The 114,857-nt window shown below is 61.4% G+C and carries 109 protein-coding genes (2 of these 109 running past the window's edge); 37 read left to right on the plus strand and 72 right to left on the minus strand.

The features are described 5' to 3' along the window. From AC1DKY_RS10390 to AC1DKY_RS10435, 10 genes are all read right to left on the minus strand, one after another. Nucleotides 1-785 carry the 5' portion of a DcaP family trimeric outer membrane transporter gene (locus AC1DKY_RS10390; RefSeq protein WP_441603931.1) on the minus strand. Its footprint begins 691 nt before the window's first position, so the window shows 785 of its 1,476 coding nt (coding positions 1-785); its start codon is at nt 783-785; its stop codon lies beyond the left edge, outside the window. 146 nt (nt 786-931) lie between these two features. Beyond that, the gene (locus tag AC1DKY_RS10395; protein WP_441603932.1) at nt 932-1,879 is read right to left on the minus strand and encodes an amino acid ABC transporter substrate-binding protein; all 948 of its coding nucleotides are present in this window, start codon (nt 1,877-1,879) and stop codon (nt 932-934) included. A 38-nt stretch (nt 1,880-1,917) separates the two neighbouring features. Next, complete coding sequence (potE, locus tag AC1DKY_RS10400) at nt 1,918-3,249, minus strand: putrescine-ornithine antiporter (protein WP_441603933.1); 1,332 nt, start codon at nt 3,247-3,249, stop codon at nt 1,918-1,920. A 307-nt stretch (nt 3,250-3,556) separates the two neighbouring features. Further along, a complete protein-coding gene (locus AC1DKY_RS10405; protein ID WP_441603934.1) occupies nt 3,557-4,033 on the minus strand; it encodes an ion channel in 477 nt (158 codons plus the stop codon). Nucleotides 4,034-4,090: 57 nt separating this feature from the next. Continuing rightward, on the minus strand, nt 4,091-5,194 hold the full coding sequence (locus AC1DKY_RS10410; RefSeq protein ID WP_441603935.1) for an AI-2E family transporter: 1,104 nt from the start codon (nt 5,192-5,194) through the stop codon (nt 4,091-4,093). A gap of 350 nt (nt 5,195-5,544) precedes the next feature. Continuing rightward, nucleotides 5,545-6,837, minus strand: a complete 1,293-nt coding sequence (locus AC1DKY_RS10415; protein ID WP_441603936.1) for an MFS transporter — start codon at nt 6,835-6,837, stop codon at nt 5,545-5,547. Nucleotides 6,838-6,854: 17 nt separating this feature from the next. Then, nucleotides 6,855-8,141 (minus strand): MFS transporter, encoded by a 1,287-nt coding sequence (locus AC1DKY_RS10420; RefSeq protein ID WP_441603937.1) that lies wholly within the window; start codon nt 8,139-8,141, stop codon nt 6,855-6,857. Nucleotides 8,142-8,181: 40 nt separating this feature from the next. Next, entirely contained in the window at nt 8,182-9,516 is a 1,335-nt protein-coding gene (guaD, locus tag AC1DKY_RS10425) for a guanine deaminase (RefSeq protein WP_441603938.1), read from the minus strand. Nucleotides 9,517-9,548: 32 nt separating this feature from the next. Continuing rightward, nucleotides 9,549-10,433 (minus strand): outer membrane protein OmpK, encoded by an 885-nt coding sequence (locus AC1DKY_RS10430; protein WP_477179916.1) that lies wholly within the window; start codon nt 10,431-10,433, stop codon nt 9,549-9,551. 352 nt (nt 10,434-10,785) lie between these two features. Then, a complete protein-coding gene (locus AC1DKY_RS10435; RefSeq protein WP_441603940.1) occupies nt 10,786-11,460 on the minus strand; it encodes a MarC family NAAT transporter in 675 nt (224 codons plus the stop codon). Between the two features lie 369 nt (nt 11,461-11,829). On the opposite strand from AC1DKY_RS10435, the gene AC1DKY_RS10440 reads away from it, so the two are divergent. Continuing rightward, entirely contained in the window at nt 11,830-12,399 is a 570-nt protein-coding gene (locus AC1DKY_RS10440) for an OmpA/MotB family protein (RefSeq protein WP_441603941.1), read from the plus strand. A 161-nt stretch (nt 12,400-12,560) separates the two neighbouring features. On the opposite strand, the gene AC1DKY_RS10445 is transcribed toward AC1DKY_RS10440, so the two are convergent. After that, entirely contained in the window at nt 12,561-13,166 is a 606-nt protein-coding gene (locus tag AC1DKY_RS10445; protein WP_441603942.1) for a hypothetical protein, read from the minus strand. A 355-nt stretch (nt 13,167-13,521) separates the two neighbouring features. On the opposite strand from AC1DKY_RS10445, the gene AC1DKY_RS10450 reads away from it, so the two are divergent. The 8 genes from AC1DKY_RS10450 to AC1DKY_RS10485 all read left to right on the plus strand — a co-directional run bounded on the left by AC1DKY_RS10450 (nt 13,522) and on the right by AC1DKY_RS10485 (nt 22,668). Next, nucleotides 13,522-14,376 carry a hypothetical protein gene (locus tag AC1DKY_RS10450; RefSeq protein WP_441603943.1) on the plus strand — a complete coding sequence of 285 codons (855 nt, stop codon included), beginning with the start codon at nt 13,522-13,524 and terminating at the stop codon, nt 14,374-14,376. 279 nt (nt 14,377-14,655) lie between these two features. Beyond that, complete coding sequence (locus AC1DKY_RS10455; RefSeq protein WP_441603944.1) at nt 14,656-15,354, plus strand: response regulator; 699 nt, start codon at nt 14,656-14,658, stop codon at nt 15,352-15,354. Nucleotides 15,355-15,419: 65 nt separating this feature from the next. Beyond that, complete coding sequence (locus AC1DKY_RS10460; RefSeq protein ID WP_441603945.1) at nt 15,420-15,995, plus strand: DUF4136 domain-containing protein; 576 nt, start codon at nt 15,420-15,422, stop codon at nt 15,993-15,995. Nucleotides 15,996-16,086: 91 nt separating this feature from the next. Continuing rightward, nucleotides 16,087-16,500 carry a hypothetical protein gene (locus tag AC1DKY_RS10465; protein WP_441603946.1) on the plus strand — a complete coding sequence of 138 codons (414 nt, stop codon included), beginning with the start codon at nt 16,087-16,089 and terminating at the stop codon, nt 16,498-16,500. Nucleotides 16,501-16,719: 219 nt separating this feature from the next. Further along, the gene (locus AC1DKY_RS10470) at nt 16,720-17,865 is read left to right on the plus strand and encodes a TolC family protein (protein ID WP_477179372.1); all 1,146 of its coding nucleotides are present in this window, start codon (nt 16,720-16,722) and stop codon (nt 17,863-17,865) included. Further along, complete coding sequence (locus AC1DKY_RS10475) at nt 17,862-19,148, plus strand: efflux RND transporter periplasmic adaptor subunit (protein WP_441603948.1); 1,287 nt, start codon at nt 17,862-17,864, stop codon at nt 19,146-19,148. Before AC1DKY_RS10470 ends, AC1DKY_RS10475 begins: the two co-directional genes overlap by 4 nt. Beyond that, nucleotides 19,145-22,324, plus strand: a complete 3,180-nt coding sequence (locus tag AC1DKY_RS10480; protein ID WP_441603949.1) for an efflux RND transporter permease subunit — start codon at nt 19,145-19,147, stop codon at nt 22,322-22,324. The genes AC1DKY_RS10475 and AC1DKY_RS10480 overlap by 4 nt, the downstream gene beginning before the upstream one ends. Continuing rightward, nucleotides 22,321-22,668 (plus strand): copper-binding protein, encoded by a 348-nt coding sequence (locus tag AC1DKY_RS10485; RefSeq protein WP_441603950.1) that lies wholly within the window; start codon nt 22,321-22,323, stop codon nt 22,666-22,668. Before AC1DKY_RS10480 ends, AC1DKY_RS10485 begins: the two co-directional genes overlap by 4 nt. A gap of 29 nt (nt 22,669-22,697) precedes the next feature. Here AC1DKY_RS10485 and AC1DKY_RS10490 read toward each other — a convergent pair whose 3' ends face one another. Continuing rightward, nucleotides 22,698-22,964, minus strand: coding sequence for a GDCCVxC domain-containing (seleno)protein (locus tag AC1DKY_RS10490; protein WP_477179373.1), 267 nt, complete (start codon nt 22,962-22,964; stop codon nt 22,698-22,700). Then, entirely contained in the window at nt 22,922-23,554 is a 633-nt protein-coding gene (locus tag AC1DKY_RS10495; protein WP_441603951.1) for a cation efflux transmembrane domain-containing protein, read from the minus strand. The genes AC1DKY_RS10490 and AC1DKY_RS10495 overlap by 43 nt, the downstream gene beginning before the upstream one ends. Before the next feature lie 62 nt (nt 23,555-23,616). Between AC1DKY_RS10495 and AC1DKY_RS10500 the strand changes: the two genes are divergently transcribed. Both AC1DKY_RS10500 and chrA read left to right on the plus strand, forming a co-directional pair. After that, nucleotides 23,617-24,021 carry a MerR family transcriptional regulator gene (locus AC1DKY_RS10500; RefSeq protein WP_477179917.1) on the plus strand — a complete coding sequence of 135 codons (405 nt, stop codon included), beginning with the start codon at nt 23,617-23,619 and terminating at the stop codon, nt 24,019-24,021. 172 nt (nt 24,022-24,193) lie between these two features. Continuing rightward, a complete protein-coding gene (gene chrA, locus AC1DKY_RS10505; protein WP_477179918.1) occupies nt 24,194-25,390 on the plus strand; it encodes a chromate efflux transporter in 1,197 nt (398 codons plus the stop codon). 40 nt (nt 25,391-25,430) lie between these two features. On the opposite strand, the gene AC1DKY_RS10510 is transcribed toward chrA, so the two are convergent. The 3 genes from AC1DKY_RS10510 to AC1DKY_RS10520 form a co-directional block, all read right to left on the minus strand. Further along, on the minus strand, nt 25,431-25,790 hold the full coding sequence (locus tag AC1DKY_RS10510) for an ArsR/SmtB family transcription factor (protein WP_441603954.1): 360 nt from the start codon (nt 25,788-25,790) through the stop codon (nt 25,431-25,433). A gap of 64 nt (nt 25,791-25,854) precedes the next feature. Further along, nucleotides 25,855-26,937 carry an ACR3 family arsenite efflux transporter gene (gene arsB, locus AC1DKY_RS10515; protein ID WP_441603955.1) on the minus strand — a complete coding sequence of 361 codons (1,083 nt, stop codon included), beginning with the start codon at nt 26,935-26,937 and terminating at the stop codon, nt 25,855-25,857. Next, nucleotides 26,934-27,452 carry an arsenate reductase ArsC gene (locus AC1DKY_RS10520; protein ID WP_441603956.1) on the minus strand — a complete coding sequence of 173 codons (519 nt, stop codon included), beginning with the start codon at nt 27,450-27,452 and terminating at the stop codon, nt 26,934-26,936. Before AC1DKY_RS10520 ends, arsB begins: the two co-directional genes overlap by 4 nt. A 95-nt stretch (nt 27,453-27,547) precedes the next feature. Between AC1DKY_RS10520 and arsH the strand changes: the two genes are divergently transcribed. Further along, on the plus strand, nt 27,548-28,342 hold the full coding sequence (arsH, locus tag AC1DKY_RS10525) for an arsenical resistance protein ArsH (RefSeq protein WP_441603957.1): 795 nt from the start codon (nt 27,548-27,550) through the stop codon (nt 28,340-28,342). A gap of 49 nt (nt 28,343-28,391) precedes the next feature. On the opposite strand, the gene AC1DKY_RS10530 is transcribed toward arsH, so the two are convergent. From AC1DKY_RS10530 to AC1DKY_RS10545, 4 genes are all read right to left on the minus strand, one after another. Continuing rightward, entirely contained in the window at nt 28,392-29,222 is an 831-nt protein-coding gene (locus AC1DKY_RS10530; RefSeq protein ID WP_441603958.1) for an SOS response-associated peptidase family protein, read from the minus strand. 236 nt (nt 29,223-29,458) lie between these two features. Then, nucleotides 29,459-29,794, minus strand: coding sequence for a helix-turn-helix domain-containing transcriptional regulator (locus AC1DKY_RS10535; RefSeq protein ID WP_441603959.1), 336 nt, complete (start codon nt 29,792-29,794; stop codon nt 29,459-29,461). Between the two features lie 23 nt (nt 29,795-29,817). Further along, on the minus strand, nt 29,818-30,195 hold the full coding sequence (locus AC1DKY_RS10540) for a type II toxin-antitoxin system RelE/ParE family toxin (protein ID WP_441603960.1): 378 nt from the start codon (nt 30,193-30,195) through the stop codon (nt 29,818-29,820). A gap of 473 nt (nt 30,196-30,668) precedes the next feature. Next, nucleotides 30,669-32,096, minus strand: a complete 1,428-nt coding sequence (locus tag AC1DKY_RS10545; RefSeq protein ID WP_441603961.1) for an amidase — start codon at nt 32,094-32,096, stop codon at nt 30,669-30,671. Between the two features lie 283 nt (nt 32,097-32,379). Between AC1DKY_RS10545 and AC1DKY_RS10550 the strand changes: the two genes are divergently transcribed. Beyond that, a complete protein-coding gene (locus tag AC1DKY_RS10550; protein ID WP_441603962.1) occupies nt 32,380-32,955 on the plus strand; it encodes a TetR/AcrR family transcriptional regulator in 576 nt (191 codons plus the stop codon). 38 nt (nt 32,956-32,993) lie between these two features. On the opposite strand, the gene AC1DKY_RS10555 is transcribed toward AC1DKY_RS10550, so the two are convergent. Further along, complete coding sequence (locus AC1DKY_RS10555) at nt 32,994-33,218, minus strand: DUF2798 domain-containing protein (RefSeq protein ID WP_441603963.1); 225 nt, start codon at nt 33,216-33,218, stop codon at nt 32,994-32,996. Nucleotides 33,219-33,277: 59 nt separating this feature from the next. Beyond that, nucleotides 33,278-33,706, minus strand: coding sequence for an ester cyclase (locus AC1DKY_RS10560; RefSeq protein WP_441603964.1), 429 nt, complete (start codon nt 33,704-33,706; stop codon nt 33,278-33,280). 148 nt (nt 33,707-33,854) lie between these two features. Between AC1DKY_RS10560 and AC1DKY_RS10565 the strand changes: the two genes are divergently transcribed. Continuing rightward, nucleotides 33,855-34,742, plus strand: a complete 888-nt coding sequence (locus AC1DKY_RS10565) for a LysR family transcriptional regulator (RefSeq protein ID WP_441603965.1) — start codon at nt 33,855-33,857, stop codon at nt 34,740-34,742. Nucleotides 34,743-34,778: 36 nt separating this feature from the next. Here the strand turns inward: AC1DKY_RS10565 and AC1DKY_RS10570 are convergent, their stop codons facing one another. Together AC1DKY_RS10570 and AC1DKY_RS10575 are read right to left on the minus strand one after the other, a co-directional pair. After that, a complete protein-coding gene (locus AC1DKY_RS10570) occupies nt 34,779-35,297 on the minus strand; it encodes a VOC family protein (protein ID WP_441603966.1) in 519 nt (172 codons plus the stop codon). A 12-nt stretch (nt 35,298-35,309) separates the two neighbouring features. After that, nucleotides 35,310-36,593, minus strand: coding sequence for an MFS transporter (locus AC1DKY_RS10575; protein ID WP_477179919.1), 1,284 nt, complete (start codon nt 36,591-36,593; stop codon nt 35,310-35,312). A gap of 111 nt (nt 36,594-36,704) precedes the next feature. Here AC1DKY_RS10575 and AC1DKY_RS10580 point away from each other — a divergent pair, with 111 nt between their 5' ends. Continuing rightward, complete coding sequence (locus AC1DKY_RS10580; RefSeq protein WP_441603968.1) at nt 36,705-37,613, plus strand: LysR family transcriptional regulator; 909 nt, start codon at nt 36,705-36,707, stop codon at nt 37,611-37,613. A 120-nt stretch (nt 37,614-37,733) separates the two neighbouring features. On the opposite strand, the gene AC1DKY_RS10585 is transcribed toward AC1DKY_RS10580, so the two are convergent. The 5 genes from AC1DKY_RS10585 to AC1DKY_RS10605 form a co-directional block, all read right to left on the minus strand. After that, nucleotides 37,734-38,102: a hypothetical protein gene (locus AC1DKY_RS10585; protein WP_441603969.1), complete on the minus strand. Its 369-nt coding sequence runs from the start codon at nt 38,100-38,102 to the stop codon at nt 37,734-37,736. A 16-nt stretch (nt 38,103-38,118) separates the two neighbouring features. Next, on the minus strand, nt 38,119-38,703 hold the full coding sequence (locus AC1DKY_RS10590) for a hypothetical protein (RefSeq protein WP_441603970.1): 585 nt from the start codon (nt 38,701-38,703) through the stop codon (nt 38,119-38,121). Between the two features lie 127 nt (nt 38,704-38,830). Then, nucleotides 38,831-39,505 (minus strand): hypothetical protein, encoded by a 675-nt coding sequence (locus AC1DKY_RS10595; protein WP_441603971.1) that lies wholly within the window; start codon nt 39,503-39,505, stop codon nt 38,831-38,833. A gap of 363 nt (nt 39,506-39,868) precedes the next feature. Further along, nucleotides 39,869-40,450, minus strand: coding sequence for a TMEM175 family protein (locus tag AC1DKY_RS10600; RefSeq protein ID WP_441603972.1), 582 nt, complete (start codon nt 40,448-40,450; stop codon nt 39,869-39,871). Nucleotides 40,451-40,540: 90 nt separating this feature from the next. Beyond that, nucleotides 40,541-41,086, minus strand: a complete 546-nt coding sequence (locus tag AC1DKY_RS10605) for a DoxX family protein (RefSeq protein ID WP_441603973.1) — start codon at nt 41,084-41,086, stop codon at nt 40,541-40,543. Nucleotides 41,087-41,347: 261 nt separating this feature from the next. On the opposite strand from AC1DKY_RS10605, the gene AC1DKY_RS10610 reads away from it, so the two are divergent. Next, a complete protein-coding gene (locus AC1DKY_RS10610; RefSeq protein WP_441603974.1) occupies nt 41,348-41,722 on the plus strand; it encodes a BlaI/MecI/CopY family transcriptional regulator in 375 nt (124 codons plus the stop codon). Nucleotides 41,723-41,730: 8 nt separating this feature from the next. Further along, nucleotides 41,731-43,269 carry a M56 family metallopeptidase gene (locus tag AC1DKY_RS10615; RefSeq protein ID WP_441603998.1) on the plus strand — a complete coding sequence of 513 codons (1,539 nt, stop codon included), beginning with the start codon at nt 41,731-41,733 and terminating at the stop codon, nt 43,267-43,269. Between the two features lie 47 nt (nt 43,270-43,316). On the opposite strand, the gene AC1DKY_RS10620 is transcribed toward AC1DKY_RS10615, so the two are convergent. Then, nucleotides 43,317-45,392: a TonB-dependent receptor family protein gene (locus AC1DKY_RS10620; RefSeq protein ID WP_477179920.1), complete on the minus strand. Its 2,076-nt coding sequence runs from the start codon at nt 45,390-45,392 to the stop codon at nt 43,317-43,319. 246 nt (nt 45,393-45,638) lie between these two features. Here AC1DKY_RS10620 and AC1DKY_RS10625 point away from each other — a divergent pair, with 246 nt between their 5' ends. The 5 genes from AC1DKY_RS10625 (at nt 45,639) to AC1DKY_RS10645 (ending at nt 51,410) form a co-directional block, all read left to right on the plus strand. Then, nucleotides 45,639-47,315 (plus strand): PQQ-dependent sugar dehydrogenase, encoded by a 1,677-nt coding sequence (locus tag AC1DKY_RS10625; RefSeq protein WP_441603976.1) that lies wholly within the window; start codon nt 45,639-45,641, stop codon nt 47,313-47,315. 208 nt (nt 47,316-47,523) lie between these two features. Next, entirely contained in the window at nt 47,524-47,967 is a 444-nt protein-coding gene (locus tag AC1DKY_RS10630) for a MarR family winged helix-turn-helix transcriptional regulator (RefSeq protein WP_441603977.1), read from the plus strand. Between the two features lie 93 nt (nt 47,968-48,060). Beyond that, nucleotides 48,061-48,387, plus strand: coding sequence for a hypothetical protein (locus AC1DKY_RS10635; RefSeq protein ID WP_441603978.1), 327 nt, complete (start codon nt 48,061-48,063; stop codon nt 48,385-48,387). 313 nt (nt 48,388-48,700) lie between these two features. Then, nucleotides 48,701-51,025: a SpoIIE family protein phosphatase gene (locus AC1DKY_RS10640; RefSeq protein ID WP_441603979.1), complete on the plus strand. Its 2,325-nt coding sequence runs from the start codon at nt 48,701-48,703 to the stop codon at nt 51,023-51,025. Continuing rightward, a complete protein-coding gene (locus AC1DKY_RS10645; RefSeq protein ID WP_441603980.1) occupies nt 51,015-51,410 on the plus strand; it encodes an STAS domain-containing protein in 396 nt (131 codons plus the stop codon). Before AC1DKY_RS10640 ends, AC1DKY_RS10645 begins: the two co-directional genes overlap by 11 nt. A 91-nt stretch (nt 51,411-51,501) precedes the next feature. Here the strand turns inward: AC1DKY_RS10645 and AC1DKY_RS10650 are convergent, their stop codons facing one another. The 13 genes from AC1DKY_RS10650 to AC1DKY_RS10710 all read right to left on the minus strand — a co-directional run bounded on the left by AC1DKY_RS10650 (nt 51,502) and on the right by AC1DKY_RS10710 (nt 63,635). Continuing rightward, entirely contained in the window at nt 51,502-51,774 is a 273-nt protein-coding gene (locus AC1DKY_RS10650; protein ID WP_441603981.1) for a hypothetical protein, read from the minus strand. A 120-nt stretch (nt 51,775-51,894) separates the two neighbouring features. Further along, nucleotides 51,895-52,242 (minus strand): hypothetical protein, encoded by a 348-nt coding sequence (locus AC1DKY_RS10655; RefSeq protein WP_477179921.1) that lies wholly within the window; start codon nt 52,240-52,242, stop codon nt 51,895-51,897. A gap of 368 nt (nt 52,243-52,610) precedes the next feature. Continuing rightward, nucleotides 52,611-54,821: a peptidyl-dipeptidase Dcp gene (gene dcp / locus AC1DKY_RS10660; RefSeq protein ID WP_441603983.1), complete on the minus strand. Its 2,211-nt coding sequence runs from the start codon at nt 54,819-54,821 to the stop codon at nt 52,611-52,613. A gap of 381 nt (nt 54,822-55,202) precedes the next feature. Next, nucleotides 55,203-55,565, minus strand: coding sequence for a hypothetical protein (locus AC1DKY_RS10665; protein ID WP_441603984.1), 363 nt, complete (start codon nt 55,563-55,565; stop codon nt 55,203-55,205). 89 nt (nt 55,566-55,654) lie between these two features. Next, nucleotides 55,655-56,131 carry a hypothetical protein gene (locus AC1DKY_RS10670; RefSeq protein ID WP_441603985.1) on the minus strand — a complete coding sequence of 159 codons (477 nt, stop codon included), beginning with the start codon at nt 56,129-56,131 and terminating at the stop codon, nt 55,655-55,657. Between the two features lie 63 nt (nt 56,132-56,194). Continuing rightward, nucleotides 56,195-56,716: a demethoxyubiquinone hydroxylase family protein gene (locus tag AC1DKY_RS10675; protein WP_441603986.1), complete on the minus strand. Its 522-nt coding sequence runs from the start codon at nt 56,714-56,716 to the stop codon at nt 56,195-56,197. A 64-nt stretch (nt 56,717-56,780) separates the two neighbouring features. Then, the gene (locus AC1DKY_RS10680; RefSeq protein WP_441603987.1) at nt 56,781-57,092 is read right to left on the minus strand and encodes a hypothetical protein; all 312 of its coding nucleotides are present in this window, start codon (nt 57,090-57,092) and stop codon (nt 56,781-56,783) included. Between the two features lie 97 nt (nt 57,093-57,189). Next, nucleotides 57,190-57,576 (minus strand): hypothetical protein, encoded by a 387-nt coding sequence (locus AC1DKY_RS10685; RefSeq protein WP_441603988.1) that lies wholly within the window; start codon nt 57,574-57,576, stop codon nt 57,190-57,192. An 807-nt stretch (nt 57,577-58,383) separates the two neighbouring features. Beyond that, nucleotides 58,384-58,935: a hypothetical protein gene (locus AC1DKY_RS10690; RefSeq protein ID WP_441603989.1), complete on the minus strand. Its 552-nt coding sequence runs from the start codon at nt 58,933-58,935 to the stop codon at nt 58,384-58,386. 450 nt (nt 58,936-59,385) lie between these two features. Then, on the minus strand, nt 59,386-59,802 hold the full coding sequence (locus tag AC1DKY_RS10695; RefSeq protein ID WP_441603990.1) for a hypothetical protein: 417 nt from the start codon (nt 59,800-59,802) through the stop codon (nt 59,386-59,388). Nucleotides 59,803-60,941: 1,139 nt separating this feature from the next. Further along, a complete protein-coding gene (locus tag AC1DKY_RS10700; RefSeq protein WP_441603991.1) occupies nt 60,942-61,238 on the minus strand; it encodes a hypothetical protein in 297 nt (98 codons plus the stop codon). Between the two features lie 865 nt (nt 61,239-62,103). Beyond that, nucleotides 62,104-62,532, minus strand: coding sequence for a hypothetical protein (locus AC1DKY_RS10705; protein WP_441603992.1), 429 nt, complete (start codon nt 62,530-62,532; stop codon nt 62,104-62,106). Between the two features lie 869 nt (nt 62,533-63,401). Then, nucleotides 63,402-63,635, minus strand: coding sequence for a hypothetical protein (locus tag AC1DKY_RS10710; RefSeq protein WP_441603360.1), 234 nt, complete (start codon nt 63,633-63,635; stop codon nt 63,402-63,404). A 358-nt stretch (nt 63,636-63,993) separates the two neighbouring features. Here AC1DKY_RS10710 and AC1DKY_RS10715 point away from each other — a divergent pair, with 358 nt between their 5' ends. After that, nucleotides 63,994-64,560: a pilin gene (locus tag AC1DKY_RS10715; RefSeq protein ID WP_441603359.1), complete on the plus strand. Its 567-nt coding sequence runs from the start codon at nt 63,994-63,996 to the stop codon at nt 64,558-64,560. 301 nt (nt 64,561-64,861) lie between these two features. Here the strand turns inward: AC1DKY_RS10715 and AC1DKY_RS10720 are convergent, their stop codons facing one another. Beyond that, nucleotides 64,862-65,533: an ankyrin repeat domain-containing protein gene (locus tag AC1DKY_RS10720; protein ID WP_441603358.1), complete on the minus strand. Its 672-nt coding sequence runs from the start codon at nt 65,531-65,533 to the stop codon at nt 64,862-64,864. 83 nt (nt 65,534-65,616) lie between these two features. Further along, the gene (locus AC1DKY_RS10725) at nt 65,617-66,228 is read right to left on the minus strand and encodes a hypothetical protein (RefSeq protein ID WP_441603357.1); all 612 of its coding nucleotides are present in this window, start codon (nt 66,226-66,228) and stop codon (nt 65,617-65,619) included. A gap of 140 nt (nt 66,229-66,368) precedes the next feature. On the opposite strand from AC1DKY_RS10725, the gene AC1DKY_RS10730 reads away from it, so the two are divergent. The 3 genes from AC1DKY_RS10730 to AC1DKY_RS10740 all read left to right on the plus strand — a co-directional run bounded on the left by AC1DKY_RS10730 (nt 66,369) and on the right by AC1DKY_RS10740 (nt 68,622). Further along, nucleotides 66,369-67,769, plus strand: coding sequence for a glycoside hydrolase family 2 (locus AC1DKY_RS10730; RefSeq protein ID WP_441611229.1), 1,401 nt, complete (start codon nt 66,369-66,371; stop codon nt 67,767-67,769). A gap of 278 nt (nt 67,770-68,047) precedes the next feature. Next, nucleotides 68,048-68,383, plus strand: a complete 336-nt coding sequence (locus AC1DKY_RS10735) for a hypothetical protein (protein ID WP_441603355.1) — start codon at nt 68,048-68,050, stop codon at nt 68,381-68,383. Nucleotides 68,384-68,400: 17 nt separating this feature from the next. Next, on the plus strand, nt 68,401-68,622 hold the full coding sequence (locus AC1DKY_RS10740; RefSeq protein ID WP_441603354.1) for a TonB-dependent receptor: 222 nt from the start codon (nt 68,401-68,403) through the stop codon (nt 68,620-68,622). Here AC1DKY_RS10740 and AC1DKY_RS10745 read toward each other — a convergent pair whose 3' ends face one another. The 7 genes from AC1DKY_RS10745 to dmeF all read right to left on the minus strand — a co-directional run bounded on the left by AC1DKY_RS10745 (nt 68,623) and on the right by dmeF (nt 76,316). Beyond that, the gene (locus AC1DKY_RS10745) at nt 68,623-69,030 is read right to left on the minus strand and encodes an MAPEG family protein (RefSeq protein WP_441603353.1); all 408 of its coding nucleotides are present in this window, start codon (nt 69,028-69,030) and stop codon (nt 68,623-68,625) included. It lies immediately after the preceding gene. Nucleotides 69,031-70,201: 1,171 nt separating this feature from the next. After that, entirely contained in the window at nt 70,202-70,558 is a 357-nt protein-coding gene (locus tag AC1DKY_RS10750; RefSeq protein ID WP_441603352.1) for a DUF1428 domain-containing protein, read from the minus strand. Between the two features lie 83 nt (nt 70,559-70,641). Then, entirely contained in the window at nt 70,642-71,325 is a 684-nt protein-coding gene (locus AC1DKY_RS10755) for a Type 1 glutamine amidotransferase-like domain-containing protein (protein ID WP_441603351.1), read from the minus strand. Between the two features lie 292 nt (nt 71,326-71,617). After that, the gene (locus tag AC1DKY_RS10760) at nt 71,618-71,932 is read right to left on the minus strand and encodes a HigA family addiction module antitoxin (RefSeq protein WP_441603350.1); all 315 of its coding nucleotides are present in this window, start codon (nt 71,930-71,932) and stop codon (nt 71,618-71,620) included. Nucleotides 71,933-72,071: 139 nt separating this feature from the next. Continuing rightward, the gene (locus AC1DKY_RS10765) at nt 72,072-72,416 is read right to left on the minus strand and encodes a hypothetical protein (RefSeq protein WP_441603349.1); all 345 of its coding nucleotides are present in this window, start codon (nt 72,414-72,416) and stop codon (nt 72,072-72,074) included. Nucleotides 72,417-72,706: 290 nt separating this feature from the next. Next, nucleotides 72,707-74,965, minus strand: coding sequence for an ornithine decarboxylase (gene speC, locus AC1DKY_RS10770; protein WP_441603348.1), 2,259 nt, complete (start codon nt 74,963-74,965; stop codon nt 72,707-72,709). Between the two features lie 361 nt (nt 74,966-75,326). Next, complete coding sequence (gene dmeF / locus AC1DKY_RS10775; RefSeq protein WP_441603347.1) at nt 75,327-76,316, minus strand: CDF family Co(II)/Ni(II) efflux transporter DmeF; 990 nt, start codon at nt 76,314-76,316, stop codon at nt 75,327-75,329. 41 nt (nt 76,317-76,357) lie between these two features. Here dmeF and AC1DKY_RS10780 point away from each other — a divergent pair, with 41 nt between their 5' ends. Then, the gene (locus tag AC1DKY_RS10780) at nt 76,358-76,624 is read left to right on the plus strand and encodes a metal/formaldehyde-sensitive transcriptional repressor (protein ID WP_441603346.1); all 267 of its coding nucleotides are present in this window, start codon (nt 76,358-76,360) and stop codon (nt 76,622-76,624) included. Nucleotides 76,625-76,694: 70 nt separating this feature from the next. Here the strand turns inward: AC1DKY_RS10780 and AC1DKY_RS10785 are convergent, their stop codons facing one another. The 7 genes from AC1DKY_RS10785 to AC1DKY_RS10815 form a co-directional block, all read right to left on the minus strand. Next, nucleotides 76,695-77,612 carry a DUF5996 family protein gene (locus AC1DKY_RS10785; RefSeq protein ID WP_477179922.1) on the minus strand — a complete coding sequence of 306 codons (918 nt, stop codon included), beginning with the start codon at nt 77,610-77,612 and terminating at the stop codon, nt 76,695-76,697. A gap of 102 nt (nt 77,613-77,714) precedes the next feature. Further along, entirely contained in the window at nt 77,715-77,960 is a 246-nt protein-coding gene (locus AC1DKY_RS10790) for a hypothetical protein (protein WP_441603344.1), read from the minus strand. Between the two features lie 130 nt (nt 77,961-78,090). Continuing rightward, nucleotides 78,091-78,381 carry a hypothetical protein gene (locus tag AC1DKY_RS10795; RefSeq protein ID WP_441603343.1) on the minus strand — a complete coding sequence of 97 codons (291 nt, stop codon included), beginning with the start codon at nt 78,379-78,381 and terminating at the stop codon, nt 78,091-78,093. 250 nt (nt 78,382-78,631) lie between these two features. Continuing rightward, entirely contained in the window at nt 78,632-79,621 is a 990-nt protein-coding gene (locus AC1DKY_RS10800) for a fimbrial protein (protein WP_441603342.1), read from the minus strand. A gap of 52 nt (nt 79,622-79,673) precedes the next feature. After that, nucleotides 79,674-82,490, minus strand: coding sequence for a fimbria/pilus outer membrane usher protein (locus tag AC1DKY_RS10805; protein WP_441603341.1), 2,817 nt, complete (start codon nt 82,488-82,490; stop codon nt 79,674-79,676). A 196-nt stretch (nt 82,491-82,686) separates the two neighbouring features. After that, nucleotides 82,687-83,427, minus strand: coding sequence for a fimbrial biogenesis chaperone (locus AC1DKY_RS10810; protein ID WP_441603340.1), 741 nt, complete (start codon nt 83,425-83,427; stop codon nt 82,687-82,689). Nucleotides 83,428-83,516: 89 nt separating this feature from the next. Continuing rightward, complete coding sequence (locus AC1DKY_RS10815) at nt 83,517-84,107, minus strand: fimbrial protein (RefSeq protein ID WP_441603339.1); 591 nt, start codon at nt 84,105-84,107, stop codon at nt 83,517-83,519. A gap of 259 nt (nt 84,108-84,366) precedes the next feature. Here AC1DKY_RS10815 and AC1DKY_RS10820 point away from each other — a divergent pair, with 259 nt between their 5' ends. Further along, complete coding sequence (locus AC1DKY_RS10820) at nt 84,367-84,636, plus strand: hypothetical protein (protein WP_441603338.1); 270 nt, start codon at nt 84,367-84,369, stop codon at nt 84,634-84,636. A 78-nt stretch (nt 84,637-84,714) separates the two neighbouring features. Here the strand turns inward: AC1DKY_RS10820 and AC1DKY_RS10825 are convergent, their stop codons facing one another. From AC1DKY_RS10825 to AC1DKY_RS10845, 5 genes are all read right to left on the minus strand, one after another. Then, nucleotides 84,715-85,581: a GAF domain-containing protein gene (locus AC1DKY_RS10825; RefSeq protein WP_441603337.1), complete on the minus strand. Its 867-nt coding sequence runs from the start codon at nt 85,579-85,581 to the stop codon at nt 84,715-84,717. Nucleotides 85,582-85,696: 115 nt separating this feature from the next. Then, nucleotides 85,697-87,097, minus strand: coding sequence for an FAD-containing oxidoreductase (locus tag AC1DKY_RS10830; protein ID WP_441603336.1), 1,401 nt, complete (start codon nt 87,095-87,097; stop codon nt 85,697-85,699). A gap of 177 nt (nt 87,098-87,274) precedes the next feature. Further along, nucleotides 87,275-88,354, minus strand: a complete 1,080-nt coding sequence (locus tag AC1DKY_RS10835; RefSeq protein WP_441603335.1) for an acetate/propionate family kinase — start codon at nt 88,352-88,354, stop codon at nt 87,275-87,277. Further along, nucleotides 88,351-90,711 (minus strand): phosphoketolase family protein, encoded by a 2,361-nt coding sequence (locus AC1DKY_RS10840; RefSeq protein WP_441603334.1) that lies wholly within the window; start codon nt 90,709-90,711, stop codon nt 88,351-88,353. The genes AC1DKY_RS10835 and AC1DKY_RS10840 overlap by 4 nt, the downstream gene beginning before the upstream one ends. A gap of 88 nt (nt 90,712-90,799) precedes the next feature. Further along, nucleotides 90,800-91,129, minus strand: coding sequence for a BON domain-containing protein (locus tag AC1DKY_RS10845; RefSeq protein ID WP_441603333.1), 330 nt, complete (start codon nt 91,127-91,129; stop codon nt 90,800-90,802). A gap of 482 nt (nt 91,130-91,611) precedes the next feature. Between AC1DKY_RS10845 and AC1DKY_RS10850 the strand changes: the two genes are divergently transcribed. Further along, nucleotides 91,612-92,250 (plus strand): response regulator, encoded by a 639-nt coding sequence (locus AC1DKY_RS10850; protein ID WP_441603332.1) that lies wholly within the window; start codon nt 91,612-91,614, stop codon nt 92,248-92,250. Nucleotides 92,251-92,296: 46 nt separating this feature from the next. Here AC1DKY_RS10850 and AC1DKY_RS10855 read toward each other — a convergent pair whose 3' ends face one another. The 3 genes from AC1DKY_RS10855 to AC1DKY_RS10865 all read right to left on the minus strand — a co-directional run bounded on the left by AC1DKY_RS10855 (nt 92,297) and on the right by AC1DKY_RS10865 (nt 101,175). After that, nucleotides 92,297-95,119, minus strand: coding sequence for a TonB-dependent receptor plug domain-containing protein (locus AC1DKY_RS10855; protein WP_477179923.1), 2,823 nt, complete (start codon nt 95,117-95,119; stop codon nt 92,297-92,299). Between the two features lie 163 nt (nt 95,120-95,282). Continuing rightward, on the minus strand, nt 95,283-98,657 hold the full coding sequence (locus AC1DKY_RS10860; protein WP_441603366.1) for a GH92 family glycosyl hydrolase: 3,375 nt from the start codon (nt 98,655-98,657) through the stop codon (nt 95,283-95,285). Nucleotides 98,658-98,757: 100 nt separating this feature from the next. Then, entirely contained in the window at nt 98,758-101,175 is a 2,418-nt protein-coding gene (locus tag AC1DKY_RS10865) for a GH92 family glycosyl hydrolase (RefSeq protein ID WP_441603330.1), read from the minus strand. Nucleotides 101,176-102,511: 1,336 nt separating this feature from the next. Between AC1DKY_RS10865 and AC1DKY_RS10870 the strand changes: the two genes are divergently transcribed. Beyond that, complete coding sequence (locus tag AC1DKY_RS10870; protein ID WP_441603329.1) at nt 102,512-103,537, plus strand: aldo/keto reductase; 1,026 nt, start codon at nt 102,512-102,514, stop codon at nt 103,535-103,537. 63 nt (nt 103,538-103,600) lie between these two features. Here the strand turns inward: AC1DKY_RS10870 and pgm are convergent, their stop codons facing one another. After that, nucleotides 103,601-105,250 carry a phosphoglucomutase (alpha-D-glucose-1,6-bisphosphate-dependent) gene (pgm, locus tag AC1DKY_RS10875; RefSeq protein ID WP_441603328.1) on the minus strand — a complete coding sequence of 550 codons (1,650 nt, stop codon included), beginning with the start codon at nt 105,248-105,250 and terminating at the stop codon, nt 103,601-103,603. Between the two features lie 195 nt (nt 105,251-105,445). After that, a complete protein-coding gene (locus AC1DKY_RS10880; RefSeq protein ID WP_441603327.1) occupies nt 105,446-105,712 on the minus strand; it encodes a DksA/TraR family C4-type zinc finger protein in 267 nt (88 codons plus the stop codon). 148 nt (nt 105,713-105,860) lie between these two features. Between AC1DKY_RS10880 and AC1DKY_RS10885 the strand changes: the two genes are divergently transcribed. Then, a complete protein-coding gene (locus tag AC1DKY_RS10885) occupies nt 105,861-106,370 on the plus strand; it encodes a hypothetical protein (RefSeq protein WP_441603326.1) in 510 nt (169 codons plus the stop codon). 1 nt (nt 106,371) lies between these two features. Here the strand turns inward: AC1DKY_RS10885 and AC1DKY_RS10890 are convergent, their stop codons facing one another. Together AC1DKY_RS10890 and AC1DKY_RS10895 are read right to left on the minus strand one after the other, a co-directional pair. Then, entirely contained in the window at nt 106,372-106,791 is a 420-nt protein-coding gene (locus AC1DKY_RS10890) for a GNAT family N-acetyltransferase (protein WP_441603325.1), read from the minus strand. Then, complete coding sequence (locus tag AC1DKY_RS10895) at nt 106,788-108,287, minus strand: efflux transporter outer membrane subunit (protein ID WP_441603324.1); 1,500 nt, start codon at nt 108,285-108,287, stop codon at nt 106,788-106,790. The genes AC1DKY_RS10890 and AC1DKY_RS10895 overlap by 4 nt, the downstream gene beginning before the upstream one ends. Before the next feature lie 291 nt (nt 108,288-108,578). Here AC1DKY_RS10895 and AC1DKY_RS10900 point away from each other — a divergent pair, with 291 nt between their 5' ends. Further along, nucleotides 108,579-108,977 (plus strand): OsmC family protein, encoded by a 399-nt coding sequence (locus tag AC1DKY_RS10900; RefSeq protein ID WP_441603365.1) that lies wholly within the window; start codon nt 108,579-108,581, stop codon nt 108,975-108,977. A 309-nt stretch (nt 108,978-109,286) separates the two neighbouring features. Beyond that, entirely contained in the window at nt 109,287-110,927 is a 1,641-nt protein-coding gene (locus AC1DKY_RS10905) for an MASE1 domain-containing protein (protein ID WP_441603323.1), read from the plus strand. A gap of 28 nt (nt 110,928-110,955) precedes the next feature. On the opposite strand, the gene AC1DKY_RS10910 is transcribed toward AC1DKY_RS10905, so the two are convergent. Then, entirely contained in the window at nt 110,956-111,477 is a 522-nt protein-coding gene (locus AC1DKY_RS10910) for a hypothetical protein (RefSeq protein WP_441603322.1), read from the minus strand. 330 nt (nt 111,478-111,807) lie between these two features. Between AC1DKY_RS10910 and AC1DKY_RS10915 the strand changes: the two genes are divergently transcribed. The 4 genes from AC1DKY_RS10915 to AC1DKY_RS10930 all read left to right on the plus strand — a co-directional run. Beyond that, nucleotides 111,808-112,332, plus strand: coding sequence for an RNA polymerase sigma factor (locus tag AC1DKY_RS10915; protein ID WP_477179924.1), 525 nt, complete (start codon nt 111,808-111,810; stop codon nt 112,330-112,332). After that, nucleotides 112,325-112,963, plus strand: coding sequence for a FecR family protein (locus AC1DKY_RS10920; protein WP_477179925.1), 639 nt, complete (start codon nt 112,325-112,327; stop codon nt 112,961-112,963). Before AC1DKY_RS10915 ends, AC1DKY_RS10920 begins: the two co-directional genes overlap by 8 nt. Before the next feature lie 76 nt (nt 112,964-113,039). After that, nucleotides 113,040-113,375, plus strand: coding sequence for a hypothetical protein (locus AC1DKY_RS10925; RefSeq protein WP_477179926.1), 336 nt, complete (start codon nt 113,040-113,042; stop codon nt 113,373-113,375). Nucleotides 113,376-113,482: 107 nt separating this feature from the next. Next, nucleotides 113,483-114,857: the 5' portion of a TonB-dependent receptor gene (locus tag AC1DKY_RS10930; protein ID WP_441603320.1), read on the plus strand. The gene runs 1,124 nt beyond the window's last position; the window shows 1,375 of its 2,499 coding nt (coding positions 1-1,375); it begins with the start codon at nt 113,483-113,485; its stop codon lies beyond the right edge, outside the window.

Below are 114,857 nucleotides of genomic sequence, written 5' to 3' on the forward strand. Positions count from 1 at the left end.
AAGGTGAACGAGTTGGGTCCCTCGTAATCGAGCGTGTTGGGGAACACATCGATATCGGTGAACGCCGAGATGTTGTAGCCGGCCAGCAAGGAGTAATGTTCGTTGTCCAGCTCGCCGTAGAACGCCTGCAGGTTGTACGGCATGTCGCCGCTGCCGCTGCCGAAGAAGTTGTTCTTGTAGACGACTTTGAGCGTCCCGTAATCGGTCTGGCGCTGGAAATCCATGCGGAAGATGCTTTGCCTGGCGCTCATGGTGGAGCGCCTCCCACTGTCATAGAGCGGCTGTCCGCGCACCGGGATCGACGAGGGAACAAACAGATCCGCCGCGCCCATGTAGGTGCTGTCGGCCATCGCATCCAGCTGCGCCACCAGGTCGATCTTGAGCAGATTGCCCGTATCACCCAGCCGCACATAGCCTTCAGGCAGTGGTTCGTAGGCGCCGGCAACGGCAGAAGGCGGCCGGTAGGGCGGCGGCCCGGAAGGTGTCGGTGCCGGCGGAGCCGTTGCCGAACTCGTCAGCGCTGGCGCCGCTGCCTTGGCTTGCGCGGCAGTGGCTTCCTGGCTTTGCTCCTTTGCTTCCAGCTCCTCCAGGCGCGACTGCATCTTCTGCATCACCTGCTGCTGCGCCTGCATCTGCGCCTTGACCTGTTCCAGTTGTGCCTTGAGCTCTGCAGTCTCCGATGACTGCGCCATCGCCCCCGGACTGAAGGTCGCAAGACCGCCTATCAGGAGTGGCGCACACAGGAGTGTCTGCTGTCGCATGAAGCCGAACGATGGCCGATGCATGCTGATGCCTCCAGTCAACCTAGTAGCACTGAACGGGAAGCTGGTGCCGGACCTTCGCGCGGCGCCTCAACGCTGCAATGACATCAGCTCAACCAAACACAACGAGAGGGCGCCGGCACAAAGCGTATGCCGGCGCCCTCCTGGCGCTACTCGGGTAACGCCGTATCGCGGAACCAGTCCTTGACCGACTGATCAGGCTTGCCCATGTACTGCTCATAGATCCCGTTGATCTTTCCCGTGCGATAGAGCCGGCTCAACACCTGGTCGACCAGCAGACGGAAATCCGGGTCGTTGCGCGCCAAGGCCAACGACAACGGCTCATTGTCGAAAACCCGGTTGAGCACGACGACCTGGCCCGTCCCATCCTTCTTGGCCAGGTCCAGAAGCACATTGCGCTCGGCAAAGAATCCGTCGACCCTGCCATCCTGCAGTTCCTTCAGGCCGGTATCGAGGTCGGGCACGGAAGAAACGACGCTGTTGACCTTCAGTTCGTCGCGGCGCTCCTTGAGCAACTTCTCGGACAGCGAGCCCGCGATGACGGCAAAGTTGCGCTGCTGCAGCACCGCGAGCATCGGCGAACCTCGCCAGATCGGGCGTCCACCGGACTCCCCCGTCTCAAGCAGATCGCGCAACGCGACCGGCGCATCCTTGCGCAGCATCACGCCGGTGCCTCCCGTCAGTATCGGGATCGAGAAACTCACCTCGGACATGGCGCTCAAGGATGGCGCGGACGGCCCACAGAGCAAGTCAACACGACCCTCGGCAACGGACTTGAAACGATCGGCTGCGTCGACCGCCACAAACTCCGTGGAAATATTGGGCGCGTGCAAGAGCTCCTGTGTCGCATCCACAATATGGCGGCACACGGCGATCGCGTAGCCGTCGGCGGTGCCAGGCTTGTCCTCATAGGTGAACGGCCGGGCGTTGGCATAGTAGCCAATGGTGAACTTGCCGCTCGCACGTACGCGATCTAGCGTAGCGCTGCCGGGGCTCACGGTCTGCGCCACGATCGTCGGCACCTGCATCACCAGCAGCCCGATCATCGCCCAGCGCAACAGGCTGTTACGCACAACAACACTATTCATGCGTGACATGTCGTCTCTCCTGGAAAGCCTTGTTCTGCCTCGGCGAGTTATCCACGCAGGGGCTCCCCGGCAAAGGGAGCCGAAAAGCGAGGCGCCAGGAAGCCGTAAATGGCGAAGGTAAGCGCCATCACGATGGTTGCACCGAGCACCGCCTCCATACCGGATGCATAGATGGCATAGGTGCTGTAAAGCATCGCCACGGTAACCACGAACGCGTTGAGCCTGAAGGTATGTTGGGGAACCGATGCCTTGCGCATCATGATCATCAGCGCCGAGAGCGCGAGAATATAGGGGATGACGTTGGTCACCACCGCAAGGTTGACCAGCACCGCAAACTGCTCGCCCAGGCTGGGTGATGCCGTGGACAACGCCATCAGGCTCTGCACCACGCCCATCACGATCATGCCGATGACCGGCGCCGTCATCTTGTTGGTCTTGGCGAAGAAGGTCGGGAACATGCGTCCCTCGGCAGCCGTCTTTGCCGTTTGCGCGATGGTGAACTGCCAACCCAGCAGTGAGCCCAGGCAGGCAAGAATGGCCAGCGCGCGGATGATCGCGCCCACGGTCGGGTTGAACATCTGCGAGTACGCCAGCGCGAACGGTCCGGTGGACTTGGCCAGCTCCGCATTGGGCACAATGCCCTGGATCACCGTGGTGGACAGGACGTAGATCACGGCAGCGCCCAGCGTGCCGAGCATGCATGCCATGGGCACGTCCCGCTTGGGATTCTCCACGGCATCGGAGTTCTGCGCCGCCGACTCCATGCCGAGGAAGGCCCACAATGTCAGTGCAATGCTCGAATCCATGCCCTTGAAGAAACTCAAGCCTTGAGGATTCCACGCGGCCGAAAAAGTCGATCCCTTGAACCAGAACCAGCCGATGATCGACAGGCCAGCCACCGGGACGATGACGCCCCATACGGTGATCGAGCCAATTTTGCCAGTGACACTCGGACCGCCGAAGTTCGCGAGCGTCGTCAACCAGATCAACCCGATCACGCTGATGCACGTGGACATGGGCGTCGACGACAGCCACGGGAAGAAGGCAGCGAGATAGCCCACCGCTGAGATGGCGATCGCCACGTTGCCGATGGCAAGCGACAGGAAGTACAGAAAGAACGTCAGGAAGTAACCGCCCTTTCCATACGCCTCTTCAGCGTAGGCCGCCATGCCGCCGGCGCGCTGACTGAGCAGCCCCGCCTGTGCGAAACCGTAGGCGATGGCCATGGAACCCAGCGCCGTGACAGCCCACGACGTCAACGAGATCGCACCGACCTGGGCCATGTTTGCCGGGAGCATGATGATGCCTGAGCCCATCATGTTGACCGCCACCAGGACGGTTAGCTGCATCATGCTCATCTTCTTCGTGCTGCCGTTCATCACCGCCTCCCAATTCCGAATTGCGGAGTTAGCGCGACCCGCCACGCAAGCACTCGCAGCCGACCGAAACGACCGGCAGTCGATCAATGAATTGCCCCGCCCCTGTGAAATGAATTCTCAAGCAACAAAAAACATCTTTAATCGATAGTGAGCCACCATCAATCAAATCAGCGTGAACCGTCGCAAATACTCGCGCTTAATCCTTTGGAAGGCTATATGGCCAAATACTTAGTTAATCATGAACCTGCCAACAACTCTGCAATGCCGTAATTACTGAATTAGAAATACCAAGTTTTCCTAGGTAGTTTTATTGGCTTCGACGCCGACGAAGCCTCCATGGGCGCCTGCTCTTTTTTATCCTGGCCTTGTTCTGGTTGATGATGTCCATAACGGCGGCAGTCATCACCGCAGTCGATAAGCCGAACATCAGAATGCCGTTGGCCGCCTCAAGCGGGCCGAGCATGCGCCAGCGCGGGGACATCACGACATCGCCATACCCCAGCGTGACGAAGTTGACCCCCGAGTGGTAGAGCGCCGTCTTGAAATCGTCGAACTCGCCAAGCAGCATGAACAGCGCCGCCCAGATCACGGTCTCGGCGAAGTAACCAAGCGTCAGCAGGAGCAGCACCGTGTACAGCAGCAATACGTTGCCCGTTGCCGTTTCCTTGCCCCTGTGGGAAAGCTTGTAGCGGGCATACTGACGCAGGCTGATGTTGAGGAAGAACGCCTGCAGCAGCAGGCAAACCAACATCACGGGGAGGCCGATCAATAGATTGAGCAACACGGGGACCTCCTCCGCGCATCGATGGCGGCAGGCAACGGTGAGGAGTGCGCGGCCGGGTCAGGTCTGCTTTGGCGCCGATGGTTCGTCGATCGGCGGCTGTTCCTCAACCCATTGCCAGAACAGCTGGTAGCCGACTGCAAGCGCCACCGGGCCGATGAACAGGCCGATGATCCCGCCCGTGACCATGCCGCCCAGTGCACCGATCAACACCACCGGCATCGGCACATCGACGCCGCGGCCCAGCAAGAGCGGCTTGAGTACGTTGTCGGCCAGGCCCGCAACAAAGACATAGACCGCAAACACGATGGTGCCGACACTGGCGCCTTCCGTGGCGAACACGTAGGCGATGGCCGGTATCGTGATCAGGGTGGCCGGGAGCTGCATGATGCCCAGCAACAGCACGGCGAGGGCCAGGAGGCCGGCGCCTGGAATACCTATCAGCACGAAGCCGACGCCAACCAGCAGCATCTGAATGAAGGCGATGCCGATCACGCCCTGGGCGACGGCCCGGATGGTGGCAGTGCACAGGTGAGTGATCTGCGGCCCTCGTCCCGAGCTGAAGATGCGCGAGGAAATCTTCACCGCGCTGCGTTCCCCGCTTTCACCGAAGGCCATGAGGATGCCGGCGATGATCAGGGCAGCGATGAACATCAGAAAACCCAGGCCGGCATTGGCAAGCTTGCCCAACGCCATAAGACTGAACTCCTTCAGTTGCGGCGCGAGCTTCTGTGCCAGGCCGGTCAGGTCGGTGGCTGCTTGCAACCAGAAGCCATAGAGAGGCTTTCCAATCAGCGGCCAGCTGGCCACCGACTCGGACGGCGAGGGAATGCGGACCTTACCCTCCTTGACCACGTCCAGCGCCTTTTCAACCGACTCGGTCATCGACGTGCCCAACAGGTAGACCGGCACCATCAGGATGACGACGGCGATCAACACGATCAGGGTTGCCGTGCGGCCATCGCGATTGCCCAGCCTCCCCCGCAGCCTGAGATGCAGGGGATAGAGGGTGATCGCGAGGATCACCGACCAGAGCATCAGGTGAAGGAAGGGACTGAAGATCTCGAAGCAAAAGATCACCAGCGCGGCGATCAGCCCGGCGCGGATCAGGACATCGAGCAGCCCGCGGGACAGGGCTCTCTCGTACATTGACTTGAGGTACATGGATGGGCACCTTCTACGACAGAGTTTTGACTTTTCCTGTGGACTGCAATTTCAACGCGAAACTCAGCGTTACTCGCTAGCTGGACCACTCGCCACGGGTAACGATGGATGGCGGCAACTCGGCCAAGGCCTCTGCCGGTCCCTCGAGTTGCCAGATGTGTACGCAGCAACTCCATCCGTAATCTTCGGAAACGTGGCTTAGTGCAGAGCGCCACCTTGCAAACCAGGCATCGACAGCAGCAACTTCGTCCCTGTCATCCACAACTACGATGATATTGGCTCTAGGCATGGCATCCGCCCCTTGTCGAATCTACATCTCATTCAAATGGCTTGGAGACTCATGTGCCGGTTTAATTTGCCGTGGGCGTTACGCTCAAAGCGGCTCCGGCCTTCGGATAGGTTTCACGCATAAGCAAAGCGATGGCGAAGGCGAGGCACACACCTATCAGAAGTGGCCTGGCTGCGTATTGCGCCATCGCCAATGATCCTGAAGCGATGCCGCCCTCCAGTCCCGCGCCTACCAGCAAACCTGGTCGACTGATCATGATGCCGCCTACAATGAACATGATGCCGTTGACGATAGCCGCCGACGTACCGATGTTTTCGTGGGGAACTACATCGGCTGCCGTGCTGAATGCCAGCATGTGCGCGGCGTTGCCGAGGCCGAACGCAAAGCAAAGCGCCATATCCAAGGCCATGTCCAGGGGAGGCGCATAGAGCAACAACGCGAGCGCAGCAATCTGAATCGCGATACCAACGAGCGTGGGCAACCTTCGCCGCTTCAAGCGATCGGAAATGGACGGCACGATGAAGCAGCCAGCGGCCAGCCCGAGCCACAAGAGCGAGGACGCCAGATTCGCAATGCCAGGATCGAGCCCGCGCAAGGTCATTAGCTTGGGCCCCCAGGCCACCCCCAAGGCCAGCATGACTCCGAAACACAACGCACCGAAGGCGGCAGCCACCCATACGTGCGGCACCTTTCCCACTTCAAGCAGCGAATGACAGACGCCAGTGAGAAATGACCCCGCCGTCTGCCCAGGCGCACTCGCTGCCGACGGGAAGTCGCGCAACCACAGCACAGCCACGACAAGCAACACGATGCCCATGCCGGCAATGCCGTTGAACAGAGGACGCCATGAGGACATGGAGAGCGCCCAGGTCAGAAGGTTCTGATTGAACGCGGAAAAGAGCGAGGCGGCGAACTGCACCAGGCCGAACATGAAACTGAACTTCGCCCAGCCAAACCATGTCCCCCCGATATAGCCAGCCCCCACGAAGCCAGTGCAAGCGCCAAAGGCGACACACACTTGCGAGAGCAACAACATGCCGAGGTTCTTCGAATTGGCAAAGACGAAAATGCCGAGGATGACCAGCACGATCGCAGGCAACAGCACTCTCCGGGCACCCAGGCGGTCCAGCAACGGGCCACTGAGGAACTGGCAGATCGCGAATACCCAGGTATACAGCGCCGCAATGAGGCCAACCTGGGCGATGGAAAGGCCCACGTCCTTTTGCACGCTCGTGTTGACGATGGAGTAGGCCGTCTGAAAGCTGAAGTAATAGACCACAAACGCCACCGCGATCAGCCACACGCCCCACGCCTTAGAGGCGCCCTGCCGGACATCGGGATCAGCACCGCCCATGGCCCTACTCCTTTGCCTCAGTGACCGCTACCCGGATAGGTTTCTTTCATCAGTAGACCCACGATGAGGGCCAATACACAGGCGATAATGAGCGGCAGGCTGGCGTACTGGGCCAGAGGTAACGATGCGGGCTGCAGCCCGGACTCGACGCCAAGTCCGATCCTCACGCCCGGCCGACTGATCAGCACGCCACCGAGAATGAACATGATGCCGTTGACGATGGCGGCCGAGGTTCCGATCTGCCTGGGTTGCACGACATCAGCGGCACTGCTGAAGGCCAACATATGCGCAGCATTCGCAAAGCCGAAGATGAAGCACATGGTCATTGCCATCGCCGTGCCGACATCCGGCAGATACACAAGTGCTAGTAGCGCCGCCAATTGGACAGCCGCACCAAGGATGATGGGAAGCTTGCGCCGCTTGATGACGTCGGACCAATGCGGAATGACGGCGCTGCCGATAGCCAGACCAAACCAAAGCAGCGAGGCACCAAATCCCGCGGCGCTCTCACTTAAGCGGTGCACCATCAAGAGCTTCGGCATCCAGACCACGCCGAGCGCAAGCATCGCACCGAACGATAGAGCGCCGCCCAGCGACGCCACCCAGACATGGCCGATCTTTGCCACCTCGGCCATGCTCTTGAGTACGCCGGTAAAGAAGCCACCCGAGCCATCGCCATCGTGGTGGACGACAGGTGTCGGATTCTTGATGTACAGCAGGCCGACAACGAACAGGACAATGCCAAAAACGCCGGTCGCATTAAAGAGCGCTCTCCAGGTCATGGAGTTCAGGGCAAGCCCGATCAGGTTCACTGAAAATGCTGACGTCAGTGCAGCGACCACTTGCACAAGGCCAAACATGAAGCTGAATTTCGCCATGCCGAACCATTGCCCGCCGATGTACCCCGCCCCCACGAAGCCCGTGCAGGATCCGATAGCCACCACGATCTGGGAAACCAGCAAGATGCCGTAGTTGTTTGCGTTGGCAAAGATGAAGATGCCAATCGTGACCAGCGCGATCGAAACCGGCAGTACGCGCCGCGAACCAATGCGATCGAGCAAAGCGCCGCCGAAGAATTGGAATATCGCGAAGACCCACGTGTAGACCGCCGCGATGGCGCCCACCTGGGCGATCGTTAACCCGACGTCCTTCTGCACGCTGGGGTTGACGATCGAGTAACCGGTCTGGAAGCTGAAGAGATAAACAACAAAGATGACCGATAACGTCCACACCCACCATGCCATGCCGCCGCCGAGTACGGCAGTGCCAGGCTGGCTTGGGGAATTAACCATAGTGGCGGACATGGCAGATCTCCTCTAATGAGATGGTCGTCAGCGCGCGAGGTCACGACTTCGCTTGCTCGTAGCGCAATTGACCGGCGACATAAGTGGCTTGCACGGCACGGTCATCGCCCAGCGTCATCTGGATGAACAGCGCCTCATGAATGTCCTTTGCAAATTGCATCCGATACTCGATGATCGGCGTCGACTTCATGTTGAGAACGACAATGTCGGCCTCCATGCCGGGGGCGATGCTGCCGACCTTGTCCTCGATATACATCGCGTGCGCCGTGCCCCGTGTCGCCAGGTAGTAGGCGTGGCCAGCTGTGAGCGCATGGTTGTTGAGTTGGGCCGCTTTATAGGCTTCGTTGAGCGTAAGCAGGATGGAGAACGATGTGCCTGCACCCAGGTCCGTTCCCAGGCCAACGCGTACCGGTCTGCGCTTGTCTGCAGCGCGGAATACATCCAGATAACCGCTCCCCAGGAAGAAATTCGAAGTCGGGCAATGCGAGATCGCCGATCCGGTCGCATGCATACAGTCCATCTCGTCATCGGTCAGATGGATGCCATGGCCGAAGACGGCACGCGGGCGGCAAAGCTTGTGATGGTCGTAAACGTCCAGGTAGCCCTTCCTATCAGGGAACAACTCCTTGACCCAGGCCACTTCGCTACGGTTCTCCGATACATGAGTCTGCATATAGCAATCGGGGAATTCGCTCCAGAGCGCGCCCGCTGATTCGAGCTGATCGGCGGTGCTGGTTGGGGCGAAGCGGGGGGTGATCGCATACATCAGGCGACCGCGCCCGTGCCACTTGCCGATCAGCGCCTTGGAGTCGTCATAGCCGCTTTGCGTGGTGTCGAGCAGATAGTCCGGCGCATTCCGGTTCATCAAGACCTTGCCCGCCGCAATGCGCATGCCAAGGCGCTCGGCCTCCTCGAAGAGCGCGTCGACAGACTGCGGGAATACAGTGCAATAGATACAGTTAGTCGTGATGCCGTTTTTCAGGCACTCATTCAGAAACACCTTGGCCACCGAAGCGGCAAAAGCCTTGTCGGCATACTTGCGTTCGGTCGGGAAGGTGTATTTGTTCAACCAGTCCAGCAGTTGCTCGCCAAACGCGGCGATCATGGGCGTCTGCGGAAAATGAACGTGACTATCGAGAAAGCCAGCCGAGATCAGCGAGTCGGGGCCATAGTTGCGCACGCTCAGTCCCACAGGAAGTTGACTCTCAATCTTGCTTGCCGGACCGAAATGGGTGATGCGGCCACCACCGAAAGCAACGATCGCATCCGATTCATAGACCATGGTGCTTTCAAGGCCGTCCTGGAACGGATCTCCCTTGAAGGTAAGTGTCGGCCCTCTGATCGCACTGGTGGGAACGCTCTGGACCGTTGACATGATGCGTCTCCTGCGCAGCTATCACGCTGCGGTTAGAAGTGGCATTTCAATAACAGACTGACGGCCTGCTGATTCGTATCGAATGCCGACGAGCTGGGTATCTGGTATTTGCTCCACCACCAGTCCACTTCCAATCCCGCGTAGAGCTTCTTCGGTTCGCCCCAATACTCGCCAATGTCCAAGGTGAACTGCGGATTGAGATGGAAGCTCCAATGTTTGTCGCCGATGCCGGGGATCCAGTCGAAGAAGCCGTCAACCAGGAAGTGAGCGCGGCCCACCTCAAACGGGTAACTCGCAACCATCGTGACTTGCATCTCATGGAAGCCGCGCCTCGCGCCCTTGGTCAGATCGTCTCGACCGTAGATATTCAATTGCACGTAGTTGAACTTGCCCAGGCCACCCAGGATGCCGGCGGCCCTCACATCCAGATCGAAGCCGATGCCCAGAAGTGCGGCTTCAGCCAGATCCGGATCCTCGCCACGCTCGTACTGCGCAGCAAGCAAAACGTCCTTGACCTCAAACAAACTGTGCTTGAACAGGTTGAAGGAGATGTCCTCATCAAAGATCTTTCCAAAGCTCAAGCGTGGACCGACTTCGCCGTACCACGTGGATTCACTGCCCGCGCCGCCGTGATATTTGGTGGCATCCACAAACAGGAACATGTCGCCTATCCTGGAGGCATGGGCGTGCTCAAGGGTGAAGGTGGATTGTTCTTTTGGATCGACCTCAAACCCATATCCATAGGGCAGCAGGGATACGCTGCTATCCGTCCAAAGAAAGAATCCTGAGTCTGCCGGCGCAACCGGCGCTTCCTGATCTGAGGTTACCCCTGACCCCTGAGCGGAGATCGGGCAAGAGAAAATGCCCAGCGCCGTCATCGCAACCAGCGCGACTCGATGCACGACGTTACAAGTCATGGCGGTCCTGCCAAACATGATATGGGCCTTTCCGGATCAAGAAGCCCCAACGGCAAAGACAAGGCCGTGACTCACCAGGTAAAGACACAAAGTACGCCACATCCCCCAAGAGACGTCACGCCGTAAAGCCTGATGGTGATGTCGTTTGCTGTAAATAAGACTATCAGCGTTCAACGAGCGTGAATACGCAATGCGCTGCTTTGAATATAAACACTACGTAAGAGAAAATACGTAGCTTGCTCCCCCATAAGCTTCATCAGCGAAATCGGGCACTACCACCGTGCATCGTCGACAACATCGCTGATGACACAACGCGATGTTGCGACTCGTTGCGAAGGCACCCAGACTGTACCTACACCGCGGCAACGAGGTGCCATATCTGCAAGAGCTCGTGACCCCCATTGATGGCGAATTGCACGCCGATGCATACCAACAGAAAGCCCATCACGCGAGTCAGCGCATCCACGCCGCTTTGCCCAAGCAGCCGCAGGATGGTCGTGGCGCCGCGAAGGCAGGCCCAGAACTCCAACGTAAAGAGCACCGCTACCGTGATGACAGCCAGGTGCACCGAATAGGAATAACTGCGCGTAGGGATGGTCGAGGCAGCACTGATGATGAAGGCGATGGTGCCGGGCCCCGTGGTACACGGCATCGTCAAAGGGACGAATGAGATATCGCGGAACTTCGTCGTTGGGGTGGCAGCGGAAAATTCCTCTTGAATCCCCTGCTCCGTCATCCGTTCCGGCGGAAACAGCATGCCGAAGCCGATATACGAAACAATCAAACCGCCGGCCAGCCGCAACCCGGGGATAGAAATCCCGAAGAGACGCATGACAATGCTGCCTGCATAGAAACAGACCAGAAGGACGATGAATACGTAAATGGCGGCACGCAAGACCTGCCGATTGCGCTCTGCGTCCGGGTAGCGCGCGGTCAGCGCCAACAGCACCGTTGCACTGGTCACCGGATTGGCGATGGTCGTCAGGCCCAACAGTCCCACTGCGACGTCATTCAGAAAGGCGGGCATGTCTGGCTATCTAAGCGGGCGAATTTTAGGCCTGTCTTATCCACCTATGCCGATGATGGTAGCGTGACCGGCGAGCCTCATAAAACAACGAAAGAATCGCCACTCCCAAGGCCGGATGGCAGACGCGACCATGTCATTTTCATTCTGGGTGGAATCCCGCCGCGCATCAGCCAAGGCATCTCTACTCAAATAACTTGCGTGTTTCCACCTAATCATTCTATTAAATTTATGGGCGACGTATTTTCTTCCTACTTTATTAACTACAATTCAGCGACCATTGCATGAGCGTGGTGAGACCAAACTAGCAAGCGACTATCGGCGAATCGAAGATCGCCTCCTTTGATAAGACACCAACGTGAGGGAACTCCCATGATCAAGTTTCCGCAGCTATGCGTACTAGGTGTGGCACTCCTGGCGGCAGGGTGTGTCTCTCAGCAGAAATATGATGAGTCGCAGCAGAAGAATGCGGAGCTGGAGGCGCAATACCAGCAGCTCAATGCGAGCATGGGGAGCGAAATTCAGTCCCGCGACGTGCGCATCTCGCGCATGCAGGATGCCATCAAGGTTTCGCTCAACGATCAGCTGCTGTTTCCATCAGGCGGCTGGGAGATATCAGAGCAGGCCAAGACCAGCATTGCCAAGGTCGCCAAGATCCTTGCCCCTCATCAGAAGAACAAGATCAACGTGAGCGGCTACACCGATAGCACGCCCATTGGTCCGGAACTGGCGAAGCAAGGCATCACGACCAATCAGATCCTGTCGCAGAAGCGCGCGGACAATGTGCAGCAATTCATGATCTCGCAGGGCGTCAATCCAAGCCTGGTATCGGCCAAGGGCTATGGCGAGGAGAATCCCGTAGCGTCCAACGACACCGCCGAGGGCAAGGCTCAGAATCGTCGCGTGGAGCTCACCGTAGCGAGCCCCGGCACGAGCAACTGAATCGACGCAGATATCGAACTTGACGGGCGCGGCCAAATGGACCGCGCCCGTCGCCTGTTGCCCACCTTCACATACGCGCCGGCGTGAATCGTTCGCTTGCGTCATCACCATGACCCAAGGATCGGGTGATGCTCGCGACGTCCTACCCGCCTGCCGCACCCTTACCCCTGCGGGGTGACGGTGACCGCCAAAGCCTCGGCATAAGTGATGCGCACCATGTCGCCGACTTTCAGCTTTGAGAGTCGGGCCTGGCGTGCGGGATCCTTCACCTCGATGATACGGGTCTTGCCATCAGCCCCGGTAAGCGTGACGGTATGCTTCTTCAGGTCGACCGCCGTGAGTTTCGCGGTCACCGTCACCGCCTGCTCGGCCGTACCACCCGGTTTGTTGCTTTTCTCATCCCGCGTAATGTCGCCTTCAACCTCGGTGCCCGCTTGCGCACTGTCGGCCGGAAGCAACTCAAGCGCAACGGCATGTTGGTACGTCATGGTGATCTTGTCGCCGACTTTGACCTGGTCGAACCGCGTGGCGGCCGGCCCCACCGCTACCGTGTCTTCTTTGCCAGCGGCCGTTCGAAGCGTGACCAGGCGTTTTTGATAATCGATCTGCGTCACCGTAGCCGTCACGGTCTCCGTGTCGTTGGCCAGCTCGTGTGCCGTCGCGGTCACCGGCGGCGCTGTGGAGGTCTGCGCATAGACCGACAGGAAAGGTGTGCCTGCCGCTACGACGGCTAGAAGCAAGCAACGTGGGAAGTCGAAGGCGCTCATATCACATCTCTCTGTCAGCGACGAATCAAGGCGTACATGCCATGAGAGCATCCCGTTTCGGGGCTGCTCTGCCCTTTTCATCCAATCACGCAGCACGCCACCCCGCCCCATGCCTGCAGTGCGCATAGACTCCTACAAGCATCGGCTGTGATGCATGAGATCTCCAGTGGCTAATTACCGATTATTTCTGTGTAGAAATACGCAGGCCTAAAATGCACACGCAAGAGTTTGCTAATTGCCCACGATCTAATTAGCGCGTAGATCTACTTATGCCTTTAGTGCTGCAAGTTTTTGCTGTGAATTCCCAATTAGTTGCGCCAATATGTATTGTCGATTAGAGCGATGAGGGGTCATCATGAGTGGCCGTTCCGGTTCTCTTTTTGCTCGCGCCACCCTCGCGCTAGGGCTCGTTTTAACCTCCGGTGCTGCCTCATTGTTCGCGATGCCGGCGTTCGCACAGTCAGAAGACTATTGGGACGGAAACTGGCACGGCAGCATCACGCCGTACGGCTGGCTTCCCGGCGTGTCCGGCGAAACCCGATACCAGCTTCCCAGTGGCCCGGATGTCACCGTCAAAAACAAGAGAGACCCCTTGAGCAGCCTCAGTGGCGCCCTGCTGCTCGAAGGCGATATTCGCAAGGGGAACTGGGGCATGTTCGGCGACATCGACTGGATCAAATTCTCAAACGAGAAGGGGCGCTTCACCTCGATTGGAGGCGAACGCTTCGGAGCCGACGCCGGCCTGGATACGCGCTGGGGAATGAAGGGCGGCCTGATTACGCTGGCCGGGCTGTATACGCTTGGGCACGGCACGCTTGGTTATGCCGACCTGCTCTTCGGCGCGCGCTATGTGTGGTTGAAAGGCAACATCAGCTGGAACCTCAACGTGGTCAACAACCAGGATGCCTTGATCCTGCAAGGTAGTGGCCACCTGCATAATCAGACGCATGCCGGTAACGCGATTATCGGCGTACGAGGTCGCTGGACGCCGTTCGCTGACTCGGGCTGGTACTTTCCGTACTACGCCGACGTCGGCACGGGCGACTCCGACAACACCTACCAATTGAACGTCGGCGTGGGCTACGCATTCCACTGGGGCGATATCGCCATCAGCTATCGCGATATCAAATATGAGCAAGGCGGCAGTGACAAGTTTCTCAAAGAGGCAAGGATCAGTGGGCCAAGTTTCAACTACACCTGGCACTTCTGAAATCCGGGTTGGCCAGGGCTTTTCTCTGGCGGACTCGCCGGCAGGCATCGATGCGTCGATGCCACGGTGCCCAATCGGCTTGGAACGGCGACGCCTGGGGAACGAAACGCGATCTAACGGTTAACGAGCGTCAAGCAAAGGGCGAACAGTGCTGCTGAATCTCCCGGCGCGAGGGCGGTGTCGAACACGCCCACGCCAGGGTGACAGGTCCCGGTTGCAAGGATCGATGTTCGCTTGGACTCCTCGTTCATTGAGGCTGTAGCAGGGAGATGTGCCACCATGACAGAGAACACTTCATTTCAGACGAGCGACAAGCCGTCATTGCGCGTGCTGCTGGCAGATGCAGATCAGGGCATAGCCGAGGAAGTGGCGGGCTTATTGGCTCCGATTGTTGGATCCTTCGAAATCACCCACGACGGAATCTCCCTGGTCAAGCGCGCGCTCACCGGCGCCATCGACCTGGTCGTTTCCGATATCACGTTGCCGCTGCTCAGCGGGTTGCAGGCATTGCAGCAGTTGCGCGAGAGAGGATCCACCGTACCCTTCATCGTTCTTTCTGCGCATGGTGAGCCAGCCGTCACGCGCGAGGCCCTGCTCTCTGGTTGCAATGGCTACGTCATCAAGCAACTGGCCAGCGAGGAACTTTGCAGAGCGGTGGAAGCGGTTGCGCATGGCTACCAGTACCTGAGCCCAAGCGCCCTCACCGCCATCATGCTCGCGCCGCCACCCACTCACCGACTGTCGCGCCGACAGGGACAGATCATCAACTGCGTCGCCGATGGATTCCGTACGTCGGAGATCGCTTCTTCGCTGGGCATATCGCCCCGCACGGTGGAAAGCCATCGACAGGCATTGCTGCGTCTGTTCGGCGTTCACAACAGCATCGCGCTTATTCGTGAGGCGGAGAAGCAAGGTCTCGTGCGACAAGGGATGGCCCGACGCATGGCAGAAGTGTCCATGGATCCTGCATTGAGTTGAGCCGCGATGGGTGCGTGTCACTTCGCCTGCATGACGTCTCTGGCATCGAGACAGGGAGCGCTGATGTGAAGCTGTTCATCGTGCCGGGAGCTTGCACTGTGGCCCTGATGCTTGGTTGCTCAACGGTGAGCGTCAGCAATCAGTGGCGGAATCCCTCTTTTGCGGGACCGCCGCTATCCAACGTGCTCGTCGTTGGCATTACCCGTAGTGACACGATGAAGCGCGTGTTCGAGGACGTGTTCTCCCAAGAACTGCAGAGCGCAGGCATCCGTGCAGAACGCAGCTATGCCCGGCTTCCGCAAGGCGCCACATCGCTGAATCTCAATGATCTGAAGACCACGGGAATCGATGGCGTCCTCACCACGCGCGTCGAGCGCGTCGAGCAAAAGATCAATGTGACACCGGGCGGCCCGAGCTACGGAGGTTTCTATGGTTGGTATGGATCAGCCTGGGCATCCACCCCCGATGTACATCAATACGAGGTGGTCACCCTCGAGACCAGCGTGTGGGACGTCAGGAGCGAGAAGCTCGTATGGACGGTGACTACGCAAGGCGTGCGAACGAATGATCTCACTCAGGCCACCAGGGACCTGGCCGCCACTCTGATACCGAAACTGAAAAGCGAAGGTGTCCTTCGCTGACCTCTCGCGGGCGCCCCGAGATGGCAGCCCGGTAACGGGATCGGACCCTCTTGACTGGACCTGGGTCCAGCTGCGCTATGATGAACACTTCATGCGCACACGCCTTCACATCAGCCGCCGTCACCGCGTCCTTTGGACCGGGGTGGTGCTGTTTTGTCTGTTGTTCCAGCAGCTCGCCATGGCTGCCTATGTCTGCACGCTGCCCACCAGGCCGGCCGACACGGTGATGACGGGCGATTGCGCGGCCATGGGCACGGGCTCCATGGAGAAAGCCTCTTTCCAACACCAAAGTCCGGATGCACGTTGCGCCGAACACTGTGCCGGCAACGCGACTTCGGCACATGATGTTCGCCTGCCAGCCGTTCCGCCACTGTTGTTGCCCATGGCATCCCCGATGCTGCTGGGAACCATCGCGCATGCGCCCGAGCAGGCGCCCATGCCTGATGCCGCACTGCTTCGTCCCGATCCGCCGCCGACACTGCGGTTCTGCTCCCTGTTGATCTAGCCCTCGATCGCTAACCACTCGGCGGCCATGCCTGCGTGCATGGCTCGTACGGTTTTGTGATCGGAGCTAGCAATGTTTTCGCATCGAATTCTGACGCGTGCCTGCACGGCGCGCTTTTGGCTGTGCCTTTTATCGGTCGCCACAGGTCTGTTGGCATCTTCAGCCTGGGCGGACGATACCGCCTCGACCCTGACGTTGGACGCAGCAACCCGGCGCGCCATGGCGCAGGCGCCGCTTCTTCAGGCACGTCTTGCCCAGCAGGACGCCGCCCGCGAAGAAGCTGGGCGCGCCGGCGCCCTCCCCGACCCCCAGCTGACCGTTGGCATCGACAACCTGGCCATCCAAGGCCCGGGGGCCTTCACGGCCGGCGGCGACACCATGACCATGCGCACCGTCGGGCTTTCCCAGGCGCTGCCGTCTCGGGCCAAGCGCCAGGCGCAGCGCGACGTCGCGCAAGCGAATGTCGAACAAGCCGCGTCCACCTCGGCGATGACCCGGCTCGCCATCGAGCAACAAGTCGCCGTCGCCTGGATCGGCGCATGGGGGGCTCACCGTGAACTCCAGATGTTGCAAGCCATGCGACGTGAGTGGGCGATCGATGTCGTGGTGGCCCAAGCGCGATTGCGCGGAGGCAACGGCTCTGCTGCCGATGTACTGGCCATGCGCAATGAAGCGCTCGATCTGGAAAACCGCATCGACGACGCCAACTCGCGCGAAGCCCAGGCTCGAGCGGCATTGGCGCGATGGCTGGGCACGCCGGTCAACGAACCACTGGCCGACGCACCCGACTTCACCGTGCTCCCACACGACGAATCCTCCTTGCTGTCCAACCTGGACCATCAAGGCAACCTCCTCGGCTGGCCTGCTCGCGAACACGCCGCCGAAGCCGCCCTGGAGGCTGCCAAGGCCGAGAAGCATCCCGAGTGGAGCGTGGGATTCAACTATGGCTCTCGTGTGCGCGGCCTGTCCGACATGGTGTCGCTCCAGGTCGGGGTGAGCCTGCCTTTGTTCACGCGCAATCGGCAAGACCGCGGCATCAGCGGGCGTGCTGCAGACCTCGATGCAGTTCGAGCCGAACGCGATGACGCGCGGCGGCAACAGGCCGAGGCTGTGCAGGCAGCCTGGGCGCAATGGGATGCACTGGGCCGGCAAGTGCGTCGACATCTCAGCCAGCTACTGCCGCAAGCCAACGATCGCGCGGCGCTGGCCCTGGCGGCCTATCGCGGTGGCGGCGATATCCAACCCTTGCTGGATGCGCGCCGCGACGAAATCTCTCACCACACCGACTTTGCTCGCATGCTGACCGACTACGGCCGTGCCTGGGCAGCCTTGACCCACCTTCTTCCCGAGGGGGACACCCCATGAAACGTGCTGTCCTGATCTCATTCATTCTCGCGGCACTGCTCGTTACTGCGATCATCGCCTACTGGGCAGGCCGCCACGGCAATGCTCCGGCGGAATCTTCCGCAGCCACAGGATCCGCTACACCGGTGGCGCGTACCAAGGTCCTGTATTGGTACGACCCGATGACGCCCGAGCAGCATTCCGACAAACCGGGATTGTCGTCGATGGGTATGCAAATGGTGCCCAAATATGCCGATGCAGGAATGGACACGAACACCATCCGCATTGATTCGGCGACAGTGCAGAACCTGGGCATGCGCACGGCGACCGTGGAGCGTCGTGCGCTCCCTGCGACGATTCAAGTGCCCGGAACCATCAGCTGGGATCTGCGCCAGGCGACCGTCGTCAGTGCTCGCGTGGACGGAGTCATCAGCAAGCTGTACGTACGCGCTCCGTATGCGAACGTGGCTGCCGGTGCGCCGCTAGCCAGCTTGCTCGCCCCGCAGTGGAGCAGCGCGGTGGCCGAATCGCAGGCCTTGCAACATGTGCAATCGGCAGAGGCCAGAGCCTTGCGCGGCGCCTCGCAACAGCGACTGCAGGCACTGGGCTTGTCACCAGCAGACAGCGGCGCCCTCGGGAGCAGCGGCCAGATCACCCTGCATGCGCCGCAAGCAGGCGTGATCAGTACGCTCGATGTGCGCGAGGGGCAACGCGTCAACGCCGGGCAGACCCTGATGACGATCAACGGGCTATCCACGGTGTGGGTCGAAGCGGCGTTGCCGCAGGCGGTTGCCGGGATGATGCGCGCGGATACACCGGTCAACGTTCACGTCGACGCCCTGCCAGGCCAAGTGTTCCACGGCCATGTGGAAACGCTGCTGCCCGATATCGACATGGCTACCCGCACGCAACGTGCACGCATCGTGCTTGCCAATCCGGACGGCGCGTTGAGTCCCGGCATGTTCGCCACCGTGCAGTTCGACCCATGGCCAGGGGAGGCCTTTCCAGTGGTGCCGGACGATGCATTGATCGCCACGGGTGATCACACGCGGGTGATCGTCGCCAACGACCGCGGTCGCTTCCGCGCCGTCGCGATTCGCACCGGACGCTCGGCGGGCGGCTACACCGAAGTCCTGGACGGCCTCGCTGGCGGCGAGAAGGTGGTGGTGTCCGGCCAGTTCCTGATCGACTCGGAAGCCAGCCTGTCGGGGGCGCTCGATCGCTTGAACGATCCTGGTGCGAATCCTGCTCCTGCGAGCAGCGCGTCGATGCCGGGCATGCCGATGTCAGGAGATCGTCCATGATCGCGACGCTCATCCGCACCGCGATCGCGCATCGCGCCCTGGTGTTGCTGGCTGCCCTGGTGCTGGCGGTGGCCGGCGCGTTCGCTGCTATGCATACGCCGATCGATGCCCTGCCCGATCTGTCTGACACCCAGGTGATCCTCCGCACGAACTGGCCAGGCCAGTCGCCCCAGGTGGTGGAAGATCAGGTCACCTATCCGCTGGCCACGACCATGCTATCGGTGCCTGGCGCCAAGACGGTCCGCGGCTACTCGTTCTTCGGCGACTCATACGTCTACGTGTTGTTCGATGACAGCACGGATCTCTACTGGGCACGCTCGCGCGTGCTGGAGTACTTGAGCCAGGTACGCGATCGCTTGCCCGCTGGCGTCAACCCCTCGCTGGGCCCGGATGCCACCGGGCTGGGCTGGATCTACGAGTACGCACTGATCGACCGCACGGGACAGCACGATATCGGCCAGCTACGCGCATTGCAGGATTGGTTTGTGCGCTATCAGCTCAAGACCGTTCCCGATGTGGCCGAAGTGGCAAGCCTCGGTGGCATGGAGCAAGCATGGCAAGTCGTGCCCGATCCGCAAGCGCTGGCCGCGCGCAACCTCACGATCACGCAGTTGGTCGAAGCCATTCGCGCTGCCAACGGCGCGAACGGTGGTTCCGTCATCGAGCAAGGCGAAGCTGAATTCATGGTGCGCAGCGAAGGTTACCTGCGCAACCGTGAGGACTTCGAGCGTGTGCCCATTGCCACCAACTCCGGTGGTGTGCCGGTACTGCTGCGCGATGTCGCAAAAGTGCAGCGCGGACCCGGCTTTCGACGTGGCATCACTGAACTGGACGGCCAGGGTGAAGTCGCCGGCGGCGTTGTTGTATTGCGCACGGGAAAGAATGCGAAGACCGCGATCGCCGCCGTCAAAGTCAAGCTTGCCGAACTTAAACGCAGTCTACCGGCCGGCGTGGAAGTTGTGCCGACCTATGATCGCTCCGAGCTGATCGATGCGGCCGTCGATAACCTCTGGGGCAAGTTGCTCGAGGAGTTCCTGGTCGTCGCCCTGGTCTGCGCGTTGTTCCTGGGGCATTTGCGCTCCGCCCTGGTGGCGGTGATCACGCTGCCGCTCGGTGTGCTGGTTGCGTTTGTGGTGATGCATTTGCAAGGTGTGTCGGCCAACCTGATGTCACTCGGAGGTATCGCCATTGCCATCGGTGCGATGGTCGACGCAGCCGTGGTAATGATTGAAAACACCCATAAGCATCTGGAGCATTGGCGTGATGCGCACGATGGGCGGGAACCGCAAGGCGCTGCACGCTGGTCACTAGTGGCGGAGTCGGCTGTCGAAGTGGGGCCCGCGCTGTTCGTGAGCCTCCTGATCATCGCGCTGTCGTTCGTACCGGTGTTTGCACTGCAAGGCCAGGAAGGCAAGCTGTTCAAGCCGCTTGCGTTCACCAAGACCTACGCCATGGCGGCGGCCGCCGGCCTCGCCGTTACCCTGGTGCCCGTGTTGACGGGATACCTCGTGCGCGGCCGCATCCGCGCCGAGCGCGACAATCCGCTCAATCGAGGCCTCATCGCACTTTATCGCCCCATCCTGGAAGCCGTGCTGCGATATCCGAAGTCGACACTGGTGGCGGCCGCCATCCTGCTACTCAGCGCCGCGATTCCCATCAACCAGCTGGGTAGCGAATTCATGCCTCCGATGGACGAAGGCACGCTGCTGTATATGCCCACTGCACTGCCGAGCCTGTCTGCCGGCAAGGCGGCGCAGCTGCTGCAGCTCACGGATCGCATGATCAAGACCGTGCCCGAGGTGGATCACGTGTTTGGCAAGGCCGGACGCGCCGAGACCGCCACCGATCCTGCACCACTGGAGATGTTCGAAACCACCATCACGTTCAAGCCGAAGAACGCTTGGCGGCCAGGCATGACCATGGACAAGCTCAAGATCGAGCTGGACAAGGCCGTGCGCGTACCAGGTTTGACGAATTTGTTTGTACCGCCAATCCGCAACCGTATCGACATGCTGGCCACCGGCATCAAGAGTCCAATCGGCATCAAAGTGCTTGGAGCCGATCCAGCCGTATTGCAAACCGTGGCCGACCAGATCGAAGCCGTGGCCAAGAAAGCGCCCGGGGTCAGCTCAGCCATTGGCGAGCGCGCCGAGGGTGGCCGCTATGTCAACGTGCACATTCGTCCCGATGATGCGGCCCGCTACGGACTAACCCAACAGCAGGTACAGGAGCTGATCGCAACACTGGTGGGCGGAGATCCCATCGGGCAGACCATCCAGGGGCGAGAGCGCTATCCGATCGTGGTCCGCTATCAACGCATCGCGCGTGATTCGGTCGCGGCATTGCGGCAGTTGCCGATCGCCACTGCCAGCGGCGCGCAACTGGTCCTCAGTCAAGTCGCCGACATCAGCTTGGACATGGGGCCCCCGATGCTCAAGAGCGAGAACGGTCAGCTGGCCACGTACGTCTACGTCGATACCACGGATCGGGATCTTGGCGCTGTCGTTGCCAACCTGCAGCGGGTCGTGGCACAGCAAGTGACCTTGCCGCCAGGCATCACGGTGGCATGGTCGGGACAGTTCGAGTATCTGGCCAGCGCGACGGAGCGACTGAAGCTTGTGGTGCCCATCGCGCTGCTGATCATCTTCGGACTGATCTATGCCGTATTTCATCGAGCCAGCGAAGCCCTGATGATCATGATGAGCGTGCCGCTGGCCCTCGTCGGCGGGCTGTGGCTAGTCCTGCTACTCGGGCACGCCGTGTCGGTGGCGACCATGATCGGCTTTATCGCCCTGGCCGGTGTTGCCGCCGAGTTTGGCGTGGTGATGCTGCTGTATCTGCGTCACGCCTGGGAGCAGCACCTCGCGCTCGATCCGCATGCCGGACCGGCCGAACTCGACAACGCGATTCGCGAAGGAGCCGTGCAGCGCGTGCGGCCGAAAGCGATGACCGTCGCCGTCATCCTTGCCGGTCTTTTCCCCATACTGCTCGGCCATGGCGCCGGCTCCGAAGTCATGCAGCGCATCGCTGCCCCCATGGTAGGCGGCATGCTCACCGCACCGCTGCTATCCATGCTTGTCATCCCGGCCGCGTTTCGCCTTCTGGTCCTGCATCGACTGCGCAAGACCAGCCAGGCGACCGTCGCACTCGCTCCCGACCAAGGAACCACTCGATGAAAAAACACCTGTCCGCCTTCGCCATCCTGGGCGCACTGGCTGCAGCGCCCGGCTTCGCCCTAGCGCAAGCAATGGACCCGAGCATGCCCGGCATGCAGCACGATGCCCACACTACCGATGCGCACGGAACCGGTGTCGTCAAGGCGATCGACACGGCCAGGAACACCGTCACATTGCAGCATCAGGCGATCGCCTCCGCCGGCTGGCCAGCGATGACGATGGCGTTCAAAGTGGCCTCGCCGGATCTGCTGAAGGCCATCAAGGTCGGCGACAAAGTGCAGTTCTCACTGCATCCGGCAGGTATGGACAGCACGGTAACGGCGATCAAGCCTGTTCAGCCCTGACCCGACGGCGCCGAACGCACGGCATCGGCTCAATGGCAGCAGGAACCTTCCTGCTGCTTCGGCGGACAAGGCGCCGTGCCGTAGGAACAGAAGACACAACAGTCGCCAGCTTTGGGGCGCACGACCTCGCCACAACCTGGGCAGTCGTAGAAAAACCAGCAATAGTTGGTGGGCATCGTCTCCTGCGAACGATGCCCGCACAGCGGACAGGTCACCGTACTTTGCAGGATGAGTGTCCGTTTTGAATCCATGGTCATGACCCGGATGAAACCGGGCCCGAGCGGAACTGCGGCCATGCCGAGGCCAGCACGTCCATCCCGGTCCGCACAAAGAGCAACGCCAGCAGTGCGCCAAAAACCAGGTCAAGCCACGCCCAGCCCGTCCAGGCGATCACGGCTGTCGTCAACAAAACACCGGTGTTGCCGATCACGTCATTGCGCGAGCACAGCCAGACCGAGCGCATATTGATGTCGTCGCTGCGGAACCGCGTCAGCAGCAAGAGGCAGGTCGCGTTGGCCACAAGCGCCACACCTGCCGCGATGGCCATAACGGCTGGCAATGGCTCGGCGCCGGCGATCAGTTTGTGCACGACCTGGGCAAGCACGGCAGCAGCGAAAGCGAGCTGGACGCATCCCTTGACGAGAGCGGCCCCAGCGCGGGCACGCAGCGAGCGCCCCAGTACGATCAGACTCAGCCCATAGACCAGGGCATCGCCCAGGCTGTCCAGCGAATCGCCCTGCAGGGCGGTCGAGTCCGCCAAGAAGCCCGCACCGAACTCGCCCACAAAGATCGCCACATTGATGGCCAGAACGAGCCACAGGATCCGACGCTGCGCTGCCGATCGGGCAAGCGCTTTTCCGGTGGATTCGCAGTCACAGCAGGCCATGGTCTAGTGCTCCCTGAAACAATGGCCTAGGCTAAAGTCCGTAGCTGCTACGGAGTCAAGCCATGCGCATCAGCGACCTGGCCAAACGAACGGGTTGTCACCTTGAGACGGTGYGGTACTACGAGCGCATTGGCCTGCTGCCGAAGCCTGATCGTTCGATCGCCGGCTATCGCCAATACGGTGAGACGGATGTCGAGCGACTCCAATTCATCGTGCGCAGCCGGGCGCTGGGCTTTCATCTGGATGAAATCAAGAGTCTGCTGACACTGGCCTCTGAGTCCACCTTGTCGTGCCAGGAAGTCGACGCCCTTGCCCGCAACCACCTGGCTCAAGTCCAAGCCAAACAGCAGGAGCTGGCGGCGCTCGCCAAGGAGCTGCATCGCATGATCGATACATGCCACAAGGACACCCGCGAGACATGCACGATTCTGCGCGGCCTGTCTGGATCGCAAAGAACAGCAGCATGATCAACAACGCGCCACTGCTGGGCGGCTGCCAGACCGTGGAGATCGACGTTGTTGCCGACCCGTGTCGGCTTTCATGTCTCCAATGCCGCAGGCAGCTTCTTGGGAACCAAGGCATCGCGGCGCTGTGCGATTGCCCATGAAGCCGACATCGTCTCCCGTCCCGCAAGAAAACTTGAACGCCGCCGCCCAGGGCACTGCACGGGAAGTGGGCGCCGCCTTCCTCAAGCTCGGCCTGACCTCATTTGGCGGACCGATCGCGCACCTGGGTTACTTTCGCAGGGAATTTGTCGAGCGGCGACGCTGGCTGGATGAAGAACATTTTGGCCAGCTCTTGGCGTTGTGCCAATTTCTGCCGGGGCCGGCGAGCAGTCAGCTGGGGTTCTCCCTGGGCTTGTTGCGCGCCGGCTGGCTGGGCGCGATCGCCGCCTTCATCGCCTTCACCTTGCCATCGGCGCTGTTGCTGTTCGCGTTCGCCGCATTGAGCGATCGCCTTGCCAGCCCGCTCGGCCAGGGCGTGATTCACGGTCTCAAGCTGGTGGCCGTGGCGGTCGTTGCGCAAGGCGTGCTCGGCATGGCGCGAACCCTCACGCCGGACCGTCCCCGCGCTTTGATGGCCGCGCTCGCTGCCGCCTTGATTGCCGTCAGTGCCAGTTCGGCGATGCAGTTGCTGGTGGTTGCCGGCGGTGCAGCGCTGGGACCATGGCTGTGCCGCAACGTGACGGCACGACAGGGGGAGACGTTCTCGTTGCATTACGGCCGCCGCCTCGGCACGACACTGCTTTGCGCCTATGCCGTCTTGCTGCTCGCCGCGTTGACCATCGCACCCGGCTTGCCGCCGCTTGGCCAGGTTGCGGGAGCGTTCTATCGAACCGGCGCCCTGGTGTTTGGCGGCGGGCATGTCGTGCTGCCGCTGTTGAAGCAGGCCGTCGTGGATCCGGGATGGGTCACCAACGATACCTTCCTGGCCGGATACGGTGCCGCGCAAGCCGTGCCCGGCCCGATGTTCACTCTGTCTGCATTCCTGGGCGAACGGATGCAAGGCGGCTACGGCGGCATGCTCGGAGCCGTGGTCAGTTTGCTGGCCATCTTCCTCCCCGGACTATTGATGGTCTCGGGCAGCCTGCCTTTTTGGCGGGCACTTGCTGCGCGCGATCAAACGGCGCGCATGCTCGCCGGCGTTAACGCTGCCGTGGTGGGCCTGTTGGCCGCTGCGCTGTACAACCCGGTGTGGGTGAGTGCGGTGCGCGATGCAGAAGACTTTGCCATCGCCTTGATCGCTTTTGCGCTGCTGGTTGCGGCTCGATGGTCTCCGCTGGGAGTCGTCGCCTGGTGCGTCGTGGCCTCTGTGCTGCGAACACTATGGATGTGATCGGGCCGATCCGGGGATCTCGACACGAGCGATCGAGGCCTTATGCCGTGCGCTTTCTGGTGCGCGCTTGGGTGCCGGTGGATTTGACCGCGGGCGGGCGCGCGCAGGACTGTCCTGTCGCGCTACAGCAATTCTCGGTGAGATAGCCCACCAGGTCGTTCATGACGTCAAGAACCGGCGAGTAGTAGATGAACCGCCCATCCTGCCGGCTCGTGATCAGCCCTGCATGGACGAGCTCCTTCAAGTGGAACGAGAGCGTGGCGTTGGCCAGCCCCAGCCGCTCGGCGATCGCACTGGCTGCCAGGCCATCGGGTGCGTGCTCCACGAGCAGGCGATACACGGCCAACCGCGACTCTTGGGCGAGTGCGGACAGGACGGTGATGGCTTGTTTGGTCTGCATGGCGTGCCGGAAGCTCGGTCAGGAACCTTCCAAGTGTAAGAGCAATGGCAGTGTCGTTGAGTACTCAGGCCGCGTCAGCCTCGTACCAGCGCTTGCTCACGGTCACGATCCGAACCACGGAGAGCATCACGGGCACTTCAATCAGGACGCCCACCACGGTGGCCAATGCGGCGCCGGAGTGCACGCCAAACAGGCCCACCGCCGTGGCCACGGCAAGTTCAAAGAAGTTGCTTGCCCCGATCAGCGCCGATGGCGCCGCAACACAGTGCGGCACACCGAGCTTCCGATTAAGCAGGTACGCGAGGCCGGAGTTGAAATACACCTGGATCAGAATCGGCGCCGCAAGCATCGCGATGATCAGCGGCTGGGCGAGAATCTGTTGCCCCTGGAAGCCAAAAAGCAACACCAAGGTCAACAGCAACGCGCTCAGCGAGATCGGCCCCAGCCTGGCCAGCAATCGCTCAAGCGCGTCCTGCCCGCCATGCGCCAGTACAGCGCGACGCAGGACGACGCTGATCAGCACCGGCACAACGATATAGAGCATCACCGATAGCATCAGCGTATGCCACGGCACCGTAATCGCCGAGATGCCGAGCAGCAGTCCCACGATCGGCGCAAACGCAAACACCATGATGGCGTCGTTCACCGCGACCTGGCTCAAGGTGAAATTGGGCTCGCCACCGCACAGGTTGCTCCATACGAAGACCATCGCCGTGCACGGCGCCGCGGCAAGCAAGATCAGGCCCGCCACATAGGAATCAAGCTGATCCGCAGGCAGCCATGCCGCGAACACGTGCCGAATGAAAATCCAGCCCAGCAAGGCCATCGAGAAAGGCTTGACCGCCCAGTTGATGAAGAGCGTCACGCCAATGCCTTTCCATTGGCGACGCACACCCGCCATCGCGCTGAAGTCGATCTTCAGCAGCATGGGGATGATCATCAGCCAGATCAGCCCCGCCACCGGCAGGTTGACCTTGGCCACTTCCATGCGGCCCAGCGCTTCGAACGTACCGGGCAACACATGACCGAGCAAGGTGCCTGCCACGATGCACAGCGCCACCCACAAGGTCAGGTAACGCTCGAAGAAACCGATGCGGGCCACCTCCGCCTGCGGCGCGACATCCATGGCAGTGGTCGCCTCGGTCATGCGACATCCTCGTTGTCGTCTTCACCGGTCAGCGCACCGATACCATCGAGCGCCCACTTGAGGTCTTCCTGACTCATCGTCTCGACAGGCAGGCTCAACAACGCCATGAGGCGATAAGTGATCAGCATATGTGCCTTGCGGAAGGCTTCATTGATGGCCACGGGACTGCCCTTGACCGCCGCCGGATCGGGCAGCCCCCAGTGCGAACGCACGAAATCGCCAAACAACACCGGGCACGGCTCGTTCGCTGCGCTATCACAGACGGTGATCACGATATCCAGCGGCGGCGCGTCTTCGCCGACGAATCGGTCCCACGACTTGCTGCTCAGCCCCTCGATAGGAATGCCCGCCGTCGCCAGCTCCTCCAGCGCATAGGCATTGACCTGACCCGTCGGCTTGCTGCCAGCGCTATACGCCTCGAACCGCCCTTTACCCAGGTGATTGAGGGTGGCTTCGGACAAGATGCTGCGGGCCGAATTGCCAGTACAGATAAAGAGAACGCGACAAGGATGCATGGTGCCTGGTACCCAGGGTGGCAGTGACGGTTGTAATTCTATATTTCCATAATGATAGAATCGTTACATCGACGCAACCGGTTCGAAAACCCGCCATGACGCTGCACGACCTGCCCCACATCACGGCCGACGCGCTCGACAAGCCCAGCCTGGAAAAGCTCGCCCTGCCCGCAGGCTCCGATCATCCGCCACGGATCCTCATCCTCTACGGCTCATTGCGTCCGCAGTCGTTCAGCCGAAAACTGGCCCTTGAAGCCGGGCGGATTCTTCAACAGTTCGGCGCCGAGACCCGCGTATTTGATCCTCACGACCTGCCCGTCCTGGACAGCGTGCCGGCGAGCCATCCCAAAGTGCAGGAGCTGCGCGAGCTTTCCCTGTGGTCGGAAGGCCAAGTGTGGGTAAGTCCCGAGCGCCACGGTGCGGTGACTGGCGTCTTCAAGAACCAGATCGACTGGCTGCCGCTGGAAGAAGGCAGTGTCCGCCCCACCCAAGGCCGCACGCTGGCCGTCATGCAGGTTTGCGGTGGCTCGCAGTCGTTCAACGTCGTCAATGCGCTGCGCATGCTCGGCCGTTGGATGCGCATGGTGACCATCCCCAATCAATCGTCGGTTGCCAAAGCCTGGCAGGAGTTTGACGAAAGCGGCCGGATGAAACCGTCACCGTATTACGACCGCGTGGTTGACGTGATGGAAGAGCTATTCAAGTTCACTCTGATGGTGCGTGACCGTAGCGACTACCTGGTTGACCGCTACAGCGAACGCAAAGGCGCCGCCGAAGCACGTGCCTTGTCCGCCGCGGCAAAGGTCGTGGAAGTTGTCGCCGCATCGACTGATCCTCAGGACAGTGCACGTTCGAAATCGCCCCGCTGCTGCGCAAGCGGAGGCTGTTGAGCCTGCTGATCTGGCTCGGGAGGCACACCAGCCCCTCTCTGCGCGAGCTCTACGCCGCGATCTTGTGCGCGTAATACGGCCGCGCCCGATCGTCCAGGATCGTGTACAGCGCGGCGAGATTATTCGGATCGGGATTGAGCCAGGCATCGATGTGCTCGGGCTTGATGGGAATGATGCAGCGGTCGTGACCGGCGGCGGCCACTTCAGGCGGCGGTTCGTCGGTGATCGCGGCGAACGAGAACAAGTCGACGCCGTGATCCGCGCCTGGCGAGATATTCCAGAGGCACGCCACCAGCATTTCCTGTGCGGGCTGCGGATCGAACTCTAGCTTGACGCTCTCTTCCGTCTCGCCGGGCGCCAGCTCCCTGCCCTCCATCTTGTGCCGTGCCACGCTTTCATAAAATCGGGTCACGATCATGATGCCGTGGCGATAGCCGAACAGCTTGCTCCAGGACTCCTCGAGTTTGTCGCGGCGCGCATTGTAGGTACCTGGAAATCGACGCTCGATCGCATCGTTCCAGCCTGGCAGACGGCACTGGTAGCGCATGGGAACGACAATGCGCTGACCATCGCGCTCGACCATCACCGGGGCATAGCTGCCGGGATAGATGAGCGAGTCCTTGTCGAGCAGCTCCTTGCGCTCAAGATCCTCCAGATTGCGGCGCGCCGCCTTGATCTTGTTGGTGGCGATGCGCTGATCTTCGGCAGCCTTTTTGGTCGGCTTGGGCCCAGCCAGGATGGCCTCGGCATTGAGCAGCCGCTCCGTCTGCAGCGTCAGCTCCGCCTGCAGCTTCTCGACCCACTCCCGATCGCCCTCGGCGACAATCCTGGCCAGCTCAAACCCCTCCTCGCCCCGCGGCTTTCGGAACGGCTCGCGCATGGCCTTGGGGATCTTGTTCCAGCCGCCGTCCTTGCGCTTCTCCCAGAACAGCTCGACGAAGCGCTTCAGGCTGATGACGGCGCCGAACTCCCGAACGAACTTGTCGTAGTCGGCTTCGATTTGCGCTGAGTAGCACATGGCACTGAGCTTACAACTGCCGTGTGGTGCGGCATGTCAAGACGCGATGAGGCCACACCCATTTTTCGCCGCCGTTGCTGCTGTCCTGCGAAACCCGGTTATGCCGCCCCTGCCGGAGCCACGTGGGCAGACACGAGCGGGGCATCGAGCACTGCGCGCGTGAGCTGCCGAAAAATCGCGCCGAGCGCATCCATGCCGGGGTTGCCGTTGGCGGACAACATTCGATGCAAGCTCTTCGATGGCGTGCCCGTGGCCTTGGCCAAGCCCTCGAAACCGATCAGGCCATGTGTAAGGTCACGCATGAGCAAGCGCGCGGCCTCGGTCTCTCCGTTGAGAAGCATGGAAGTCGCCTCGTCCAATAGGGCGCGGGCGAAAGCTGCGTCGTTTTGAATACGGTTCGCGATGGTCTCGCGATAGTCGACAGTCAGTGCCATGGCGTAGCGACTCCGAGCATGAATCACGTGATGGGTACGGCTTTCTTTGATTTCGTTGCGGTGGCAGCTTTCTTTCCTGCCACCCTCTTCTCGGCTTTGTATTGGGCCACCAGCAAGCGGGCAATCGCGATCGACTTTTGCTGGTCGCTTTTGTCACTACCGGCCAACAGCACGATGAGCTGCTCGCCATCCTGATGGACATATATCCGGATGCCGGGCCCCCAATCCAGACGCCACTCGGCCACTCCACAGCCAAGACCTTTCAAACCTGCCGTATGCCCGGCCGCCAATCGGGCAATCACTGCCGCGACTTTTGCGGCCGGAACAGCTGCCAACGCATCGAAAAACTCGCGGTAACGGTTCCGTCCATGGTTATCGATGAATTCCTTCACCTGCTTCACAAGGCGTCCTTTCCCTGCTCATTGAAAGTAACATATACGTTACCTTTTGTCAAAGGCCGCCAAGCCATTCTTTCCCTCTGCGTCCCCAGGACGTCGCGGCGGCAGCTCATTCGCATCCAACAACGACGGATGTCGCGTTGCGATTTACATCGCATGGCGTGACGTGCATTGGTATGCCCGAAATTCCAAATGCGGTTCGCAAAGCATCCGATCCACGACTCTGGCAACACACTCGAGAATTAATCCTTCAACGGCCACCAGGAGAGCGCCACAAGCGCATGGATTGCGTCAGCGTAGGCATCTGCCTCCCCATGGTGGTTGCGAGAAATGGGGGCAGGTTCATCGCTATCTCCAGCCTTCGATTTGAGAAGTGAACCTGCCCCGGCGTCTACCGTTTTTGAACTTCGTGACGCCCGGGCCAAGCCATCGCTGACTCGGCCCAATCCAATGCCGTTGACGGCGCCAGTGCGGTATTACGACGCGATGCCCATGTTGGCCAGGCTGGGGTGCAGGTCGCGGACCGGACTGAGGACTTCCAGCAGCGCACCCAGGTGCAGAATCGTGGATTCGGCAAACCACGGCGCCACCAGCTGCACACCGATCGGCAGGCCATCCTTGCTCGTGCCAAAGCGCATCGACATGCCCGGCAAACCGGTAACGCTCAAGGGTGCGGTCGCATCCATCACGTGCAAGGAAGAAACCGCCTGGCCGTTGATGACGAACTCCGCTGCGTCATGCGCATGCGCCGGCACCGGCGTCACCGGGCAGAGCAACGCATCATAGCGAGCGAAGTACTGAGCGAAGCCGTCACGCATCGTCTCGATCTGTTGTTCGGCGATCACAAAGTCTTCGATCGAGGTGTCAGGCGTGTCAAAGACGCCCTGGACATGCTTGTAGATCAGCGCTTCGTGCCCGGCCGTCGCCTTCCTGAAGGCAGGCTTGGTCTCCATGGCCTGAAGTTTCCACAGGAGTTCGAGCGCATTGATCTGCTCCAGCACGGGGATGCGCACCTCTTCCACGATCACTCCTGCACTCTTCAGCGCTTCAGCCGCGGCCTTGACCGTTGCCGCGACATCGTTGTCGACGGCGCCAAAACCCGGCTCGACGAGCCAGCCGACGCGGACCCGGCGGTTCGGCATGGCTCCAACGCCGGCATCCAGGGTGGTTGGGCTGGTGGAGAATCCATCAGCGCCGTCCGGACCTGCCAGGAGCTCATAAGCGAGTGCAATATCGCGAACCGAACGAGCCATCGGGCCGGCGTGCCAGAAACGACGCGGCACGCGCGGCCAGACGCCGGTCATCGGGATTCGACCATGGGTTGCCTTGAGACCAATGACGCCGGTCAGGGCCGCCGGGCCGCGCACCGAAATAGCCACGTCCGTCGCCAAGCCGATGGGCGACATGCCCGCCGCGATGGCCGCCGACTCACCACCGCTTGATCCACCCGGCGTGCGATCAGGATTCCATGGATTGAGCGTGCGGCCCGAAAGCAAATTGTCACTCTCGATCCAGTAGGAGAACTCCGGGAGATTGGTCTTGGCCAGAAGAATGCCGCCCGCCTTCTTCATTCGCGCGATGGCGGTGGCGTCGCTATCGGGAATACGCCCCTTGAAGATCGGCGAGCCCAATTGGGTGAGCACGCCCGCCGTGTCGAAGGAGTCCTTCGCGGTGAAGGGAACGCCGTGCAGCGGGCCAAGTTTGTCACCCGCCAGAACGGCAGCCTCAGCCTCCTTCGCCGCTTTCAGCGCCTCGTCCGCCATGGCGACGATGGCATTGATCTTGGGATTGGTCTGGTCGATGCGGTCGATATGCGCCTGTACGACCTCGACGGGTGAAACTTCCATGGTGCGGATCAGCTCGGCGAGCCTGGTTGCATCCTGGTAGATAAGTTCGTTGCTCATAGGGGGAGTCTCAACGTGTTTGACAGGGGGATAACAAGGTCAGAGAGCCGGCCTACCTAACGCTTGTTAGGTTGGAGGATAAGCATCATACTATCCGCCCGTCAACCACTTTTCGGTGCGCGGGGTTTGGCCCCGGCCTTGGCTGTTGAGAGAATGCATCGTGAAAAGCGGGGCCGAATTCCGCCCCCCCGCTCGTGCGATCAACTGGCCGGCGGCCTGCAGGTGAACACCATTACCGAGCTGGCGTGCTACCTGCGCAGCTCAAGTCATCGAGGATAGATTCGTGGATAGTCAGGCAGGCACAAGTTCCAGGGACAAGATCCTGGACGTCGCGACAAAGATTGCGCAGGCGCATGGCTACGGTGGCCTGAACCTGCGTGCGCTTGCAGAAGAAGTTGGCATCAAGGCGGCCAGCCTCTACCACCACTTCCCAAGCAAGGCCGACCTTGCGGCCGCCGTTGCCAGGCGCTACTGGGAAGATGCGGCCGCGGTACTGGAAGTGCTGTCTACCAAGACTCCCGATCCTGCCGACCGCTTGCGACGATTTCCAGGAACCTTCCGAAAGTCGCTGGAGAACGACAACCGCATTTGCTTATGCAGCTTCATGACCGCCGAGTTCGACGATCTTCCCGACGCGGTAAAAAAAGAGGTCGAGACCTTCACCGACGTCAACGTCGCGTGGCTCGGCAAGACGCTTGTGGCGGCGGGCATCGTGGGCACCAAGGACGCCAGGAAACGCGCCAACGCCATTTTCGCCGCCGTAGCGGGCGCGCAGCTGATGGCGCGCGGTCGCTCCGATATCAAGCTTTTTGATGCCTTGATCAAGAACTACCAGGCGGCCGGGCTGCTGCCATCGTAAGCGCCCTCGCCCGCCAGGCTGCCCTCCGGTGACGCCCGTTATTCGGTGATCGCACCTGCCAACTTCCGGATGACGGGAGCCGCCATCACCACGAGCGGCAGCATGATCACCCATGAATAGAGATAGGCGTGGACCCAATGGGATAGAAAAGTCCCGCTGGATACGAAGGGTGCGCAGGCTATGCCGGCGGCAATCGAGCAGGTAATTCCTGACTGGATCACACCAAAGACATAGTGGGAGTATTTTTTGGGAAGCTTGCGCATCGGGATAGCCTGCCGATGCGAAAGCGCGAACGCGCCTCGCACAGCATGGTCAGTTCGTCTCACTGATCCTGCCGCCGCACGGCAGCCAGGCTGCGCTGAACTTCCAGTGCATTGCGCTCCACCCAGTTGTGTTGAAGCAATCCATCCTTTCGCACGTGGATGACCGAGGTGCCCGTCATGCGGATCGGCGTCTGGCAAGGCTCAAATCCCATGAAGCCGTTGTTGCGGCCGGTAACGATCCAGCGTGTAACGACCCGGTCCCCTGCGTCATTGGGAAACATTTCGACAATGTCGAACTTGAAGTCGTTGATGGAACGCAGGAATGCCCCGACCCATGTCTTGAAGGCAACACGCGGTTCAATCAAGACGCCGCCCGAGGTGACCCCGAAGTCTTCGGCCACGATGTGATCGGCCGCCTCGGGGTTCTTGCCCTGCCACACTTCGCGCCAGAATCGTTCGACGATTTGAACAGCATGCTTCTCGGCCATGGGATCAGTCTCCTGCGTATTCGCCAGGTTTGAGGTGTTGGCGCCTTGCGTACTGAGAACTCTCGGCGCGGTAGGGAGGCAGTTTCAGCTGTTGCTGTCAAGAAGTAAAACGAATAATATTTCTCTCATTTAGAAATATTTCTTATTTATGAATGCATCCGACATCGACCTTGATCTGCTGAAGGCCTTCATCGTGGTGGCCGATCAGGGCAGCTTTACGGCGGCCGCGGAAGTCATCGGCCGCACCCAGTCCGCAGTCAGTCAAAAGCTGCTTCGACTTGAAGACGCGCTGCAGATGCGCCTGTTTGAAAGAACAAGCCGATCGCTGCATCTGACCAAGGATGGAGAACGGGTGCTCGTCGCGGGCAGACGCCTGCTCGATCACTACCAGGCATTCATGCAGGAGGTTACGCAGCCGCCGAAGGCATCGGTACTCAGGCTCGGCATTTCGGAAAACCTGCTGCAGACACAACTACCTCACCTGCTCGCTGGATTCCGTCGCCGCTATCCCGAAGTCGCACTCGATCTGACTACAGGCTCCAGCCAGGACTTGCTCGCAGCCCACGAATCGCAGCAACTGGATCTCGTCATAGCCAGGACGCCAAAGAGCGGGGCCTTGCGACGCGGGCGTGTGATCTGGCGCGAGCCTCTGGTCTGGGCCGCCTATCCGGGATTCCGGATGGATCCGAAGACTCCCGCACAGCTGGTGATGATGAAACCGCCTTGCGTGTATCGCGAGACCATGATCGAAGCGCTGGAGTCAGCGGGACGCGAATGGACGGCGGCCTGCACCGTCGGCAGTTTCAGTGGCGTGCGGGCGGCGGTGCTGGGAGGTTTAGGCGTAACGGTGCTGAGCAAGTCCCTGGTACAGGAAGGCATGAAAACCATGGCGCCCTCCCGGCACTGGCCAGCTCTGCCGACCGTCGAAGTGTCAGTACTTGGGGAGTCGCCTGAGACGCGCCATATCGTCGAGACCCTGACTTCGCTGCTGATCGAAGCACTGACCGAGGGTGCGTCCAGGAGAGTCAGAAAATAACGCCTGCGCAGAGGCACGACGGCGTCTGACCAGAGCCTACGCCTTGCAGTGCCTGGACGATGCATCCCCCACCCACTGATAGGCCTTCCCATTCGGGTAGGAGACCAGCTCAAGCTGCATGCCCCACGGGCTGAGGAAATAGACCCAGGTTTCGCCAGCCGATGGACCTTGCGTCATCACCGTGGGCTCGCCGAGGACGGTAAGGCCGATCCGGTGCAGGTATGCCACCGCCCTATCCATGTCATCGACATAGAACGCCAGGTGGTGGCCACCGATATCCGAGTTTCGCGGCGGGGTTTTCTCCTGGGTTTCGGTCGGGGCATAACCGAAGATCTCCAGATTCGTATTGCCGGCGGTCATCATCACGATCCTGTCGATGACCGCGTCGCTGGCAACGTTGAGGTGCACCGACATCCAGTCATCGCTGGACGCGAAGGGGCCAAATTCATAGGCGACTTCGAAACCAAAATGATCGCGAAAGAACGACACTGCTTCGTCGAGGTTGGGCACGGTAAAACCGACGTGATCAACTTTTTTGATGCCGGGAATGCTCATGTCTTCTCCGAGTTACTTTGATGCAAAGCCCCTTTGGTGATTTCCCGCGGACTCGGCAGTCGTTGCCGGAAATGCTCCGCCAGGCGATGTGTCGCCAACTTCAAGCGCTCGAGGTTTTCCAAGTCGAGCGATGAACGGGATCGTCAACAACGCCAAGCCCGCCATCGCTGTTGCCAGATAGCCCACCGCACCCAGGCCCCCATGCGGTATGACCAAGCCTCCGATGATGGCGCCAAGTCCGATGCCTGCGTTGGCAGCTGAAACATTGAGCGTGCCCGCCAGCGCCTGGGAGTGCGAGGCCACCCGCATGACGCGCACCTGGCAGATCGGAAACAGGGCTGTGTAGGCAACGCCCCAAAGCACGAACGGTATGTCGAACCAGCCACCGGCGCGTGCGAGCGACACGCTCGCCGCCATGCCGACACCAAGGATCACCACGAAAAGGGACGTGGCCCCCAGTGGACTGCGATCGACCGCGCGGCCGCCGAGCCAGTTTCCGATCAGTCCGATCGCGCCAAACCCCATCAGCCACCAGCCAACCCGCGCAGGCGCAACGCCAACCAAGGTTTCCAGCGTGTCCGCCAGGTACGTATAGGCGGTGAACATCGCCGTGAAGATCAGCACCGACAGACCGACATGGGCGACAAAACGCGGGTCCTTGAGAATGCGCGCCTGCTCGACGAGCCGCATGCGTCGTGGAAGTTCCAGCGTCGGCATGAAGGCCGCGATCAACATCGCCATCAACAGCGACAGGCCAGCCAACAACGCAAAGGCGGTGCGCCAACCAAAGGCGTGCGCGGCAAGCGTGCCCAGCGGGATGCCAAACAACAGCGCCGCGGAAATGCCCAGATACACCATCGATACCGCGCGCCCGGCGTGCTGGGATCCGGCAAGTTGCCCGGCGGTCTCGCTGGCCGTGCCCCAAAACACCGGAAGCAAGAGCGCAGCCATGAATCGCGCCAACGCCAGGACCCAGATGTTCGGCGCCATCGCAGCCAGCGCATTGGACGCGGCAAAGATCAGCAGGATGATCACGAATAGACGCTTGCGTTCAATATGCGACAGCAGGCCGGTCAACAGCGGGCCGAACAGCATCACCGTGAATGCAAAAAGCGTAACAAGTTGTCCGGCGGCAGAAATGGAGATGCGCAGTTCGCGCGCCAACGCAGGCAATAAGCCAACGATCACAAACTCGGTAGTGACGATGACGAAGGCGGCCACCGCCAGGATGGCGATCGCTCCAGCGCCGCGCCCGGACGGCGTGCCGCCCGGCGTCGCTGTTGGCAGAGAAGACATGAACGTATCGAGGACTAGTCAGGGTTTCACTAGCTTATTGCGGATACGTAATCTCTATTAGGGTATTATTTCCATATATTCTGGATGGATTTTCCATAATTAGAGCGCAAGATGACTCCGTCGGAACGACTGAAAGGGCTTGAGGCGTTCGTCTTCACCGCCGACGCCGGCAGCTTTACCGCAGCGGCCGAGCGCTTGAATCTCACCAATTCGGCGGTTGGCAAAAGCGTGGCGCGACTGGAAGCGCGACTGGGCGTGCGCCTGTTCGAACGTTCCACTCGAACACTATCCCTCACCGATGCGGGCGCCGCGTACTATCAGACTTGCGCGCGCGTGCTCACGGACCTCGCGGAAGCAGAATCGGTACTCGCTGCGCAACGCGTGGAGCCCATCGGTCATCTGCGCCTGGATCTGCCTGCTGCTTTTGGTCGCATGAAGGTGTTGCCGGTGTTGTTGCCGTTCTTCGAGCAGCATCCCAACCTTCGTCCGCATCTGTCATTCACGGATCGCTTTGTCGATATCGTGGATGAAGGCATCGATGTGGCCGTGCGTATCGGCGGCGCGAATATCTGGCCAGAAGCCGTGGGACATCGATACCTGGGCGCCGAACGCCTGAGTCTGTGCGCCTCGCCTGCGTATCTCAAACAGCATGGCGCGCCACAGTCTCCTGCAGAACTCACCCGGCACGCGGCCATCGTCTACGGCCGAGCCGACGGCAGCACCAGCCCCTGGTTGATCGCACAAGAGGCCGGCCCGCCGGAACCATGGACGGTGCAAGCAACGATGGCCCTGGGCAGCGGCGAGGCGGTGGTCAGCGCCGTCAAAGCCGGCTGCGGCATTGCCCAGCTGGCGACCTGGCTAGTGAGGGACGAATTGCAGCAAGGGACGTTGGTGAAGATTCTTCCGCAGCTGGAAGTGGAAGGCCTGCCGCTCAATCTCGTGTGGCCGCGCAGCCGTCAATTGCTCCCCAAGGTTGATTCGATCCTCAAACTGCTTACTGCCTCGCTGCGTATCGACTGAGGCCGCCGGCGCTACTCGTGCAATCGTTATCACCCCGCGGCCGCCGGTATAGCCCCACTCCCCTGGACAGTCGGACTCCTGGATCGGAAGTGGACCGTTCGCCCTGAAAATCCATCGAAGCTAGACGGCTGCAGAGCCGCCCGTCTCCGACTTGCCCGATGGCTGCTTTCGAACCAGAACGTAAGACACGCAAGCGGTGGCTGGAAAAGCAATCGCATGCCATAGCGGGAACATGCCCAACCACCTGGCCAATTCACTCCAAGACCACGTCATCAGTGTCGTGAGGAGCGCGATCCCGAACGGGACGGGAACGACGACGATGGTTGCCGGCCCCCACGACGGGGTGAGCAGCAAGGTCGCGACGACGACAAGCACGAGCGACCTTCGAGAGTCAGGCATGCGCCTGGCAGCGAACCAAACAGCGAGCACGGCAACAAACATGATCGCAGTGAGGCCCAGATAGACCAGCAGCATGGAGAGATAGATCATGCCCACCGCCCTCAAATCACTTGCTGGTCATGTGGTAATACGGATCAACCGAGCTGATCAAAACGCCCATTTCCGACTGGATATAACGGTTTGCCGTGCTATCGGGGTTGGCCGTGACTTCTTGATGCACCGGCATGTCCTTCAGAAGCGCTCCAGTCTGCGCATCGAAGACGTAGATCCTGGCGCTATAGCCGACTCGTGGCGGCTTGTAGCCCCCTTGGGCGTGCATGCCGCCGCGAAACTGAAAGAAGCTCGGGACCAACAGTGGATTGACCTGCAAGGCCAGCCGATACGGCGGTTTTGATGCCTTGCCGGACGAAAGAATGCCACTCTTGAACGCAGCGTCATCATCTTCTACGAGATGAATGACAATGCGACGCTGCTCGGCCCATGCCGAGAAAGCCTTGTCGACCAAGGCGCAGCTTTGGTCTTCGCTGGTGCAGGCCACATAGGCCGTGAAGCGAGGATTCCCATCGTCGCCAAACAGCGCCATCGACTTCAGCGACTGTTGCTCACTCTGGCCAAGCACGGTCGGCGACCGGGCACATCCCTGGAGCATCATCCCCAAAACGATCACTGCGATCAGCACCTGTGGCCGCACGCGAAGCCCCTTTCCGATCGTTCAATTCGCCATTGAGTGTGACGGCCGCCCGGGTCGCCGGCAATGTCCCCGATGAGTCGGGCGCAAACCTTACCCCTGCCCTCGCCGGGATTCCAACTGCAGCGTGCTAATTGATCTGTGCAGCATGCATGCGTCGCACGCGTACAGTACTGCCGCCGTCATAGGTCACCACATACGTGGAACCTTCATGCGTCTGCTTCACCACTTGCAAGGGGTCGGCGAGCACGGCTTTTTCCAGAACATCTTTGTGATAGGCCGCCAATTCGCCCGTGGGAATCAGCATCAGCGGCGGACTGATCTGCTGGAAGTGGTTGAAATGACTGCCGCATTTCGTCGTGGTGGCATCGAACTTGAACCAGCCCTGCCCGCAGCTCTGTCCAGACACTTCCGGCAGACGCTTCAGCCAGATGAAGTACTTGTTCTCATGCGTGATCCACAAGCGGTTATGTCTCGTATCGTTCCCTCCGATGTCGTCGGAGTTCCAATAACGGACCAGCGAGGCCTCGTGGCAATCCGCCGATGCACACTCCTGCAGTACCAGGTATTCGTTGTCCTGCAGGTGGATGGGCTCGATGCTGAGGATGTCGTCCTTGACCAGGGGCTGTGCGGGAAACACCACCGACGGCATGCGCGGATCGACCTTGAAATCGCCGGAGATCAGATAGCCGCCAGACTCCGATGAATACGGCGGCGCCGTGACCTTGACGGCAGGCAGGGTCGTCTGCGCCCAAGTGCAAAAGCTCGTCACAACCAGGACGCCGGCGATCAGTACGTGTCTCACGGGACCTCCTATCCTTGAACAAAGCGCTCTCATTCCAGCGGCCCTGAGCCAGGCGGCGCACATCGGCGAGCCAACGCAAGGTACGTCACTCAGTCAACCAAACGATCACCATCATTCTTGCACAGCCGCGCGACCTCTTCCCTCAGCTCATCCATGCGCCTGTGCTGGCGATACAGCACCGTGCTTGCGAAGACGTAGCATAGCGGCAGCCCGATGATGACGACGCCCGTAAAAAATCGCGCCCCGGTTGCACGCGAAATCCGCTCGCCCGAGCGTCTGCCATGCCTTCCCGTCGCAAGCAGTCCTTGCGCCTTTTGGATCGAGCCCCGGGCGAGCCGTCTGCGGCGACCGCACAGAATGCCGCTAAGTGCGACTGGAGGCATCCGGTCGCAAGTAGATGATCAGGCAGCAACAGATCAGGGCCATTGCCACCAGCGGATGCCAGGCAGCGATGACGGCAGCCGCCACAAAAGTGGCCAAGGTGGTCAGTGACCGGATCTTCATCACCCGTCGATCCGCGGCAGTCACTTTATGCGCGCCTTGCCGATCGATTGCCTCCTTGCACAGCAACACGTAGGTGGCATTGATCAGGGCGAAGACGACGGCGTAGAACAACACGGGAACGGACGCCAGTCCCGACTCAGCGATCCACGCGGTGGTAAAGGGCACAAAGGACACGCTGAACAAGTGCGCAAAGTTCGTCCATATCAACGAGCGCGAAGCCTCGGCGACGTATCGACACACATGGTGATGATTCACCCACACGATCGCGAGAAAGAGATAGCTCACCGCATAGGCCACGCCTGAAGGCCAGAGTTTTCCCAGCGCTGCGAACGACGCCTCATGCGGAGGATGCAATTCGAGCACCAGGATGGTGATGATGATGGCGAACACGCCATCGGAAAAGATCATCAGCCTTTCAGGACTCTTGCTGGGAACGGTCATGACAGTCTCCACTCGTCGCTGTCCACCGGATCGAATCGCTTGCGAATCGCTGGCAAGGTCCTGCCGGCAACTCCACCATCGGCAAGTCGATCAGCTCGATCGCCGCTTGCGAAGAAAGCCGTCGACCGAGAACGGGCCGGCGCCGCCGATGCACAACGCAATCAATGCCGCCAGGTAGAGAAGATCCGTTTCATACCCAGGCTGACCGAAATGCGCACCAGCGGCATCGTAGGACATCAGTTTGATCGAACTGAAACCATTGGGCAGATGAACCGTAACGATGGCCACCAATAACACAATGGCCATGGGCAGCGCGGCAACAGGCACGAAGGCGCCGCAGAGCACAAGCAAGCCACCAACGACCTCGATGGCAATCGTCGCCCAGCCAGACACCTCGGCGAAAGGCATGCCCATCGCGTGGAGAATCGCGACAAACGCCTCCGGTCCACGGGCCAACTTGGCATAGCCGTGCTCGACGAAACCAAATCCGACGATGAGTCGCAGCGGCAGCGCGTACCACGACGCAGGCACCGGTAGCGGCGAAATGGCAAGGTTGCGTAGAAAACGAGTGATAGGTGTCAAAGCAGGTTCCTCGATGCAACGGGTCTGCCGCAGGAATTCCGGGACTGACTCCATAGCCCATTCGCCAATGATCCTCCAAGAGTTACCTGCAGCGACAAGACGCCTGCCTGATGGTCCGGGTCGAGTGCGTTGACCAACGTCCAGGTCTGGGCCGGCGAACGCGACTTGTGGCGCCCATAGGCGCGCATCGTCTGGCTGTCCCTGGATCCGGGGCCAACCCGCATTGGCAGAATGGCCCATCTACTAATGATCTAGTTGACAATCACGCGCCGATGCATAGAATCTACTAACAACATAGTAGATGGATGCGTCGCCATGAAGATCTCGCTCACCGACCGAGAGGCGGATGTGATGCAGGTGCTATGGGACCACGGCCCCTCGGTCGTTGCGGAGGTCCGCGAGCGTCTAAGCGATCCCCTTGCCTATACCACGGTGCTCACGGTGCTGCGGACCTTGGAAGCGAAGGGCTATGCAGGGCACGAAGAGGAAGGTCGCGGTCATCGCTATTTTGCCAGCGTGAAGCAGCAGGCGGCGCGCAAGAACGCCCTGCAGCATCTGACCGACAAGTTGTTCAAGGGCTCGACGGAATTGCTGTTCTCGCACCTGGTGTCCGATCAGAAACTGAGCCCGGAACAGATCAGGCGCATGCGCCAGTTGCTGGCTGCACAGTCCGACAAGGACAAGCCGTAATGCTCTCCATGATTGGTTATGTGCTGATCGTAGGCGTGCTACTGGGCCTGGCGGCGCTGATCGCTGAACACGCCGCCACGCAGCGCCAGGCATCAAAGCGCTGGATCTGGTTGACCACCATGATCGCCTCGTTGCTGCTGCCGGTGATCATTCCCAACGTCACGATCCAGGTGCCGAGCCTGATCAAGCAGGCACGCGTCCAGGAACGGATCGTGTTGCGTGAGGCAACCTCGGTGCACCTCCCGATGGCAGCCCTCGATCACGGCATGCAGAACGCCAGCATCGCACCCGCCCGGCTCGAGACGTTGTTTCATGGGGTCTGGCTGGCAACTTCACTGCTCGTTTTGGCTGGATTGGTGCTCAGCGGCAGCCTGCTGTATTGGCGAAAACGCTTGTGGTCGCGGGGAAATCTCCTGGGCACACCGGTGCTGGTCGCCCCGGATGCCGGACCCGCCGTCGTCGGCTTGCTTCGCCCCTGCATCGTCATGCCGACCTGGTTACTGCAACAACCCGCCGCGCGGCAGCGATTTGTTCTTGCACACGAGCAATCGCACCTGGACGCAGGCGACCCGCACGTGCTTTCCATCGCGCTGTGTTTGCTGGTTGCCATGCCGTGGAATCTACCGCTGTGGTGGCAATTCCATCGGCTGCGTCGCGCCATCGAAGTGGATTGCGACGCCCGCGTCCTCCGCGGCGGGTCGGCCGTGAAGGGCTACTGCGAAACATTGATTCAAGTGGGACAGAACCAGTCCCGCTCCATAGGCGCCGTGGCTGCCATGTCGGAGTCCGGATCATTTCTTGAGCAAAGGATCAAAATCATGTTGCTTAAACCAGGGAAGCGTGCGCGCTTGACCGCGCTGGCGATGATCGGTGCCGCGGTAGGCATGGCGGCATTCGCGGCGCAGGTGACGCCGCCCAACGTGGCCGATGCCTCGGCGCAGCAGGCGGTGAATGTGAGCCCCGCCATTCTCGCCAACTATGTGGGCACCTATCAATTCGGCCCTTACTCGGTGATGACGGTGAAGCTGGAAGGGGCGCAGCTATCCACGCAACTTACCGGGCAGCGATTCATTCCCATTTATCCGAGCAGCAATGTTGCGTTCTTCCTGAAAGTGGTCAAAGCACATATGAATTTCGTGGTGAATGCGCAAGGCCAGAGCACGGCCATCGAGTTCTACCAGAACGGCAACCACGTCTTGGCGCCGCGCATCGACGCGGCAGCGGCCCAGGGCATCCAGACCGCACTCGACACACGTGTGAGCGCCCAGCAGCCCTATCCCGACAGCGAGCAGGTCTTGCAGATCCTGCTTGCCTATAATCCCGACGCTCCACGCCTGAGCCCCGATCTGGCCGCGCTGATGCGCGAACAGAAGCCGCGCGCCGATGCCTTTCTAAGCGGGCTTGGTCCGGTCACATCCCACGAGTTTGCCGGAGTCACGCCCCAGGGATGGGACAAGTACCTGGTTCGCCATCAGAATGGCACCGAGGAAGTTGCCTTTGTGCTCGACCGTAATGGAACCATCGACGGTGCGTTCCGCCGCCCGTGAGCCATCCGCTGCACAGTCGTAGCTCCCCAACTGATGGACAACATTCCTCAGAACACCAGCCTCGCGCCGAACATCCACGTTCGGCCCGGGGCTGGTTCGTAATAGCGACCATTGCCGTCGTTGACGATCACCGACCCGACATAGCGGTGGTCAGCAAGGTTGTTCACGCGGGCGCTCAGTTGCACGTGTGTCGCCTGCCCCAGCGGGAAGCTGTAGGTTACATCGGCGTCCGCGACGACATAGCCGGCGGCGCGGGCGGTGCCAAAATCGTTGGCTGTCGTCGGGCCCGCCGCGGTAAGCGTGAGGCCCTGGCTCCAGCGCGCGTCGCCGCCATGGCGCAGCAGCAAGGAGCCGTAGTCCTCCGGCACGCCTGGCATGCGGCTGCCGGCGCGCACCGGCACGTTCGGCGCGAGGCATGGCGTGGCGGTGCAAGTGAGGAAATGGCTGCGGAACTGCGCCTGCAAGTGCGTATAGCCGGCGACCAGATGCCAGGATGGCGCGATCTCGCCATCCATCGATAGCTCCACACCCTGCCGCCTCGCCTCAGGCACGTTGCGATAAGTGGTGCGTCCATTGACGCTGGTATCGATGGCCAGTTCGTCGCGCGTGTCGGCGCGGAACAAGGCCGCGTTGAAAGCGAGTGCTTGCGTGGCCTGCCACTTGGCGCCCAGCTCGATGTTGCGGCTGCGCGCGGGCCGAAGGTTGAGGGCAAGGCCCGGCGCGCCATCACTGCGATATCCCAGCTCGTTGTAGCTGGGTGTTTCGAAGCCTTCGCCGTAGCTGGCGTAGAGCCGCAGCGTCTCCCCTGGCCGCCATTGCAGGGCGGCGACCGGCGTGGTGGCAGAGTAGTTTACGTCGCCGCTGTCATCGGGATTCGACGGCGTGATGTAGTAATCGTGCGCACTGAAGCGCACATCGTCATGCCGCAATCCGAGCGTCAGCGCCCACGCTGGCGCAAAGTGCCAGTACCACTGCGCATACGCGTCCACGTTGTTGACGTTGTCGTCCTCATCGCGACGCAGCGCACCTTTCACGCCCAGCGTGTCGCCCACGAAGTTTTCGTAGCCCAGGCGGTGCTGCCGCTGGTAGTCGCCACCGCCGCCGAGCACGAATTCGTCATCGCCACCCAGCCAGTCGCCGCGATGCGTCCAGCGAAGATCCGCGCCGCCGTAGTGCGTATCGGGTTGAACAACGCCGCCGGGTTGTAGCGGATTGGCTTGCGTGGCGACGGGGATGGATTGGTACTGGGTGATCTCGCGCTGGCCGTAATACGCCATTGCGCGCCATTGCCCATCGTCGCCGGAAGGCCGTTCGTAGATCAGGCCCAACTGGTCCTGACAAGTGCTCTTGCGCGTGTCGAACTGCTCCGCCGCGGGCGACGCCTGCCGCGGATCAGCCTGAAGCTGCGCCTTGGTGAGGCCCATTGGATCCTGCGCCACGGGCTGATCCAGGTGGTTCATCACCAGCGTGAGTGTCTGCCCCTGCCCCAGGTCAAAGCCGAGGCGCGCATGTGCCGTCTGGCGATTGACGCGGCTGTGGTCACGGTAGCCGCCCGATAGCCACTGCGAAGCGGCGACGTTGTAATCCATGGCGCCGACGGTGCCGCGCGTGTCGGCGAGATAGCGGAAACTGTCGTTGCTGCCAGCGTAAACGCCCAGCGTGGTCTGCGCCGTGGCTGTACCCGGCGCGCTCCACAGCTGCACCACGCCACCGGCGGCGTTGCCGTAGAGAACAGAGAACGGGCCGCGCAACACCTCCACACGCTCGGCTACATCAAAATCGAAGTGCGACACCTGGCCCTGGCCATCCGGCAACGTCGCGGGAATGCCGTCGACATAAAGACGAATGCTGCGCACACCGAAGGTACTGCGCGAGCCGAAGCCACGGATCGATATCTGCTCGTCCTGCGCATAGTTCTGCCGGTCGCGTGCCAGGATGCCGGGCACGCCCACCAGCACCTCCGAAAGATTGACACCGGGATTGCCGACTTCGGCCGGCGCCACCTTGACGATGCTGAGCGCCGCGGGAACATCCAGCGCAGGCATGTCGAGGCGACTGGCATTGACTTGCACGGCCGGCAACGTGGCCTGCTGTGCACTGGCCATCCACGGCCAACACGTCATGCACGCTGCGCCGATCATCAGGTGGACACGCCGCGGATGCATCGCCCCTCCCGTGGCATCGAAGGCAGCAGACTATCATCACGAATAGACATCGATGGATGCAAGTGACAAATATGTCATCCGCGACATGCGCCACTTGCACGCGCGCTAGGGCATGCTTGCAGCCTCGTCATGTCATCTGGACGTCCGTTTGATGGCCCATGACTTTTACATGACAGTGCTTCCGCCCTACCCCCAAGGAACGACATGAACGGCTCAAGGCCCGCCCCCAAGTCCCGCCGTGCCGGCACGCTCCTGGCGCTCGCTTCGTTGATCGGCATTGTTTCAATGCATGCGTTGGCCCAGCAGGACCTGGCGCGTTTCCATAATGCGCCCGCCTCCACGGACAAGACGCCCAATCCCTACGCCGGCAAGGCTGACGCGGCCAACGACGGCAAGACGCTGTTCGGCTCGTATTGCGCGGCCTGTCATGGCGCGGCTGCACAGGGCAACGGGAACGTGCCGCCGCTGGCGAGCACAACGGTGAAGAAGGCTCCGCCCGGCGCACTGTTCTGGTTCATCACGCACGGCGACGTGTCCAACGGCATGCCTGCATGGGACTCGCTGAGCGAAGACCAGCGCTGGAAGATCGTGACGTACCTGGATTCACTCGAACCCGGCAAGGCCGCCGCAGACGCACCCAAGGCCGTCGCTTCGATGACGCCGGGCAACTGGCCCGCACCGACGCCGCCCTTCACCGATTTCCGTTACGAATCGCCGGGTACCAGCCGCAAGATCACGGCGGCCGACCTGCCCAAGCCCTACGCCACCAAGTCGGCCGGCAATGCACCGCAGCTGGTGGCGCGCCCGGCCGATGTGTGGCCCAAGGCGCCGCCGGGTTTCAAGGTGGCATTGTTCGCCACCGGACTGAACAATCCACGCCTGCTGCGTACGGCGCCCAATGGCGATGTCTTCGTGGCCGAGACCGGGGCGGGCCGCATTACGATGTTCCGCGGCGTCACCGCCGATGGCCATCCGAAGGAAACGCACGTCTACGCTACCGGACTCAACCAGCCGTTCGGCGTCGCGTTTTATCCGGCCGTCCATCCGCAATGGATCTACGTGGGCAATACGGATGCCGTCGTGCGTTTCGCGTACAAAGACGGTGATGTGCAGGCGTCCGGCAAACCCGAACACATCGCCGACCTTCCGCACAGCGACGGCGGGCACTCCACGCGCGATATCGCCTTCTCGCCGGACGGCGCGCGCATGTACGTTTCGGTCGGCTCCAAGTCCAACGTGGACGATACGGACACCACGCCGGAAGAAAAGAACCGCGCCGACATCCTCGTATTCAAGCCCGATGGCTCGGATATGCGCATCTTCGCCAGCGGTATCCGCAACGCCGTCGGGCTCGCGGTCGATCCCAGGAGCGGCGAGTTGTGGTGCTCGGTGAACGAGCGCGATGGCCTGGGCGACAACCTGGTGCCCGACTACATCACCCACGTGCAGGAAGGCGGCTTCTACGGCTGGCCATGGTGGTACATCGGCAACCACCAGGACCCGCGCCACGCCGGCAAGCATCCGGAGCTGGCCAGCAAGGCCATCGTGCCCGATGTCCTGCTCAATCCCCACAACGCCTCGCTGCAACTCACCTTCTATGACGGCGCGCAATTCCCCGAGGCCTATCGCGGCGACATCTTTGCGTCTGAGCATGGCTCATGGAACCGTTCCGCACGCGTCGGTTACGAAGTGATCCGCGTGCCGCGCCACGGCACCGCACGTGCCAGCGGCGACTACGAGGACTTCCTCACCGGCTTCGTGCTGCCCAGCGGCCAGGCCTGGGGTCGCCCCGTCGGCATCACCACGGCAGGCGATGGCTCGCTGCTGGTCAGTGACGATGGGTCCAATGTGATCTGGCGGGTGAGCTACGGCGGGGGCTGAGGGCGATCGCCGCCCCCGTGGTCGTCGCCACGGCGGTTCGACCTAGCGAAAGTATCGATGGGCCGGAAGCGGACCCCGGCCCACGCGATCCAGATGCCCAAAACCACCTTGCAATGGTTGGGTACTCATCCACCCAGTCGTTTCCCCGGGTGACGTAAACTTGACAGTTTAACTTGCAAGTTAAACTGTCAATCTCTAGACTCGCCCCATGGTCAAGACACCCCATTCCAAAGCCACCATGGCATCGGCAGCCAATGAACTGGCGACGGCTGTTGGGCAGTTGCTACGCCGCCTGCGGTCAGAGACGGCCACGGATGAACTCAATCTTTCGCAAGCCGGTGTACTGGAGAAGCTGGATCTGCACGGCCCCATGAGCACGGCGGATCTCGCGCGCGCCGCATCGATGAAGCCCCAATCGATGCGAACGGTTCTCGCGAACCTGGAACAGGAGGGACTAGTGGAGCGCAAGCTTCATCCGTCCGACGGTCGCCAAGTTCTTTTCGCAGTGACGGGCAAAGGCGTCGACGTTCGACGCAAACGCGGCCACGCCAAGCGCGAATGGCTGCTTGCTGCATTGATGCGACTTGAGCCCGACGAACAGCGAACCATTCTGGATGCGATCCCGCTGATCAAACGCCTGGGCGAGCCATAACCCAACGCTGCCGGGTTCGTCGCGTAGTTCGTCAACTGGGTGGATGTGTCTTCTCGGCACTCAACGCCTTACAACCTGCAAAGGAGTGACATCGTGGTCACGTGGCTTCACGATCTTTCCTATTTCTTCGGCGGCGTGTTTCTCGCCAATGCCTTTCCTCACTTTGTCTGGGGCATCTCCGGACGTCCATTCCAGTCGCCGTTCGCCCGCCCACGCGGTGAGGGCCTGTCGTCTTCGACGATCAACGTCATCTGGAGCTTCGTGAATTTCGTGCTCGCCTATCTTCTGCTTGTTCGCGTAGGCAATCTCGATATCCGCGACGCGCAACCCATGGTGGCGCTGGGACTTGGCGCGTTACTGATCAGTCTTGCGCTGGCCAAGCGATTCGGTCGCTTCAATGGCGGCAACCTGCAGAGTTGATCTTGCATGCGCCTCCTGCGCCCGCGGGAGGCTAGGGAATGGTTCGTAATCCATGTCCGCCCCGGTTAGAAAACGGACATTCAAAACCATCTACTACAGCGACAAATGTGCGACATCGACGCCGATGTTCGCCCATAGCGGCTCCGCCAACGCGGCGCAGGCGGTCATCCCAGTCGCGCGCGTTCTGAATTCGGGTGCAAGGCCAACACGCACGGCCTGAGAGCAAATGCGTCACAGCGCACAACGGTCATCCGGCTGTCTTGCCGAAACGGGCCGCGCATGGCTGAATGGCAAGGTCTACAGGGGTTTCGCCATGGTTTTGCGCAGCATCGCTACGCGGCTGTCTCTCTGGGTGCTGGCCGGCTCCGTGTTGGTGCTGGCCATTGCCGGCGGCGTGCTGTTCTACCGGGTCAGCGGACAAATCCTGGAGAAAGCGCATGGCGAAGCGACGGCGCTCGCCAATGAGGCGGGCAACCGGATCGAACAGCGCCTGGCGCGCGTAGCCGACACCGCCCAGACCCTGGCCGTTGTGGTGGGCACGCATCCGGACGGCGCCGAGGCCACGCTGCGCGGCGCGCTCGCACGCAATGCCGATCTTTCCGGCCTGGCCGTGGCCTTCGTGCCCACCGCTGACAACCCGACCGTGTCGCCTTTCATCAATCGTCAGGACGACGGCTCGCTGGGCTGGCGTGACCTGCGCAAAGACAACAACCCGTACTGGGACACGAATTGGTTTCAGGCCGGCCTGAGCTGCGCGCAAGGTTGCTGGCAACGCCACTTCTATTCGCAGTCGCGTCAGCGCGAAATGATCAACTACTCCGTGGCCATCAGCAGCGGCGGCCGCCCGACGGGCCTGGTCAACGCGGACGTCTCCCTGGATTGGCTCAGCCGCATTTTGAAGGAGCTCGGCAAGCCCGCTGGCGCCTATGCCTTTGTGCTGGACGAAAGCGGCGCGTACCTTGCCCACGACAACCCTGCCCTGGTCGGCAAGCGTGGGCAGGCCAATTTGCTGGAGGCGCTGGCCAGTCACCAGGCCAGCCGCGTACGGCTTGCCGTCGCGCAGAACCCGCAGGCTCAAGGCAAGCCGGTGTGGATTTACTTCGTGCCCGTCGAAGGCACGCACTGGCGCTTCGGCCTCGCCATACCGGAGACCAAGATCTACGCCGGCGTGCGGCAAGCTTTCATGCAAGCGTTGTTGCTGGGATTGCTCGCCCTGCTCGCCCTGGCGGTGATCACGCTGGCGGTGACGCGACGCATCCTGACCCCACTGGGCATGCTCGCCTCGCGCGCCGAGCAGGTGGCACGCGGCGCACTGACCTTTGAATTGCCCCCTCCCCGCTTCCCCGATGAGGTCGGCCGCCTCACCCAGGCCTTCGACCGCATGCGCACGGAGCTGGCACTGCACATCGCCGAGCTCACCCGCAACGCGAAGGAACAGCAGCGCCTGGCCAGCGAGCTGGACATCGCCCACCAGATTCAGACGGCGCTATTGCCGGGCGAGCACTACCTCGACGCGCACTGCGAAAACTTCGAGCTGCACGCGCTGCTTCGACCCGCCCGCGCTGTGGGCGGCGATCTCTACAGCTACTTCATGCTCAACGAGCGGCGCTTCTGCGTGATGGTGGGCGACGTGTCCGACAAGGGCATTCCCGCCGCACTGTTCATGGCGCGCACCATCACGCTCGCCAAGGCACTGGCGCCAAGAGCGCGCTCGCCGCAGCACCTGCTGTCGATGCTCAACGTCGAACTCTGCCGCAATAACGACAGCTGCATGTTCGTGAGCCTGCTGTGCGGCATGCTCGATACCACGACCGGAGAACTGGTGATGGCCAGCGCGGGCCATGAACCGCCCGTGCTCTGCGACGCGGACGGCGTCCGCCTGATCGAACTGGATACCGGCGCCGCCCTCGGCCTTGATGACGAGGCCCGCTATCCGCCGCGTACACTGCGCCTGGGCCCCGGCCAGACTCTGCTGCTCTACACCGATGGCATCACCGAGGCGACCGACACCGATCAGCAGTTGTTCGGCGCCGAACGCATGCTGGCCTGCCTGGGGCGATCCCCGTCGGGATCCGCCGCCGATCTTGCTGCCGGCCTGCTGGCCGAGGTCGACCGTTTCGCCGAAGGCGCAGGGCAAGCCGACGACATCACCGTCCTCGCCCTGAACTGGCATCATGCCCTTGCCGACGGGAATGCACTCATGCTCGAGCTGACCATCCATGCGTCGATGGACGATGTGTTTGACACGCTTGATCGCTGCGACACCTCGCTGCGCGACCAAGGCGTGTCGCCCGCCGTGCGGGACGACGTGCGGCTGGTGCTGGAGGAACTCATGGTCAACATGGTGCAGCACGGTCATGCAGGCGGCGCAGACCGCAAGATTGAACTGCACATGCGTCTGGGCGACGACGCCGTATTGATCGATCTCCACCATGATGGACATCCCTTCGATCCCTTGCAGGTACCCACGCCCGCGCTCACCGGCGATGTTGCCGACGCCGACGAAGTCGGCGGCCTGGGCATCCACCTCGTGCGCGCCATGGCCAGCGAACTCAGCTACAGCCATGACGAGCATGGCAACCACTTGCAGCTACGCTTCCTCCATCCCGCACGACCGGAGCCAGACCATGACGTTTAGCCTGAACGTTGAAAACGAGTCGCCCAAGCGAACCATCCTCCATCTCCATGGCCGGCTCGACGCGCAGACTTTCAATGATTTCGATCTGGCCATGCTGGACCTGCTCCCGCGCGTCCCTGAGGAAAGCACGATCGTGCTGGACCTATCCGAACTTGGGTACATCAGCAGCGCCGGCCTGCGCAGCATCGCCAAGATCCGTCGAACCATGCGTGCACGCAACGGACACACGCTGCTGCTCAATCCCCAGCCGCAGGTGCGCAAAGTGTTTGACATCGTCAAAGCGGTGCCGGTGAACGAGGTGTTTGCCGACGCGCGGGAACTCGATGAGTATCTCGACCGCATGCAACGCAACATCACCGGTGACGACCCGGCCGGCGATCCCTGACGCATGGGTGATTACGATGGGGTCCGGCAGGAGTCATGGGGCCACGAATTGAGGCCATGAGCTTTTCGCCATGGGCCGGAATCATGCATGGCTAGGGGACATACTCCTGGTCACCGACCATGGTTACGAACCCTTCTGTCCAGCTGTCGCTGTCCAACAGGCGCTCTGAGACGTCAAAGCCGTCTTCATCGTCTGCAGCATGGGGGTCAATGATGTTCGGATGATTGGCGAAGCCCGGCAGCACCGCCAGACGGTCAATGGCGGCATGCGCAGCAACTTGGGTGCGATAGACGCCGATCATCTTCCAATCTTCGATGCCGCCTGGAAGAGTGTGCCTATGCTGGACGACAAATACGCTTTCCATCCTCGCGTTCCCCCCGTGTGCTTCATCGCGCCTTATTCGCGCCGCTGATCATGTCTGCCCGTCAGCGGCCCCATGGCAGGCCGCGAGGGCTTGCGTCACATGCGAGCCGCTCTTGTCACCCTAGGAGCGCTCGACGCCTTTCAGCAGCTGCACTTGCCACTGTCCGCCCAGGCGTATCGTCCTGGTTTCATCGCCGGGAAGCTCCATGCACCCAGACCACGCATTGTCAGAGGGAGTGCCGGGAGCATTGGGAGCGACCGCTTCGGTCATCAGCGAAACATGCAGCTGCTTGGGGTCCTTGCAAATCCGCCTGATCGACACGCGCACCCGGAAGGCGGCATGGTCGCCTTCGACGGAATCCGTTGAGGCGTACTCCGACGGTTGATCGTCAGGGACTGATAGCGAGGTCTGGTTGACTATCTTGCCGCCGCGAACAAAGGTCACACCGACGGTTGTGATCGGCGTCATTGCAGCAACCGCCGGCATCGCGGAGGCGAACGGAGCCATGGCGCAAGTGGCGACGAAAAGAACAGACGAAACGATTAAACCCTGTGCACATCGATGCATGGCGAGACACTCCCTGTGGTCATAGCCAGTCACGGGCCCCTACAGTGGCTCCGTCGACAACGATTGTCAGACGCTTCCATTTATCACGCAATCCGCCGGGATTGGCCCGGCCACGCTGCGGCATGGACGGGGCACCCCATTCTTGTCGGACTTGATGTTCAACCACTCCGAACCCGGCAGCTCGCCCGAAAGTCGCCAACGTTCTTGATGGCCGTCCAAAAGGAAAAAGGCCGGCGTAGCCGACCCTTTCCTGTTTCAACGCCTGGAAGTCATTGCTTCTTCGGCGGCGCTTCCTTCAGACCACGGTTGAGCAGCATCGGCTCGATGCTCGGATCCTTGCCGCGCCAGTTCTTGTACATGGTGGCCAGGTCCTGCGTGTTGCCCTGCGAGAGGATCATCGCGCGGAAGCGGTCACCGTTCTCGCGGGTCAAGCCGCCCTTGTCGACAAAGCCCTGGAAGGCGTCATCGGCCAGCATTTCCGTCCACAAGTAGGCGTAGTAGCCGGCGGCATAGCCGTTGCCCCAGATGTGCTGGAAATAGCTGGAGCGATAACGCGGCGGCACGTAGCTCAGGTTGATCTTGGCCTTGGCGAGCGCATCCGTCTCGAACTTGTCCGGATCCTGCTTGGGCGCATCCGCGCTCAGGCTGTGCCAGCTCATGTCGAGCAACGCAGCACCGAGCAGTTCGGTCATGTCGTAGCCCTTGTTGAAGGTCTTGGCCTTCTTGAGCTTCTCGACCAGTTCCTGCGGCATCGGCTCCTTGGTCTGATAGTTCTTCGCGTAGTTGGCGAAGATCTTCGGATCGGTCGCCCAGTGCTCGTTGAACTGCGAGGGGAATTCCACGAAATCGCGCGCCGTTGCCGAACCCGAAAGACTCGGATACTGCGAATTGGCGAACATGCCATGCAGGCCATGGCCAAACTCGTGGAACATGGTGATCACGTCGTCAAACGACAGCAGGGCCGGCTGACCCGGCGCGGGCTTGGTGAAGTTGGCGACGTTGAACACCACCGGCTTGGTGCCCAGCAGCTTGGACTGCGCCACCAGGTTGCTCATCCAGGCGCCACCCTGCTTGTTGTCGCGCTTGAAGTAGTCGCAGTAGAACAGCGCCATCGAGGTGCCGTCCTTGTCGAACACTTCGAACACGCGCACGTCAGGCTGCCAGACGGGGATGTCCTTGCGCTCCTTGAAGGTCAGGCCGTAGAGCTGGTTGGCGGCGTAGAACACGCCGTTCTGCAGCACGTTGTCGATTTCGAAGTACGGCTTGATCTGCGATTCGTCCAGATCGTACTTGGCCTTGCGCACTTGCTCGGAGTAGTGGTTCCAGTCCCACGCCTCGACCTTGAAGTCACCCTTCTGCTGGTCGATCACGTCCTGGATGTCCTTGGCTTCGCGCTCGGCGCGTGCCGTGGCAGCCGGGGCCAGCTTGTCCATGAAGGTGATCGCCGCTTCCGGCGTCTTGGCCATCTGGTCTTCCAGCTTCCACGCGGCGTAGCTGGAGAAGCCCAGCAGTTTGGCTTGCTCCGCGCGGATCTGCGCGATGCGGGAAATCAACTCGCGCGTGTCGTTGTCGTCGCCTTTTTCCGCACGATCCCACGACGCCTTGAACAACTGCTCGCGCGTAGCGCGATCGTTGAGGTTCTGCAACGCCGGCTGCTGCGTGGTGTTCTGCAGCGGGATCACCCACTTGCCATCCATCTTGCGACCGGCTGCCGCCTGCGATGCGGCGGCGATATCGCCATCGGACAACCCGTCGAGCCTGGCTTTGTCATCTACCACCAGCGCACCGGCCTTGGTGCCAGCCAGCAGCTTCTTGGTGAACTGAGCGCGCAGGCCGGACTCTTCCTTGTTGAGGTCCTTGAGCCTGGTCTTGTCGGCATCGGAAAGCTTCGCGCCGCCGCGCACGAAGTTCTTGTAGGTGACCTCTACCAGGCGCCTGGATTCCGGGTCGAGCTTGAGCGAATCGCGCTGGTCGTAGATCGTCTGGATGCGTTTGAAGAGCTTGTCGTTGAGGACGATGGCGTCCTGATGCTCCGCAAACTTGGGCGCTTCGTCCTGCTGCACCTTCTGAAGTACGTCGTTGGTGTTGGCACCCGTTACCGCAAAGAACGCGCGACGAACGCGGGAGAGCAGCTGCCCCGACTTCTCCATGGGGATAAAGGTGTTCTCGAAGGTCGGCGCATCCGGGTTATCGGCAATCTTGTTGATCTCCTCCAGGTGCTGCTTCATACCCTCCTCCAGCGCGGGCTGGTAGTCGCCATCCTTGATCTTGTCGAACGGCGGCGCCTCGAACGGCAGCGTGCTGGGCGAGAGGAACGGATTGACGGCATTGACCTCGGCGGCCGGCGCCACCGAGGACGCCTTGGCTGGCGCGGTGCCGGCGGTAGCAGGACCAGGCGGCGCGGCCTGATCGTTCGATTGCTGCGAACAGGCAGCCAGAGCAATGGACGTGGCTATGACGAGCGTACGAAGGCGTGGCATCAGGACTTCCCCGGTGGACTGCACAAACCCCCACCTAACCACACCTTGCCTCGCCTGCCATGGGTCGAAAGTCAGGCCCGCACCTATTCAGCAGGCCGCCGCCCCTCCATTACCAACCATTCGCGAAATGTCGCGATGCCGGGCAGCCAGGAACTTTCGGCCCGACAGCCCCGCAATGCGCCCGTTGCGACGCCAGCTTCAGCTTCCCAATCAAGCGGATGAGCCCATCTGCTGCCAGCCCGCCAGTGACCATGACGCTACGCGCGATCACCACGCCCCGGCCACCGGTGACCGACTGCAACATCGCTGCAGAATGGTTGAGAGGTGAGCACTTTTGACGAACTGGCGGCTGGGGTCTGCTTCGGGTCGAAAGCGGACATGTCACCCTCGCGTAACGAGGTAGCCCTGTAGGATCGCTCGCTTCCAACCTCTGCCGTCCATGCATTGCAGGATATTGTCATCGACGCTTTCTGTTGGCGTATACCAGTGTGACGATCGCTCCAACTGGTCTGCGCAGGCCTTCAGGCTCGCATCAGCCAATCCGTTGTCGCAACTGTCTTTCGAGATCGGTAGCGGCGCCTCTTTGGGCGCCCAACAAAGCGTGGCATTAGGGGCTTCCAACATGTTCGGCGTCGCTCGCACATACGGGTTGAGCTGACTGCACCCCATAGTCATGGCGAAACCTAACAACGAGGCCAGCAGCTGGCTAATCCGGCGACGGCCTATCTTGTTGGTTTGGGGCATCCCTAACTCTCCTCACTGTAGCCGCAAGCGATCTCGGCGCATGTCCGCTTTGGGTCGAAAGCGGACCTTTCATCACGCCCAATCAAACATCACAGATGAGGCCCGTCGAACAGACATTGCCCTGTCTTTTTGTCGACCTGAATGTGCTCTGGGATGCCGGCCTGTGCGCCGCAGAACTCCATCACTTCGCTTACGTTGAACGTAGCCACGATTTGTTCGCCGGTGTCATCAACCAGAATCTCTGCAGCCATTTGGCCCGGGGAAATGGAAGACGCAAGCTCAATTTTTGCCAAGCCTCCTTTTACCGACCAGGCGTCGCTCTGGCCAGGCTTTAGGCGGCTCGCGTGAAGCGAACATCCAAAGTAGCTCCCCGATAGAGTCGGTCCAATTTCATTCTGGAAGGAAATTTCGGTGAGCGATGATCCGTCATAGGAGAGGACAAGCTCCTGATATGCGGACTTCGCCTGAACACGTCCCTGAAGGCAGCGTACATCGTGCGTCGCCCAAGCGGCCGTTGTCGAAAGCGCGAAAGCCCCAGCCACGGTCCCGATATACCCAAGTCGCATAGAACCCTCTCCCCTGAAAACTTGAGGTCCGCTACGGGTCGAAAGCGGACACTCCTGATGGTATCAAAGCCTCATTCCAAGCCAGATAACCGCCTCCGTAGCTCGCTCAACGATCGGGCGCAATGAGCGATACCAAATGCTGCCAGAAGGAATCTGCGCTAAAGATCGGTCGTGATGCTCCCTTTCCTCAGAGACAATGGAAGAGATTGCAGCAACGGCCGCGCTGTCTACACCTTGCAAGGTCCGCAGTTGTTCTTCCAGATGGCGAAGCACCACGCTTTCCACAGCTACAGTGGTCGCAGATATTGCGGAAGGTCCGGCCAATCCGGTGATAACACCCAGTACAAACCCGCCCGCTCCGCACAGGGCGTAACTTCTGCATCGCCGCTGCCCCCTGCGTTCAAGCTCGGCAGCAAAGATCGCGCGATGGCCACGTTCGTGGGACCTAAATTCGATGAGCTCTGGAACTAGGTCGCGAGCCCGGATACTCGCCATCCAAATCTGGCCGGTGTAGATGGATATCGCACCGAACTCACCGGCGTGATCCACCTTCAGGATTCGACTTCCCAGGTCCATCCGAGTCATTCGCCCCTCCCTGCGTGCCACTGAGCCTATATCCATTACGTCCGATTTGGGTCGGAAGCGGACCTTACGAGTGGTCAGATAGACCTTGCAAGAGCTGCTCTGCCCGCGCCGGAGTGAGCTGTGCCGTCAACTCGGGATTGGCCAGTTCAAAAATGGCTTCTCCCTGAGGCGAGCTAGGCTCATAGTCAATGTCCTCTCGACACTCGATGGCATTCGCCCACTCTTCAAGCTGCGCAGCTGACAACTTCGCCTGTATATAGCGACTCAAGACATTCCGGATGTGCGATTCCTTAAGTTCGGCAAGCGGTTCATCGCTATCCCAGCCGTATACAGCTAGATCAGCAAGAACATCCCTCACGGGGCGCTCGTAGCTCAACAACTCTCCAACAAGTCTTGCGCGATCCATTGGTTCACCCTCCAAACTGAAAGCTGGGATGTCCACTGTGGGTCGGAAGCGGCCACTCAAGGTCGCATCACCACCCCAAGGGCGGCGCAGAAGGTGCTTTCTTAAGTTTTGATACTTTGCCAATGGTGAAGGCGCCACACCATATTCCGAAAGCCGCAAGCGACACCATGATGCTTGCGGCGAAGATGACGCCAAGCATTTTCCCATCGTCGCTTTGAAAAAGCCTCCATTCAGACATTCCGCTGCGGTCGATCGACTGCGCCACAAAGACGAAGAGTGGGCCAGACACTCCCAGTGTGACAGCGCCAAAAAGCAATCGCGCCCAGAGACCACATGCCAACCACTCATGGCACAGCGGGCACTGAAAATCCTTCCAAAAACGCGATGGAACAAAGTCCAGAACCCTGACGTCAATGGCACGTTGACATACCGGACAAAACGTGTGAATCCTCATATTTGATCCCCCCCTAGAACAGCAATGCTCCGGGCTTCCCGATGCCCTGTCCCGCTACCACCGTGTCGGCTTTGGGTCGGAAGCGGACCTATTCGGCAGGTGGCGCAGAGGCCGCACTGCGACGATAGATTTCGTGCGCCACTTGCCTTGCCTCATAGAGACTCAGGTCAAAGACGCCGGCAACCAAAAGCGTGCATTCGAAGTTTCGGAATCCGTCTTCGCGTGCCTTCGTGAAGACGTCACTCGGCGACGCCCCTGACTGTTTCATGGTTATGTATGGCGCTGGATCGTCCGGTCCTGCGGCCTCTGTCGCTATCATATGTCCTCCGCCCACCCCTTGTTGCTAATGTCCGCTCTGGGTCGGACGCGGACATTACTAACTAGTTGTCCAGACCATACCAGCCGAGCATAGTCCGCTCACGATCGGGCTAGGTATTCCGAAAAGTTCTCAACGATTTTGTCCTGGGCTCCCGGTCGCCAGATCAATGGAAGTTCGCACCGAACGTCATCCTTCTGGGTCACGCACAAAGTAACCAAGTCATCGAATTTCGAGAACATGCTTCCCGCCAAGAGCCAGATTTCTCCGACCTGATGCTCGTCACCATCTGCATCTACGAATGATTTGTGGACTTGGTACGCAGTACCTGCATCAAGTCCGCGAAATTGCGGAATCAGGTGTTGCCAGTCCATGCGCTTCGTATGCATCGTCGTGCCCCAAAGGTGGATTTCAAAGCGGGTGGATAGCTGTCGTTTACGGCCCAAAAACTGTCCGCTTCGGGTCGGAAGCGGACATTGAGCGTTACGTTTTCAAAGATGATGTTCCACCGATGCACGGTCAATGACAGCCGCACGCTTCTTGCGCTTAGGCAGGGAGCCTGATTGCATGCCTCTGGATCGTCGGATGGCCCATATGGGCCACCAAAGGAAGTTGCCGAGCGAAATCGCTGAACCTATCCACGTCAGTGGCTTCAACCATTGAGGATCAGCGCCCTTGGACTCGTGTAAGCCAGGGATCAAGGAAAGGAGCGCGATGATCCCGATGAACGCCAAGACCGGAGCGACCATAAGGAGGGGAAGCCCAATGAACGTCTTCCCGTACGTTTGAAGGACCTCAGCCCAGTTCAGGGCCGTTTTCTCGGTAATGTCGAACCGGTTTTCCTGCGAGGCCATGAGACCCACGGGCGAGGCGCTAAGCCGCGTGCTTTCGCGACCAAAGTCTGTCAGTACATTCAGGCGGTAACGGCCCAGCGGAACGATAGGAATGTAGAAGACGGTCAGCCATTTGGTCGCTGATGAGTTCTCCTCGGCCTGGTGCTTCCATCCATAAAACATGGTGCCGAAACCATTGAGCGTCGCCATACCCCCCCCCCGGGTCGATCTCTCAGTGTTATTTGGTCATGTCCGTATTGGGTCGGAAGCGGACCCTTCAATCACTATCGGCCTCTGAGCTTCGTCCATCAAGCGGAACATCGCAGTTGACGCATTTGGGAGAGAGGCCGCTCCAGTACCACGAGCAGTAGAACAACTGCTTGCACCGCGGGCACGTACTAAACGACCAAGCAACCACAGGAACGATCATCAATCCCAGGGTTACAAGCGCGACGCACGGAAACAGTTTGGGCGAGATCGCTGACGCCAGGGCGAAGATCAGAGGGGCGCAGAGCATGGTGCCGATGGCAAACTTTTTCCTTTGCCTTATCCGCACGAGCCCGCCCACGATGGCCGGAGAAATTGGATCTCCATACATGTACTTTCCAGTCACTTAAGTCTCCCCTCCGAAATGTCCGCTCCGGGTCGAAAGCAGACCTTCTACTTGGCTCGCTTTCGCCCTTGTTTACCCAGGATCGCAAAGAGCTCACCCATGGAGAGCCGGTCGTGCCAGATCTCCTCTAACGACAGGTGATGGACTCTATCCAGGTCGTTCGCGAGAACCTCAAACTCCAGCGCGTCGGGCCAGTCGCTCACGGGATAGCGAGCCCGGTAAATGGCCAATAACTCGTCATCCGGGCGAAGCAGGAGGGCCTGCCGCCGAGGAATGGCAAACGCGGCGGCGAACAACCAAAGGAACTGCCGGATGTCTTCTTTCGGCGAGCCGGGGAACTCCCTGCGCCAAAGCTTCCCCATACATTTCCGCCCACGATAGAGCTCCATGCTCTTGTGCGATATGTGCAAGAGCAGTCCGCCGACAACGGAGGCGCCGATGATAACGAGCACAAAACCCACCATGTTGCCTCCTTGGCGACGATCCGCCGCGGGTCGAAAACGGACCATGCAACAACATCAACTGCCCTCTGCACCTTCCTCAGGCGGCCCAAATGCGACGTAGCCAGCGATGAAAGGAAGAGTCCCTGCGAGAAACGAATAGAACGTCAGCTGATGCCATAGGGCCAAACCCGAAATCACGTACAAGATAGCCATGGCCAACGACAGAAAGAAACCAACAAACGGGCGCCGCTTAAGGCAAATGATTGTGGCAATGCCCAAGAACCCACATGCCACCCAACCAACGTGCGCAATGGGCGCCTCGCCTCTCATGCGCTGTATGACTGGCGTCGAGCTGAAAATGTGGAAGGCCAGATCGAATCCGATCGCGAACGGGCCAATGGACATCCAGCCCACTAGCCACTGCCCTATCCATCTAGCCGAAGCTGTTGACCCTCTCATTTCCCCTTCCCTATAGGCCATTTCCGCCTCGAAGATCCTCGCACCGTCTACTTTGGATTTCGACACGCCGGCCGAACGATTCCAGCAATGTGTTGCGTCGACCGGCTGAAGTCGCAGTCGAAAGCGGACTAATCCTCTCCGCGCCGCAGGAATCGCCCTAGATGCCTCGGCCCTCCTAAAAGCCCCCACGCAACGAGACCAATGAAGCTAAGAACCCAACCGAGGCTCAATGCCGGCAAATAGGGCCAGATCTCTTCATAGCCATCGATGCGATACGTGAAACTGTACTTCGACTTCTGGATTTTTCGTTCATAGTGCAATACGCCGGGTTCGAACTCGAACATATAGGGCTCAAACACCTTGCGCGACTGATCGGGAGATATGGCCTCATGCTCTGTGGTGCACCTGTTACCCCAAGGCTGCTCACAGGCCGTGAATGGCTCACCTAGAGTCACGTCTCGCTGGACAGAAAACACCCATGCAATCTGATACGAGCACGTAAAAAGAACGATCAAGCAAGCGTGAAGCAGCATAGTGAAGAGTATGAAGCACCACTCACAAAAATCCTGATCCAGAAGGCGCTCACGGAGTTGCTTCACCGATCCGTCCATTTCTTACCGCTCCATCCTTTGCATCGCCAGTGTCTGCTTCGGGTCGAAAGCGGACAAATTATCAACGTTATGAAGTCGTCCCACCAGCGCTCAGGGCAACGGTCTGCCGATGCGCGGCACTAATTCTTCGAGAACCGTATTGGCGAGAAGCTCCCTAGCCTCATCATCAACCTTTGCCGCTCGAAAGGAGACAGACATGGCCATCGGACTTTCTCCTGTCCAGCACTGAATTTTCACGCCCTGACTGTCGATTCCTGACACATACGGGCCTTGGGCGTCACTATCCCCTCGCCGCCAAGTGAAACCGGGAAGCGCTTCCGAAAAGATTGCGAAGACGTCGCCATCCGAAAGCCCCGACTCAATGTCGATTGAGATAAAGTCGTTCATTTCTCACCTTGGTATCGCCAATCCAACCGGTCTTCGAAGCGTCCGCTCCGAGTCCGCAGCGGACATTAAATGTGTGCCGTTTGACGAGTAACCCTGGGTCTGAACTTGGTGTTAGGCATCGTGCAACTCGAGCATGCGTTTGGCCTCATTCGGCACTTCCTGGTAGCTCGGATACTCAGGCTCCATGGCGGCGACAATCCTCCATTGCGCAACAGCATCCCTCTTGCGCCCACACCTGAGTAAAGACTCAGCAAGAAACAGCCTGGCGTCGCCTAAGCAATAGTGTGGCTTGAGTTCAACGCCTTGGGTTAGAGGCCCGATCGATTCGCTCCAAAGGCCGAGGCGCTGTAAACAGACACCGTATGCAATGTGATAGCGGGGATCAGACGAGTCAGTAGTGAGCGATCTGTAATGAACCAAAGCAGCACTGTGCTTGCCCTGGTCCTCTAGAGTGAGAGCATCTCGGTAAATCGCATCATGGTCCATTGCACACCCAATCCTTGAGTCACAAGACTGTCCGCTTCGGGTCGGAAGCGGACCTATTTCTGTTACTCGACAGTGCGAACAACCTCGTAGCGAGGTTGACCAGGTATCGAGCTGTCTGAGGCAACCCGAATCCGATTCTCCCTGATCAAGTCGCTTATCGCTGGCATGAGGGACGTGGTCATCTCTGGATTGGCGCCCATTAGTCGCCGGTCTAGGTGGTACCACGTCCATCGACCGTCGTTCTCGGAGATAGCCTCGAAGACCAACTCTTTGAAGACATCAAAGTCCATTCAACACCCCTGTCCTTCAGATCTTGGTGGTGTTCGTAAGGTCCGCTCCGGGTCGAAATCGGACGGTCCGGCGCAAGCAAGAATTCCGGTCAGTCCCACTTCAAGTCGCTGAGCTTCGTCGTCTGGCCCATCTTTCCGGCGTAACCCTTGCACGCAGCAAGGTCGCGTCTCCGCAGCACGTCCCCATCCGACCGCCAACGAGCGAGCGCCCCACCAATCTCGGGATTCGCGTTGCCCAAGTCTTCGATTTCTCTCAGCTCAGATAAGTTGAGGGCCGAAATATCTTTCTTGCGCTGCGTATACGCGTTGAGAAAACCTACATAAAGGCCAAGTGGAAGAATCAGCGCCACTCGGTAACTCTGGCGATGTTGAATGTCGTTGTGGCCAAGGTAGGCAAGAATCATGGCCACCCCCAGCGACGCTACAAATACCACCCTCCGCAAAACCTGACGGCGCTCTTCGCGCTCCACGTCGGCCCTCGCAAGAGGTACGTGTGAAAAAGCGGTTCCCTTATCCATGCCCCCTCCGGGCTAGGTCAGCACATCATGGCAGCCAATGAACGCGCGCCAAGTATGTCCGCTTCGGGTCGAAAGCGGACATTTCATCTTCCCGCAGTGCCGTAAATTAACGGACCACCCTTAGAGTTGTTTTCTGGCCGACCAGGGCTGCCGAATCAGAAGGGTTTCCGACCAGGATTGCCGCGTCGGGCAGCCACCTTATCGACCGATTACCCTTTAAGAGAATCCAGTCGCTGAATCGGACAGCGTCTGGATATGCCGACCAGTCCGCTCTGACATTGGATGCGCCTGTTCTTATGTCGAGGCCAGCATCAGTTAGTGAAACTGTCACCTCGGCCCCGAAACCGGCTTTACGTTTGAACCTCTGCATTAGACCCCGTTTCGTGGCCCAGATGCCGCCTACCATCGTTAGGCATGTGATGATGAAGAATGGTGCAACTCCCTCCACCAACGTCGTGCCGACTGCCAAGACAATACACAGAGCGCACGCCGCGCCCATGAGGCCGAATTGAACCGAAAGTCTCAGTAACAAAGCTCCTTGCCGATATTGCCGGTCGATCACGGCCGCGAAGTAATCCGCGTCGCATAGATAGCGATAGTCAATCTGCACACCCCCTCCTTTGTGCCCGCAAGCAGATGCCGCCCATCCTGGTGAGGATGGACCCACCCGAATTCTGACATGTCCGTATATGGACCCCTCCCCTTTGCCAAGCATCTCTTAGCTCTGGCGCCCGTGTCGACTGCACACGTATATCCGGCCTCTAGATGCTGCACCGTCAGACTGCAAACAAAGGGGTCAGAGCACTTTCTCTATAGGCTCATTGAGGAAGATCTAGTTCGCGTAGCGAGAGTTCGGCCACGAGGCAGGCCTAGAAAAGTGCTATGAGCCCTTTGTCCTCTTCAAGAATGGCAGGAATGCCGGCAGCAGCTTCCTCCGGGGAAATACCTGCGCAGGACACGGTGACACGATAGGTTGCTGCCATTTTCCCTCCGCCTACGGAAGTGTCCAACGCTGACCTGGGCAGCATCGCAAGCTCAGCGACATCGAGCAAGGTGGCGACGTCCGGAGCAAGAAGCCGAACGTCCATGGCAAACAGGCCCATCTTGGCTAAGTTGCGTTCGCACGGTTTGTACAAGGAGCCGTTGATGGAAGTCCAACAGGCGAGTAACCGTTTCAGCTGTCTCGATAGACAACTGGAATTGTTACAAACAACGACCGCATCACGGCCAAAAAAGCATCGTCCCTAAAAAGCGTAACGACGTCACATTTCTCGTTGGGCCGAGTTGTCCGCCGTGATGGCGCTGGCTATCGTCGCCGCGCGTGGTAGTTGGTACCCATGGGATCTCGAGCGCTCGCGTGCCTTGGACGGATTGTTTCGTGCAAAGCAGGACCCGCATTCAAGGTCTTTGCTCTTTGGCCGATAGCAGCTTGCCGTCAATCTTTCCTTCGCGCAGAGAATCGTGACGGTGCGCCACCTTCGGTATTCCGGGTTTGTTGCACTAGCAGCCAAGCATGCGCATCACTTCTACTGGGCCAAATTCTTGAGTGCTAGGGGGCATATGAGAATTTATAGGAACACTCGCCGGCAGGCGGGCTTTACGTTGATCGAATTGATGATCGTCGTAGCCATCATCGCGATCCTGGCAGCCATTGCGATACCTGCGTATCAGAATTACGTGATTCGTTCTCAGGTGATGGAAGGCTTTTCGCTAGCCGAAGGCCCGAAGCTCGCAGTCGCCGAGTACTACTACAACACCGGCACGTTCCCTACCACGGAAGCTGAGGCGGGGCTGCAGAGCGCCAATGCCTATGCCGGCAAGTACGTGGGCCGTGTAGATGCACTTTCGCGGCCCGGTAACGTTCTGGTGCACTTCGACAACACAGACGGGCAACAGGCCAACGCCGCCATCGCCGGCCTTCAGCTGGGGTTTGCCGCGGTAATCACCAATGGCTCGGTCCAATGGGTGTGTACCGACCGAAACATCAATGGCATCCCTCTTCAATATCTGCCCTTGACCTGTCGCTGATGCACGCCGAATAGTCGGTTTGGAGCCGTGCTCGCCTGGCCGATAATGCATGGGCCCATGACGGGCATTCGGACGGCGTTCGCGCTTTCGCCCCGCGCCCAGGTGCGGCCGCCGTCCACTTCACCGTTAACCCGCGGGTGGCCTGTGACCGACTGCCCCGCGGGACTGCCTGGCGTGACCTCGCATAAGCCTGCTTCATCGCAAACGTCACCGGACTGAAGCACGCATGCTTCGCAGCCGCATTTGTCGGTGCAGCGGCACGCGCACAACGGCTGGCACGTGCATGGCACGGGGGCAACCTTCAAAAGTCGGGAAATTTGATGCCCCGCTCCACGGCCAGGCGCATTGTCCTGGCATCTGGGTGAGCGCCGCGGTGCACCAGGGCATCGACAATGCGCTGGTTCCTGCACGTCACCGCGCCGCGCAATGCGCTGTTGCCGTTGGGCAGCGCAAAACTGGCATCGGCTCCGGCCTCAAGTAATACGGCGACGTTTTCCGCCCTGTCCTCCCAGGCCGCCGCCATCAACGGCGAAAATTCATCTGGCTGCCCTGGATCGGGGCGAAGGCCGTGGCGCAAGAGCGCCTTGATCATCGCCGGTGAACCGTGTTGGGCAGCCTCATGCATCGCCATGCTGTCGGCGGCGTCTTTGCGCCACTGCGCTCCCCGATCGAAAAGGCTGTCCAGCAGCGGCACGTCGTCGGCAAGCACGGCTAACCCGAGAGACGTTATCTCCAGGTCGCCGAACGGATAACTCTTGTTGGGATCGGGCAACGCAGCCACCAAGGCGGCGAGCCTTTTCCGATCAGGCCGCGAGGCGCCAGGTGCCGCGCCTCCACAGATGGTGTCACCCCGCATGTTTGCCATCGCCACGTCGTGCGCGGCAACAAGCACGGCCGGGTCACCTGCCGCCTTGGCCAGTGTGCTTGATGACGCGACGAGCAAGATGAAAAACAGGCATTGAAGTCTGCGCACGCAATCCCCCTGGCTCACCCTATCCCCCTCGCCCAAGACCGGTCATGTCTCGACGGTCCGCTTCGGCTCGAAAGCAGACTTATTCACGAAACCCAGACGGGAAAGCGAATGAGCGGCTTCCACTGATCTTTGGCGCGGCGCATATACACAAACAAACCCTGCCCGCAAAGGCTACCGCAGTGATGAGCCACGTAGACAACCGCGATTTCTCCATCCGGGGAATAGCCCGGAAGACTCACGGACGTCCAGCCAGTGGCTCCGGGATAAGATTCGTACAGCTTCTTCCAGGCCTCGTCCAACGATGCCTTGCCCGCCGCCATGGCTTGACCGTCGAAAATCCGTTGGATCTCCTGCTCGCGGTGCAGCCGCACCCCCTTGCATTCAAGGCTTTCCGGCAACGAAGTTGCGGAGCCGCTTCTGCGTTTCAGGTCGGCAAAAGCACCTGACTCATCGACCGACTCCAGATCGTCGCTCCCCCTGGGGGCAACAGTAGTAGACGAGAGCAGGACATAACCATCCTCTGCCCGGCACTGCGAACTCAGGGCGGCTCGCAAGACCGCCGCATCTTCTCGCTCTAATGTCTGCGCACTTGGGCCGGCCTGTGCTGACAGGCATGGCAATGCAACAAACGCAAAAGCTGCAACGAGTCGTTTCAGCATTTCTCCTCCCATGGCTTCCACTTGAAATGGTTGCAAGCAGGCATTCCTGATAGTCCGTTTCGGATCGAAAGCGAACGTTGTCGCCCGCAGGTGACCTTGGTGGGTGCCCGCCCCATGCTAGCGGTGATCGAGGTGGGCGAAGGCCCGGGACGGCGTTGCCCTGGCGACCAACGTCCGTGCGTTTTCCCAAAAGGACTCTTAGACTGCCGCCAGGAATCGCCACGGAGCTCGATGTGATGCGATGGTCTGGCTACCTGGTTTCGCTTTGCCTGCTCATGGCTCCCGTGATCGGAAGCGCACATGCGGTGGCCAGCCCTCCGCCCGACGCCAGTGTCGTCCTTGGGCATTCGACTGTACCGCTGAACGGCCCGTGGCGATTTCACCTTGGCGACGATGATCGCTGGTCCTCACCGGACTTCGACGACAGCGGATGGGAAACCGTTGACCTCACGCCTGCTGCCGGCGCGCATGATGGCGATGTCGGCCTGCCGGGTTACGTCACCGGCTGGAGTCAACGCGGCCATGCCCACTACACCGGCTATGCCTGGTATCGAATGAAGGTCGCAGTCGACAGCGATAAAGGTAGCGCACTTGCCTTGGCTGGCCCGACGCTGGTGGATTCAACGTATCAGCTCTATGTCGACGGAACGCTGGTCGGCGGCCCGGGCGAGTTCTCGCAGGCACCGCCCACGGTATTCGCCGCCAAACCAACTGTCTTCGTGTTGCCCACGTCACCATCGACTCAAACGCAGACCTACGTCATTGCATTTCGTGTATGGCTGGATCCTCTTGAAGCGGGTGCGGAGAGCGGCGGGATGCATGTTGCTCCCGTGATCGGCGCGGCAGATGCCATAGGCCAGCTCCATCAGACGCAGTGGTTACAGACGTTCAAGGGTTACGTGGTTGATGCGGTCGAGCCGCTCGCCCTGGTGCTGCTGGCGATCATGGTCGTGGGGTTGATGGCGAGCAGGAGCGCCGACAGTTATCGATGGCTGGTCGCCGCGCTGGTCTTTCTGGCGCTTCTTCGCCTCAATCAGGTGCTGTTTTTCTGGACGCCCTATCTCAGCTTGCGAGGCTACGACATTGCCGTCACCGTACTGCTGAGGCCCCTCACGCTGGCCGCATGGACGCTGGCATGGCGCGACTGGTTTGGCGTGGACCGGCACTCATGGCTTGGGCGCGCCGTCGGCGCACTCACGGTGGCTTATGTGGCCATTGCATGCCTCGGCCGCCCCTGGTTTGCACCCGAAGCAACCCATGGCTTCAAGCCATTTGCCGGCATGATCATCGAAGGCCTGCGCCTGGTATTTGCAGCGCTTTACCTCTGGACTATTGGCCTTGGCGTGATGCGATCGGCCAAGCCCTCCACCTGGCTGGCCGCCCTTGCAGCGATCCTTGTGGGCATAGGCCTGTTCGCGACGGAGCTCAGCGCCGTAGGAGTGCCAGGAATCTGGTTTCCGTATGGAACGGGGGTTTCGAGGAGCCAATATGCCTACGCCATCTTCATCGCGCTGTTGTTTGTGCTGATCCTTGTGCGATCCGTTGGCTACGCCAAGAAAGTAAGAGCCGGGGCCTGAGTACACTTTTCAGCCCCACCTCATGGGAGTGGAAGCACGGGAAGCGTCGCCCCCTTGCCCTTTATTCACCCGATATCGAGCGCTCTCCACTTACAGCCGCGTAACGGGAGAAGGCGCATGTTGAGGGTGTGCCGAGGCACGGTTAGCCCCGCCTCGCGCCTCAGATTGTTTGCATGGCTTTGTTGTAGGTCCTCTGAGCTTTCTCCGCGTATGTCGGAGCCGCAGGCTAGCGCTTGCTCTTGACTTGCCAGCCGCAGGTCCACACTCGAGGCATCGCCATGTACAACCCCAATCAAGTGAACTCGCTTTACTTCTATCCGCACACGCTGCACTTCTCTCCCGTTCCGGAAGCGACGGACAGTGAGCAGCGCAATCGCTGGTTTCCGAGCTACAAAGCATCTGCCGCGAGCATGTGGGCAAAAACGCCGGTAGCGCAAGCCAGGCGCGCTCCTGAGCGCGATTCGCGCAACAGCGACAAAATTCGCCAGGGAATGGACGATGCCCGCATGGATGACGACGGTGCACCCATACAAGCGGCGCCCAGCGAGATTGCCGACGGGCGCTCAATCCTTGTTCAGTCGCCAGATCCCTTTACGCCCCGCTCAACCAAATAAGCACAAAGGCAATCCTCATGACCAGCATTTCGGGCAAGACCACCAACGGCTTTACGTATGAAGGCGACTACGAACACGCAAATCCGGATCGCGTCACATGGACTGCCATCTTTCGGCGCAGCGGTGTCTTCTTCGGCATGCGGCATGGTCGCGTCAGCGAACTTACGGGCGTCCCCGCCGGAGAGATCAGCGAGGCCGTCCAGGACGACATCGAGTTTGTTTGGGTCCAGGCGCGGTAACTATCCTGCAAGCAAGGCGCACGTCCAGTAGATCGCGATTGCCAGCTGCACGGCGAAAAAGAAAAAGCGAACGTTGACCGCCAGGACACTCAAGGAGACTAGGTGAGTGACGGATTGGGCCATGCGGGCCACCAGAAGCCATGGGGCCAGCCCATCAGTAACACCGCTGCGGCCGGTCACGATGGCCACGAGAAGAAGACCGCCAACCACAGGGAGACTCTCGATGCAGTTGGCATGCGCTCGCGCCAGCCGCTGCAAAAATGGCGAGAGGTTCGCGTTATCAGGCTTGAACTCGTTGGATCGGGCGCGCCCGGAGACAACCAGATAAGAGCGAATGCCCTCCATGAGCACGAGCAAGAAGAGTGTCCATGCGATGAAGAGCGTCAGTACCAGGCTTGATGTGCTCATCGATCAACCCTTCTGCGTGCTGAGGCGGACGAATGGGGCGCCCGGGCCAAGAGTATCGGCTACCGGGACTTCATGGATACCGGACTTCAGCCCAGTGCCGCCACGATGAATGTCCGCCAGGGGTCGGAGGCGCACGTCGCCCCTGTCAAAACTTCGCTGGATAGCTTTTGTGCTCCGGCCCCTCAGCCGCAGAACGCCAAGCGCAGGCCTGGCAACCACATCGACCCAGACACGGTCGACTGCAGCTTGACCTGCATCGACAGGGCACGAACCGGGTCTGCCCCCTGCGCATCACGAAGAACGAGGCGATATCAAAAAAACCGTCTGTCGAGGGATAGCGACACAGGCCCTCTTGGGTCGGGTCAAGATTCGTGGTCACGGCTCAGCCCCGCCGGCCGCTCTGCGCGCGCGGCCCATTGGTCCATCGCCGAATAAAGTTGACTCCACCACCACAGGCGATCTGGCGGCCCGACGGTGCGTGTCGAGGTATAGACCATGTGCTCAAATGCCAACTGTATCGTTTCCTCGGGCTCACCATTGCTCTGGAGCCTGAGCAGTTCTGCATCCAGGGACAAGAGTCCATCAGCCAGCTGTGATCGAGTAAGCGCCATGCAGTCTATCGCCCCGAGGCTTCAAGACAGATCGAACAAACCTCTTGCATGAGTCTGTTATTCGCCACGGTAACCCTGCCGCACGACGGCGCTTCAATGGCCGGCGCGTGTCGATAAGCGCCGCGACGGAATGGTCGGAAGCAATGCCCCCATCCCGCCAAGGCGCGGACGATCATCGCCCGCCGCCCCGGTTGATCCTTCGGGCCGCATCCACGACCGCCGCGAGGTGCTGTCTTCGCGACAGGATCGGAGGTGGCTTCGACGCGGGCGCTCCCAACAGGCGATCCCACACATCGCGCAGGTGAATAGCGAGCTGGCCGAGAGCACTCGCAGAACGGTGAGCATCGAGGGGAAAGTGGCCGGCCACGGCTATCGCCTAAAGGGGACCCTGCGTGCGCCGAGATGGCGATCCAGGTGAGAAGGCCAGCGAGGAGTTCGGGCGAAGCTCCCGCACCTCTCAAGCTGCGCTTCCTCCCGTTAGTGGCCAGTTAAGCCGAAGGCCTGCCGCAACGACGAATCGTCAGGCAGAGCCCCTTTCACGGGCATCAAACAGGGCCGCTCTACTTAGGCAGGCTGACCACTGCCTTGAAGCCGCCGAAGATCATGCGCTTGCCGTCGAAGGGGCACTCGCTGGCGGCATCCATGCGCGGATCTTTCATGAATTTCTCCATGCCGGCATCGCGGGTGGCCTTGTCGGGCCATTCCACCCAGGAAAACACCACGGATTCATCCTGCGTCGCCTGCACGGCGCGGCGAAAATCGGTGAGCTTGCCATCGGGCACGTCGTCTCCCCAGCACTCCACCACCCGGATAGCGCCGAACTCAACGAATATGGCGTCGAAAGTACGGGCGTGCTCGATGAATTTCTCGCGGTTGGCGTTGGGTACGGCGATCACGAAACCATCGATATAAGACATGACTATCTCCTTCGCGGAAGGGGTGGCCGGCATGGTCACCTTCATGGATGCGACGAACGAGTGCTTGCGGGATCGACACGGGGCTACGGCCCCACGATTTGACGCTCGAAGAGCCTCCAGTGCCCTTCGGAGACCACCTCGACGGCACCGTCCACCACCTTGATGGCTGTCTCGTCGTCGAGCGCATACCCTGGCACCGGCAGCCGCGCGGCCCACTTCTCGGCGTCGGCCATCGTGTTCTGCGGGCACATGGCGTTGTCCAGATGCGGGAAGATCGAAAAGCCGACCATGCCCAGCGCGCCATCACCGCCGGCGGTCGGCTTCCAGCCCACGAACCTCTCGCCCACGTACGGAGCCATCACCATGCTGCCGGCACTCAGCCCCACATAGACCGTCTCGCTGAGCGACGAGAACAGATCCGCCAGGCCGGACTCACGCATCCAGTGGTGCAGATACAGGACGTCGCCACCACACACCAGCAAGGCATCGGTTTGCCTGACCAAGGGGACCCAGTTCTCCTCGTCGATGCTGGGCAGCGCGGTCAGTTCAAGCATGCCTACGGACTTCCATCCCAGCTCGACCATGGGCGTCGGCGTCTGTCCGGCGATCTGCCGCCACGTCATGACCGCGGTCCCGGGCAGCATGCCGTACATCGCGGTGGGGATGCACAGAGCGGTCGACTCGGCGATGGGTTTGCCGAGCATGTCGACGAGCGCGTCGCGGATGCTCGGGTTGCTGACGCCCCCGGAGGTGAGGAGAAGCTTCATCGCGCTTTCCTTGTCCATCGAGAGCTGGGAACGGTCACGGCGGAGTGTGTGAGCGTTCGAACACTGCCGGATGCTTCAGCAGATGAGTCAATCACGGCGTCGCTGACTCGCACAAGTGTAGGAGTCAGCGGCCGCGGACTGGCAGGCTCGCGCCATGCTGCTTCAGATAGCCGTTGGCGACGTGCAGTTCGACACCGTCGAGGCCTGCACGAGCAAACGGGACGGAGGTAGTTAAATCGACCAATGGCGGTTGGACTCAACCGCCTCCGCTCGATTTATCGTGCGTCTGTCGTTAATCGACGAGGGGACGATAGGCACGGATCACCGGCTTCGCCCTCTCCAGATCGTACCGCGCCTGAAGTGCCAGCCAGTAGAAGGCGGTGGTGTCGAAGGCAAGGGAGAGGCGGATGGCGACCTTGGGCGTGATGGGGTGGGTGTCGGCGATGAAGGCTTTGATCTGATCGGAGGGTATGCCGCTGCGACGGGCGAGTTGGGCGGGGTTGAGTGCGCTGGGGATCAGGTAGGCGTGGAGCAGGATGTCGCCGGGGGCTCGCAGGGGTTGCGAGGGGTCTACTTCCGAGTGCGGGGTGAGCTGGATCAGTTCCATGGTGGTTCCTCCCTGTCGGACACGGCCGCACAGCGGATAGGCGCTTACAGCGCTCCGTGTCAGTGAATGCTTGGCAGCTTCGTCGGTGATCGCCCGAGTGAGGCGCATCGCCATGCTGGCCGATGCGCCGCAACGGCGATCATCGGAGGCGGGTGGTGTTCACTCGACGCTCGTCACCGAGCCGGCGGGCGTACTGCTGGAGACAGTAGATCGCCGTGCCCAGGCTGGCCGTGACGGCCACGGGAAGCGGCCATGGCAGCGGTTTGCCGGGGAATCCCCGCGCCTGCGCTTGGCGGCACTGCTCGCTGTCGACACGCAAGCGCGTGAGGGCCAGCACCGCCAGCGCGATGTCGCCGCGAGTGACAAGACGCAGGGGTTCGGGCCATGCCATCGACGTGGATGACGGGGCGTGAGGCGGAGGAGTGAGGGTGTCGTCAGGGGGAACGGACGAGCGAATGCGTACCGTATGATCGCGGGTAGCCATGATCAACTTCCGTATGAGTTGGTGATGGTTAGCGGGTCGTGGGTGTTGAAGCACTCACGGCCCGCGCCTCATGACCTGGTGGTCATGGTCATTCGCGAGGCCGTGCAACACGGCAGCGCGAATGACCGACTGACCCTAACAAGCAAGCTTGGTAGCGTCTGTCAGGGTTGAGCGAGATGGATGTCCGCGTGGCCGCAGGCGAGCGTGAGGGGTCGGGGCTGATAAAATGTCAGCGCATGGTCGCCACCGGATATATCGGCCGCGATAATCCGTACCGCTCGAAATCCCCGTCAGCTTTTACCTTCGTTGACCACGTACGTATAGAAGCGCACTCGGCCGTCCTCCGGCACCTGATACACCCCTTGCACCTCATAGGAAAAGCCCGGGAACCGGTTGCAGCTTTCCTCGAAAGCCAGGAAGTAATCGATCATGGGTTGCGCGCGATCGTCGTAGCGCTCGCCCGGTATCACGATGCCGATGCCCGGTGGATAGATCAGCGCGAGAGTGGCTGCAATGCGACCCTTGACCTGATCCATGGGCACAAAATCCACGCGTCCGCTGACCAGCGCTTCATTCGCTTCGCGTGCCGACATCGCCTGCTCCGGGAACGATTCGTAGCGAAAACTCAGGCGCTGCAATTCCTTGACGTTCTTTGACGCATAGAACTCGTGCATTTCCTGGGCGACCTGACGCACGGTGTAGCCGCGATATCGCTCCTGGTACTTGCGTGACAGAGCGGGAAGCACCTGATCGAGCGGATGGTCTTCGTCATAGTGATCGCGGAAGCGCTCCAGTGCAGCGAGCAGCATCGCCATCTTGCCCTCGCCTACCGCGGGCGTCATCAGGAAGAGAATGCTGTTGAGGTCATTCTTCTCCGGGATGACATGGTTCTCCCGCAGGTAGTTGGCGATCACCGTGGCAGGAATGCCGCTGCTGGCGTATGCGCCCGTTCTTGGATCGATACCGGGCGTGGTGAGCATGAGTTTGGTCGGGTCGACCATCGCGGCATCGGCTCCCAGATGCCGATAGCCGTGCCAGGTTTCCTGCGGGTCCAGCTGCCAGTACTCCTGTTCCACAGCCAATACATCGGTGGGCACGTCCTCCCACTTGACGCGTTCGCCCTGGTATTTCACGGTGTCCGGTACGAACGGATTGAGGAAGCCGGCGAACCGCTTGCGTATCGCCTTCCTGGCGTCGATCCCCAGTTTCACCATGTCATCCCACAGCACGCGACCAGCCTTGTCGGCATGCATCTGCGCGTTGACGTCCAGGCTGGAGAACAACGGATAGAACGGTGACGTCGACGCCTGCAGCATGAACATCTCGTTGAACCGTTTATGGTTCACGCGAAACGGCTGTTCGCGGATATGCGCGTCGCGCACATGGATCTGCGAGGCCTGCGAAAAGCCGGCCAACTGCTTGTGAGTTGACTGGGTGGCAATGATGCCCGGGTCCTTGTCGGTCAGCGACAGGCTCATGCCGAAGTGATCTTTCATCAGCGGATGGAAGGCACCAAAACCAGCCCATGCCTCGTCGAAGTGGATGTACTCGCAAAGATGGCCGATCTTCTCCAGCACCTTCTTCGCGTTGTACACCGTTCCGTCATAGGTGCATTGCTCGATGATGGCAACGCGGATGGGCCGCTCGCGTTTCCAGGCGTCGGTGTCCTTCAGGCGCGGATGATGCTTGATCTTGTCGCGTATCGACTCTTCATCAAAAGCAGCCCAGTCGATCGGACCCACCATGCCGAATCCGTTGCGATCGGCCTGGAGATAAATGGGAATGGCCCCGGCGAAGACCAGCGCACCGTGGTGATTGGACTTGTGGTTGTTCCGGTCGAACAGGACGATGTCGCGGCTGGTCAGCAGCGCCGTGTTGACCACTTTGTTCGATGCCGAGGTGCCGTTCAGCACGAAGTACGTACGATCGGCCAGGAAGACCCGCGCCGCGGCCTGTTGCGCCGCCAGTGCGGGACCTTCGTGGATCAGCAGGTCGCCCAGGGACACCATGGCGTTGCAGATGTCATCGCGGAACACGTTCTCGCCCATGTGCTCGTAGAACAAGCGGCCAGCCGGATGACGCATGAACATCTGTCCGCCCTGATGACCCGGGCAGGCCCAGGTGCGATTGGCGTCGAAATCGTATTGCATCAGCGTGCCGAAGAACGGCGTGAGCAGGCTCGACACGTATTGTTCCACCGAGGCCGCCAGGCGCTTCTCGTAGAAGTCGCGGCTTTCAAGATCAGCGATAACGACGCCGTCCAGCGACTTCAGGAACGGATCGTGGAACGTCTCATCGTGGCGATCGCTCATCATGAAGATGGGCATGCGCAGTCCACGCGCATCGCGGGTTTCGATAGCGACGGGCGCCAGTTCCCGCGACACCACGATGGCACCCACATCGGCGCCGGATCGAATCGCCTCTGCCAAATCCCGCGGCGACACTACCGACGTGCGGAAATGCAGATCCTGCTCGATGACGCTGCTGACCTCCTCGCTGCGGTCACCTGCAACGAGGATGCGGAAATAGTGCGTGAAGGGGATGCTCATGGCGACCACTCCCTGGAAAGGGTAATAAAGGTCGAACGGCGTCTGCGGTGATTGCAGTTTCCTGAGAATGCAGTGGGCGTGTGCTACCCGCGCTGCACCAGCGATTGTCGGCGAGATAACGTGAATCGGTCGCGAAGCGATCACGACACAAGTCGCGCGTGCGTACGATGGGTACCGACGTCGATGCCATTGCGGAAACATGCACGCCAGAATGCCAAAGGAAATACTACTGAGCGGAAACCACGCAAAACTACATAGGTAGGCGCGATGGTGATCAAGCGAAAGCGCGCTGGATCCAGTTGGCGGAAAACCTCCGTTACGAATCACCGAGCCTCAGCATTGAGCCCGCACGTGGTGACCTTCAGACCTGCTGCGATCGGGGAAAGTACACCATGGTCGGCGCATCGGCCTGGGCAATCTCGACGGTGACATGCGCCAATTCTTCATGGATGGACAAATGCCCGCGCACCAGGGCCGGCGTCAGGGGTGCGTCGGTGACGAGGCCCAGGATGCAGGCGTAGCGGCCTTTGCCCACCCGCCAGACATGGAGATCGCTAATGGACGTGCCTGGGAGCTTGTCGGTTACGACATCGCGGATTTCTTCCACGACGGGCGCATCCATATCCGCATCGAGCAAGATGCGACCAGACTGCTTGAGCAGGCTGACGGCCCACTGAGCGACCAGGACGGAACCCACGACACCCATGACGGGATCCAGCCAAGAGATGTTGAGGAATTTGCCACCCAGCAGAGCGAGGATGGCAAGCACCGATGTGGCCGCATCAGCAATCACGTGGAGATAGGCTGAGCGCAAGTTGATGTCATGGTGGTGATCGTGCGCGTGACCATGGCCGTGATCGTGATCGTGATCGTGGTGATGACCATCTTTCAATAGCCAAGCACAAAGCAGGTTGACGAAGAGCCCCACCACCGCGATTGGAATGGCTTGGTTGTAGTGAATGGGGGCTGGGTTCACCAGGTGCTCGATGGATTGCACAAGCATCAGCACAGCCACCACGCCCAGTAAGAGCGCGCTGCTATAACCACCCAACACTTCGATCTTCCAGGTGCCAAAGGCAAAGCGGCTGTCTGTGGCCAATCGCCGCGCCAGGACATAAGCCCCCGCGGAGACGCCCAACGCCAATGCATGGGAACTCATGTGCCAGCCGTCTGCCAGGAGGGCCATGGAATTGAGCCAGTACCCGCCAACAATTTCTACCACCATCATGATCGCGGTGATGACGACGGCCCGAAGGGTGTTCTTCTCGGCAAGCGGATTGCCTTCGTTGAACTGGTGGGGGTGCTTGAAGGGCGATGGGTCAGGGATCGTCACGACGGGTATCTCATACATGGTATACCCCCCTATACTATGCGCATCATCAGGAGATCACCATGTCTCACACCATCCAGAACAAAAAGTCCTTGATCACGCGGGTGCGCCGCATCAGCGGCCAGGTGGCGTCATTGGAAAAGGCGCTGGAGGCGGATGCCGACTGCGATGCGGTGTTACAACAGGCCGCCTCGATACGCGGTGCGGTCCAAGGACTGATGAGCCAACTGCTGGAGGAACACCTGAGGGAACATGTGGCCGCAGCCAACCCAAAGGCTTTACGGGAATTGGAACCCGTGATGGCCGTGCTGCGTAGCTACCTGCGTTGATGCCGCTTCCATCGGAGCCTGTGCCCCAACTTGCGGACAATCCAGGGCCCTGCCAAACGGAAAGCAGTCGCTAAACAGGCCTTCCGCTCCCCATCAGCTTCGGATCCCAACCCGCACGCTGAGCCCCGGCGTTGTAGGCAGTCCGAAAAAACGCCAGCAGATCACCATCCGGGTCTTTCGATAGGCGCAGGTCGTCGTAATCCAGGATGAACTCGCCCATCGTCGCATCCCAACGGGCGCTTGCGTGACTGATGGGTGCGCCTTCGATGCCTGCGGGCTGCGGATAGGCAAACGAATAGAACGCCGGCTTCGGATACGCGGCGCTGCCAGCCCACCAACCCATCTCGATCAGCTCGGCGTTCATCGCATTGCGGCGGATATAGTCGGACTTGGGTGGAGGCGCCACGGCCTTGCCGTTGTAGAGCACATCGCGGATATCGAGCGTTCCCCACATCAGCCCGATGGGTTGCGTCTTGCCCTCGAAGGCACCGCGGAAAACCTGCATCACGCGCTGTGTGCTCAGCATGATGCGCCACCAGTGATGGGCCAGGGTTGGCTCATACGGGCGAGGCTCTTTGTCCTGGTCAAATGGAATGGGGTTGGCCACTTCTTGTGGCATCAGGTTGATGGATACGTCGACACCTGCCTTGCGCAGCAGGTCGAAGAGCCGTTCCACAAACTCAGCCACCGACATCGGCGCCAACTTGAAGCTCCCCGAGCTGCCCCAGCTGGTGACACAGATCAACTCGTGAGCCATCAGGTCGACGTTGACCTCATACACACCACCCGCATAGTCGATCGGCCCCGTGGTCAATCCACGTGCGCTCATCGCCATCGCGATCGCAGACCACTGCGGCTGAAACGGTGCCTTGAGCTTCAACTTGCCAACGGCTTGCAGTCCCATATGCAGCAAGTACTGGGTACCGGCGAAGTCCGGGTAGGAAAGTTCAGGCCATGGGTCGCGATGGCTATCGTTCGTGGCAGGCATGGCAGCGTCCTTATCGGAGGGAAAGACGTCGACTGCAACGTGACGCCGCAGCCATTCCGGGCGCGGCTCGCCGAGCCCTGCGCGATCGACATCGACGTCGCGTTACGGCTCGCCGCCCTGCTCTTGCCACTGCTTGAACTTCGCGCACATGTCCTCGGTCCAGCGAGGCTCGCCGCACGACGGCGGCGGCATGTGACCACTGGATACGGACTTGTAGATGGCGTCCGCATGCTGGAACACGCTGTCGCGGTCACCAAGGTCCATGCTCTTGATCATGTGAGCGACATCCATGCCCGTGAACATGGGGAGGATATCGCTGGTGAAACTCAGCTTGGCAGGCGTTGGCATAGGTCATCTCCCGGAGGGAACGCAGAGCACCGGAAACTCCCGGCAGTCCGCCACACGCTACGCCGTGCAACGTCAAAGAGCCGTCGCCTGATCGGTGGCCGCGCCTTGCGCGCGGCCACCCTCCCTCGGATTACTTGCCTTCGGGCACGAGATTGGCCAGCTTGCCCTTCTTGTCGAACTGGCAGCTGAAATTCTTCTTGCCATCCATGCCGGCGTCGGCAACGCCGGTGATCGTGTAGCCAGCATCGGCAGCCTGCACCGGCTGCAGCTGGATATAGTCGTTCTTCACATCGAACTTCTTCGCCGCCGCATCCAGGCAGCGGGTGGTCAGCTTGCCGGGATCGGGGCGGTCCGAAGCAAAGGCGTGCGAGCTAAGGACAAGCGCTAGCGAAGCGGCCAGGAGCAAGGAAGGATGGCGCATGGGTCGATCTCCGTACGAGGCACGAGGCCGGATTCATTACCAGCCCGAGTTTGCCTTTCGATTCCTTGCGCTAGGATGAATCGCGTATGCGGAGAAACGTGTTCGCACCATTCGTGTCGTGAGCGCGGCGTCGCAGAATGGTGTAGACGATGGTCGCGCATCGCAATGGCACCCAAAGAAAAAGGAGCGCATCGGCGCTCCTCTGGCTGGAAAAGGTGCCAGAAATTGTCTCTGGCACCCTCTACTGACATCACTGATAGCCCACCGTGAATGTGGCCAAGCCTTTGACCAGTCCCGGCGTAACGGTGTTACTGGTGGTGATGTATCGCGCGGTGAACGGAACCGTCAAGGTGCCGTTCGCGCTGGATCCGGCGTTGAACTGATTCTGGTTTCCAATCGTGGCGGAATCGGGACCGAAACTTACCGCTGTACCGTTGCGCAAGACCTGGATACCCACGCCAGTGGCGGTTGAGCCGGCGGCCAAATTCAACGTGCTGCTGCGATTGCTCGGAACGGTAGCGTCCGTCAACGTCATATAGGCCGTGGTAAGCGCGGTGCCATTACCGCCACTGCATGTAAGTTGCAGATTGAAGTCGACCGGGTTGAAGGTTTGGCCTATGGGGAGGTGGGGATTAGATACCGTGCCCATGGGGACGTTCACCGATTTCGTGGAAACCGAACACGTGGGATTGACGACTTTCACGACAAACGAAGCGTTCCACAAATAGGAAACAAAGAACTGATATCTGGCGCCGTTGGAATGTGTGAGATCGAGTCTGCCGAACTCACCAGACAATGTGCCGCCAGTGGTGATGTTGCCAACCTTCACGAGGCGAATGGTGGTCGGTCCAGCGGCAATGTTGGGTCCTGTAATGCTGCTATAAGGGAGGGTGAGCGGTGCTACGTTGCTACCACCCCATCGGTAAGCCAATCCAGGAATACCGGTTTGCCCATACGAACTGTCATAACCTGGAACGGGGGCACCGGTTATATAGTAATAGGCGCCCGCACCCTGCCCACTGCAGGAACCGGTCCCCATAGGAAGCTGCACCGTAATGGTGGCGACCGTTTGTCCGATGGGGGCACTGTTGTCGATGGAAATGGTTTGCCCGCCTGTCACGGTGAGCGCATAAGCCGGCGATCTAGAGCAAGAGACATCCGCGTGTGCCGGTGAAGGCAGGAGAGGCGCCAATACCAACGTGCTCAGAATAAGCAGATATTTTTTGAAGAAATGACTCATCACTGAAATCCTCGAAGGCGCAGAGACCGATGGCCCCTTCGCGTGTTCACTGTCATTGGCAACGTGCGTCTACGGCATCGAGCACGGCACTGGACTGGCCCTTGTCACGCGCCGGCAGCTGGTAGCTGACCTTGCACTGCTTGGCCTCGTCATCACCCCAGCGCACCAGCAAAGTGCCCCCGTCTTCCGCACCGCGCACGAACAGCTGGCCGCCCTGGCCGACCATGCCGACGGTGTCGCCCTTGTCGTTGAGCACATCGGCGCCAAACGGCAGCGCTTCGCCATTGGCCTGGGTGGCACGGATCATCACGGCGCGACCGCTGACGGTGTTGAACTTCAGCGGGATCACCGCACCGGCGCGCGGCGCCGTCTGTACACGCGTGGTCTGCAGCTCCACGTCCATCGAGGTGCCTAGCGGATCGAGCGTCACATCGTTCATGCGGTACGGCATCAGACCGGTGGCCACGGCGTAACCGCGACGATCGATCTTGGACTGGCCATTGCTGCTGATCAGCGCGCCCTTGGCATCCGGCGCTTCCACGATGGCAATCGGATTATCGAGACTGAGCGACGGCGCCAGCGTCACGCCACCCGGATGGACCACCACGCCACCGGAGGCACTGACGCCGCCTTGCTGGTAGTGGCTGGCATAAGAGTAGTTGGCGTTGAGGTTGGCGTACGACGCCTGCCAGCCGACACTCGCACTGGTCGTGGTCTGCGCGCCGCTCTGATCCGCGTAACCCAAGCTGGCGTTGTAGTTGTACTGGCTGCGATCGCCGAAATTGCCGCTGACCGTCGCGCGATCGGTGTTGCCCGCGTAGTCATCACGCGTGGCCGACAGGGTGAGGTTGGGCCGGTTGCGTGAAGGTGCACCCAGTGGCAGCGAGACGTTGACACCGAACTGATTGTCGTACTTGCTGCCAGCGTAAATTGGGCTGGAAGCGTAGGTACGACTACCCGTGATACCGAAGTTGATGTTGTGCCAGGTGTTGGTGTAACCCAACTGATAGGTCGTGGCGGTAGGCGAATTATTCCAATAGCTCGAACGTGAGCCATTGAAATAGAGCTGTCCGTACTTGCCGCCGAAGTCCTGGTTCAACGTGACTTGCAGGCGTTGCTTGTTGCGATAGGGCACGCCGACATTGACGTCGGTGCTGCGATAGCTGGTCATCACATCCTGACCCTGCACAGCATCCTGCAAGGAGAGGTAGTTTTCATTGGAGTAGCGGTACGCCGCCACCGCAAAGGTGGTGCCGTAGGTGGGTACGTTCTTCGCGTAGGACAGACGCGCGCTGTAGCCGGACAGCGAGCTGCCTGCCCCGGCGAAGTTGGTGTGCGAATTGGTGACGTCCACGCCAAAGGCGCCTGCCGGCGTGTTGACTGCCGCACCGACCAGATAGCTCTTGTACAGCGCGCGATAGGTCGACTGCACGCCACCGTACACAGTCAACCAGTTATTGATACCGCGCTGATATGTCCCCTCAACGAAATAAGGCTTGCCGTTGACCAGCGAATCGTCGCGCACCTGACCGTTGGTGACGGCCCAACGCCCCATGCCGGGACGCAGCAGCATGGGTACCGATGCATACGGCACCACAAACGTATGAATGCTGCCATCCGCTTCATGGACGATGACATTGATGTCGCCGCCGTAACCGGTGGCGTACAGATCGTTGATAACGAAGGGACCCGGAGCGACCGTGGTTTCGTACAGCAGATTGCCGTTCTGCCGCACTTCCACGCGCGCTTGAGTGTTGGCCACGCCGCGCACGGTGGGCGCATAGCCTTGCTGCGAGTCGGGCAGCATGCGGTCGTCGCTGTACATGGTGACGCCACGGAATGCCGTGGCGTCGAACAGAACGCCTTGTGTATAGCTATCACCCAGAGTGAGCTGCGCCTTCCACAGGTCCACGTCGTGCGTGGCGGTGGTGTTGACGTTGTTGTACCGGGTACGGCCGGTATTCTGATCCCAGGTGACAGATTCCTGGCTACGCAGACGCCAGCCCGCTACGTTGAGGCCAAGATTGAGGCCCAGATACGCATTGATATCGTTGCTGTGATAGCCGGCGCTGCGCGCCGAGTAGCTGTCCTTGCTGACTGGCACATAGCTGCCATTGGTCGACAGCATGTAGTTGCCGTTGGCATTGGGCAGATAGGTGCCATCGGCGCCCATCGCATAGGTGCTGCCGTTTTGCACCGTGACTTGATTGCCGTCGGTGCCCAGCGCCGTACCGACGCCCAATCCACGTACACCCGCGTAACTCTGGTTGTTGGAGTAGGCATTGAAGTTGTAGTTGACCAGAAAAGCAGTTTCGCCCTGGTCCCACAACTCAGGACTCACGTACCCTCGTGCGCGGCGCAAGAGCGAACCCTGCGGAATGGACACATCCAGACGCAACGCGCCGGTATCCATCTTGGCGCTGGCATCCTGGCTCACATGACCGATGGAAATGCAGCTATTGCCGGGATTGACTATTGACTGGTCGAGCTTGCTGACATCAACGCCCATCTGCAGCAGCGTGGCGTACGAAAAGCATGGCTGCGCGTTATCGCTGCCTTCGACCGGGTGAAAGTTGATGTCCTCGACCGCGACGCGAATGTTGTTCACGTAGAGATCGGAACGATAAACACCCGGCAGCACCGGATTGCCTTTCTCAAAACGTGAGACGTCCACGTTCTGAGAGCCCGTCGTAAAGGCACCATTGAACTCGACCGCGCCACCTGGCGCCGGATCGATGGCCGGGCTCACCGCTGCAGGCGCTGCCGCGCTCCAGCCTACGCAGGGCACAAGGCCAAGCGAGACGGCAACCAACAAGGCAAGCGGCTTGCGCTCCATGGCGACCGGAATGATTGGGTGTACTTTTTCCATATCGAAGCGCTGCCTGGGCAAGAACGTTTGTTCGGTGGCAGACGGTGAAGTCGAGCTCACCGAACTGAGGTTTAAGGCCAGATCCGGGTTGCAACTCTCCATGCGCCCGTTGTCGGGCGCCTTCTCGAGCGCAGGGGGAGCTAGCGGCGACTGCTGAAACGAACCACTTCTTTTCAGCGGTGACTACGGCTGTGCGTCAGCGCGAAAAAGCAACCTCGTGTGATTCAAAGCCGCCGAAGTCATTGATGACATCAACCGTCAGCTTGCCGCCGGCTGCATTCAAGTCGCCATTGACCGGAAGCTTCTCCGTACCCTTGGCGGGACACATGCCGCCTTTGGCGTCGATGGTCTGCGGCACCGTTGAGCCCTTGGCCACAACCGAGGCAATCGACACGTTGTATGGTGTCGGGTTGGTGCACTCCGCGATAAAACCATTCCCATCGGGCCTGACACGCCAGGTCACCTGGTCAACCGCGTCGAACGCGTTGCCGGGCAGGCCCTTGGGCCGATAGAAAATCTTGATGCGCGAACGGATGGCGAACTGCAGAAAGTTGTTGCTGTCGCCGTCGGTGGCCTTGGGCTTCGTGGGGATCTCCAGCACGTTGAGCCAAAATACCGTTTCGCGATCCTGCGGAGGATTGCCGCCGGTGAACATGATGCGCAGTGTCTGGCCTTTGCCCGCATCCACGCGGGACATTGGCGGCGTCAGAAGAAATGGCGCCTTGCTGGTCTCGGGGTTGGCTTGCAGATCGCCGTCATCGACCCAGGACTGCAGCAGCAACGGTGAGGTGCCGTTGTTGATCATGCTGAGGGTGACCTCGCGCTCAGCCGCCGGATAGATCACACGCGTACCATTGATTTGGATACCTGCGTAGGCGCTGCTGAGCCCACCAACAGCAAGGGCGAGCGCGCAGGCGATACGGGTGAGCTGCTTCATGGCGATTCTCGACGCAATCATGGTCAAAAGAGTTGGGAATGGCGAGGCCGGGCATCGGCCTCGCCAGGTAAATCACCAATCGCCAGCGATTAGTTGTAGATCACCGAGTACATGACTGCGGTGTTCACCAGGCCGACGGTGGCAGCGCCGCCCGTGGCGACGTACTGAGCCACGTAGTCAAGCTGAGCCTTGCCGCCGGAGACGGTGGCCTGCGGCGAACCGCTGCTCGTCCACAGGTTGATCTGCGAACCGTTGGTGTTCAGCACGCCCACTTCCACGTTGTTGGCCATGCCGCCCGTGCCCGGGGTCTTGTTCTTCAGGCGGCCCGTGGCCGGATTGACCATCGCCGAGGCGAAGCCGCTCGGCGTGGTGGCGCCGTCAAAGTGCAAGGTCACCTTGGTGCCGTCGGCGCAGTTGCCGCCCGTACCACCAGCAACGATCAGCGAGAAGGGATGGTCACCGGCGGTCTGGCCATTGGCTGCCAGCGCGTTGACGCTGACCGTGTCGAGCTTGACGGTGATGTCCTTAGCGGCGCCGTCGGTGCCCGCGCCGCCGGTCACGGTGCAGATGGTGTCCGTGATCTGGCCGGTGAAAGTGATGGTGCCGTCGGAAGCCTGCGCCTGCAGAGCTGCGAAGCCAAAGGTGGCAGCCAGAACGGCAGAGAAAAGAGTCTTCTTCATATGAGCTAGTCCTTGAGGATTTAAAGTCGTATTCCAGGGATCGACTGGAAGCTTGTATTTCTCGCCTCGTGATCCGAATTACCCATCAATGGGTAAGGCGCATAGCCTGCAGAAGTCTTGCTCCTGGCTGGCGAGGCATATCTTCGCGACCCGGTTAGCCGGGCGGAATCAGAGCGGTCTCAAAAGTTCCGGAGATTTAACGAGCGGACGTGGCTGTCGCGCTCGTTCTCAGTAGCGCAAACGGCAGCAGGGTCCGGTATTGCGCTATCCACAAAGACTGGCAGCTGCAAAAAAATATGCTGTGCGCTTTAAGCGCTCAGATACGCGAGAGAAAGCCGAAATCACTTCATCGCGTGATTTCGTGCCTGATTCATGGCGAAAAATGAGAGAGTTCTTATTTCATTTCGCGATGTCTGGTGTCGCAGCGGTTATTCGTCATCACGAATGTTTGCGAGCACCCTGGCTATCGAAAGTCGAAGATGCGCAGCGTTGCGGCAACGCGCATGGGATTGCCACGCAACCCGAGTGACACCCAACACCACTCTGCACAAGACTGCGCGGTGGAGGTACTACGCGGTTATGTGTGGGAATTGGTCAGACAAGCCAATCACTCGTCGCGAACGACGGCCTGCACCACCTGACTCTCGGCGAGCAACAACTGCGTGTCGATCTCGGTACCGATGTCGCGAGCGAATTTCTCTACCGCCTGGATGGTGGCTGGATCCAGTTGCCTGGGTTGCGGATCGACCGCGCACAAGGTGCCGAAGAATTGTCCGTAGGCGCGGTAGATGGGCACGGCGATATAGCTCTCGAAGCCATACAGCGCCGGCGTGGGGTGGTTCGAAAAAATCGGGTGCGTGCTCGCATGGTTGAACGTGACCGTCTGACCATGCTGGCGGATGTCGTTGCAGATGGTGGTTTCCAGCACCAGGTCCTGCCCTGCCCGCAAGCCGAACTGGATCGCGTCGTACACCGCGCAGGCGGTCCATCGCGTATCCGATACCTTGGCCACGGTGACGAAGCGCATGCCGGTCTCGCGCGATACGGCCTGGAGTATCGATGCCACGCCGGGCATGCGTGCGATCAGGGCGACATCGCGACTGGTTGTTGCGTTTTCACCGGTAGCCAAGGTGGACCCGGGCGCCAGGCGCTCGCGCATGCGACGCTGCAGGCTCAGGCGCGACACGCGATGCACGAAGTCGCGCAGGTCGCTGGTCACCGCGCGCAGCTGCGCGGCGGGGCCGGTCACCACCAATTGGCGGGCATCGATGCGCACGTCGTGCAGTTGGTGCTGGGCTTTGAACTCGTCGACTTCGGCGACGAAGGCTTCGATCCAGTAGTGATCGGGGCGGGCGCTCAGGAAGGCGAGCATCAGGGGCTCGGCCTTGCCCTCACCATCGACGCAGGGCGCCGGCAGGTCGAATCCGGCCACGGTCGGCGGCCAGACGTATTCGGATGCGTCCTGTGATGCCATGACGTTGATGATTCCCCGATCGCCACCCCGGGCCAGTATGCGCCATGTGATGGCGATGTGACGCCCTACTTAGGTGTAATTCCGGGGTACTCAAAAGCGGGGGCGGCGCCAGGGCCTAAGTGGTCACAGCCGGCGCGGGAGCGGTCACCGGACGCAGGTCCTGCAGGGTCGTCGGCAGCAGCTCGCTGATGGTCGGGTGGATGTGTACCGCGTGCGTTACAGTCCGGTACGGCGCATCGGCGTACATCACATCGAGCAGGCAGTGGATCGCCTCGTCGCCGCTGGCGCCGAGGATGGCGGCGCCGAGAAGACGTTCGCTTTGACCGTCGACGATGACCTTCATGAAGCCCAGCGTCTCGCCTCGCTCGATGGCGCGGCCGACACGTGTCATCGGGCGCACGCCGACCTGCACGTCGTGGCCCTTTTGCAGGGCTTCGGTCTCGGTCAGGCCGATGCGTCCCAGGGGCGGGTCGATGTACAGCGCATAGGCGGGGATGCGATCGGAGATGCGGCGAGGCTCGTTGTCCAGCACGTTGGCGGCGACGATCTCGTAGTCGTTGTAGGAGGTGTGGGTGAAGGCGCCGCGACCGTTGCAATCGCCCATGGCCCAGATGCCCTCGACATTGGTGCGGCATTGATCGTCGACCACGATGTAGCCGTTCTTGTCCATCTTGACGCCGGCCTTGTCCAGGCCGAGGTCGTCCGTGTTCGGACGCCGGCCCACGGCCAGCAGCAGATGCGTGCCGTGCACCTTCATGCGCGGCTCGGCGCATTCGGCGATCACGCAGATCTCGCCCGCCGAGCCCTCCAGCTCGATGCACTCCGCGCCAAGATGCAGGGTGATGCCTTCGCGCTCGAGGATATCCACGACGGCGGCGGAGACATCCGGATCTTCGCGCGGCAACAGGCGCTGGCTGCGCTCCACGATGGAGACCTCGGCGCCGAAGCGGCGAAACATCTGGCCGAATTCCAGGCCGATATAGCTGCCGCCCACGATCACCAGGTGCCTGGGCAGCTCTTGCAGTTCGAGGATGCCGACGTTGGTGAGATACGGCACCGTGCCTACGCCGGGGAAATTCGGCTCGACGGCACGGCCACCCACGTTGATGAAGAACTGGTCGGCCTCGATCAGCTCATCGCCGACACGCAGCGTCCGGGGCGATTCGAATTGCGCATGACCGCGAAACAAGGTGACGTTGGCCATGCCCGCCACCCAGTTCTCGACGTTTTCGCGCGAACGCCCGGAGATGCCTTGCGTGCGCTTCCACACCTGGGCCATGTCCACCGTGATCTCGCCGGTGCCCACGCCATAGTCCGCGGCACGACGTCCCATGTGGGCCACCTCCGCACTGGCCACCATGGCCTTGGTGGGAATGCAGCCGGTGTTGACGCAGGTGCCGCCCATCAGCTTGCGCTCGATCAGGGCCACTTTGCGCCCGGCGGCGCCCAGGCGTCCGGCCAGCGATGGGCCGGCCTGCCCTGCTCCGATTACTACTGCATCGAATCGCTTGGTCATGATGGCTGCCAGGGGGAATCCGAAAAACGTTAGCGTGGCACCGTGACAGGAAAGGTCGCGTCAAGGCGCGCCATCTCAACCACCGTCATCCCTGCGAAGGCAGGGATCCAGTGCCTTCGCGCTTCGTGAGACGAAAGTCGCTGGATCCCTGCCTTCGCAGGGATGACGAGCAAAAAATCAGTGCGTCGCCAGGCGGGCGGCATGGCTCGCCATGACGCGGTTTTCCTGCGCCGGCAGCACGCGTGTCTGCAGCGATGGAAAGCACGGAGCGAGATGGGCTTTGACGCTGGCGCGCGTCGGTTCGTCGTGTTCGCCGATGCCGCCCGTGAAGACCAGCAGGTCCACGCCGCCCAGTACCACCGCCATGCCGGCGGCCTGCCGCGACACGGACAAGGCGAACTGCTCCAGCGCCAGTGCGGCCAGCGGTTGATGCTTGGCGGCGCGCAGTTCGCGTACGTCGGCGCTGAGATCAGAAATGCCACGCAGACCCGAGCGATGTTCCAGCAAGTCGTTCAGCTCGCTCGGGCTGGCGTGCCCCTCGCGGAGCAGAAACAGCATCACGCCGGGATCGAGATCGCCCGGGCGCGTTCCCATCAGAATGCCGCCGGTCGGGGTCATGCCCATGCTGGTGTCGATGGACTGGCCATCGCGTACAGCGGTGAGGCTGGCGCCGCTGCCGAGGTGGGCGATGATCAACCGGACCGGCACCGGATCCAGCTGCGCGAGGATCGACTCGCACGAGAGGCCGTGAAAGCCATAGCGCTGCACGCCTTTTGCCAGCAAGGCGTGCGGCAACGGCAAGATGCGCGCCGTATCAGGAAGGTCGCGATGAAAGGCGGTGTCGAAACAGGCGATTTGCGAAGCCTGCGGCAGCGCCTTGATCGCATGCCTCACCCATCCAAGGGCGGCGGGAACATGCAGCGGCGCAAAGCTGGCGGCAGCTTCGATCTTGCGCAGCACATCGTCGTCGATCAGGCAGTGTTCCCGCAGCCATGGACCGCCATGCACGATGCGGTGAGCGACCGCGTCAATCGTGGTGATGCCCGCGAGCTTACGCAAGGCATCCCGCGCTGCCTCATCGCCCTCACCAGCAAGCTCCCGCTCCACCGAGCGGGATCCGTCGTGATAGCGCAACTGCCGGCGCTCACCCCGTGTCTGGATCTCACCTTCGGCCACTGCTTGTGGCCCGTCCGAGTCCACCCGATAGATACCGAACTTCAGCGACGAGGAGCCGACATTCAGGGTCAATACCTTCATGCAGGCTGCCATTGCCAGTTGAGGATGTCCGGCAGATCCACGCCGTGCTCACTCACGTAGAGACGATGGCGCTCGATATCGCTCCAATAGCGCTGTCTCGCCTCCGCGCGCATGGCCACGAGCCTTGGCACGCGATTGACCACATCCAGGGCGAGCTGAAAACGGTCGAGGTTGTTGAGCACCATCATGTCGAATGGCGTGGTGGTGGTGCCCTCTTCCTTGTAGCCGCGCACGTGGATGTTGTCGTGGTTGTGCCGGCGATAGGTGAGCTTGTGGATGATGCCCGGATAGCCGTGGAAGGCGAAAATCACCGGCTTGTCGCGCGTGAACAGGCGATCGAACTGGTCGTCATCCATGCCGTGCGGGTGTTCGTCGGCGGTCTGCAGGGTCAGCAGGTCGACCACGTTGACCACGCGGATGCGCAAGTCCGGGATGCGCTGGCGCAGCAGCATGACGGCTGCCAACGCTTCAACGGTAGGCGCGTCTCCGGCGCAGGCCAGCACCACATCCGGGTCGTCATCGCCGTGGCCGGCCCAGTGCCAGATGCCGGCACCTGCCGTGCAATGCGCGATGGCCGATTCGATATCCAGCCACTGCCAGTCCGGCTGCTTGCCGGAGATGATCAAGTTCACATAGTGACGGCTGCGCAGGCAGTGATCGGCTACCGACAGCAGGCAGTTCGCGTCCGGTGGCAGGTAGATGCGCACGATCTCGGCTTTCTTGTTCGCCACATGATCGATGAAGCCCGGGTCCTGGTGCGAGAAGCCGTTGTGGTCCTGATGCCACACATGCGAGCTGAGCAAGTAATTGAGCGACGCGATTGGTGGTCGCCAGGCCATGGTGCGGGTCACCTTCAACCACTTGGCGTGCTGGTTGAACATCGAGTCGACGATATGGATGAAGGCCTCGTAGCAGTTGAATAGGCCGTGCCGACCGGTGAGCAGATAGCCTTCCAGCCAGCCCTGGCATTGGTGCTCGCTGAGCATCTCCATTACACGGCCATCGGGCGCCAGATTCATGTCGGTATCGACGGTCTCGGCCATCCAGACCTTGGGCGAGACTTCGTAGACCGCTTCCAGGCGATTGGATGCAGTCTCGTCCGGACCAAATAGACGGAAGTTGCCGGTATCGCGATTGAGCGCCATCACGTCGCGCAGCCAGCGACCGAGATTGCGCGTGGCCCCGGCCTTGAGTGCGCCGGGGCGTTCGAAGCTCAGCGCATGATCACGGAAATTAGGCATGCGCAAAGGCTTCAACAAGCTGCCGCCATTGGCGTGCGGATTGGCGCTCATGCGTCGATGCCCGGTGGGCGGCAATTCGGCCAGCTCGTCGATCAGCGTGCCATTGCGGTCGAACAATGCCTGCGGTTGATAGCTTTGCATCCACTGTTCGAGGATCTGCAGATGCCCGGGCTTGGACATGTCCGACAGCGGCACCTGGTGCGCACGCCAGGTGCCTTCGACCGGCAAGCCATCGACAAAGGCGGGGCCGGTCCAGCCCTTGGGCGAACGCAACACGATCATCGGCCAGCGCGGCCGCGTGGCGGCGCCGGCACCTGCGCGACGGGCGCGACGCTGGATGCGCTGGATCCGCGAGAGACAGGCATCCATGGCCGCGGCAAACGCGACGTGCATCAGGGCGGGATCGTTGCCCTCGACAAAGATCGGGTCGTGGCCGTATCCCTGCAGCAGATATTTCAGTTCACGGTCGCCAATGCGCGCCAGCACCGTGGGGTTGGCGATCTTGTAGCCATTCAAATGCAGGATCGGCAACACCGCGCCGTCGCGCGCGGGGTTCAGGAATTTATTGGAATGCCAGCTGGTGGCGAGCGGGCCGGTCTCCGCCTCACCATCGCCAATGATGCAGGTGACGATCAGCTCGGGGTTGTCGAAGGCCGCGCCATACGCATGCGACAAGGAATATCCCAGCTCGCCGCCCTCATGGATCGAGCCCGGCGTCTCGGGCGCCACATGACTGGGCACGCCGTACGGCCAGGAAAACTGGCGGAACAACTGATGCATGCCTTCGCGATCGCGACCAACGTGCGGATAGACCTCGGTATAGGAGCCTTCCAGATAGCTGTTCGCAACCAGTCCGGGACCGCCGTGCCCCGGCCCGATCACGTAAATCATGTTCAGGTCGTGCTGCCGGATGATCCGGTTCAGATGCACGTAGATGAAGTTGAGCCCGGAGGTGGTGCCCCAGTGGCCGAGCAGACGCTGTTTGACGTGCTCCAGCCGCAACGGCTCTTCAAGCAGCGGATTGTCCCGCAGGTAGATCTGCCCGACGGTGAGATAGTTCGCTGCATTCCAGTAGCGATGCATCCGGTCCATCAGGACGGGATCGAGTGACGGCATGGCGCGCTTCCTCAGGTCCGGAACTCAAGGCCCCGGATCGTGCCAATCGCCGCGTGCAGGTGCCGTCATCAGCCGCCAGGGCGTCGGGTCAGCGCACCATGGGCATCACATCGAGCTCGTTGGTGACTTCTTTGACGCCATTCACCTGCCGCGCGACGGTCTCGACCCGCAGTGACTCGGTATCGTTCTTGACCGGGCCGCGAAGCACGATGGCGCCATCGGAGACAATCACTTCCACACGGTGTCCGGCATCGGAGAGCGACGTATCGTTCGCCAGCGCCTTGCGCACCGCTGCCTGCAGCTGCGCGTCGGCGGAACTGTGCACCTGCGATGCCGCTTCCTTCGGCGTTGCTGCCTGAAAAGCCATTGCCGGGCCGGCAGCGAGCATCACCAACCACCCCATGACATGAGCTTTCATACGTTTGCCTCGTCGCGTATCGGGCCTGATCTGCGACTTTATTAATCGTCGAACGCCGTGAAACGCGCGTGCATTTTGCCTTTGGCCCGCGCGGGCCGACACGGCCACAGGCGCCCGCCTGGGCATAAAAAGAGACAGCCCCTACGTGAGGGGCTGTCAGACATCCTTGTTTCTTCTGTCCGTCCAGTGACAGGGCGCCATATTCACAGGATTTCGCTGACAGGCAAATCGGACGAATCTGAGATTGACATGTCGATCCGCGATGAACGGGTCCGCCGCGCGCCAGGGCTGCTTCTCGATCAGGCCTGCGATGCGTCCGCCCCCCCCTGATGACCGCCGATCCTGCTGTTGCCGGGCGACGCGTCGTGATGATCAGCCACTGACACCGTTGCTGAGAGTCCTCTGATTTACGCCCAGCTTTCGTCGAATCATGCGCTGCACAAACTACAGTGATCGCAAGATCATCACTGTGAAGTTGCGTCATGCCTCTCCGTATCATCGTTGCCGATGACCATCCGATCGTTCGGGTCAGCGTCATCGCGGAATCTCAAAAGATCGCCGGCGTGGACGTCGTCGCCGAAGCCCATTCGCCCCGGGAACTGCTTGCGACGCTGCAGCGCACGCCTTGCGACCTGGTCATCACCGACTTCAGCATGCCAGGCCCTGCGGGCGACGATGGCATGGAGCTGTTGGAGCAAATTCGCGGCCGCTGGCCGGACATCCAGGTGATCGTGCTCACCATGTTGTCGAACGCCGGGCTGCTCAATGCGATCCGCTCCAAAGGCGTTGCCGCCCTGCTTAGCAAATCGGACCGGCTCGATGACATCGCCAGCGCGATTCGCGCCATCAAGGCGGGCGAAACGTATATGAGCGCATCGGTGGTGCGCCTGCTAGGCCTTTCCGCCGGCAGCGTGCGCGAGGACGGCCTGCTCGCCCTGACCGAGAAGGAAATCGAAGTGCTGCGGCTGTTTGTGTCCGGATCCACGATCTCGGAGATCGCCGCCAAGCGCGAGCGCAGCGTCAAGACCATCAGCCATCAGAAGATGAGCGCGATGCACAAGCTCGGCATCCGCAACGACCCCGAGCTGTACAACTACGCGCACGAACACGGGCTCGGCTGAGCCGCGTGGTGACCCGCCGAGCACCAGGCCCGGCGGGTCTGCTTGCTTACTTGCCGAAGTCGTACCCCACTTCGAGATACACCGAGCGACCCAGCGCGTTGTACAGGGTCACGTCGTAGTACGGCCAGTTGCCGTTGGTGGTATCGGTGGGCGGACGCTTGTTGGCGATGTTGTTGACCACCRGCGAGATCGTCGTCTTCGGCATGATCTTGTAGTTCACGCTGCCGTTGAAGGTGATCCACGGGCCGATGTTTTTCTCGGTGCCGATGGAGTTCCAGGAAGTGCCATTGCGGATGCCGTACAGCGTGCTGCTCCACTTGCCGATATTCCAGGTGGCCGTGCCGCTGACCCTGCTCTTGAACTCGTTGGAGTTGGCGCAGCACAGGTAGTTGGTCACAGGATCGCCGGCCTTTTCCTGATAGGTGTGCTTGAGCTCGTCGTAGTAGTCCAGGCTAAACAGGAAGCTGCCGATCGATGACGTCTTGAAGTGATAGTTCAGGCTGGACTGGATGCCGGTCTGGTATTCCGTGGCCACGTTGATCGGATAGGTATCCACTTCCGATATGCCRCCCGGATTGACCGGATCGGTGGACGGCAGGCGCTTCACTTCGCCCAGCACTTCGCGACAGGTCGGCGAGTTGATGTCGAACGCTTGCTGGCCGTTCTCGGAGGTGCCGAGGCGGCAGTTGGCTTCCTGCTGCAGGATCTCGTCGCTGCTCAAGGTCACCACTTCGTTGGAGATGCGGATGGCGTTGTAGTCCACCGACCAGCTCAGGTTGTTGTCCGCCGTCGACCAGACGAAGCCGTAGGTGAAGGACTTGGCCGTGATGTCCTTGAGGTTGGTGTTACCCGAAGACACCGCCAGCATCGACGTGCCTGACTGCGCGCAGTCGCCGTAGTTCTGCGAGTTGTAACCCTCCTGGCGACACTTGTAGTAGTCGGTCGACTGCGAATAGCCGCTGCTATGGGAGGAGAACAGGTAGAACATGTCCGGCGCGCGGAACGCCGTGGCGTAGCTGCCGCGCAACAGCAGCGTGTCGATCGGACGGTATTCCAGGCCGAGCTTGTACGTGGCCTTGCCGTTGCCCGTGCCCGCGTAGCTGTACTTGTCATAGCGCGAGGACACGTTGGCGATCAACGTCTCAAACAGCGGAATGCGCATCTCGCCGCCGAAGGCGTACTGGCTGCGCTTGCCTGATGCGGTGGTGCTGCCGGTCACGCCCCGATAGTAGCCTTCGGCGGCTGCCGGGCTGGCCGAGCTGTTGTCGAAACGCTCGTTGCTGTTCTGCACGATGGCGGCGAAGCCCACGTCGCCCGCGGGCAGCGAAAACAGCGAGGTGGTGTTGGCGGTGAGGGTCTCGTTCTGCGTCCAGGCCATCGATTGGGAGATGTTGGGCGCGGTGAACTGATCGTACTGGGCACGCGTCAGCGGTTGATACAATCGATCTAAATTCGGCGCGAAAATAGCGTAGCCATTGGGGTCGGTGCCCAGCTGCGGCCCGAGGTAGTAATCGTCGATGCCATTGGCGGCAAGGAAGTCGGTCGACTTGCGCGTCACATTGGACTGCGAACGGTTGTAGTAGCCGTCGTAGTTCCAGCTCGAATTGCCGATGCTGCCGCGCACACCCAGGCTCACGTTGTAGGTGCGGGTGAACACGTGCTGGTCCTGCGCATCGGAGCCCACTTCCTCGGGCGCAAAGATGCGCTGCCATTCCTCGTACTGGCCGCTGGTCTTGTTGTAGAACGTGTTGTTCCAGAACGGACTGCCGCCGTTGTAGGTTGGGTTGCTGTAGCTGTACAGCATGTCCGCATACAGCTCGGTGCTGTCGTTGAGGTGATAGCGCGCGAACAATGAACCGTTGGCTTCGGTGCTCTTGTTGGCCAGCGTGGCATAGCTCACGTTGTTCGGACTGCCGCAGTAATAGCCGAGATTGGAGCCCGCGCGGTAGCTGTACGCGGTGGTGCCGTTGTACAGATAGCTCAGCGGCGCGCAGGTGGCCGAGCCCGGATCGATGTAGTGCGGATTGTCGCCTTCGGCCAGGCGCAGGAAGGTGCGCGAGGGCACGCCAGGTTTGCCGGTCGGGTCGTCGTTATAGGAATCGATATAGCTGCGCTGGTACGCCCAGATCGGGTTTTCCTGGGACAGCTGCAGGCCGCCGCTCAGCTCCAAATTGCCCCAGGTGTGGCCCGAGCTCACCTGCAGTCGCTTGCTGGCGCCACCGCCGTCGCTGTAGTCGCCGTAGCGGAAGCTCACGTGCGTGCCGTCGATGTGATCCTTCATCACGATGTTGACTACGCCGGCAATCGCCGCCGAGCCGTAGATCGAGGACTGGCCGCCGGTCAGCACGTCGATATGGTCGATCAGGCCTACCGGAATATTGGCGATGTCGGTGATGTTGTTGTTGCCGTTGTAGGCGAGCGGATAGCTCGCCATCGGCCGGCCGTTGAGCAGGGTGAGCGTGAAACTGGGATTGAGGCCGAACAGGCTGACGGTCTTGGCGCCGGGCGTATAACCACCGGTGAACTGCGGGTCCTGCACCGAACCGTTGGCAATCGGCAGCGAACGCAGCGCATCGAACGTATCGGTAAAGCCCTGCTGGTCGATGTCCTTGGCGGTGATGGTGGTGATGGGCGACGGCCCTTCGATCTGCGCGCGCGGAATCAGCGAGCCGGTCACCGTCACCGCTTCGAGCTTCTTGGTCTTCTTTTCATCGGTGGCCGTCGCGACGGGCGGCGTGCTGTTGTCCTGCGCCGAGCTCGACTGCGCGATGGGCGCTGGCGCTGCAACGTCGTTGTCCCCGGCCAGCGCCTGTCCAATCGACAAGGCCAGCAAACTGACTGCAAATGCACTTACTACGTGAGCTTTCATAAACAGCGGTTCTCCCCGGAATGTGCTCACCGCCCCTCTAAGACGGCTTGCTAAGACAAACCTCGCCACCGTCTCTGGCCGACGGCAAAACGAAGACACAAAACTCCCCCTATGCCGCAGAAGTCAGCCTTCTGCGGTCCAGGCCTTTCCTTGCTGGATCAACTCAGGGCGTAGGCGCTAACCCAAGCCACTCCACCTCTGACAATGCAACGCCTTGCGATGCATCGACATGTTCCGCACGCCACCGGTAGTGCGCGTAATTCCCCTGGTGCGCCACACCGAATGCGCGCGTCTGCCGACGCCATGGAAATGCTTCGCCGCGACGCTCATCCAGGCTGACCCAGTGAACGCCATCGGTTGAACCTTCGAACTTCCAACTCTTGGGATCGCGACCCGCCTTGGCCGACGAGGTGAGCGTATACATCGAAATCTCACGCGGCTGGTCGAGATCCAATTGCACGGTCGGCGAGGAACCCTTGAGCGACGCCTCGGTATCGGAGGTGTTGTCGCTCAATGCGCGGGCGGCGCCGTCATCGCCTGCGACCACGACGTGCGCACCCTTGCCGTCGGCAAGATCGACCAGCGGCGCCGGCGCCTTCGCGCCCGACGTCTGCGACGGCAGTCGTGCTTCGCCGTCCGCACTACCCCACTGGGACGGTGCGGCGCCCATGCGGAAATCGAGCACCGCGCCGTCGACCAGATCGGCATGCGCAAGCCAGCTACGGTCGTAGGCCTTGCCGTTGATCGTCATGCTCTGGATATAGCGATTGCGATCGCTCACGTCCGGCGCACGAATGTCGATGGTCTTGCCATTGTCCAGATGGATGATCATGCGCGGGAAATACGGCGCGCCGATCGCATAGGTGGGCGTGCCCATGCGCAGCGGATAGAAACCCGCCGCACTGAACACCCACCACGCGGACATCTCGCCGTTGTCTTCGTCGCCCGGATAGCCCTGGCCGATCTCGCTGCCGATATACAGCCGCGACAGCGCATCGCGCACTTTGTCCTGCGTCTTCCACGGCTGGCCGACCAGGTCGTACATGTAGAGGATGTGGTGCGAAGGCTGGTTGCTGTGGCCGTACTGGCCCATGCGCACGTCGCGCGCCTCGAGCATCTCGTGGATGATGCCGCCGTATTCGCCCACGTTGAAATCGGTGCCGGCGCCGAAGAACGCGTCGAGCTTCCTGGCCAGGCCATCGATGCCGCCGTAGAGATTGGCCAGGCCCTGCCCGTCCTGCACGCCTTCGAACGTCATGTTCCAGGCATTGGTTTCGGTGTAATCGCCACCCCAGGCCTTCGGATCGAAATGCTCAGCATCGACGCGCCAGGAACCGTCCGGCTTGCGGCCCACGAAAAAGCCGACCGCCGCGTCGAACAGGTTCACGAAGTTCAGCGAGCGGCTGTGGAAGTAGCGGGCATCGTCGGCATAGTGCGCGGCATAGGGATCGCTCGCCTCATGCCCGGCGGCCAGTGTCTGCGCCAGTTCGCCGATGCCGAAGTCGTTGAGATAACCGGCCATCGACCACGACAGCCCCTCGTCGGTGCTGTTGTCGATATAGCCCTTGAACACCGAGCGCTCGATACCCTTGCGGCCTGCGCCGGGAATCTCGCTTACCACGGTCGCGTCCTTGAGGGCAGCCTGATAGAACGAGCGCACATCGAAGTTATGGATGCCCTTGTTCCAGGCATCGGCAAACGCGACGTCGGCGCTCGTGCCCACCATCAGGTCGGCATAACCGGGCGATGACCAGCGCGCGATCCAGCCTCCATCGCGATACTGCTGCACGAAGCCGTCGATCATCTCGCCCGCCTGCGTGGGCGTCAGCAGCGCATAGGCCGGCCATGCGGTGCGATAGGTGTCCCACAGGCCGTTGTTGACGTACGGCTTGCCGGCAACGATGCGCGCGCCTGTCTGCGTCGGCGTGTTGGCGCCGGTGGCTGCAGAGAACGGGCTGGCGTAACGATAGTCCGGCTTTGCTGCCGTGCCGACGTTTTCGTACGCCTCATTCGGATACAGGAACAGGCGATACAGGTTGGAATACAGCGTCACCTTGTCGGACGCGCCGGCACCGGGAATCTCGATGTGGCCGAGCATCTCATTCCAGCGCGACGCCGCGCGTGCCTGCACGCTGTCGAAAGTGTCGTTGTCGGCAATCTCCTGGGCCAGATTGCGCTTGGCCTGCTCCAGGCTGATCAAGGAGGTGGCGATGCGCATCGTCACCGTTTTGTCCGCCGCCGTGTCGAAGCCGAACCACGCGCCCACGTGATCGCGACCCTGCGCGCTCAGCCGACCGCTCTCGGTCACCGGCCGATCGAAGCTGGCGTAGAAGAACAAGCGCGTGGCGCCCGTGGACAAATGGCTGGCCACGTCGGAATAACCGCTGATGCTGCCGTGCTGCGGATCGAGCTCGATGCCCGCCTTGTCATTGCGGTTGTCGAACACCAGCTGCGAGCGATCGCCCTTGAAGGTGAAGCGCATCATGGCGGCGTGACTGGTCGGTGTCATGGCGGCGCTGATGCCGTTGTCGAAGGTGACCTGATACAGATCGGCGCGTGCGGTTTCGTGATCGTGGGTGAAGCTCAGCGAGCGCGCATCGCGATCGAGCGGCGGCGCACCGCTGGCCACGGCGGCCGGCATGATCTGGAAGGTCTGGCGATCGCCCATCCACGGGCTGGGCTCGTGGCTCAGCGCGAACGCCTGGATGCGCGGATGGTTATCCGGGCCGTTGCGGTCCTGGTACTGATAGATCCAGTCCGAACCGGCCTGCGTCGCCGGGGTCCAGAAATTGAAACCATGCGGGAGGGCCACGGCCGGAAAATTATTGCCGCGCGAGAAATGCGCGTTGGCGTTGCTGCCGCGACGCGTGTCCACATAGGTGTTGGGCGATGCATCTGCGGCCGCAGGGACATCACTCAGCCGCAGGTCATCGATATAGCCGTGGAAAGCGTCCGTGTCCTTGGGCGCCGCTTCCACCAGTTCGATCGCGGCCACCGTCTTGCCGGCCGCCACCGCACCCACGTCGATATCGAGCGCATTCCACTGATTGTCGTGCAACATGCGCGCAGCGCCCTGCGCGGACGCGTTCGCCGGTACACGATGCTGATCTTGGGCATGCAGCGACGACAGCCGCGTGCCGTCGGTGAACACCAGGTCCACGGCGACGTACTGCGCCAGGCCGCGCGCCTCTCCGCTCGGATCGGCGGGAAGCACCACATAGGAAAGATGCGAGTTCGCCGTCAGCGGCTGCTTGGCGTGAAACAGCACCGTGCGCCGCTCATGCGCGTCGCTGACCGCGTCGGCGTCATAGCGAAGGCTGTGCGTGCCGGTAAAACCGACACCCGGCTTGGAGGTGAGGGATTCCTCCTTGCCGGGGCCGGACACCACACTCATGCGCCAGCCTTTGACGCTGGCTGAATCGGGTTGGGCGTCGCCGGTTTCGAACGAGGTGGCAAAGCCCTGGGTCGGCGCGGTCGCTGCATGCGCCGCCGACGCAAGACCCAGTGCAACAGCGAGACTCATCACCTGACGACGCATACCTTGCGCCGCCGTGATGCCATGCATAGCCGTCCGCTTATTCATCCACGCTCTCCGCAATCCAGTCCGCCCAACATGGGGTGATGCATGCTCGTGCCGCTTACGCTTTCGGCGGCGGGAACGACGGCGGCGCCTTGGCGATATCGCTGCCCCAAGCCTTATTGGCCTGCGCACCCAGGGTAAATTCAAGCTTCCCGCCATGCTCGGCGAAACTCGCCGGCAACCACGGACTGTCGTGCGGCTTGCCGTTCACGCTCAGGGACTGCACGAACGGTGTCTGCGCCGAAGCCGATGGCGCGGCAATCACCACATCACCCTGTGTGCGATGAATCACTGCATGGGTGAACAACGGGCTGCCGAGGATGAGTTCGCCACGACCCGGAATGGCCGGATACATGCCGAGCGCGGACCACACATACCAGGACGACATCTCGCCCAGGTCGTCGTTGCCGGGAATGCCTTCGGGCGTGTTCTTCCACAGCGTGTTCACCACGATGCGCACGGCCTCCTGCGTCTTGGACGGCTGTCCGACAAAGGCATACAACCAGGGCGTGCCCACCGAGGGCTCGTTGTCGAGCTCGGCATGCAAGGGACCGGCTTCGGTCAGCGCCCACTTGCCCTTGTCGTCGTGGAAGAAGCGATCCAGACGAGCCGATGCCTTCTCGATGCCGCCCATCTGATCGAACAGGCCACGCACGTCGAACGGCACCATCCACAGATAGACCGCCGCGCTGCCTTCGACAAAGCCATCGTCGGCCTCGGGCTTGAACGCGGGCCAGCTGCCGTCGGCATTGCGGTTTTGGATATAGCCGCCTTCCGGCGCCGCCTTCGGGTTGAACAGGTTGCGCCAGTAGCCGGCGCGGGTCAGGAACAGCGCTTCGTTCTTCTTGTCGCCGACGCGGGCAGCAAGCTGGGAGAGCGCAAAATCCGCCGTCACGTCTTCCAGCGTTTCCGCCGCGCCGCCCCAGGCGTGCGAGGTGGTGGCGATGTAATGCAACTTCAGCCACTGGTCGAGCGACGGACGCTGGCCCACGCACTCCACGTTGCAGCCGTCGTCGGAGAGATCGTTGGCAGTCGTCACAGTCGCCGCCGTCAGCAGCGAGGCATACGCGCCCTTCAGGTCGAACTCGTGGCCGCCGAAGGCATCGATGGCAGCCAACGCGGGCACGGCCGGGTCGCCGCTCATCACGTGGGTGCCGCCGTTGTTGTGCGTCCAGCGATCCCACTCACCGTGGTTCTGATTGGCCTGGTTGAACAGCGACTGCGCGATATCGCTGCCCACGTCCGGATACAGCCAGGTGACCAGCTGCAACTGCGAGCGGTATATATCCCAGCCGGAGAAGTTGGCGTACTGCACGCGCTGCTTGCCTTCGACGCGATGCACCTGCTGGTCGAAACCGCGGTATTCGCCGTTGACGTCGCTGAATACGTTGGGGTGCAGCAGGGAGTGATAGAGCGCGCTGTAGAACGTAGTGCGCTCATCGGCGCTGCCGCCCGTGATGGCGACCTTGCCGAGCGCATCGTTCCACGCCTGGCGAGCCTTGGCCTGCACCTGCGCCACCGTCTGCCCCGCGGGAATCTCCGCCGCGAGGTTGGCCTTGGCGTTGTCGAGGCTCACGTACGAGATGCCCACGCGAACGTTCACGGCGCCCTTGGCCGGATCAAAACCCAGCCACACGCCCGAGCCCTTGCCCGCGGTGGGGAAGCCCTTCGCGTCATAACCCGTGCCGCCTTGCGCCGCCGTCTTGCCGGGCTGCACCTCGCCGTCATGCCAGGCACCCGTGGAGGCGAACGGCTGATCGAACTGCGCCACGAAGTACAGCGTGTAGTAGCTGCGCTGATCGGCCTTGGCCAGGTAGCCGCAGAAATTGCCGCTGGTGACCGAACCGGTGACGGTGTGCGTGGCACGATCGATGCTGACGTTCGCGTCGCTGCTGCCCACTTCGGAATCGGAGGTGCGAATCAGCAGATTGGCCGGCTTGTTGGCAGGAAACGCAAAGCTGCCGATGCCGCTGCGCGTTGCTGCCGCCAGTTCCACCTGCACGTCATTGGCCAGGCGCACACGATACGCGCCGGCCGTGGCCTGCTCGTTGGCGTGCGTGTAGTCGCTGGCGTAGGTGGCATCGGTGAGATCAGCCGAAGGCGAGGCCTGCACGGCGGTGGTCACCGGCATAAAGGGCACATCGCCGCTCGCGCCAGCACAACCGGCGCCGGAGATATGCGTGAGGCTCAAACCGCGGATGCGCGGCGCGTCGTACAGATAGCCGCTGGGCGAGGCGGTACGGGTGTGCTTGCCGCGCGTGTTCTCCGGACTCCACTGCAACATGCCGAACGGAACCACCGCGCCCGGATAGGTGTTGCCGCCATGGCGGCTGCCAATCAGCGGATTGACCTCGTCCGCCGGCTGACTCGCGCCCTGCGCCAACAAGGGCGACGCGGCCGCCATCGACACGCCACACGCCAGCGCCGCGATCCACGCGCGACGAAGCCCCTGCCTACCCGACAAGCCCTGCCCCATGCCACCTCTCCCCGACGGACGTTTAGCCGTCTTCACATATTTAGATCGATCTAAATTGAGCATCTAAAAAAAGGCCACGAAGTGATGGACCCGGTTCCCGGATGACAGCGACTTGTGCCTGTCCCCAACTCTAACCTGCTTTGCAGCCGGGATGCTTGCTGCAGTGCAAAAGAGGCCCAGGGGTCGCACCCATCGCCTCAATTCGCATTGGCTTTATCCCTTCAGCCATCGCCGCGCCCGCTTGTCTGTGGGAGCGCACCCTGTGCGCGACAGCSACGCTGCGGTGTACCGCTTCGTAGGTTTGTCGCGCACAGGGTGCGCTCCCACAAAGAAGCGGACCGGCAAGATTGATCCGCCATCCACAGGCCTGCGTCCTCCCTTGTAGGAGCGCACTTGTGCGCGACCGCAGAGCTGGGGTGTACCGCTCCGTAGGTTTGTCGCGCACAGGGTGCGCTCCCACAAAGAAGCCGATCGGCAATGTTGATCCGCCATCCACAGACCTGCGCCCTCCCTTGTAGGAGCGCACTTGTGCGCGACCGCAGAGCTGGGGTGTACGTCTCCGCGCGCCATCGCGAAGAGGAATTAATGCAGAGCCTCACTGCGCCCGCTTGTCTGTGGGAGCGCACCCTGTGCGCGACAGCCACGCTGCGGTGTACCGCTCCGTAGGTTTGTCGCGAGCGTGCTCCCTTGTAGGAGCGCACCTTGTGCGCGACCGCAGCGCTGAGGTGTACCGCTCCGTTGGTGGGTCGCGCACAAGTGCGCTCCTACAAGGGAGCTGCTTGGCCCAACAACGTCGCGTTGTTCAGCTCTTGATCCGGCTCTTGATCCCCGGGGTCCCCGTATGACGCGGCGGGCGGGTGGAGGAAAGCCCGGAGGGTGGCCGCATGGATGCGGCCAGTTTTTCGACAGGACAGGGATGTCCTGTCGAAAAACCCCGTAACCCGCACGCGCACCTGGAGGACCGAAGGTCCGGAAGGCGCGTCATCCGGGGGGCCCTTCTCTTTGGTTACTTTCTCTTGGGCAAGCAAGAGAAAGTAACCCGGCCTCCGGCAGGAGGACGGAAGCCCGCGGCAGGCGAGCCAGGTCGCGACATGGCGATAACCGAAGACCGACGCTACTGGATCCCGGCCTGCGCCGGGATGACGGGCAAAAAAAACTGCCTTCGCCCAGATGCCCGCCGCTATGCGAACGCCTCAAAGCTCGCACACGCCACTCATGCGACCGACAAAGCACCATTACCCCAAGCGCATTGCCTCATAAAGCCTAGTTCCGTATCTTCGAACTATAGAACAGTCATTCCTCTCCCCCATTCCCAAACACAAAGAGGTCCCTCCCCATGGAATACCGTCACCTAGGCGCATCCGGCTTCAAAGTCCCCGTGCTCAGCTTCGGCACCGGCACCTTCGGCGGCAAAGGCGAATTCTTCGGCGCCTGGGGCAACACCGACGTGGCGGAAGCCAAGCGCCTGGTCGATGTCTGCCTCGATGCCGGCCTCACCATGTTCGACAGCGCCGATATCTATTCCGAAGGCGCTGCCGAATCGGTGCTCGGCGAAGCCATCAAAGGCCGCCGCGATCGCGTACTGATTTCGACCAAGGCAACGTTCCGCTCTGGCGAGGACCCCAACGATGTAGGCTCCTCGCGCTTCCATCTGCTCAAGGCCTGCGATGCCGCGCTCAAGCGCCTTGGCACCGACTACATCGACCTGTTCCAACTGCACGGCTTCGACGCAAAGACTCCCGTGGAAGAAACGCTGTCGACTCTGGACGATCTCGTGCGCGCCGGCAAGATCCGCTACATCGGCGTCTCCAATTTCTCCGGCTGGCACCTGATGAAATCGCTCGCCGTGGCCGACCGTTACGGCTATTCGCGCTACGTGGCGAACCAGGCGTACTACTCGCTGATCGGCCGCGATTACGAATGGGAACAGATGCCGCTGGGCATCGACCAGGGCGTGGGCGCGGTGGTGTGGAGCCCGCTGGGCTGGGGTCGCCTCACCGGCAAGATCCGCCGCGGCCAACCGTTGCCCACCACCAGCCGTCTGCACAAGACTGGCGACGTGGGCCCGCAGATGTCGGACGACTATCTCTATCGCGTGGTCGATGCGCTGGACGAAGTCGCCGCGGAAACCGGCAAGAGCGTGCCGCAGATCGCACTGAACTGGCTGCTGCAGCGTCCGACGGTATCGACCGTGGTGATCGGTGCGCGCAACGAGGAGCAGCTGAAGCAGAACCTCGGCGCGGTGGGCTGGAACCTCAGCAAGGAACAGGTGGCCAAGCTCGATGAAGCCAGCGCCGTGACGCCGGCCTATCCGTACTGGCACCAGGCTGGCTTCCAGGAACGCAATCCCTCGCCGGTGTAAGGCCAAACGCAAAGAGGCGCGCAGTGAGTTGCGCGCCTCTTTGCGTACAGCGATGCGAATGAATCAGCTTGCGTGCAGCGCCGCGTCCACCATCGCCTGCGCTTCTTCCAGCAATCGCTGCAGATGCGCCTCGTCCTTGAAGCTCTCCGCGTAGATCTTGTAGATGTCTTCCGTGCCCGACGGTCGCGCTGCAAACCAGCCATTGGCCGACGCCACCTTGATGCCGCCAATCGATGCGCCATTGCCAGGCGCACGATCCATTACGGCTTCGATCTTCTCGCCGGCCAGCTGCGTGCTCTTCACCTGATCGGGCGACAGCTTGGAAAGCCTCGCCTTCTGCTCCGTGTTAGCCGGCGCATCGACGCGCTCTGACACCGGAGTACCCAGGGCGCGGGTCATCTCGCGATACAACTCGCCCGGATCCTTGCCCGTGCGCGCGGCGATTTCCGCCGACATCAGCGCGGCGGCGATGCCGTCCTTGTCGGTGCTCCACACGCTGCCGTCGCGACGCAGGAACGACGCGCCCGCGCTTTCCTCGCCGCCAAAACCCAGCGAGCCATCGAACAATCCATCGACAAACCATTTGAAGCCGACCGGCACTTCGTAAAGGCGACGACCCAGCCGCTTCGCCACGCGATCGATCAAGCCCGTGCTCACCAGCGTCTTGCCGACGGCGGCATCGCCGCGCCAATGCGGGCGATGGCGGAACAGGTAGTCGATCAGCACCGACAGATAGTGATTGGGCAACAGCAGGCCGGTGCTGCGCGTCACGATGCCGTGGCGGTCGTGATCGGTATCGCAGGCAAAGGCGACGTCGTAGCTGTCCTTGAGGCCGATCAGGCGCTGCATGGCGTGCGAGGAGGAAGGATCCATGCGGATCTTGCCGTCCCAGTCCACGCTCATGAAGCGGAAGGTGTGATCAACCACATCGCTCACGACGGTGAGGTCAATGTTGTAACGCTCGGCAATCGGCGCCCAGTAGTGCACGCCCGAACCGCCCAGCGGATCGACGCCCAGGTGCACGCCGCTGCCGCGTATCGCATCGAAATCGATGACGTTGGCGAGGTCGGTGACATAGGCATCGAGGAAATCGTGCTGGTGCGTCGTCGACGCGCGCATGGCTTCGGCGAATGGCACGCGGCGCACATCGCGCAAGCCGCCTTCGATCAGCGCATTCGCGCGCTTCTGCACCCAGCCGGTGATGTCGGTATCGGCGGGACCGCCGTTGGGCGGGTTGTACTTGAAGCCGCCACCATCGGGCGGATTGTGCGAAGGCGTGACCACGATGCCGTCGGCAAAGCCGTGGCTGCGGCCGCGGTTGTAGGTGAGGATGGCGTGCGAAATCGCCGGCGTCGGCGTGTATTCGCCGCCCTTGGAGACCATGGTCTCCACGCCATTCGCAGCGAGCACTTCCAGCGCACTTTCCAGAGCCGGCTGCGACAAGGCGTGCGTATCGATGCCGATGAACAGCGGACCGTCGATGCCCTTGCCTGCACGGTATTCGCAGATGGCCTGGGTGATCGCCAGCACATGCCACTCGTTGAAGCTGCGCTCGAACGAACTGCCGCGATGACCCGAAGTGCCAAACGCCACGCGCTGACTGGGCACACCCACATCCGGGCGCAGATCAGCATAGGCATCACGCAAGCGGCCCACATCCACCAGTTGATTCTCAGGGACCAGCTTGCCGGCCAGCGGGCTGAGGCGGCTCATCGGCACGTCTCGGCAGTGACGGAACGGGCGAACGGGCACAGGCGGTAGGACATGGTCATGCGAGGGCGCATCCTGGTTCGACAGAAAGGAACCATTGACCCTCGCCGCAGCGTCGCGTGTCAAGAGCAAAACCGCCTGAAACGCCTATGCAGACGTGCACAACGGGTGAAACGACGCAGCATCGTCGGACACTGTTCAGCGCAGCTGGCTGTCCTTGCTGCCGCGACGGTTATAGCCGCTGAAGGCGGCCTCTTCCTGGTCGTGCGCCGTCTGGCAGTTCACGCACAGGCGTACGCCGGGCACGGCCTTGCGTCGCGCTTCGGGAATGGCTGCGTCGCATTCTTCGCAATGAGTGAGACCAGGACCGCTCTGCATGCGGCTGCGCGCACGCTTGACCGCGTCGTCCACGGTCGCGTCGATCTGGTCCTGTACGGCGCCGTCGCCGGCCCAACCTGTTGCCATCTCTCCTGCCTCCCGGGACCGTCGCACGCCATCGGCGCCGGCCCACTACAACGCTATGCAGCCCATCAAGATGGGGTTGCAGGCCACGTTCCCAAGCATACGCCGGGCCGGCGTTGTAAGGTCAGTCAGGTACCGTCGAGGAGCGCATATGCACGCTTACGATCTTGCTGGCTGGGGTTCCCTGCTGTCGGCTGAAGTGGGTGCAGCAGCGGCGCTGACCGGCCTGTTGTTTGTGGCGATCTCGATCAACCTGTCGAGCATCGTGGCCAATCCCATCTTGCCCAGCCGCGCCATCGACGCGCTGTGCAAGCTGGCCAACGTGCTGATGATTGCGTCGCTGGGCCTGGTGCCCGGCATCTCGGCGCGGCTGTTCGGCTGGGTGGCGCTGGCGATTGGCCTGGTGGCATGGTTCATCCCCACCTGGAACCAGTTCATGCAGCTGCGCCAGGCCACGGCCAACTGGAACTGGCGCGAACACAAGGACTGGATCCTCACACGCGCACTGATCACGCAGATCGCCACCTTGCCCTTCCTGGTGATGGCGATCTCCATTGAGCTCGGTACCGGCGGCCTTTACTGGCTGGTGCCGGGTGTCCTGTTTTCCTTCATCGGCGGCATGTTCGGCGCGTGGATCCTGCTGGTGGAGATCCTGCGCTGAGTCAGAAACGCTTGCGCAGAAAATAGCGCGCGCCGCCCACCGGATAATCGGGAATCTCGCCGAACACGCTGTAGCCGAGTTTTTCGTAGAAACCGCGGGCCTGGAACGCAAACGTATCCAGCCACGCGCCGACGCAGCCGCGCTCGCGCGCGATCTCTTCCGCACGACGCAGGATCGCCGTACCCACGTCCTGCCCGCGCATGGACTCAGGAATGCCCAGCAGGTCGATGTGCAGCCAGTCCAGCGCGGTCTCGCCCCACAGCCCACCAATGGTGTGGCCGTGCTCGTCACGCAGCGCGATCACCAGCGGCTGGATGTCGAGCGTCGGTACCTTGCTGAGGTTGTAAGCGCGCAGCGGCGCCGCAATGGCCTCGCGATCGGTGGCATCCGGGGCGTGGACAGCGTGAAGTTCGTAGTTCATCGGCGCGTGGCATCCGGTGTCGCCGATGCCTGCGGCGGCGCGCTCGCCTGGTTCATCTCGGCAACGTCGTTGACGCCGTCGAAGCCACCGCCCAGCGCCTCGATCAGTCGGATGGAGATATCCGCCTGCTGACTTTCCAGCAGCGCCAGGCGCTGTTGCGCGGTCAGCAATTGCTGGCGACTGGTGAGCGGCGTGAGCGGGCCGCGCAGCCCACCCTCGTAAGCCTTGATCGCATCATCCCAGCTCTTCTGCGCATCGTCCGCCGAGCGTCGCTCCAACACGATCTGCTGGCGCACCGAAGTGAGCGCGGAGACCTGATCGGACACCTCGTTCAAGGCACTCACCAGCAAGCTGTTGTAACGCGCCACCATCGCATCGTACTCGGCATCGGCGCCCGCCAGATGGGCGCGGCGACGGCCGCCATCGAACAGCGGCAGGCTTAGCGCGGGACCGAACACATACTGGCGTGCCTGCAGCGACAGCACGTTGGTGCTGCCGCCCACGGCAATCAGGCCGGCCATGGCGCTGACGCTGATGTTGGGCAGGAATTCCTTCTTGGCCGCCGTGACATCGCGGTTGGCCGCTTCGATTTCCCAGCGCGCCGCCACGAGATCGGCGCGACGTCCGAGCAGATCCACCGGCAATTTGTCGGGCAGGACGGCCGGGCCGCGATCGACCAGTTGCGGCCGCTCGATGCTCAGGCCGCGATCCGGCCCCTGCCCCAGCAACACCGAGAGCGAGCTGCGCGCTGCATCGATGGCGCGGTCGGCGGCCACCTTTTGTTGCTCGGCGCCGGCCGCTTCCGAATCGGCCAGATGCTCCTGCTGCGGCGTGCCAAGCCCACCGCGCACCAGCTTGCGCGTGATGTCGAGCGAGCGACCGGTGCGATCGCCTTCCGCATCGGCGACATCCTTCTGCGCAAACGCATAGCCGAGCTGCACATAGGCGCGCGCCACATTCACCGACAACTCGATGCGCGCCGCATGTGCTTCAATCTGCGCGGCACGACTGCGACCCAGCGAGGCTTCCCATGCCGCGCGCTTGCCGCCCCACAGGTCCAGATCCCACGAGAAATCGGCGGTGAGCGACTTGCTCCAGGCAAACGTGCCAATCGCATATTCGGGATAGATCGGGTTCTTCTTCGACAGGTACGCGCCGGTGATCGACGCGTCGAAATTCGACTGCGGCTTGCGCAGCGCATTGATGCTGTCCGCCACGGCCTGCGCCTGGCGTGCGCGCGCCTGCGCCTGCTCGAGGCTGGGGTTGTTCTGCAGCGCTTCCTCGATCAAGGCGGTGAGCTGCGGGTCGCCATAGGCCACCCACCAATCCTGTGCCGGCCATGCCGTGGGGCTCAGCTGCACATCGGCCAGGCTGCGCTCGGATTTCAGGCTGCCCGGTTCGGTCATGGTGCCCGTGGTGTGCAAGCCGCGACTGGTGGTGCAGCCGGCGATAACCAGGCTGAGTGCGATGGCGACAGGAAGGACGAGGGAACGCATGGCGGGATCATCCGAAAAGTGGAGCGCGGAGCTGCGCGTCGTCGCTGCCGACCCTTGGTGAAACCATGGCCGGCGCGTACGCAACATGCAGAAGCCTGCACGTGTGCGTCGATTATATCGCCCCGCCTCAGGCTCGCGCAGCGCTGCGAGGCAACGACAAACAGCCAGACAGGGGCGACTTTTGTCCAATTGTCAGATCGATGTCGCGCTCCACGGCGCTTGGCGTCGCGTGCATCGGCGCTTACGCTGCGTCTCTGTGCTCAACCTCAAGGATCAACGCCCATGTCCCATGTGTCCTCTGCAAGCATCGTTTCAACCGACAGCCACTACCTTCATCACATCGAAACCGCGCACTTCAAACTGGACACCGATGAGCCGGTCAAGCTCGGTGGACAAGGGGCAGCACCAGCGCCGTTCGATTACTACCTGGCTGCGCTCGCCGCCTGCACCGCGATCACCCTGCGCATGTATGCCGAACGCAAGGGCTGGGAGCTGGGCGAGTTCCGCGCCGAGCTGCAGCTCGATCGCGACGACGAGGGTCGCCTGCAGGTCATGCGTACGCTGCACGCTTCGGCCGCGCTGAGCGACGAGCAATGGGCCCGCTTGCTGGAAATTGTCGCCAATACCCCGGTGACCAAGGCGATGCGCGAGGGCGTGACCATCTCCAGTCGCCGTGGCGAGGCCGCTTAAGCCCCTGATTTAACGATCTGATCGCGAAATTGTGTGGACGCAATCGCAAGTATTTGCACTGCGTCACAATGCGACACCCTTCACCAGAACATCACCGGCTTTTATGAGAGAGTCCGCGCTGGTGTCACACGGCCGCGCCTGATTGCAGAGTGAAAACGTGGCGCAGCCCAACAGATGATTCAGGGCGGCAGGACAACCGATACCCGACCTGGATGATGGGGGTGCCGGTGCACGACGATATTGCACCGAGCACATAAACCCTGGCCCACGAGAGCCAGGGGAGTCACGGCAGCCAAGGGGAAGAACAGCATGGGGGAAGCTATCGCGCCACGCGCCTGGGGCCGTCATGTGGCTGTTTGCATGGCGTACGCCGTCAGCTATGCGTTGCTACGCGACGTATCCGTCTCTCACTGGAATCTGCCTGCGGGCCTGCGGGTGGCCAGCCTGCTGTTGTTTCCCTATCGCTATTGGCCTGCGCTGCTGATCGGCGAAATGATCCCGGTGGACTATCACGCCTTTCATTGCATCGACGACTTCGGTTGGCGCTGGTCGGCCCTGGCCGCGGTGCCGCCGATCCTGCCCTTGATGGGCGCCGTGGCCTGGGCGCGCCGCCATGCACGTTTGCTGCTGGGCGCACACCAGATCAGCATGCCCATGCTGCTGGGCGTGATACTCGCTGGCGCCGTATTGACGGCGATCAGCAATGCGCTGGTACTGATGGCGGCGGAAGTGCCAGCCGGCGTCCCGCTGCCGCCGTTGGACATCCAGATCATCTTTGGCTATTTCCTCGGCAATTACCTGGGTGCACTGGCCATCGCGCCCACGGTGATCGCGATCTATCTAGGGCAGACGCGCAGGCCAGCAAATCCGCGCGAAGCCGAACTGTGGCGCAGCCGCCTCGTCAAGGACACCTTGATTGGCGTGGTGACGCCGCTGCTCGTGCTGATGGGCCTGGTATTCAGCAGCCAGGGCGACAGCATGCAGGTGTTCCGCATCGCCATGTTCCTGCCGGTGGTCTGGCTCACCTCGCGCCACGGCTGGCAAGGCGCGGCGCTGGGCGGCACGCTGGCGAGCCTGGCGGTGACCATGACCTCCTCGATCGTGCGTGATCCGGGCGTCATCCAGGCCCAGGCGCTGATCGCGTTCGCCATCACCACCTTGCTTATGCTCGGCTCGCGCATCGCCCATCAGACGCATGCGGAGCACGCCACGCAGATGGATACCTTGCGCGGTTTTCAGCTCGCCCAGCAAGGTCTTTACCTGGAAGAGTTGCGGCTACGCCAGGCGGCCGACACGCTGGAACACATCGGCGTCACCATCCGCGACAACCACAACCGCCTGCTGGACCGTCTTCGACATGTGCTGCCCACCAGCGAAGAACGCAGCTATGCCAAGCAGGTAGCGCTGGCGCAACACGAAATGCATCGCCTCGCCAATGCGCTGTATCCACGCGGCTGGCGCGAGCGCGGCGTACCGGCCACGCTGCGCGAAGGGCCGTTTGCGCAGGCCATCCAGATGGCAGGCGCCACCTATCAATGCGAACTCTCCGGACGCGGCCTGAGCCAGCTCGCCCCCGATGTGCATATGGCGCTGTATCGGCTGGCCTGCGAAGTGCTGGTCCACGTGCTGTCACGCGGCCCCATGCAGGATGTGCAGCTGCAGCTGCGCGGCGGACACACGCGCGGCCGACGCTGGGTGGTGATGCGCCTGGTCGGCAGGCGCGGCATGGGCGACGCGACGCCCCATGCAGAGCTGGATGAGGAACCCTGGAAGCAGGCGATGACCCTGCTGGGCGCCAGCGGGCTGGGCATCTCCTCGATACGCGATCGCACGCATATCTATGGCGGCGATGTGCATCTGCGCGACATCGGATCGAGCGTCAGCGTGACGTTGCTGCTGCACGATTCGTTGCGCAGCAGCGCGATCCACCACCGGAGCGCTTCGCGTTAGAAGCGCTCCGGCAGGGTTTACTGCAACATCAATTGGCGCGCGAGCTGCATTCCACCGGATCGTGGCAATCACCGGACGAGGTGGTTGCGTTCTTGGTGGTAGCAGGAGCCTGCGGAGTCGCTACCGCATTGGTCGACGGCCCCTGGAAGCGCGAGCTGCATTCGACCGGATCGTGGCAGTCGCCAGCGGCGACATACGTCGCTGTCGAACCATCGGCTTGCGGCGCGACCAGCACTTTCACGGTGCTGTCCTGATAGACGATATCGCCCTTGGTATTGCCGGACGCCGGCAGCGGCTCATCAGGCGTGGCCACGCGCGCAGCATCGGAACCCACCGGCAAGGTGAGGAAGCTGCCCGAGGCCGTGGCGAACGCGGCGCGCACCTTGCCGCCCAGATCGTTGATCTGCACATAGCGCACACCGTTGCGCTGGAACACATAGACATGCCAATGCGGACTGGCGCTGACGTCGGTGGCGTTCGGCCAAGACTGGCCCAATCCACTGGACGGCAGGCTGTTGGCGGCCATCGCGCCCATCGATGTCAACGACATCGCCAAAGCGCCCAAGGCCAACCAACGAAACCGACGGCTCGATGCATGATGCATATGTTTTTCCTCCATGTTGATCCCCTATTCCGAGATGCCGCTGGCATCACTCAAGACCGATCATCACTGGCGCAGGCCGTTGCGGCGTATCGCCAGCCGGGAGACTCTGCACCAGAGCCCATATGGGCGGTAAGTGCCGGCAGAGCGTCACGCGCCACGCTTTGACGCGCTCGGTTGCCATGCATTCATCGGTTTCACGGATTCGTCACAATGTCCCGCTAGCTTCGGGCAGACATCCTGGCTCATCAGCCGACGACCGCGTCGACGGCGCTGCGAGTGCACGTKACCGCCGATTCCACCACCGGGCTGGCGCAGTTGTTCGAAGAACAACACGACACGCTCAACCGTTATTTCCTCAAGCGCACCGCGCACGCATGGGATGCGCAGGATCTGGTGCAGGAGCTTTACCTGCGCCTGCTGCGCACCGACCGCAGCGGCGCCGAACTGATCGAGAAGCCCGAGGCCTATCTGTTCACCGTCGCGGCGAACCTGGTCAAGGAACACGCCGCGCGCAAGCAGCGCAGCCCCAAAACCGGCGATGAAGTGAACGACGTACTCGAGCGACTGTTCACGCCGTGCAACGCCGCCGCCGACGTCGATCGCGATCTGCGTCGCCAGCGCCTGGCCGCGGTGATCATGCGACTCACGCCCAAGTGTCGCGCCGCCCTGGTGATGCATTACCGCGATGAGCTGGGCTATCGCGACATTGGTGAACGACTGAACATTTCCACCCACATGGTGAAGAAGTACATCGTCAAGGCGCTGGCCGTATGCCGCGTCGGGATGGCGCGCTATGACTGAATTCGCCCGCCACCGCGAAGCCGCCGAGCGCCAGCGCCGCGCGACCGAAGAAGCCGCCAGCTGGTACCTGGATCAGCAGGAAGGTTTCGACGAAGCGCAGCAGCAGGCCTTCATGGCGTGGCTGCGCGAGTCGCCGCTGCACGTCACCGAATATCTTGCGATGGCGCATCTGCACGGCGATCTTGGCGCCGCCAGCGCGCTCGATCCCTTGAACCAGGCGGAACTGTGCGAGCTGGCCGCGGATGACACCTCGGTGGTGTCTCTGCCCGTGCCGCGTCCATCCAAAGCGTTGCCCAACGTACGGCCGCGTCCGCGCTGGACCGCGTGGCTCGCTCAAGCAGCAGCCCTGGTCATGTTGGTGGCCACCGGCGGCGCGGCCTGGCTGCAGTCCGCGCCGCAAGCCTGGGATAGCTACGCCTCGTCCAATGACGCGGTGCGCAGCGCCACGCTGGCCGATGGCACCGACATGCAGCTCGATCGCGACAGCGTGGTGATCGTGAGCATGGATGCCGGCTCGCGCCGCATCAACGTGCTGCGCGGCGGCGCCTTGTTCGACGTGGCGCACGATCCAGCCCGCCCGTTGCGTGTGCGCCTGGGCGCGAACGAGCTGCAGGACATGGCAGCGCGATGAAAAGTCGTGGGCGCCGGAAGGTTTTGCAGTTGCCCGGTCGCCCCTGGCGGAACTCACCGCCGGCCAGGAAGCGACCATGCACATGGATGGATCGCTCGACGTGGTCGATCACCACGCCGATCTCGCGCGCAGCACGCGCTGGCTGCCTGCGGACATCCATTTCGAAAGCGCCAGCGTCGCCGAGGTGGCCCGTCGCTTCAACGCCTATAACAGCCGCCCGCTCGTGATCGAGGATGCGCGCATCGGCGCCACGCTGATTTCAGGGCGATTCCACGCGCGCGACATGGATGCCTTCGTGGCGTATCTGCAGACCTTGCCCAACGTGCAAGTGATCCGCAGCGTGGACGATGTGCGCGTTGTGCGATCGGTCGCCAGCTTGTCGCACGTGCGTGCTGTAAGAAAAAATTCATGAAGAAAGCGGTACCCAATGGCTCCGCTCGACACTCGTAGTGAGTCATGCCGCGGCGAGGAGTGACCTCCTCCCGCTCACATGTCACTCCATCGAAGGTCAGACGCACCATGCGGAAACTGCTTGCTCTCCAGATCGCGCTGCTGCTTGGCAGCACCTTGCCCGCCCATGCCTTCGCCCAGGCGCCAACCTCATCGGCAGCACCGGCCATTGCGCCGATGCCGCTCAACCAGGCGCTCGACCAGTTCTCGCGCAGCACCGGCCTGCAAGTGGTGTACGACCCCGCCGTTGCCGACAGCCTGCGCAGCAGCGGTGCTGCCGCCGGCGTTGACGCGAAACAGCAACTGACGCAACTGCTCAAGGGCACGGGCCTGAGCTATCGCTACGTGACGCCGACCTCGGTGACCATCGTGCGGGACCCCAATGCGGGAAAGGCTCTGGCCGCGGACGCTGAGGCGTCGCGCGGCCTGCCGCCGATCAACACCAACGACGGCACGCGCGACCTGGCGCCGATCAGCGTCCGCGCCAACGCCGTGGATACGCTCGCACCCAGCGCCGCGCCGCTCGATGCCACCCAGCCGACCTCGGTGATCGATGAGCGCTTCATCCGCGACGGTCTGCGCTTCAATGCCAACTTCGACGACATCATCAAGTACGCGCCCAGCGTCACCGTGACGTCGCCGGAAGGCCCGGGCCTGGGCAAGAACGAAGGCATCAGCATCCGCGGTTTCCAGGATGGCCAGTTCAACATCACCTTCGATGGCATTCCGTTCGGCGACGCCAGCGACCTGCATCACACCACGTCGGCCTATTTCAATAACCACGTGCTCGGCCAGGCGGAAATCGATCGCGGCCCGGGTGGTGGCTCCACCATCGGCAACGCCACCTTCGGCGGCACCGTGGGCCTGCGTTCGCGCGATCCCAGCGATGTATCGGGCATCACGCCGTATCTCACGATCGGCAGCTGGAATACGCGCGCCGGCGGCGTGAGCGCGGATGAACAACTGGGCGACCACACCAGGCTGTTCGCCGATGTGTCGAAGGAATCGAGCGACACCTACCTCAAGGGTACCGACGACAAGCGCGAGCACATCTTCCTCAAGACCATCACCGAACTCGGCGCGAACACGCTGCTGACGTTTGTCACGAGCTACAACCGCGAGCACCAGAACACCGTGCAGGGCGCGACCAAGCAGGAGATCGACGAGTTCGGCTGGCGCTATGGCCTGACCAACGATCCGACCCTGCAGTCCTACCAGGGCTATAACAACGCGGCCTATTACTCGAGCTTCACCTATCTGGGCGTCACCAGCCGACTGGGCGACTGGGACGTGGACAACAAGGTCTACCTCAATACCTTCGATCACTGGGCGCGCAAGACCAGCGACGCCAGCGACAATAATCCCGCCGACAATGGCGTGACGTTTTACGACGCCAACGGCAAGAAGCTGAAAAAGGTCAACGCCGACGTGCCTGGCAAGCTGT

It is taken from the genome of Dyella sp. 01N448 (assembly GCF_056399225.1).

Bases quoted from the DNA above. Each gene is read 5' to 3' on its own strand.
- AC1DKY_RS10445 (WP_441603942.1), bottom strand. From the start codon at position 13,166: ATGAGCGCCTTCGACTTCCCACGTTGCTTGCTTCTAGCCGTCGTAGCG.
- AC1DKY_RS10510 (WP_441603954.1), bottom strand. From the start codon at position 25,790: ATGCAGACCAAACAAGCCATCACCGTCCTGTCCGCACTCGCCCAAGAG.
- AC1DKY_RS10695 (WP_441603990.1), bottom strand. From the start codon at position 59,802: ATGGTGGGTTTTGTGCTCGTTATCATCGGCGCCTCCGTTGTCGGCGGA.
- speC (WP_441603348.1), bottom strand. From the start codon at position 74,965: ATGAGCATCCCCTTCACGCACTATTTCCGCATCCTCGTTGCAGGTGAC.
- AC1DKY_RS10825 (WP_441603337.1), bottom strand. From the start codon at position 85,581: ATGGCATCACAGGACGCATCCGAATACGTCTGGCCGCCGACCGTGGCC.
- AC1DKY_RS10600 (WP_441603972.1), bottom strand. From the start codon at position 40,450: ATGACCGTTCCCAGCAAGAGTCCTGAAAGGCTGATGATCTTTTCCGAT.
- AC1DKY_RS10560 (WP_441603964.1), bottom strand. From the start codon at position 33,706: ATGGCCGAGAAGCATGCTGTTCAAATCGTCGAACGATTCTGGCGCGAA.
- AC1DKY_RS10420 (WP_441603937.1), bottom strand. From the start codon at position 8,141: ATGTCCGCCACTATGGTTAATTCCCCAAGCCAGCCTGGCACTGCCGTA.
- AC1DKY_RS10585 (WP_441603969.1), bottom strand. From the start codon at position 38,102: ATGATCTATCTCTCCATGCTGCTGGTCTATCTGGGCCTCACTGCGATC.
- AC1DKY_RS10890 (WP_441603325.1), bottom strand. From the start codon at position 106,791: ATGAACTACGAACTTCACGCTGTCCACGCCCCGGATGCCACCGATCGC.
- AC1DKY_RS10750 (WP_441603352.1), bottom strand. From the start codon at position 70,558: ATGTCTTATATCGATGGTTTCGTGATCGCCGTACCCAACGCCAACCGC.
- AC1DKY_RS10905 (WP_441603323.1), top strand. From the start codon at position 109,287: ATGGGGGAAGCTATCGCGCCACGCGCCTGGGGCCGTCATGTGGCTGTT.
- AC1DKY_RS10565 (WP_441603965.1), top strand. From the start codon at position 33,855: ATGAATGCATCCGACATCGACCTTGATCTGCTGAAGGCCTTCATCGTG.
- AC1DKY_RS10650 (WP_441603981.1), bottom strand. From the start codon at position 51,774: ATGGAAAGCGTATTTGTCGTCCAGCATAGGCACACTCTTCCAGGCGGC.
- arsH (WP_441603957.1), top strand. From the start codon at position 27,548: ATGACGCTGCACGACCTGCCCCACATCACGGCCGACGCGCTCGACAAG.
- AC1DKY_RS10800 (WP_441603342.1), bottom strand. From the start codon at position 79,621: ATGAGTCATTTCTTCAAAAAATATCTGCTTATTCTGAGCACGTTGGTA.
- AC1DKY_RS10535 (WP_441603959.1), bottom strand. From the start codon at position 29,794: ATGGCACTGACTGTCGACTATCGCGAGACCATCGCGAACCGTATTCAA.
- AC1DKY_RS10620 (WP_477179920.1), bottom strand. From the start codon at position 45,392: ATGACGTGTTGGCCGTGGATGGCCAGTGCACAGCAGGCCACGTTGCCG.
- AC1DKY_RS10845 (WP_441603333.1), bottom strand. From the start codon at position 91,129: ATGAAAGCTCATGTCATGGGGTGGTTGGTGATGCTCGCTGCCGGCCCG.
- AC1DKY_RS10575 (WP_477179919.1), bottom strand. From the start codon at position 36,593: ATGTCTTCTCTGCCAACAGCGACGCCGGGCGGCACGCCGTCCGGGCGC.
- AC1DKY_RS10920 (WP_477179925.1), top strand. From the start codon at position 112,325: ATGACTGAATTCGCCCGCCACCGCGAAGCCGCCGAGCGCCAGCGCCGC.
- AC1DKY_RS10480 (WP_441603949.1), top strand. From the start codon at position 19,145: ATGATCGCGACGCTCATCCGCACCGCGATCGCGCATCGCGCCCTGGTG.
- AC1DKY_RS10485 (WP_441603950.1), top strand. From the start codon at position 22,321: ATGAAAAAACACCTGTCCGCCTTCGCCATCCTGGGCGCACTGGCTGCA.
- AC1DKY_RS10830 (WP_441603336.1), bottom strand. From the start codon at position 87,097: ATGACCAAGCGATTCGATGCAGTAGTAATCGGAGCAGGGCAGGCCGGC.
- AC1DKY_RS10840 (WP_441603334.1), bottom strand. From the start codon at position 90,711: ATGCCGTCACTCGATCCCGTCCTGATGGACCGGATGCATCGCTACTGG.
- AC1DKY_RS10450 (WP_441603943.1), top strand. From the start codon at position 13,522: ATGAGTGGCCGTTCCGGTTCTCTTTTTGCTCGCGCCACCCTCGCGCTA.
- guaD (WP_441603938.1), bottom strand. From the start codon at position 9,516: ATGTCAACGGTCCAGAGCGTTCCCACCAGTGCGATCAGAGGGCCGACA.
- AC1DKY_RS10655 (WP_477179921.1), bottom strand. From the start codon at position 52,242: ATGACGCCGATCACAACCGTCGGTGTGACCTTTGTTCGCGGCGGCAAG.
- AC1DKY_RS10745 (WP_441603353.1), bottom strand. From the start codon at position 69,030: ATGAGCACATCAAGCCTGGTACTGACGCTCTTCATCGCATGGACACTC.
- AC1DKY_RS10760 (WP_441603350.1), bottom strand. From the start codon at position 71,932: ATGGAACTGATCCAGCTCACCCCGCACTCGGAAGTAGACCCCTCGCAA.
- arsB (WP_441603955.1), bottom strand. From the start codon at position 26,937: ATGACCGAGGCGACCACTGCCATGGATGTCGCGCCGCAGGCGGAGGTG.
- AC1DKY_RS10805 (WP_441603341.1), bottom strand. From the start codon at position 82,490: ATGGAAAAAGTACACCCAATCATTCCGGTCGCCATGGAGCGCAAGCCG.
- AC1DKY_RS10690 (WP_441603989.1), bottom strand. From the start codon at position 58,935: ATGGCGACGCTCAATGGTTTCGGCACCATGTTTTATGGATGGAAGCAC.
- AC1DKY_RS10735 (WP_441603355.1), top strand. From the start codon at position 68,048: ATGTACAACCCCAATCAAGTGAACTCGCTTTACTTCTATCCGCACACG.
- AC1DKY_RS10555 (WP_441603963.1), bottom strand. From the start codon at position 33,218: ATGCGCAAGCTTCCCAAAAAATACTCCCACTATGTCTTTGGTGTGATC.
- AC1DKY_RS10850 (WP_441603332.1), top strand. From the start codon at position 91,612: ATGCCTCTCCGTATCATCGTTGCCGATGACCATCCGATCGTTCGGGTC.
- dmeF (WP_441603347.1), bottom strand. From the start codon at position 76,316: ATGTATGAGATACCCGTCGTGACGATCCCTGACCCATCGCCCTTCAAG.
- AC1DKY_RS10665 (WP_441603984.1), bottom strand. From the start codon at position 55,565: ATGCCCCAAACCAACAAGATAGGCCGTCGCCGGATTAGCCAGCTGCTG.
- AC1DKY_RS10490 (WP_477179373.1), bottom strand. From the start codon at position 22,964: ATGGCCGCAGTTCCGCTCGGGCCCGGTTTCATCCGGGTCATGACCATG.
- AC1DKY_RS10670 (WP_441603985.1), bottom strand. From the start codon at position 56,131: ATGCGACTTGGGTATATCGGGACCGTGGCTGGGGCTTTCGCGCTTTCG.
- AC1DKY_RS10885 (WP_441603326.1), top strand. From the start codon at position 105,861: ATGCACGCTTACGATCTTGCTGGCTGGGGTTCCCTGCTGTCGGCTGAA.
- AC1DKY_RS10470 (WP_477179372.1), top strand. From the start codon at position 16,720: ATGGCGCAGGCGCCGCTTCTTCAGGCACGTCTTGCCCAGCAGGACGCC.
- AC1DKY_RS10465 (WP_441603946.1), top strand. From the start codon at position 16,087: ATGCGCACACGCCTTCACATCAGCCGCCGTCACCGCGTCCTTTGGACC.
- AC1DKY_RS10645 (WP_441603980.1), top strand. From the start codon at position 51,015: ATGACGTTTAGCCTGAACGTTGAAAACGAGTCGCCCAAGCGAACCATC.
- AC1DKY_RS10835 (WP_441603335.1), bottom strand. From the start codon at position 88,354: ATGAAGGTATTGACCCTGAATGTCGGCTCCTCGTCGCTGAAGTTCGGT.
- AC1DKY_RS10755 (WP_441603351.1), bottom strand. From the start codon at position 71,325: ATGAAGCTTCTCCTCACCTCCGGGGGCGTCAGCAACCCGAGCATCCGC.
- AC1DKY_RS10895 (WP_441603324.1), bottom strand. From the start codon at position 108,287: ATGCGTTCCCTCGTCCTTCCTGTCGCCATCGCACTCAGCCTGGTTATC.
- AC1DKY_RS10475 (WP_441603948.1), top strand. From the start codon at position 17,862: ATGAAACGTGCTGTCCTGATCTCATTCATTCTCGCGGCACTGCTCGTT.
- pgm (WP_441603328.1), bottom strand. From the start codon at position 105,250: ATGAGCCGCCTCAGCCCGCTGGCCGGCAAGCTGGTCCCTGAGAATCAA.
- AC1DKY_RS10870 (WP_441603329.1), top strand. From the start codon at position 102,512: ATGGAATACCGTCACCTAGGCGCATCCGGCTTCAAAGTCCCCGTGCTC.
- AC1DKY_RS10785 (WP_477179922.1), bottom strand. From the start codon at position 77,612: ATGCCTGCCACGAACGATAGCCATCGCGACCCATGGCCTGAACTTTCC.
- AC1DKY_RS10610 (WP_441603974.1), top strand. From the start codon at position 41,348: ATGAAGATCTCGCTCACCGACCGAGAGGCGGATGTGATGCAGGTGCTA.
- AC1DKY_RS10705 (WP_441603992.1), bottom strand. From the start codon at position 62,532: ATGGATAAGGGAACCGCTTTTTCACACGTACCTCTTGCGAGGGCCGAC.
- AC1DKY_RS10700 (WP_441603991.1), bottom strand. From the start codon at position 61,238: ATGAACGACTTTATCTCAATCGACATTGAGTCGGGGCTTTCGGATGGC.
- AC1DKY_RS10810 (WP_441603340.1), bottom strand. From the start codon at position 83,427: ATGAAGCAGCTCACCCGTATCGCCTGCGCGCTCGCCCTTGCTGTTGGT.
- AC1DKY_RS10780 (WP_441603346.1), top strand. From the start codon at position 76,358: ATGTCTCACACCATCCAGAACAAAAAGTCCTTGATCACGCGGGTGCGC.
- AC1DKY_RS10630 (WP_441603977.1), top strand. From the start codon at position 47,524: ATGGTCAAGACACCCCATTCCAAAGCCACCATGGCATCGGCAGCCAAT.
- AC1DKY_RS10395 (WP_441603932.1), bottom strand. From the start codon at position 1,879: ATGTCACGCATGAATAGTGTTGTTGTGCGTAACAGCCTGTTGCGCTGG.
- AC1DKY_RS10455 (WP_441603944.1), top strand. From the start codon at position 14,656: ATGACAGAGAACACTTCATTTCAGACGAGCGACAAGCCGTCATTGCGC.
- AC1DKY_RS10495 (WP_441603951.1), bottom strand. From the start codon at position 23,554: ATGGCCTGCTGTGACTGCGAATCCACCGGAAAAGCGCTTGCCCGATCG.
- AC1DKY_RS10765 (WP_441603349.1), bottom strand. From the start codon at position 72,416: ATGGCTACCCGCGATCATACGGTACGCATTCGCTCGTCCGTTCCCCCT.
- AC1DKY_RS10545 (WP_441603961.1), bottom strand. From the start codon at position 32,096: ATGAGCAACGAACTTATCTACCAGGATGCAACCAGGCTCGCCGAGCTG.
- AC1DKY_RS10925 (WP_477179926.1), top strand. From the start codon at position 113,040: ATGCACATGGATGGATCGCTCGACGTGGTCGATCACCACGCCGATCTC.
- AC1DKY_RS10615 (WP_441603998.1), top strand. From the start codon at position 41,731: ATGATTGGTTATGTGCTGATCGTAGGCGTGCTACTGGGCCTGGCGGCG.
- AC1DKY_RS10795 (WP_441603343.1), bottom strand. From the start codon at position 78,381: ATGCGCCATCCTTCCTTGCTCCTGGCCGCTTCGCTAGCGCTTGTCCTT.
- AC1DKY_RS10865 (WP_441603330.1), bottom strand. From the start codon at position 101,175: ATGGGGCAGGGCTTGTCGGGTAGGCAGGGGCTTCGTCGCGCGTGGATC.
- AC1DKY_RS10415 (WP_441603936.1), bottom strand. From the start codon at position 6,837: ATGGGCGGTGCTGATCCCGATGTCCGGCAGGGCGCCTCTAAGGCGTGG.
- AC1DKY_RS10530 (WP_441603958.1), bottom strand. From the start codon at position 29,222: ATGCGCGAGCCGTTCCGAAAGCCGCGGGGCGAGGAGGGGTTTGAGCTG.
- AC1DKY_RS10520 (WP_441603956.1), bottom strand. From the start codon at position 27,452: ATGCATCCTTGTCGCGTTCTCTTTATCTGTACTGGCAATTCGGCCCGC.
- AC1DKY_RS10740 (WP_441603354.1), top strand. From the start codon at position 68,401: ATGACCAGCATTTCGGGCAAGACCACCAACGGCTTTACGTATGAAGGC.
- AC1DKY_RS10605 (WP_441603973.1), bottom strand. From the start codon at position 41,086: ATGGAGTCAGTCCCGGAATTCCTGCGGCAGACCCGTTGCATCGAGGAA.
- AC1DKY_RS10440 (WP_441603941.1), top strand. From the start codon at position 11,830: ATGATCAAGTTTCCGCAGCTATGCGTACTAGGTGTGGCACTCCTGGCG.
- dcp (WP_441603983.1), bottom strand. From the start codon at position 54,821: ATGCCACGCCTTCGTACGCTCGTCATAGCCACGTCCATTGCTCTGGCT.
- AC1DKY_RS10710 (WP_441603360.1), bottom strand. From the start codon at position 63,635: ATGGGCCTGTTTGCCATGGACGTTCGGCTTCTTGCTCCGGACGTCGCC.
- AC1DKY_RS10640 (WP_441603979.1), top strand. From the start codon at position 48,701: ATGGTTTTGCGCAGCATCGCTACGCGGCTGTCTCTCTGGGTGCTGGCC.
- AC1DKY_RS10625 (WP_441603976.1), top strand. From the start codon at position 45,639: ATGAACGGCTCAAGGCCCGCCCCCAAGTCCCGCCGTGCCGGCACGCTC.
- AC1DKY_RS10675 (WP_441603986.1), bottom strand. From the start codon at position 56,716: ATGACTCGGATGGACCTGGGAAGTCGAATCCTGAAGGTGGATCACGCC.
- AC1DKY_RS10685 (WP_441603988.1), bottom strand. From the start codon at position 57,576: ATGAGGATTCACACGTTTTGTCCGGTATGTCAACGTGCCATTGACGTC.
- AC1DKY_RS10435 (WP_441603940.1), bottom strand. From the start codon at position 11,460: ATGCCCGCCTTTCTGAATGACGTCGCAGTGGGACTGTTGGGCCTGACG.
- AC1DKY_RS10580 (WP_441603968.1), top strand. From the start codon at position 36,705: ATGACTCCGTCGGAACGACTGAAAGGGCTTGAGGCGTTCGTCTTCACC.
- AC1DKY_RS10570 (WP_441603966.1), bottom strand. From the start codon at position 35,297: ATGAGCATTCCCGGCATCAAAAAAGTTGATCACGTCGGTTTTACCGTG.
- AC1DKY_RS10910 (WP_441603322.1), bottom strand. From the start codon at position 111,477: ATGTCGTTGACATCGATGGGCGCGATGGCCGCCAACAGCCTGCCGTCC.
- AC1DKY_RS10860 (WP_441603366.1), bottom strand. From the start codon at position 98,657: ATGCGTCGTCAGGTGATGAGTCTCGCTGTTGCACTGGGTCTTGCGTCG.
- AC1DKY_RS10815 (WP_441603339.1), bottom strand. From the start codon at position 84,107: ATGAAGAAGACTCTTTTCTCTGCCGTTCTGGCTGCCACCTTTGGCTTC.
- AC1DKY_RS10880 (WP_441603327.1), bottom strand. From the start codon at position 105,712: ATGGCAACAGGTTGGGCCGGCGACGGCGCCGTACAGGACCAGATCGAC.
- AC1DKY_RS10410 (WP_441603935.1), bottom strand. From the start codon at position 5,194: ATGTACCTCAAGTCAATGTACGAGAGAGCCCTGTCCCGCGGGCTGCTC.
- AC1DKY_RS10430 (WP_477179916.1), bottom strand. From the start codon at position 10,433: ATGACTTGTAACGTCGTGCATCGAGTCGCGCTGGTTGCGATGACGGCG.
- AC1DKY_RS10790 (WP_441603344.1), bottom strand. From the start codon at position 77,960: ATGCCAACGCCTGCCAAGCTGAGTTTCACCAGCGATATCCTCCCCATG.
- potE (WP_441603933.1), bottom strand. From the start codon at position 3,249: ATGAACGGCAGCACGAAGAAGATGAGCATGATGCAGCTAACCGTCCTG.